This is a genomic window from Aeromonas sp. R4-2, from assembly GCF_040908295.1.
GTDB classification, from domain to species: Bacteria; Pseudomonadota; Gammaproteobacteria; order Enterobacterales; family Aeromonadaceae; genus Aeromonas; species Aeromonas veronii.
This window is the reverse complement of the sequence record NZ_JBFODL010000014.1, coordinates 598,900-714,242: the sequence shown is the minus strand read 5'-3', so window position 1 is coordinate 714,242 and position 115,343 is coordinate 598,900. Positions and strand designations below refer to the sequence as shown.

The following is a 115,343-nucleotide window of genomic DNA, read 5'->3' as shown; positions in this document are numbered from 1 at the left end:
AACAGGGTCTGGATGAAGCCATCAATGACATAGATGAGACGACCCAGAGCGTGGTCCAGCACAAGGACGATATTGCCAAACTGATCCACGCCACCTACCGGCTGCGCACCAGCGCCATCTATGGCCTCTACGATGCCAAGCTGTTTGCCGCACTGCCCGCAAACCTCAACAGCGCCGAGCAGGAGATCAACGCCATCCTCGGCCGTCTGGTGCTCCCCGGTGCCGAGCAGGATAACCGTCAGGTCGCTGCCGCCCTGCAGGCCTACCTCAACCATACCCGCAGCAACATGCTGCCGCTGCTGGCGCAAAAACATCAGGGTGGCGGCGATCCGGTCGCCTACGAGGCGGCTCGCCTCCATTTCCGCGAGCTGGGTGAACAGCTGATCAAGCAGATCGACAGCATGTCCGCCCACATCAACCAGCTGATCCAGCAAGAGCTGGCCGAAGAGCAGGCCCACTACGACGCCACCCTGCTGCGTACCCTGCTGCTCACCGCCGGTACCCTGCTGGCGGCGCTGATCTGCGGCTGGGTCCTCTCCGGTCGTATCGTCAGCCCCATCGGTCAGTTGCAAGAGGTGATGCACGCCGTGGCGCAAGGGCGCTTCAACGTTCGCGCCAAAGCGGAGGGCAACAACGAGCTGACCCGTCTGGCCAAAGATATCAACCTCACTCTGGGGCAACTTGGTAGCACCATCGAGAACCTGACCGGGATCAGCAACAGCGTCGCCTCCGCCGCCACCGAGCTGGCCGCCGTGATGACCCAGTCAGAGGCCAATGCAAAGCAGCAGCACAGCGAGATCGAACAGGTCGCCTCCGCCGTGACCGAACTCTCCAGCACCGCTGACAACGTCAACCACAACGCCACCATCGCCGATGAGCTGGCGCGGGATGCCAATGGCCGGGTCGAACAGGGGCTCGCCCTCTTTACCGAAAGCATCGCCGCCAACAGCCGGATGGCAGGCAGTCTGGAAGATGCCGCCGCCATCGTGGCTCAGCTCAAATCCCAGTCCGAGCAGATCGGCAAGGTAATTGAAGTGATTCAGGGGATCTCCGAGCAGACCAACCTGCTGGCGCTCAATGCCGCCATCGAAGCGGCCCGTGCCGGTGAAACGGGTCGTGGTTTTGCGGTGGTGGCCGACGAGGTGAGAATGCTGGCGGCCCGTACCCAGGACTCCACCAAGGAGATCCAGGCCATCATCGAGCAGCTGCAGAGCCAGTCCCAATCCGCCAACAACGGCGTACAGGAGACTCTGGAGATCCTCAGCCATAACCAGCGCTTGTCCGCTCAGGTGCAGGACCTGCTAAGCGGCATTACCGGTGCCGTGCGCCAGATCAACGACGCCAACGCCCAGGTCGCCACCGCCGCCGAGGAGCAGTCCTGCGTCACTGCCGACATCAACCGCAACATCACCAATATTCACGAGATCGTGAGCCAGAGCTCCGCCGGCATCAGCCAGAGCGCCAGTGCCAGCAACGAACTCTCCCAGCTCGCCGAGCAGCAACGCAAGCAGCTGGCCCAATTCCAGCTGTAAGCGCACAAAGTGAACCAGACAAAAAGGCCCGCAAGGGCCTTTCTTGTTGATGGATCAATGGCTTTGTATCTGTTTTAAACGCCATTTTTTGGCTTGTGGCGCCATAAGGGGCTGGGCTGCCCTGTCAAATATCGGTATGGTAGAGGCACGTTACTCCCCCTCACGTGAGCACACCATGAGCCTGAGATTCAAGAAACCCGCTTTTATCGCCTTGGGGCTCATCGCCCTCATTTCCGCCGCCTGGCTCGACTACTACCTGCCGGAGCACACCATCGCTACCATCACCGGGGTCGAGGTGAAGCGCACCGACAAGGATGGCCCCATCAGCCAGAAAAACCCGGCTGACGGCCCCACCACCGACGTCTATTACATCTACACCGAGCGCCCCGGCGAGAAGATCCGGGTGTTTCGCAATGAAGATACCGAGTGGGGCTGGCCCTTCTACTTTAAGTTCAACGCCGCCGACGTCCAGGCCAAGGCCAAGTCGATGGAGTTCGAGAAACGCCTAGCCATCATCACCTCCTACGGCTGGCGCGTGAACATGTTCTCCATGTTCCCCAACGTCACCAAGATCGAGAGCACAGAGCCTGACGCCTCCACCTGGAGCTTCTTCCGCTGGTTCTGGTTCGGCCTCTGGGCACTGGTGATGGGCAAAGCCGCCATCGCAACCTGGCGCTACTTCGATCGTCTTGAGGATGAGATCTGATGGAGCCGAGCAAGACCCGCACCAGTTTCTACCGGCGGCTCTACGTGGCCTGGCTGATCAGCCAAGGCACGGATACGGTGCCCGCCATCATGGAGGCAACCGGCATGCCGCGCCGCACCGCGCAAGATACCCTGAGCGCGCTGGCCGAGCTCGACATCAGTTGCGCCTTCGAGCAGACCGAGGGGGCTCGCCACCTGCAGGGACACTACCGCATCAGCGACTGGGGCCCCATCAATCCGGCATGGATCAAGGCTCAACTGCCGCTTATCAAAGAGACGTTGAGCTATCCCTGAAATGATGTCGAGTCAGGCCTGCGACTGGGGAACCTATTGCAATCCGGCATGGATCAAGGCTCAACTGCCGCTTATCAAGGAGACGTTGAGCTATCCCTGATCAGGGCGCTAAGCAACAATAAAAAAGAGGGGCCAGCCGACAAGGCTGGCCCCTCTTTTTTCAGGCCGATGGCCTAACAGGTGGCTCTACTCGGGCATGGCCGAATCTTCAAGCTCCCCGTCTGACTCACCGCGGGTGCAGTCGATGATGGAGCGCTTGGGGTTGTTGGGATCGCGCAGCAATAGGGGCGCCAACCCCTCGTCATGCTTCTGCTCGTCACCAAACTCGCTGCCGTAGGCGTTGTGGGTCAACCGGCGGGCATTGGCGATGGGGGTATCGACAAAGAGGGCATGCACTTCGAAGCTGGAAGCGGGCACGATAAAACCGACCACCGGCAAGCCGTGCAGCTCCTCGTGCACCTTGTACCAGGCAAAGCCGTCGCTCACCTTGTAGGGGGTGTAGTTGGCCAATTGTAGATTGGCGGGCCTGCCCGTCTCATCCACATAGAGATCGGTAAATTCACAGGTCGCCAGCCCCTGCCACATCCGCTCGAATGGCGTCGCACAGCCCATCAGTTGCAACCCGGCCAGCAGCACTAAGCCTCTCTTCCACATTCCCCGCCCCTTCTTGCAAAAATGAACCGGCGCTCAGTCAAACGCCCGCAGCCGCGTCACCAGCAGATCGATAAAGCCCGGACGATCAAGCCCCAACAATACCAGCGCATTGGCTGGCTTGCCGGAGAGACCATAACGATCCACCACCGTCATCCCCACGGTATGCTCCCCCCGGGTCTCGATATCGACCCGGCACTCGACCCCGTGGAACAGCTCGGGAGCCAGCAACCAGGCAATGGTACAGGGGTCGTGGAGCGGTGCACCAGCAAATCCCCACTTGGGATCCCGATGGTAGATCATGAAAAAGTCGAGCAGCCCGGCCACGCACTGGGCCACCGGATTGGTGATGGCGCGTACCCGCTCGATATCCTCGTCCATTACCTGCGCCTCATGGGTCACATCGAGGCCGCACATGGTGATGGGGATGCCCGACTTGAAGACCATATCGGCCGCTTCCGGGTCCACATAAATATTGAATTCCGCAGCAGGCGTCCAGTTGCCGGCCCCTGCGGCGCCCCCCATTAGCACGATGCGAGCGATCCTGGGTTTGAGCTCGGGGTGAGCCGCCAGCAGCAGGGCGATATTGGTGAGTGGGCCGGTCGGCACCAAAGTCACGGGCTCCGCGCTCTCGCGCAGACATTTGGCCATCAGCTCGATCCCCGTCATCCCCTGCGGTGCAAAGGCGGGATCCGGCAGTTTGGGGCCATCGAGACCCGATTCGCCGTGAACGTTGTCGGCGATGATCAGCTCGCGGGCCAGCGGTTTCAGCGCCCCGGCCGCCACCGGAATATCGTCCCGTCCCAGCAAGGTGAGGATGCGCAGGGCATTGTTGAGGGTCTTGTCCGGCGTCTGGTTGCCCGCACTGGTGGTGACCGCCAGCACGTCAAGTTCAGGGCTGGCCAGCGCAAGAATGAGGGCGATGGCGTCGTCGTGGCCGGGATCACAATCGAGAATAACGGGCAGTGCCATGGGATGAGTCCTTACAACATAACAGGGAGCCATACCTTAACAAGCAAGCCTCGGATGAACTCGGGAGGGGGTCACAAAACGGGGCCTTGTTGCTGACCTGGGTGGTTTGCACGGCACGCCGCATCGCTCAACGCGGCTCATTATCAAGAGGTTGCATGACGTCATGCCGTTCATTTTCCGAAGCAGCGCACCGCCCATTCGCCCGGCAGCGCCGGTTCGGGTATGATCGCCCCCCGTTTCCAGCCTGTGCCACCTATGTCCGTTATCGTCGACACCTTTATCGCCCCGCCCTGCAATGCCGCCATCGAGATCCTGTTCGAGGATGAACACCTGCTGCTCATCAACAAGCCAAGCGGCCTGCTGAGCCTCTCGGGCAAAAATCCGCAGAACCTCGACTCGGTGCATTATCGACTGGTGCAGGATTACCCCGGCTGTACCCTGGTGCATCGCCTAGATTTTGGCACCTCAGGCATCATGGTGGTGGCCAGAAACAAGGCCATCAATGCCCTGCTCTGCCAGCAGTTCAGCCAGCGGGCGGTGAGCAAGGCCTACAGCGCCCTGCTCTGCGGTCATCTGATTGACGACGAAGGAGTTATCGACGCCCCCATCGCCAAGGATCCCGCCCTCTTTCCGCTAATGAAGATCAGCGCCGCCAGCGGCAAACCCGCCCGCTCCCGCTATCAGGTGGTTGAGCGGCTGGAGCCGCAGATGCAGGGACAAACCGTGCCACTGACCCGGGTAAGGCTGGTGCCGGAGACCGGCCGCACCCATCAGCTGCGCATCCACAGCCAGCTGCTGGGTCACCCCATCCTCGGCTGCGATCTCTATGGTGGCCTGCTGCCCCCCGGCTGCGAACAGGCGCCACGGCTGATGCTGCATGCCAGCGAGCTGGATTTTGTTCATCCGGTGAGCGGCGAGCCGATGCAGATCCGCTGTGCAGCGCCTTTTTAGGAGCAATAAGTAGAGACAACCAGCGCGAGTGCAACGGGATCAGTGAAAGGCGTGACGGGAGAGGAAAAGCGGCAAACGGCGGATAAAGATAGGGGCCGCGCTTTCGCAACGGCCCCCACCCCCCACTCGGTGTGGTGCTATCAGATCAGCTTGCGGGCAGCGCCCAGTACGATCTTGATGGCATCAGATTCGGTCTTCGCCATGGTCTCGGCGTTCGGGATCTCTTGCTGGGTACGGTTGACGATAACGCCAGCCACCATACCGGCACGCAGGCCCTGGCTGGAGCACATGGTCAGCAGGGTTGCAGATTCCATCTCATAGTTCAGCACGCCCATGGCTTGCCACTCTTTCATGGAACCCTGGAAACGGCTCACTACGCGGCCGGATACGGTGTCGTAACGCTCCTGACCCGGGTAGAAGGTGTCAGAGGAGGCAGTCACACCGATGTGCAGCTTGGAGCCCATCTCTTTGGCGGTGTTCACCAGCGCGGTGGTGCAGTCGAAGTCGGCAACAGCCGGGAACTCCATCGGTGCAAAGTGCAAGCTGGCACCGTCGAGGCGCACGGAACCGGTAGTCACGATCACGTCACCCACGTTCAGGTGCGGCTGGATGGCGCCGGTGGTACCGATACGCAGGAAGGTGCGGATACCCAGCTGGGCCAGCTCTTCTACCGCGATGGAGGTGGACGGGCCACCGATACCGGTAGAGCAGATAATCACGGCCTTGCCGTCCATCTCGCCGCGCCAGGTAGTGAATTCACGATGGCTGGCCAGGTGCACCGGGTTATCCAACAGCTCTGCGATACGCTTCACGCGCTCGGGGTCACCGGGGACGATCGCCAGGGTGGCGCCTTGCAGATCCGCTTTCTTCAAACCCAAGTGAAATACATCAGACATATTGGACTCCTGGTTGCCCCCTGCCAGCATGGTCAGGGCACAAGTTAAGATGATTCTTTATGATACTTTCAAGCCTTTACCCCCCTCTTCGGGGAGGCGCCAACTATGGTCGAAAGCGCTTTCCAATTCCTTGAAGCGCCTCACACTTCCACGCATTGACAGTGACAAACATTGCGCAAAACGTTTGCTAACTCAATGAAATAATTGACAAACGTTTTTCTACAAATCAAGTCAGATGCGGGAAAGTCAAGCCTGGTTCAGCGCTTAATTAACGACTCGTGATCGACCCCGTAAAGTTGTAAACAAGATGCTTTTGTATCCCTTTCTAGATGGTAGCCTAGCTCTCAACTACCACTTAATGGCTAACTATAGGAAGTCCATCATGGCTACATTCAAATTCTATATTCCCGCTATCAACCTGATGGGTGCCGGCTGTCTGCAAGAGGCTGCCGCCGATATCAAGGGTTACGGCTATCGCAAGGCGCTGATCGTCACCGACAAAATCCTCAACCAGATCGGCGTGGTCGCCAAGCTCACCACCCTGTTGGCTGAACATGGCATTGAAAGCGCAGTTTTCGATGAGACCAAACCCAACCCCACTACCAGCAACGTCGAAGCGGGTCTGGCGATGATCAAGGCCAACGGCTGCGATTGTGTCATCTCGCTGGGTGGCGGCTCGCCCCACGACTGCGCCAAGGGCATCGCGCTGGTCGCCGCCAACGGTGGCAGCATCAAGGATTACGAAGGGGTGGATCGCTCCGCCAAGCCGCAGCTGCCGCTTATCGCCATCAACACCACCGCCGGTACCGCCTCCGAGATGACCCGCTTCTGCATCATCACCGACGAAGCGCGCCACGTGAAAATGGCCATCATCGACAAGCACGTTACCCCGCTGATGTCGGTCAACGATCCCGAGCTGATGCTGGCCAAGCCGGAGGGTCTCACCGCCGCCACCGGTATGGATGCCCTGACCCACGCCATCGAAGCCTATGTCTCCACCATCGCCACCCCGGTGACCGATGCCAGCGCCGTGATGGCCATCGAGCTGATTGCCAAGCACCTGCGCACCGCCGTCAACCATGGTGATGATCTGCATGCCCGCGAGCAGATGGCCTATGCCCAGTTCCTGGCCGGCATGGCCTTCAACAACGCAAGCCTGGGCTACGTGCACGCCATGGCCCACCAGCTGGGCGGCTTCTATGACCTGCCCCATGGCGTCTGCAACGCCGTGCTGCTGCCCCACGTTCAGGCGTTCAACGCCCAGGTGAGCGCGGCTCGTCTGAAGGATGTGGCCCGCTACATGGGTGTTGACGTGAGCGCCATGAGCGACGAGCAGGGCGCTGCCGCTGCCATTGCCGCCATCAAGCAGCTGGCGCTGGATGTGAAGATCCCGGCCGGTCTGGAGCAACTCGGCGTCAAAGCCGATGACTTCGATACCCTGGCCAGCAACGCCCTGAAAGATGCCTGCGGTTTCACCAACCCGCAACAGGCCAGCCACGAAGAGATCGTAGCCATCTTCCGCGCGGCGATGTAACCCTGTTAACACCTTGAATAGTGAGGGGCCGATCAGGCCCCTCTTTGCATTATTTCGTCAACACGACATCGTTGATGGAGCTCGCCAACCGGGTCAGCACAGTACGAATATTGCTTTTGGTTGCTTTGAAGGCCAGGGAGCGATCACTGGCACACTGGGCCACGAAACGGGTATCCCCTTCGAACGCCACCGTGTAGATCTGGATCCCCTTGCGTTTCATCTCCCGGCATAACAGCAACTGCTTGCGATCCCGCAATGCTGCCTCGGGCCCCATGTGCTCCCCATCAGAAAACAGCACCATGATCTTGCGGTTATCCTGCAATCCATATGAGCGCGGCAAGGCTGCCGCCCCCTGCCGCCAGCGTCCCTGCCACTCTGGTGAAAGCAGCCGCCAACCCCACATCACCCCCTCTGCCGTGTTGGTATTGAATGCGGCATAGAGGGTATCAAGCGCCTGACGATAGTCGGCACGGGTCGACAGGTGCGCCTGAATGGGGCTCACCCCGCAATCTGCATCATCGAAAATACCGAGCTTGTCACGGCGGTTCTCCAGATAGCGATCCAGCGGATTTTCTTTGGGCGCAAAGGCCAGCAAGGGCGTCCCATCGCCATAACGGGCAATGGGGGGAGGCTTGGTGCTGTAAAAAAGATGGGGCCGCAGTTCATCCCGCGGGGCCTGCTCCAGTTTGCGGATCCAGCCGGGCGTGACCTCTGCCACCCGATCGATACCATCCACATGCTCCGGCAATCTGGCACAGAATGCCTTGCGTTGACGCCCAGGCACCTCTCGCGACAACAGATTGAGCCAACCACGCTCCTCTGCCAGCGTCCGCAACCCGAAGGGAATTTCGATGCTTTCGGGATGAAACAGCTCGGGATGATCGCCGATATTGACCAGCCCGGTGGCGGGAATGATGCTGACCACCCGATCCTGATTGCGCCGCTCGCGACCAAACAGCACCTCGCCAAACTCGACAAGGCCCAGCTTGATCGCCTTCATGGGTGCACCTGACATGGAATCGGAAATATCCAGCACCAGCGCGACTTCGATTCGGCTTCGTGCACTGCTGGCACGCGCTGCCGCCGCAATCGGCATCCCCTCCTCCCCTTCATCTATCACCGAGAGATCCATCAGAGCGGGAACTTTTCCCTGCAAGATCACGTGCGCCCCCTGCTCTCCCTGGTTCAGGCGGGGAGTAGCCACCTGCAGATTACGCCCGCTCAGATTGGCCTGCATCAGCGCCTGAGCATCTTGCAGGGCGGTGTCGCTATCTGCCGCAGAGTAGATAACTGCATCGGCAGCGGCGCTGAGCAGACTCTGGCCGTTGTAACCGCGCACCAGCTCGATGGCGACACCGGTCAGCGCCAATACCCCGACCAGCATCAAGGCGAATGCCGGTGATAAGCCGCCACGCTGTTCAGACAATAGTGGCATCAGTGAACCTCCTGAATAAAGTGGGTGGTCAACGCACGATCGCCCCACAGGCGGCGAAACATACCCCCCCCTTCCAAATCTGGGCGATAGCAGAGGGTCACCCGCATCAAGGTGCCAATCCGCAGCGGCGGCCAATTGCCCTGCCCAGCACAGCCACTTCCCTGCAACAGCGGCAACAGTTCACCACTGGCGCTGTTGTACTGCTCTATGGTCAACGCCGCTTGCCCACCATGCAGAGCCGCCAGTTGCTGCTGCACAAATCCTTGATAAAACGCCAGCTGGGAAACTGCCGCCGCATCCTGCGTGACCCCTTGCTGGGTCACGATCTGCGTCACGTTATAGGCCACATTGTGCAACCGCTGTTCAAGGCGCAGCAGTTGCAATGCCTCGTTGCCAAAACTGAGCAGGGCCAGCAGCGCGGGGATAAACAGCATCGCCTCGATGCTGATGCTCCCTCTGTTTTGTGCGGGTCGAGAGATGGTTCTGCTCATCCTGCACCACCTGCCGGCAACCGGTCAGTCAGCAACAACAATGTGCTCTGATAACCCAGCTGGCGATCGGCCACCAGCCAGCTCGGGGTCAGCAGCAAACGGGGGCGAAGTCTGGCAGTCACCTCCAGCACGGGATCGGCAGGCGCACGGGTGTCACTGCCAGGATCCAGTCCCCCCTCTTGTTGTCCCAACATGGCTGCAAGTGACACATGATGCCTGACAGTCACCTCCACCCCGGCCAATTCACCGTGCCCTTGCTTGAGTAACCGCTCCCGAATAGCGCCAGCCAAAGGGATCCGCCCGGCGGCCGACTCGGCCTGCAGCTCCCGCAATGCAGCGCGCAGGCCATACTCCAGGGTGCTGTATTGCAGCTGTATCCGCAGCACATCCACCACCAGCAGCAACAACGCCAACAGCAGTGGCAAGATGATCACCAGTTCGATGCTGGCCACGCCACGCTGATGATTCACACAGACTGCCCTCTGAGTTGCGCCTTGAGCAGCCGGATATCGTGTTCCAGCTGGCTGGCACTGAGAAAGCGCGACAGGATGAGGCGAGCCTGAGGTTCATTGCCCTCGGCCAGCAGCAGCAGGGCGTAGTTCATCTCCACCTGGGGTGGCAGGCTCTGATAATGCAGCAGCGGCTCGAAGGCCTGACGAGCTGCGACCCGGTTACCCTCCATCAGCCAGCCCAATGCCAGATTGCCGCGATAGTCAGGCTCATCCGGAGCAGCGGCGACCGCCGCCTCAAACAGCGCTCGCCCTTTGGCAAACGCCCCCTGCCGCAGACTGGCAACCCCCAGCCCGTTGCTGAGCCGGGCCCGTGCCAGCGGTGTCAGCTCCGGCAAGGCGAGTCCTTGACGATAAGCGGTTGCGGCCTCCTCCGTACGACCATCATCGAGCAGGAACTTGCCCAGATAATTGGCCGCCTCCGGTGCCTGCTTGCCAGCGCGGTCTAGCAGCTGTTGCAGACCATCGCGCGCGGCCTGCTTTTTATCTTGCTGATAACGGGTTCGCGCCAGCATCAGCTGCGCCTCTTCCAGCGAGGCATCACTGCTCAAGAGCGCCAGATAGAGGCGTTCAGCCTTCTCATACTGGGCAGAATCAAAAGCGGCCTTGGCCACCGCCATGCCATTGCTTTGACTCTGCGCCGATGCATCACCATGGCTGCTGCATCCCGCCAGCAGAAGCAGCGAGATAAAAATGAGGTAATAGCTCGATTTCATATCCGATTCCATCGCCTGCTCAACGCAGGCTGTTGATCAACAAATTGAGGGTGGGGGCAATGATCAGCACCAGCATGGGCAACATGATGAGCGCCATCTGGATGAGGGTGATCTTGCCCAGCAGGGAGCCAGCCTGCTCCTCCAGTGCCAGTCGTCGCATCTGGCGCGCCTCCTGACTAATGGTGCGCATGGTCTCGGCCAATGGCGACCCGTACTGCTGAGCCATCTGCAAGGTGTTGGCGAGACGATCCAGCTCGGGCAAGCCGGTCCGCCAGGCAAGCCGTGCCAGACAGCTGGCCTGATCGCCGCGCATCTGGATCTCGGCATGAGTACGCAAGAATTGCCGGGCAAGCCACGGCTCCAACGCCTCCAGATAGTGGCCCACTCGCAGCAACGCCCGATCCAGCGCAAGCCCCGCCTCGACACTGATCACCAGCAGGTCGATGGCATCAGGCACCACCTTCTGCTGAGCTGCCTTGACCTTGCGGGCCCGCCACTGCAGCCAGCGCTCCGGCAAACCGGCCCCCACCACATAGGCCATCAGTACCCACATCAGGGTGAATCCATCGGCGGGGGCAACCAGCAGGCGCCATGTCAGCACCATGATGGCCAACCCCAGCCCCCCCAGCAGCTTGGCACCCCGTAACCGGTCAAAACCCTGGCTGGCAAAGATCCCGGCTTGCGCCAGTAACTGCTGCAAGCGTGCCTGCTCGCGGCCGCCCACCGGATAACCGCGACCACACCACGCCAGCCACTCACGCCCCGGCACCTTTGCCGCGGCAAGAGTGGCATAACGGCGACACTGTTGTTGCCACTGTTGCTGTTGCTGTTGCTGGTAACCGTACCAGCCCGTCACAGCGGCAAGCGCAAGCGACAGCAGTGCCAATCCGAATAGTTGGGTAACAGCCATGACCTACCCCTGCAGACGCGTGAGCCGGCGGATAAGCCAGAGCCCCACCGCCACGCTGATTGAGACATATCCCATCACCCACTGGCCGCTGGCCGTGGTCATCAGATAGGTAAAGTGCTCCCGCCCGGTACTGAACAGCACCAGCAGGATGATGACAGGCAGAGCGGCCAATACCTTGGCAGAGTTGCGACTCTCGGCGGTGATAGTCTGGATGCTGGCCGCCAGGGTCTGACGGGCACGCAGGGTTTCGACCAGTTGTGCCAGCACGTCGGAGAGGCGACCACCGGTCTCTTGCTGCAGGCTGAGCACTATGGTCAGAAACTGGAACTCGGCCACCGTGACCCTGCTTGCAGCCTGTCGCATCACCTGCGCTACCGGTTGCCCCACCTGCAACTCGTCGTGCATCTGGGCAAACAGCCGTGACATCAAGCCGCGCTGCTGCCGTGCCACTTGCTGGAAAATATCGGCCAGCGGCGCCCCCACCCGCAGCGCCCGGATCATCCCGTCAATCACCTCGGGCAGGCCGGTGCGAAACTGCTCCAGCGCCCGCTGTTGCAGCTGTTGATAGAGCAGCAGACCAAGCAGCAGTGCCCCGCCAACCGCCAGCAACAACGCCAGCCAAAGCGGCATGCCATTGGCGACCAGCAAGATGCAGGCAAGTGCGGCGCCTGCCGGCCCCTGCCAGCACCAGCGAGTCAGTTGTTCCTGACCCACCATGGTCACCATCTGCTGATACCACTGGGGCAAGGGGCGCGCCGGCTCCCGGGACTCTGGTTGCCCGCCATAACGCTGGCTCTGTTGCAGCCAGGCTTCACGCCGACTCTGCCACTGCCAGAGCAGCAGACAAGCCGCCCCCCAGACAAGGCAGACGGATAACAGCATACTCATGCGCCCTCCTCCCCATCTTCATCCATGCACGCCTGCAACTCGGTTAGCAGGCCCGCCTGACGGGCCTTTTCTTGTACCCCGGCCGAGAGCGGATGGGCCATGAAGCGCCCCTGCAACTTGCCATGCAGCTCGGACTCCAGCACGAAACGAAACAACGGTTGCATCCTGATCTGGCCCCCCTCCAGCGCCGTGATTTCACTGATGGCAGTGATGCGGCGCTGACCATCGCGCATTCGCTCCAGTTGCACCACCAGATCCACCGCGCTGGCGATCTGGGCCTGAATGATCTGCTCGGAGAGGCGCTCCGCCCCCATCTGCAACATGTTGGTCAGGCGCAGCAGCGCATCTTCCGGGGTGTTGGCGTGCAGGGTGCAGAGTGAACCGTCATGGCCGGTGTTCATCGCCTGCAGCATGTCGAACGCCTCGGCGCCGCGCACTTCCCCCAAGATGATCCGGTCCGGCCGCATCCGCAGCGCATTGCGCACCAGCGCCCGCACGCTCACCTCCCCCTTGCCTTCGGCACTCTCGTTGCGCGTCTCCAGCGGTACCCAGTGCGGCTGTTCAAGAGAGAGCTCGGCGGCATCCTCAATGGTGATGATCCGCTCGTCGTCGTTGATGTGCTTGCTCAGGGCGTTGAGCAGGGTGGTCTTGCCCGACCCCGTCCCCCCCGAGATCAACACGTTGAAACGACTGCGAGCAGCCAGACCGAGAAAGCGGGCCATGGCGTCCGACAAGGCCCCTTTCTCCACCAGATGAGCCAACGTCAGGCGGCTACTCGGGAATTTACGAATGGAGATGGAGGTACCGCACAGGGCGATAGGCGGTGCAATGACGTTGACCCGGCTGCCATCGGCCAGACGGGCATCCACCATGGGGGTGGACTCATCCACCCGCCGTCCCACCGCATTGACGATCCGCTGCGCCACATTGAACACATGCTGACGGTCGCGAAAGCGCACCCCTGATAACACCAGCTTGCCGTGCCGCTCCACATAGACCTTGTCCGGACCATTGACCAGAATGTCCGACACCTCGGGATCATCGAGCAGGGGTTGCAGCGGCCCGACCCCAACCATCTCGTCCACCAGTTGCCGCCCCAGCAGGAGCAACTCCTGACGGTTGTAAGGGAGCATGCGGCGGCTCGAGAGCTGATCGAGGGCATTGGCGACCCGCTCCAACAATGCATCACGGGGCAAGGTGGCTGCCACCGAGGGCTCCACCAGCTCGTAAAACGCCTCGCGCGCCGCCTCAGACATGGTCAGCAGCGCCCCTTGTACCGGCGGCTGCCGATTGCTGGCTTGTCCGAACATCAGCGCAATCCTCCCCGGCGGCGTCCCGCAGGTTGGGTGCCAACCAGCTCGGCTGCCAGCCACTTGATTGCTCGGGCCAGTTTGCTTTTTTGCTTGATAAGCGCCATACCGGCCCGCTCGGCTCGCACAAAGGCGCCGTGGTCATAAGGCAACACGGCGGCATGAGGTTGACCACAGACCCGCTCCAGCTCCGTGGCGGGCACTCGCCCCTCCTTGCCGCGGCAATGGTTGCCTACCAGAAGGTGACGTTGAGCCTGCCCCCCTTTGGGCAAGCTCCCCAGCAGTCGCAAGGCCCCCAGACTGAAATCGTGCAACCAGATCACCACATCTGCCTCTTGCAGCAAGGCGCGTAACCCATGGCTGCGCAGGTCCGGCACATCGATAATGAGGGTGCTGTAGTGCTCCGCCATCACATTGACCGCGGCCACCAGCTGCTCGGCGCCGAGCACCAGCTCAGCGCCCTCGTCATAGAAAAGGAACAACCGTGGCCCGAGTTGATGAGCGGTGTGGGCCAGCAGGGTGCCATCTAACCGATCGGTTGCCTGCCACCACTGCTCGCCGGGCGGGGCATAGTCGCTGCCCAGCAAAATGGGGTGACGGCTGTGATAAAGATTGAGATCCAGCAGGGCCACCTGACGGTGATGCTGCTCTGCCAGCTCCAGTGCCAGATTGGCGCAGACGGTACTGGTGCCCACGCCACCCGCGGCCCCCACGACACAGATCACTCTCCCTTTACGCAAGGAGGTCACCAGCGGCACCCCCAGCAGACGCAGCAGACCTGCACGAAGCGCATCAGGATCCAGCGGCGCCGGGTAGTAATCATCCACCCCCACCGAGATAAACCAGCGAAACAGGGCGACATCTCCCCGCTCCCCAAGCAGCACCAGCCGCATCTGGGGTGGACAACATTCAGCAAGCGCCGCCAGATCGGCCGCCAGCGTCTGCTGATTTTCCACCTCCACCAGCAAGATATCGGGCGCACCGTGAGCCAGGCAGTGCGCTCTGGCCTCCGCCAGAGAGCCCGTCAGCTGCAGGTGCTCTACATCGCTCAACCCGGCCATCACCCGCTCGACCCCGGCACTCAAGGCGGGCTGGCGCGTCACGGCCACCAGCCGTTTGGCTTGTTCACTCATGACTTACTCCCCGGTCGTCTGCTGTTTCTTGGCCGATTTGGCCTTGCCCTGATAGAGGCGCTGTACCGCGCCGGCATCGAGGGCGCTACCACTGCCGTCATAACGGGCACCACGAGCCCAGTGCTCGCCATGGCTTTGGGCACGATATTGATTGCGCAGCACCAGACAGGCGCTGGCAGGGGCTGACACCCCGCCTCTGGCATAACGGCAGCTATCCGGCTGCAAGGTGGCATCGAGTTGCACCTGATAGTCACCTTGCCCGGTCGGGGTGAAGATGAGCCGGGTATCAAGCGCCAGCCACTGAGCCAGCCACTGAGCCAGCTGCTGGCGCAGCGCCTCCGGCGTTGGCGCATTGCTTGCTGGCTGCGGCCCGCTGATCTGCAGCGTGACGGTGCCCGCCTCCAGCCGATTGGCCAGGGGGGCCAATTGCCATTGCAACTGCTGTTGCAACTGCGACGGGGCAACCCGGAATTGCAACTGATCCTTGAGAGGGGCAGCCGGAGGTGGGGTGGTACAAGCCAGTAACGGCAACGTCATGGCCAGCAACAGCGTCTCTTTCAACATGGTCATCCTCCTCAGTAGCTGTAGCCATAGTTGCCGAACAGGCGGGTTGTCTGCGCCGCCGGCAATTGGGTTGACCCCATGTCGGTGAAGAACAGTCGCTCGAAGCGACTCGGAGCCCGATAATGATCCAGCGGCGTCGACAGGGAGAGGGGATCGCTGGTGGGCTGCACCAGGCGGGCAGTGGCGATGATCACCAGCTCGCTCTCCTGATTTTTGAAGCTGTTGCTGCCAAAGAAGGGGGCCAGCCCGGGGATCTCTCCCAGGAAAGGCAGCGCTTCGTTATTCTGGTTGCGATGGCTACGCACCAGACCTGCCAGCGCAAAGCTCTGGCCGTCAGCCAGCTCGATGGTGGTGGTGGTACGACGCGTCTCGATGCCCGGTACCACGACCCCGGCAATGGTGACGCTGTTCTCCCGGCTCAGGGTCGATACTTCCGGGGAGACCGTCAGGCTGATACGGTTGTTGTCGAGCAAGGTCGGCGTCAGCTCCAGCGAGATGCCGAACTTCTTGAACTCAATCTCGGGCCCGTTATCGCCGTTGCCAACCGGAAAGGGGAACTCACCGCCGGACATAAAGGTCGCTGCCTCTCCCGATTTGGCCGTCAGGTTGGGCTCGGCCAGTACATTGACCAGGCTGTTTTCCACCAGCGCATCGATGATGGCGTTGATGTAGACCACATCTTTCTTGCCGGTCCAGCTGCCTCGCTCCAGCGGCTTCGGGAAACGGTTACCCGGCGAGACCCCCAACTGCAGATACTCCCCCATCGCGCTCCAGCGCAGCCCCAGCTGTTCACTGGTAGTACGCTGCATCTCGACGATGCGCACCGATATGTTGATTTGATCCGATCCGGCCAGTCGCAGCTGGTTGATGACATTGGCGTACTGACCGCTGCCCCCACCGGCGACTGCTGCACCTTCATCCTGATTACCCGCCTGAGGCGAAGGGGCCATCACCGTACTCTGGGCGACGGATTGCGGTTGCAGTCCCTTGGCAAAGCCTTCCACCATGCTGAGGATTTCGTGCGCCTGCAGCGGGCTGGTCACCTCTCCTGCCACTACGATGGCACCGCCCGACTCGCTAAAGGTGAGTCGACTCTGGGGGAAATGCTGACGGGCCAGCTGTTCAAGCGGTGCGAGATCAGCGGCTACGGTTACCCGATAGTGACCCAGGGTTCGGCCATCGAGGGCGGTCACCACCAGATCGGTGTGGCCCACCTTGCGGCCATAGATCAGCAATTGCTGCTCAGAGGGGCTGTGTACTCTGACCAACTCCGAATTGGCCACAAAGGCATCCAGCACAGGTTCATCAAAATTGAGCAGGGTGGATTGCTCGGGAGTGAGCGTCAGGCTCTCGGCGGCTGCGGCCCAGAGCGGCAGCATGGCGAGCAATATGGCAAATGTTCGCAACATCATTTCCTTTCTGTGTTGATTAGGGTTGACGGGTTCGGTCGTTGCCATCGCCATAACTGATCTTGACCCCGTGACCTGGAATGGCTCTCGGGTTCTGGCCGCGAGCAACCTGTTCAGCCCATATCAGACTCCCCTCCGGCAGCGCCATCGCAGGGCTGCCCGCCGGTGCGCTCTGTGCCGAACGCAGCACCAGAGCCAGCTCTCCCAAGCGATGTGCCAGCAACAAGCGTGCTGCCGCTCGGGGGGGCACCTCGAAGGTCACGGCGACCTGGTCGAAGTTATCCTGTGCCGCAGGATTGCCGTTGAGCGCAGCGATATCGGTCACCTGGGCGTCGATGGCCAGCAGTTTGATATCGGTCAGAATGATCTCGGCCGACTGATTGCTGGTTACCTCTGCCCCTTGGGCATTGTGCTGACGCGCATGCTTGCTGGTGAGGATCACATCCACCCGGTTACCGGGCCGGATCAGGCCGTGGCTGGCCGCCTCCCTCCCCAACGCCAGCGTCACCGCTCGCATGCCCGGCGCCATCATGGCGGAGAGATAGTGACTCTGCTCGGGACGAACCAGATCATCGGCAGAGACTATCTGGCCCGCCTCCAGCGTGCGGGTCACCAGACTCCCTTTGAGGGCCTTGGTATCGGTAAAACCAAACAGAAAGAGACCCGGCAGGTTCCTCTCTTCGGCTTCGGGAAGGGCTTGCCAGCGCAGATCTTCGGGATGGATGAAAGAGCCGGCCTGTACCCGATGGGCGGCAACCAGCACTTGGGCCACCCGATCCGGCGCTAACGATTCTGCTGGCGCATCCCGTGGGGATGCACCGCTCTGCGGCGCAGGTTCAGCTGGCCACAAGGTAGCCAGCATCGCCGCCAGCACCAGCAGTGCAGCGATAAGCAAAAAGAGTTTCTTCATAAGGTGTGACTACATAAATAGAGGTGTGGTCAGAGCTGCCGCCCAGAGGATGGCAACCCCATAAGGCACAGTAGTTGGATTGGGTGAAGGGCGCAGGCGGCTATGGATCAAACACACTAGGCTGAGCAGGCCACCGGAGAACGCCATCAACAGCAATAATTCGGGCCATTGCTCGCCTGCCCCATAGAGGCAGACCGCCAGCAATTTGCTGTCCCCGGCGCCACACCAGCCTCGGTGATAGGCAACCAGCCCCAACAGCAAGGTCAGTATGGCCAACACCAGTGACAGCGGATTGAACGGCAACAACCAGCCAACCCAGAGGGCCAGTACCAGCACCGCAAGATTGGGGATCCGCCGTTCGAACAAATCACTGACCATACACCAGCAGACCATCAATGTGGCGAGCCATTGCCCCCACGCCATCACTTGCCAGCCGCGTCCATATTCAACCCGGCAACAATGGCGGTGAACTTCTCTTTCAACGCCGTGATGAAGATCCCGTCCGAGCCAAATATGGCCAGGATCCCGGCCGCCAACCCGGCAGCCAGGATGCCGTATTCAATGGCTGTGGCACCGCTTTCATCCTTCAGGTAGTCACGAAGGTAATCCCAAACTCGCATCGTCATTTTTTGTCCCTGTTTTTTTATGCCTGAAATTAAACAACGACAAGATGATATTGAGATCACAAACGAGAATCAATATCATTATCACAAAATGAAATAATTCGCAGAGTGAATTTGCAAATCTAACGAAGTTAACAGCAAAAGCATCTGCAATGAGTTTCATTTACGCGCTAAAAACCGGACTTGGCAGATTAATAATCTAGACAACAATAACGGAGTCGAACGTGTTCAGGACAACGAAACCACTGCTGTTGCTCCTTTGCTGTGCCACATTGCTGGCATGCAAGGCAGAGCTGGGCAGCCCCGATCAGGCAGGAAATAACACAAGCAACAACGGGGGAAGCGGTAGCAACCAGCAACCCACCACACCGGATAGCGGAAGTGGCAACAACCCGGGCACTGCGGGAGGTACTGCCAGCGGAGGAAGCGCCAGCAGTAGCAACGGAGGGAGCTCGGGTAGCGGCTCGGGAACAACTGCACCAGACCAATCGGGCCAACCAACAACGGGGACAACACAGCCCGCCCCACCCACTTCGCTGGATCTGGCCGGCGCACTGCCGCTGACTCACGAACAGGGTGGGCAATTTGATATTCAGCTCTGTGCCGACAAGGTCTGCGTCACCCAGAGCGCTCAGGCTGATGGCAGTTTCGGCTTCAAACTGAAATTGAGCCAATGGCCACAAGACAAGGCGCTGCGCCTTGTCGCCAGCCACCGTCAGAACAGCGCGCTATCCCTCAGCAGTGAATTGCCTGCGCTGACACAACTGCTCAAACAGGATCAAAACGGGGATGGCATCATCACCGAGCAAGAGAGCCCTCGCCTGCACCTCTCCCCCATGCCGCTGGCATATCAGAGCATCATGGCGGCGCTGCAAAAGCAGGAGGGAAAACAGGATGTCTCCGGCCAGCTCTTCAGTGACCCTCATCTCAATCACCGTTTTGCCCGAGATCTCACCGCCTTGCTGCAGTTGACCCTGAACGGCGATATGCCTAACCCGGCTCAGCAGCTCGGTGAGTTGGCAACTGCACTGGTCAGCCAGCAACAGTCCAACCCGACATCCACCCTGCTTGAACACCTGACGACACTGGCCACCAGCCAAGGCACAACATTACCTGACGACGCCGAAACCCGGCTGAACGATGCCCTCACTGCCATGGAGAAACTGGATACCCGCACAGCGACCTACCAGCTGCTCACCACCTTCTACCCACAGCGCAAATTGACCTTGCTGGGACAATTCCCCTCTCGTCTGAGCGAAGCATCGGTATCGGTAGAGATCGGTGCCAAACCCAACCACGATGGGCTCAATGCCCACTATTTCAAACCCGAACGCCCCATTCGGCCACAACGGCTTGCGGTAATGGCCCAGAGTGGTCAGATGCAAGAGTCTCTTCCTATCAAGCAGGGCAACCAGTACAGCACCACTCTCACGCTCGCTGACCTCAACAACAGCTTCGCCAGTTGCAAACCGGGCAGCAGCGAGACCAGTGATGATCTGATGGAAGACACCCTGACCCTGGTGGTACAGGATGCCAAGAGTGAGGTGGAACTGCGCTCGGTGCTCGGATCTTTCTGCGAGCTGGTCAAGCGCGATGAAAATCGCGATGGCATACTCGGCGCCAACGAATATCCGCGCCTCAATGTGGGCTATACCACCACTGCGCAGTGGGCTTTGCTGCTCAAAACCACACTCAGTGCAGGCATGGGCTCTTTCCTGGACTGGCAAGCCTGGACCCTGGCGGAGCTGGATCAAAAACTCAAGGCACTACCGAGGCATCAGGTTGAGCTACTGGCAGCCATGGTTGCCCTGCAGGCCGAGGGGGAGCTCTGGCAGCAACCTGTCAACCTGATCGAGGGCACTGATTTTCGCCAGCAACTGCTGAGCTGGCTGGAGATCAACATGGCCAATGAATATTCAACCGTGTCCCGCAACAATCACATACCGGACCTGTTCAAACTGGAAACCACCATCGCCGAAAATAGCGGGCTGGGCCCCCTGTTGAATGCCAATCCAGACAAGAACATCTCCCACATCATCAAGGCGGCGGCAGGTCTGATCCGCAACTCGGAAAGCGATGCTCTTCTCTATCCCGGAACCACCACAGCGGGTAGCTGGCTCACCCCCTACCCCAACAGCCCCATATCCCCTGTCTGTCAGCGCGAGGTGTTGTCAGATCAAGTAATCGGCCTGGCTATTCTGGGCCAGGGCCGTGATCAGGATGGCAGCCACTGGGTCACCCTCGGCTGGCAACCCCAGGAGGGAGTGAGTCAGTATCGAATTGGCTGGGGGAAAACCCCGTTTGAACATATTGAAAACGCCGAACAGCAAAACATCAGTCAGCAGACTCGCATCACCCTCAAGGGTCTCCCTCACTATCAGGACTACCAGATAAGAGTGATGAGCGAGGGTGGCACCATCAGTGCCCCACTGACCTACCGAGCCGAGCAGTTGCATGTGGCCGATACCCGTATCACCCACAGCATGGGGCTGGATGATGGCAAGCGTGGCCGGGACCTGGATAGCCGCTGCGATCCCTTGAGTGGACAAGCGGTCAACAGCAATCTGGATGGAGTGCTCGGCGCTCGCTACATCAAGCTGGACAACCGGGGAGACCCCCTGCCACGCCAGGATCTCTCCTACAAACAGATGCCGTTTGCCTGCGTGGCCGACGCCCTGAGTGGGCTGGTGTGGGAGACCAAGGTACAACACAAGGATGGCGAATCTTCCCTGCACGATGACAAAAGCCTGTTTGCCTATGACGATATCCAGAGCAACAACGCCTTCAACGGCAGCTGCTATGACCCGCAAAGTGGTGCTCTGGCCAGTGACCGCAGCCGCTGCAACCTGAAACGCCAGATAAGCCAGGTCAACCAAAGCAAGCTATGCGGCCTCTCCAACTGGCGCGCCCCCAGCCAGCAGGAGTTCTACGGCATCATGACCCTGACCCGGGATAATCCCATTGCCCTCGATACCCGCTACTTCCCGCTCTATTCGGGTCTGCAATACACCCGTGGGAAATGGCAAGAGCTGGAGGGGATTTCCCACGGCTTCTGGACCTCGGATGTGATGCCGGTCAGTCGTACCAACAGCACTTGGGCAAAAGATGATGGCGGGCTTGATGCATATGAGGTTCGGCCGGATAAGTATCTACGCGGCAGCGTCGCCCGCCAGTATCAACCTCACCACGTCATGCTGGTGAGCGATGGCTTCAAGGTCACAGGAGAATAAAATGCACCACTCTCTCTTCCCCTTATTACTTGCTGCCGCCCTGTTGCCGGCAGCAAGCCAGGCCCGTGAATGCCTGCCTGGCTATCAGGACGATGGTACCCGTTTCGTTAGCGAACTGATCGACACGGCCGAAGGCAAGCTGCAGGTGGTCAATGACAGAGCTACCGGTCTGCAGTGGCTCTACTGCCCCTACGGTCAACAAGTCAGTGATAATGGCTCTGGCTGTGAAGGCATGCCTGAGGTGATCAACAGCAGAGCAAACCCGAGTGACAACCCCTTGATGACCATCATCATGCAGGCCAACGACCGGCTGAACACCCCTGCACACCCTTGGCGGGCCCCAGACATCAAGGAGCTGTTTACCCTCTACAACCCTCAGTGCCAACCTGGTACCTACAGCGCAGTGGGCTTTCCAGACCCTCAGCTGGCCGCAGATACTGAAACCCTCAAACAGCGTGCGTGTGAAGCCAGATATGATCCGGTGACCCATGAATATATTGAGCCGACTGAAGAGCAGGCACAGGCTTGCAACAAGCTAGCCGAGCAAAGCAATGCCTTAACCATGCTCCAGTTTATTTCAGACAGCGCCTCTGGAGATGGATACAACTACCTGCAGTTCGAACCATCACATGAAGTGTTTCATGAAGGCGGTTACAGTGCACCTATGCTTAGGCTCGTCAGGCCAATCCCGAACCACAGTGAATGACGCCGTGCTGGCCAAAGGGAGGTAACTCCCTTTGGCAATTTTTGCCTTGGCTTTTTACTTCCGCCAAGGGAGTAGGTATGATTCGGCCAGCGTAAAAAGACTTGAATGGATGATCTGAACTCGATATGCGGATGAAACACCTGATTGCCGCGGCTTTGACCGCCCTCACCCTCTCCGGTTGCAGCCTGGTCTATCGTATCGATATTCCCCAAGGCAACTATGTGGAACAAAAACAGGTCGACAAACTGCGCCAGGGGATGACCCGCGAGCAGGTCAGCTATGTGCTGGGGACCCCCATGCTGCGCGACGGCTTTGACCCCAACACCTGGTACTACCTCTATGAATTCCAGCCGGGCCACGGCGACAAGGAGCGCAAAGAGCTCACCGTCACCTTCGCCAATGACAGGCTGACCACAGTGACGGGTGACTTCCCGCTGCCAGCAGCCTTCAATACCCCGCTCTGATATCCCGCAAAACCGGCCTCGCGCCGGTTTTGTTTTATCCAGTCCCGCGTAATTCATCCTGCCCGTGATCCTGTCAGGGGATACAGTGTCATCTCCCCCATTGCAGCTGCCCGCAAATTGCCTGATGCTGATCAGCAGCCACCATGGCATCAACACCATCGAATGACACAGGGAGAATCCCCATGAGCCGGATCCTGATTGCCGGAGCCAGCGGCCTGATCGGTCGCGAACTGGTGCAGCAACTGCCTGCCGAACATGAACTGACCCTGCTCTGTCGCAAGCCGGGCAAGGAGGCGCACCACTGGCTGCCGGTCAATTTTGATGAGCTGGCCAGCGTCACCCTCTCCCGCCCGGTGGATATCGCCTTCTGTGCCCTCGGTACTACCCGCAAGGAGGCAGGCTCTACCGAGGCGTTTCGCCGGGTCGATCTCGACTATGTGATCGCCTTTGCCGAACTGGCCCGCCGTCACGGTTGTCAACGGCTCATCGTGGTCTCGAGCATGGGGGCCAGCGCATCTTCCCCGGCTCTCTATCCGCGTACCAAGGGGGAGATGGAGCAGGCCCTGCTGGCCCAATCCTGGCCACGGCTCGCCATCGTGCGCCCCGCCATGCTGCTGGGGGATCGCCAGCCACCGCGCCTCTCCGAGCAGATCTTTCAGACTATCTACCCGCTGTTTCGGCCGCTGCTGGTGGGCAAGCTCGCCCGCTGGCGCGCCATCGAGGCCCGTCAAGTGGCCCACGCCATGATCGCCCTCTCGAAACTGCCCGCCGGGTGCGAGATTGTCGAAAACGAGCAACTGCTGGCCCTCTGAACCCGGCCTTCCCCACAACTTAAGCTCTATGCCGTAAAAACAGCAGGGCAAGCCAATTGGCTTGCCCTTTGTTTATCTGTTGGCGAGGTACCCTGAGCGCCTCTTGCCATCACAGGCCACGCTCGGCTGTCAGGGCAACATCCATCAACCGCGAATATGGTCGATAAAGGCGTCGATCTGCTCGCGAGTGCAGGCGGGGTTCATAAAGACTGCTTTTTCCCCGGCGATGTAGGAGTACTTGCCGCGGGCGTCATAGTCGGAGTGGGCCACCGCCTCCACCCAGTTGGTGTAGAGCCCCACCTTGCCGCGCCCCTTGAACAGGCTGCGGTGGTAGTCGGTATTACGCCGCAGTCGCGCCTTGTAGGCAGGGTCGCTGGAGCGGGCCAGCTCGAAGGCAAATTCGGCCTCCGGATCACTCACCCACTCGGGGTTGTAGATCTTGAAGCCGACGCTCGGCCCCTGATTCTCCTGCGCCACCAGCTTGACGTTGCCAAGCTGACTCAGGCGATAGCGGAAGTAGTTGGCATTTTGCAGGCAGTGGGCCAGCACGATGCGATACCCCTCCACTCCCATGTAGTTCAGCGCCGCATAGGCACCAAACAGGCCGCTCGCGCCGCGGGAGCACTCGATGGTGGATTGCAAGTGGGTCTGGCCCTGAATGTCCCGCTCGAAGTAGGAGAAGTTCTCCGGGTCATTCTCCATCGCCTTGAGGTCATCCTGCTCCTTGATCATCACCAGACTGGAGGTGTAGGGCACATAGCCCCACTTCTGGAAGTCGACGGTAAAGGAGTCGGCATATTTGAGCTCGGCAAAGCGCGCCACGTTGCGCTCGATCCCCGCCAGAGTGGCGCTGTTGATGGCGAGCGGGTTGGCGGCAAAGTCGTAACCCAGGAAGAAGATCATCGACCAGCCGATGGCGGCATCGACGTGGATATGGGGTTTGACCGCCACCTCAAACTGCTCGCACAAGCGATTGCGCAGTTCGAACACGGGTTTCACCTGATCCACCCCGAAGGTGTCGGTGGTGCCCATGGTGAGCATGATGGTGGGCACCACGTGTTTCAGGGCAAAACACGCGGTCAGGGTGCGCTCGAGATGGTCGAGATCGATGTCATTGTTCTCGCCGACCTGAATGCGGATGGTCTTGTTCTCGATGTCGACCCCGAGCAGGGAGAGGTTGGTGATGTTGGAGTAGTGACCGCCCTGGGAGTTGATGATGCGGTAATCCTGATAGTGGCCGAGCCCCTTGTGCTTGGCCTCGGGCAGGCTTTTGCGAATGCCGAGCAGGTAGCCATAGAGGTTACAGAAGGTCCCCCCCTGGGTGAAGATGCCGGTGGCGCGAGCCGGGTCGTAGCCCGCCAGCAGCGCAATCTGGCGCACCACCTTCTTCTCCAGCTCCTCGGCCACCCCGGCGTATTCGGAGTAGACCAGATTGGGGTTGGCCAGAATGCCCAGCTGGGCACCGTAGATGGCGGGATCCGCCGACATGGTGATGACGTTCTCGACACTGGAGGGGTTCTCCCAATCCTTCGACAGCGCGGCGGCAAACAACAGCTCGGCCATGGGCTCGCCCGGGGTGCGCATGGTGGCGGGCACCGGCATGGTCTCGCAGAGATCGGCCAGGCGGGCACGGCCATCAGGCCAGGCGTTCAGGCGAGCATCCGGCGCCAGGCCACGGGCCCGAAATTCGTTGAGGGTGGCAAATCCGGGTTCGCGAAAAACGGGCCAGAGATCGGGATTGCGCGAGAAAAAGTTGGCTTTGACGGTGGCGAAACGGGCGGAGAAATCGGGGTGGACGGCATTGACGCTTTCGTCTTGCAGATAAACTAAGTCACTCATTTTTATACCATTAGTACAGCAAATGTGCGGCCGTTATACCCCTGTACCAGCGGGGCCAACAGTGACAATATCTAATGGCCTACCCTACTTTTTGTCATGTATCAGCCATGACAAGGGCTGGCAAAAAGGCGCCTTTGAGGCGCCTCTTTATATTTCGTGATCTTGCTCCCATCCTGGCTGACAGAGTCCTTACTACCAGACCGCCATCAGTGCAGCGCTCCCCTCAACGCAGGGAGGCCAACAGCCACTCGGCAAACTCCGCCAGCTCGCTCTGCTGATGCGGAAAGGCCGCCAGCCAGGGCTGCAGGCGCGCGGCGACAGCGTCCGGCCGATAGCTACAACCCACCAGTTCGGCCGCCAGCAGATCAAAGGGGGCCGGCTCCAGAGTATCGCTAAAGAGCTGCGCCCGGGTGATGCCCCCTTTCTCCACATCAAAGTGCAGCTCCACCCCGCCCCAGCTGAACCGCTCCTCCAGCAGATGGCTGAACGCCGGAGCATGGCCATAGTTCCACTCCCAGCTGCGCTGGCGGGCGAAGGTCTCGGCAAAGCCCGGCAGATCCGGCATCTGCTCCGGGGAGATATGCTCGGGCTCAACTCGCGCACCGTAATGGTGGAAGAAGGCCTCGACCAACGCCTCACTCACCTGTTGATGATCGATGCCCGGCAGCAGTTCGCACAGGTTGGCCACCCGGCTGCGCACCGAGGTGATCCCCTTGGCCGCCAGCTTCTTGGGGTCGGGGTTGAGGTAGTTGGCAAGGCGGCCGAGATCGGCGTCCAGCAGCAGGGTGCCGTGGTGGAACCCGCGATCCAGTGTCTCCCTGTAGGCGGACCCCGATACCTTGCGCTCCCCGTCCGGGGTCGCTACCAGCAGATCGTTGCGACCGGAGGCAAACGCCTCGATCCCCAATCGCTTGAGCCCGTCCAGCACGATGGCGGTGGAGACACTCTTGTCATACTCCGGCTTGCCCGCCATGAAGGTGAAACAGCTGTTGCCAAGGTCGTGGAACACGGCGCCGCCCCCACTGCTGCGACGCGCCAAGGTCACCCCGTCCTCTTCCATCCGGCGGGTATTGCACTCCTTCCACGGATTCTGGGCTCGGCCAATCACCACGGTATTGGCATTGCGCCAGAGGAACAGCACCCGCTGGCCGGGGTCCATCTGGCGGAAGATGCACTCCTCAACGGCCAGATTGAACAGGGGATCGTAAGAGTCGGAGACAAGTAGACGCAAACGGGACATAAAAAGACCTTATCCGGAACTGGGGGCAACATGATAACACTGACGGGGTACCGTCACTGAGCTGTCGCACATTAACCGGTGCGCAGCAGCCGCGATACATTTGCGTCACACCTGACTGCCCTATAAAAGTATCTATTGATATAACGACACAGCTTGACGTGCAACCACGGAAAAAATGCAGTTTATCCACAATGATAACGATAAAGACGGGAAAAAGTGGCTAGAATGCGACCACTTCGATAGGCCATATGACTCTCTTATTGGTCACATAACTTGCAAAAAAGCGGCATGTATCCATCCCGTGTGATGAACGACACAAAAATGACTTTCCAACCCCCCTATACCCCATTGCAAACGCCTTTTCTCCCCTTGCAGGTGACACAAAATTGCTTGAATCTAGCCTAGACACCGCTCCCGAGAGAAACGTTGTATGACGGAGAACGCAGCCCCCCGCCAGCGCCTCAGCTGGTTTCTGCCAATGCTGGTCAGTATGGTCATCGCGACCCTGACCTCTCCCCCCGTGCGAGCCGGCGAGCAGGTCATCGTCCAGTTGCCGTGGCAACACCAGTTCCAGTTTGCCGGTTACTACGCGGCCATCGCCAAAGGGTTTTATCGGGAGGCCGGTCTGCAAGTCACCCTGCGCGAAGCGGACCCCCGCACCGATGTGGTCAGCGAGGTGATCTCGGGAAAGGCCCAGTTTGGCATCAGCGGCAGTGATCTGCTGCTGGATCGGGCTGCCGGTCGTCCGGTGGTGGTGCTCGCCGCCCTGCTGCAGCACTCGCCGCTGGTTCTGCTCACGCTGGATCGGCCAGATATTCGCAATCCGGCCGATCTGGCCAACAAGCGACTGATGCTGGAGCCTGGCTCCAACGAGCTGCTGACCTACCTTTCCCACCATACCCGCAGCCGCGACTGGGTCACCCTTCCCTACAAACAGGGGATAGAGGCACTGCTGGCGGGCAAGGTGGATGCCATCAGCGCCTACAGCACTACCGAGCCCTTCTATCTGCAACAAAAAGGGATCCCCTATCGGGTCTTCAGTCCGCGCACCATCGACTTCGACTTCTACGGAGACAACCTGTTTACCTCCGAGCGGGAGCTGATCACCCGACAGGATCGGGTCTACGCCTTCCAGCAGGCCAGCCTCAAGGGGTGGCGCTATGCGATGGACCACCCCGAAGAGATGATCAACCTCATCATGGATCAGTACCCGACCGGGGCTGGCCGTGAACAGCTGGAGTTCGAGGCTCGCGAAACCAGAGAGCTGATGCAGCCGGATCTGATCGAACCTGGCTACATGCAGCAGGAGCGCTGGCTGCAGATCGCCAAAACCTATCTGGAGGCGGGCATGCTCACGGTATTGCCCAACCTCGACCGCTTTATCTACGACCCTGCGCAGGAGCGGCTACGCCAGCAACGGCAACTGCTCGACAAGAGCGTGGCGGTGGCCATGCTCATCACCTTTACCCTGATGACCCTGCTCGGCATCTTCTTGCACCTCTATCTGCGCCTGCGCCAGGAGGCGCGGGATCGCCAGCGGCTGACCCGTGAACTGGCCCAGAGCGAGCAGCACTATCGCTTCGTGGCGGAGAACAGCGCCGATGTGATCTGGACCATGGATGCCGCCAGCTTACGCTTTCGCTATGTCAGCCCGGCTATCGCCCCCCTGAGCGGCTATGAGGCCCCCGAGCTGTTTGCCCTCCCCCTCAAACAGCTGCTGCCGGATGCCTCAAGGCAGCTGCTGCGCGAGGAGATCTCCGCCACTCTGGAGGCCTGGCAGCGGGGGGAACATGACCAGACTCGCCGGGTCATTCGCACCCAGCTGCGCCACAAGGATGGCCATCTGGTGGCGACCGAGACCATCACCACCCTCCATGGCAACCACAACGCCCAGCCGGAGGCGATCCTCGGGGTCACCCGGGATATCACCGAGCGGGCAGCGCGAGAGGAGATGATGCGCCGCCTCGCCTTCTACGACCCCCTCACCGGGCTGCCCAATCGCCGCTTGCTGCAGCAACGGCTCAAGGAGCTGATGGAGCAGGAGACGCCCCGTCCGCTGGCATTGATGTTTATCGACCTCGATCACTTCAAGCCGATCAACGACACCTTCGGCCATGAGACCGGGGATATTCTGCTCAATATGGTGGCCGAGCGGATGAGCCACTGCGTGCGCAAACAGGATCTGGTGGCACGGCTGGGGGGCGACGAGTTCGTTATCTTGCTGCCGGATAGTGGCGACGAAGTGCTGGCGGTGGCCGACAAGCTGCACCAGCAGCTGCGCCATCCGTTCCAGCTGGAGGGGCAGGAGCTGCTCATCTCCAGCAGTATCGGGCTGGCGCTCTATCCCGAGCACGGGGAGGATGCCAAAACCCTGATGCACCACGCCGATCAGGCCATGTATCAGGCGAAGAATCGCGGCCGCGGCCGGGTCTGCCTCTTTACCGAGGGCCTTGATCCCGAGCAGGGGGCACTGCTGTGGCAACCCGGCCACGAGTGCGGTCACCCGCGCATCGATGCCGAGCATCGCCAGCTCTTCGTATTGACCAACCGGCTGCTGGAGCGGATGAAACATCAGCACGAGGATCCGGCCCCGTTTCTGGAGAGTCTGGAGAGCCTGTTCGACATGGCCCGCCATCACTTCGCCTTTGAAGAGCAGATGCTGGCGGAGATCGACTATCGGGAACTCATCAGCCACCGTCAGGATCACCAGCGCCTGCTCAACAAAGCGAGCCAGCTGCTGCACGCCGCCAAAGCGGGGACATTGGGCAACGACGAGCTGCTCAACTTCATCATTCAGGAGCTGGTGGTCGGCCACATGAGTCAGGCGGATCGCCGCTACTTCCCTCTGTTCAGATCTGAGCGCAACGTGTCGGTTGCGGAGGTGGTCGCCTAGTCCCCCCTGTTCAGACCCGAGCGTAACGCGCCTCTTGCGAAAGGGGCGACCTAGTCACCGCGCAGGGCTACCACGGGGTCGAGACGCACTGCCCGCAGCGCAGGAGCGACCCCGGCCAGCAGACCAACCAGAGCGCTGCAACCGAGCGCCAGCAGCAGATAGAGAGGATGGAGGGTGAGCGGCAAGCCGGCCGCCAGCAGGGTGAGCAGCAGCTTGAGCCCGCCGAGCAGGGCCAGCCCCATGGCTCCGCCCAGCAGCGCCAGCACCACGGCTTCGAGCAGGAACAGCAATAAAATACGCCGCCGCGGGCAGCCCAGCGCCATCAGCAAGCCCACTTCGGGGATCCGCTCCTGCTGGGCGATGCTCATGATACTGAAGATGCCGACCGCTCCGATCAGCAGCGAGATAATGCCGAGCCCGCCAACCGCCAGCTTGATGATGGAGAGGATCTTGTCGAGGCTGGTCAGCATGTCCTGCTGGGAGGTGAGGGTAAAATCCTCGGCGCCGTGGCGGGCGATCAGCACTCGCCGGATCTGGGCGGTGATCTCGGCCTCCGCCTGCCCGGCGCGATAGATGACATCGATCTCCTGCAGCCCCTCCTTGTTGAACAGCGCCTGGGCGTGAGCGGCGGGCAGATAGATCATGTCGTCCAGATCAAAGCCGAGAAATTGCCCCTTGGGCGCCAGCACCCCGGCCACCCGAAAACGGCGATCACCGGCGCGCAGCAGGTTCCCCGGTGCATCGCCACCGGGGAACAGCTCAGCTGCCACCTTGGCCCCCAGCACCGCATAGGCGCGGGGCATGGCACTGTCATCCGCAGGCAGAAAACGCCCCTGCACCAGGGTGAGTCGCCAGCCGGAGAGCGCCGCCGCACCGGTGCCCAGAATAGCGGTGCTGCGGGTGAGCCCGCGGCTGCGCACCTCCCCCTGCCCCTGCACCACAGGGAGCGCCGCCTCTACCCCTGCCAATCTGGCGAGGGCGTCGGCATCCTCCAGCAGCAGGGGACGGCTGCTGGAGAGGATACCGGGCGGGCCACCGGCGGTTTCGGTCTTGCCCGGGGTCACGGCGATCAAGCGGGTGCCGAATTGGGAGAAGCTGTCGAGCAGATAGAGCCTGAGCCCCTCGCCAATACCGGTGAGCAGGGTCACCGAAGCGATCCCGATGGCAATGCCCAGCGCCGACAGCAGACTACGGCTGCGTCCTGCCAGCAAGGCGCGCCACAACCAGAACAGCAGATCAGCGAGGCGCATCAGCCACCGCTCCACTGCCCGCTGCGCAGGCTGCTGACCGGATCTTGCCGTGCGGCCCGGGAGGCGGGCAGCCAGCTAAAAAACAGCCCGGTCAGCAGGGCCGCCGGTATGGTGCAGAAAGTAGCGAGCAGAGGGACTGCCGCCGGAAATCCGGGCCAAATCACTCCGGCGAGGCCAACAAGGGCATAGCCCAACACTGAGCCAAACAGCGCGCCACTGCCGCTCAGCAACAGCGCCTCCCACAAAAACAGCTGGCGGATCTGGCGACTGTCGGCCCCCAGCGCCTTGAGCAGACCGATCTCGCCGGTGCGCTGGCGGGTGCTGATCAGCGCCAGATTCATCATCATGATGCCGGAGACCAGCAGGCTGATGGCACCGATGCCGGCAACCGCCAGGGTGAGGGTCGAGAGAATGGTGGAGAAGGTGGCCAGCATGGCGTCACGGCGCACCACGGTTACATCGAGCACCCCGTGGCGCGCCTGCATCAGCTGCTCCAGTCGCTTGACCAGCGGCGACACCGCTTGCCCCGCCAGCGGCTGGATCAGCAGCCGAAACAGCCCCTCGGTATTGAACAGCCGCATGGCGCTACCGACCGGGATCAACGCCGCCTCGGCCATATCCATCCCCAGATTGCTGCTCTGGCTGGTGAAGACCCCCACCACCCGAAAGCGACGATTGTCAAAACGCAGCCACTGACCGACCGGATCGGCCTGACCGAACAGCTCACGGGCCACCTTGGCCCCGAGCAGGACGGCCGGGCGATCCTCTGCGGGATCCCCCGGCAGCCAGCGGCCGGAGAGCAGTTCCAGCCCGTGGGTATCGCGCAGCCCGTTGCTGCTGCCAAGCAGCATGGTCTGGCGCAGCCGCGCCCCCTGTTTGGCCTCGGCAAAGCCCATCACCAGCGGCACCAGCCGCACGTTTGGCTGATGCTGGCCAAGGTAGTGCATATCATCGAGAGTGATCTGCCGCAGACTGTTGCCGGTGACCGGCGGCAGCCCGCCGGTGGTCTCCTTGCGGCCGGGGAACATCACCAGCAGATCCTTGCCAAGGGAGCTGAACTGGTCGGCCACATAGCGCCTCGCCCCCTCCCCCAGCGCGGTGAGTAGCAGCACCGAGGTGACGCTCAGACTCACCGCCAGGATCAAGACCAGCGCCCTTGAACGCTGACGCAATAACGCCACGGCGGCAAAGCGGATCACATCGGGCCGCCGCATTCAACCACCGCCGCTATCAATGTTGATGCGGCCATCGTTCATCAGGATCCGCCTGCCCGCCCGCTCACCGAGGCGCGGGTCGTGAGTCACCACCACCAGCGTGATCCCCTGCTCCCGGTTGAGCCCCTCCAGCAGGGTAATCACCTCCTCCCCGGAGCGGGAGTCGAGATTGCCGGTGGGCTCGTCGGCCAGGATCAGCCGCGGCGCCATCGCCATGGCCCGGGCGATGGCCACCCGCTGACGCTGACCACCGGAGAGCTCGGCAGGGCGGTGTCCGGCCCGGTTCTCCAGCCCCAGCTCCCCCAGCAACTGCTGGCTGCGGCGATGGCGCTCGGCGGGGGCGAGCCCGCACAACATCAGCGGCAGCTCGACGTTTTCACGGGCGGTGAGGCGGGAGATAAGGTGAAACGACTGGAACACGAAGCCGATGCGATGGCCGCGCAGCTGGGCCAGCGCCGGCTCTGACAGGGTGGCGGTATCCTCCCCTCCCAGCCAGTAACGCCCCTCGTCGGGCCGATCCAGCAGCCCCAGCACATTGAGCAGAGTCGATTTGCCGGAGCCCGAGGGGCCCATCACCGCCAGATACTCCCCCTCGGCAACCCGCAGGGAAACGCGATCGAGGGCGGCCACTTCGCTCCCCCCCAGAGTGAAACGACGGCTGACGGCATCAAGGCGAATGAGATCACTCATCCGTCTGCTCCGTATCGGCGCTGAAAGGGCCCTCCCCGACAATCTGTCCGGGCTGGGCCGCCAGCCGATCACCGGCGGCGAGCCCCTCGGCGACTTCAATCCAGTTCCAGTTCTCCACCCCCCAGCGGGGTACCACCCGCACCAGCTTATCCCCTTCCAGCCGCAGCACGCTGCCATCGTCGGCCCGGCTGCTGGCCGCTACCCGCAGCACATCGGTGGCGCGGGTCACCTCGACCTCAAGGTCGGCACTGTAGCCAATAAGCAGGGGGACATCGGTGGGCAGGGCAGTGAGCGCAGCCTCCACCTCCACGGTGCGGGCCTGCTTCTCCAGCTCCTTCACATAGGGGGCGATACGGGTGACGGTAGCGGCAAAATCGCGCCCGGGCATGGCATCGAGCAGTACCCGGGCAGACTGGCCCACCTTGAGGCGGGCGGCATCCACCTCATCGATGGGGGCTGAGACATAGAGACAGCGATCGTCGATGAGATCGATAACAGGAGGCATGGCCACTCCGGGCGGTGAGGGGGTCATGTATTCGCCCAACTTGCTGTTGACCTCCGCCACCACCCCGGCAAACGGCGCCTGCAGGCGGCGCTCGCTCAAGCGAGCCTCCACCTGAGCGACCTGCGCCTCGTCAACCCGCTCCTGCTGACGGGATGCCTGACAGACATAGCGGCGGGTATCGGCCAGATTCTGGGCCTGCTCGGCGAGGGTGCGAGAGGTGAGATTTTTGGCCAGCAAGGTGGCCAGCCGGTTGGCCTCCCGCTCGTAGTAGGCCGCCTCGCTGCAACGCTCCTCGCGCTGGGTCTTGCCGAGCGCCTGCTGGGCGCGTGCCCGGGCAAGATCGGCGTGAATATCGTCACTCCAGAGGGTCAGCAGCAGATCACCCCGGGCCACCCGCTCCCCGGCCTTGACGGCGATCTGCTCCACCACGCCGCCACCGGGCAGACTGAGTCCGGCCCGCTGGCACGACTTGATGGTACCGGCCCGGGTGTTGACCACGGTGACCAGCACATCCCCCCGCCCGACCTCAGCCAGCCTGATCGGCGTCGGCTGCGGTCGCCACCACCATGCCAGAGCAGCCACCGCTACCACGGCGCCACTTCCCCACCACAACCAACCTCTCTTCATCGCGCATCCTTTCGCTAGTGACTCCCGTCATGTGCGTCGGGAGAGCAGGGCATAATAGAGCAAGGGTATCACCACCAGGGTGAGCAAAGTGGAGACCAGGATCCCGAAAATCAGGCTGATGGCCAGTCCGTTGAAGATGGGATCATCGAGGATAAACAGGGCTCCGATCATCGCCGCCAGCGCCGTCAGCATGATGGGTTTGGCCCGTACCTGCGCCGCTTCGATCACCGCCTGCTCGAACGCCACTCCGGCGCTGCGCTGCTGCTCGATAAAGTCCACCAGCAGGATGCTGTTGCGTACGATGATCCCGGCCAGGGCGATCATCCCTATCATCGAGGTGGCGGTAAACTGGGCTCCCAGCAGGGCGTGGCCCGGCATCACCCCTATGATGGTGAGCGGAATGGGAGCCATGATGATGAGCGGCACCAGATAGGAGCGGAACTGGGCCACCACCAGCAGATAGATGAGGATCATCCCCACCCCGTAAGCAATCCCCATATCGCGAAAGGTCTCGTAGGTGATCTTCCACTCCCCGTCCCACAACAGCGCCACCTCTCCCAATTTATCGGGCTGATGCACGTAATATTGGGGCAGGTCGATGTCGGCACCGGCGGCAAACATGCCGTAGAGCGGGCTGTCGGTATGGCCACCCATGTCGGCCACCACCATCACCATGGGCTGCATGTTCTTGTGCATGATATAGCTGGGGGCCAGCTCATCGCGGCGACTCACCAGCTCGGAGACCCGCACCAGCTGGCCGCTCTGGCTGCGCACCTTGAGGGCCAGTACGCCCGCCAGATCCCGTTTGTCACCGGGAGCCAGTTCGATGCGGATCGGCACCGGATACTTGGCGCCATGCCCCTGCAGCCAGCTAGCATCCTGATATCCCACCCCGCCATTGAGGGTGTTCACCAGATCCCCGAGATCGACCCCGAGCAGGGCCGCCTTGCTGCGATCCACCACCAGCCGCCACTTGGGCTGCGGGTCGGTCAGATAGATATCCACATCCACCAGATCCGCCGTGGCCACAAAACGGGCCTGTACGGCGCGCGCCGCCGCTTCACGGGCGGCAGGCGTCGGGCCATACACTTCTGCGACTATGGGGGACCAGACCGGCGGGCCGGGCGGCACCTCAACGACTTTCAGGTTGCCCCCTGCCGCACTGGCGATAGCCTGCAGCTGCTCCCGAACCGACTGGGCAATCTGGTGACTGCTGCGATCCCGTTCATGCTTGTCCACCAGATTGACCTGAATATCCCCCACGTTGGCGCCGCTGCGGATAAAGTAGTGGCGCACCAGCCCGTTGAAATTGATGGGGGCTGCGGTGCCGGCGTAGACCTGGTAATCCTTCACCTCAGGCACTTTGGCAAGCTCTCGCCCGACCGCCAGCAGGGTGCGCTCGGTCTGCTCCAGAGTCGCCCCCTCCGGCATATCGAGCACCAGCTGGAACTCCGACTTGTTGTCAAACGGGAGCATCTTGAGCACCACCCACTGCACCACCGGCATGGCAGTAGCCGCCCCGACCAGCAGCAACACCGCCAGCCAGAGCTTGCGTCTGGCGCGCTTGGCGCCATCACCAATCAGGAAAGGGGTCATCAGCCGGTGAAAGAGACCAGCCTTGGCCTCGCCGTGGGCACCGTGCACCTCACCCTTGAGCAAATGGCTCGCCAGCCAGGGGGAGAAGATAAAGGCCACCAGCAGGGAGATGAGCATCCCCATGCTGGCATTGATGGGGATGGGGCTCATGTAAGGGCCCATCAGCCCGCTGACAAAGGCCATCGGCAGCAAGGCCGCGATGACGGTCAGGGTCGCCAGTATGGTCGGCCCCCCCACCTCATCCACCGCCCCCGGAATCAGATCCTTGAGCGCCCCCTTGCCCAAACCGCGATGGCGGTGGATGTTCTCCACCACGACTATGGCGTCATCCACCAGAATGCCGATGGAGAAGATCAGCGCAAACAGCGACACCCGGTTGAGGGTAAAGCCCCACGCCCAGCTGGCAAACAGGGTCAGCGCCAGGGTGATGACGATGGCAACGCCCACCACCAGCGCCTCGCGCCAACCCATGCTCACCAGCACCAGCAGCACCACCGCCGTGGTGGCAAAAATCAGCTTGCCGATCAGGGTGTTGGATTTGGTCTCGGCGGTGACGCCGTAGTCCCGGGTCACCGTCACCTCAACCCCGGCAGGGATCAGTCGGTTCTGCAAACTTTCGACCCGCGCCTCCACCCGCTTGGCCACCTCGACCGCGTTCTGGCCCGGCTGCTTGCCGATGGCCAGGGTCACCGCCGGATAACTGGCCTGCCCTTGCCCCATCCAGCTGCGTTTGGTCGGGGTCTCCTGACCCAGAGAGACCTTGGCCACCTCCCCCAGATAGACCGGCTTGCCGTCGTGCAGCCCCACCACCAGCTCTCTAGCCTCCTGCTCGCTTTGCAGGAACTGCCCCACCTGCACTTTAATCTCACTGTTGTTCTGCTCGATAGCCTGTGTCGGGCCCACCTGATTGGCGGCAGCAAGTCGCTGGCTCAGCTCGCCCCAGCTGATGCCGTGGGCGCTGAGGGCCACCGGATCCGGCATCACCCGCAGCACGGCGCTCTGGCTGCCCAGCGTGTAAATATCGCGGGTACCGGGAATGCGCTTGAGTTCGGTCTCCAGCTCATGGGCGACCCGGGTCAGCTCGGGTGCCCCCAGTTGCTTGCTCCCCTCTTTGCTCCATAAGGTCAGACTGACGATGGGGACATCATCGATCCCCCGGGGTTTTACCAGCGGTTGACCGACCCCGATCCCCTGTGGCAACCAGTCGCGGTTGGAGTCGAGCTGGTTGTTGAGATCGACGATGGCCTGCTCGCGGCTCACCCCCACCTTGAACACCACCACCAGCAGGGCGCCATCAGGTTGGGAAAAAGAGTAGAGGGTATCAATGCCCTTTATCTGGGAGACCACATGCTCGGCAGGGGTAGTGACGAGAGAGGCCACTTCAGCCGGGCTGGCTCCCGGGAAGGGAATATAGACATCGGCGAAGGTGACATCGATCTGCGGCTCCTCCTCCTTGGGGGTCACCAGCACTGCAAACAGACCGAGCAGCAACCCCACCAGCGCCAGCAGCGGCGTGATGGCCGAGCCTTGGAACAGCGCAGCCAGCCGACCAGCTGGCCCCAGCTTCTCCTTGTTGCCGTTCAGCTCGCTACTCATGGGCCACCTCCTGCTGCTGCGCCCAGGCATCAGGGGCCAGCTTGTCACCGGCTTGCAGCCCGGCCAGGATCTCGCACTGCCCTTCAAAGCAATGGCCGACCCGTACCGGCGTCAGGGCCCAGCCAGCGGGCTGCTGCAGATAGACGCCGTTGAACTCCCCTTGCCGCAGCAGGGCGCGATCCGGCACCTGCAACACCTGACGCTCACCCTGCTTGAGCTGCACCTTGAGCCACATGCCGGGCAATACCCCGGCAGTTTGCGGCGGCAAGTCGAGGCGCAACCTGAAAGCGTGGCTCTGGCTGTCGGCATAGTTAAAGCGGGTCAGTTTGACGGGGGTAACGGCCCTGCCATCCGGCAGCAGCACCTGCACATCCGCAGGCTCACGAGCCAGCGTCAGGGCGGATTGGGGCAACTCCACCTCCACCCGCAAGGTGTCGAGAGAGAAGCCGGAGAGCAGCGGGGTACCGGGGGCGACAGTCTCCCCCAACTCCACCAGCCTCTTGGTCACTACCCCGGCATAAGGAGCCAGAATGCGGGTATAACCGTAGGCCTCGCGGGCCTGAGTGAGGGCTGCATCGGCAGCGTTCACCTCGGCGCGGGCGGCGCGATCAGTCGCCTGGGCATTGTCGAGCTGGGCGCGGGTGATCACTCCCTTGGCAATCAGCGCCTGAAAGCGGGCGAGCTGGCGCTCGGCTTCCACTTGCTGAGCCTGCGCCCGCGCCAGCCGCGCCTCGGCACCCGTGACGGCGGCAAACTGCTCCTTGCCGCTGATCTCCAGCAGCGGCTGCCCCGCTTGCACCTGATCGTTCACATCCACCAGCATGCGGGAGACCCGGCCGCTAGTCTGGGCCGCCACCGTCCCCTGATTGATGGCACTGACGGTGCCATCCAGCGTCAGCCAGTCGGTCACCGGCTGTGGCGCCACTGTCAGCAAGGGCTCTGTCAGCGGGGCAATAGGCTCCCCTTCTGCGGCCAGGGCGGATGTCATGGCCTGCGATGTCATCACCAACAAGGTGATCCCCAGCAACCGGATCTTTTCCATCATTACTCTCCTTCCCTGGCATCATCAGTCACTTCACGGGATCAGCCGGTATGGGACTGGCGCACCTTACCCTTTCCCCGAGCTGGCGCCTTGGTCAGCACCCTGGCCAGCCCTCTGTCAAACAGCAAGATCCCGGCCACCATGGCCGCTATAAACAACATTATCATGGGCTGCCCGCTGGAAATGAGACTCAGAGCAGACCCAGGACAGATGCCCACCAATCCCCAGCCGATACCAAACAGCGCGGCCCCGCCGATCAGCCTGCGCTCCAGCCGAGGGGCCGGTACGGCGGCGATGGGCTCACCCAGCACACTCTGGCGACGGGGTTTCACCAGCAGAAAATAACCCGGCATAAAGACCAGCAGGGCGCCCCCCATCACGAAGGCGAGGCTGGGATCCCAGGCCCCGGCCAGATCCAGAAAACCGGTGACCCGGGCGGGATCCATCATGCCGGAGATGGCCATCCCCAGTCCGAACAACACACCCGCAAACAAACTTGTCAGCAACTTCATGGCGATCAGCCCCTTACAGCAGATGATGAGTAATGAAGACGGTGATAAAGCCTGCCGCCATAAAGGTGAGGGTGGCGACGATGGAGCGCAGGGAGAGCCGCCCCATGCCACAGATGCCGTGGCCGCTGGTGCAGCCATTGCCAAGACGGGTACCGATGCCGACCAACAGACCTGCCAGCAACACTACAGGCCAGCTGGGCAAGGTGGTGAATGCGGGCATACTGGCCCAGCCTAGGGTCAGCGCCAGCCAGGCGCCCGCCCCGAGCCCCAGCAGAAACAGCACCCGCCAGGGCGCACGGTGTTGCAGCGCACCGGCCAGAATGCCGCTGATGCCGGCCACCCGACCGTTGAACAACATCAGGGTCAGGGCCGACAGCCCCGCCAGCATGCCACCGCCCAAAGAGAGCAGCCATTGGCTTTCCATCATCAAGATTCCTTATTTTCCGAGTGACAAAAATGGGTTTGCAGCGCTCCCAGCACATCGGCGGCCGCCTCGCTCACCAGCGAGTAGTAGATCTGCTGGGAGACCTTGCGCGAACGGATCAGGCCGTAGCGCTTCAATACCGAAAGTTGCTGGGAGAAGGCTGACTGCCCGAGTTGGCTATGGGCCAGCAGCTCCCCGACCCCCTTCTCCCCCTCCACCAGCTGGCAGAGCACCATCAGGCGTTCGGGATGAGCCAACGCCTTGAGCAGGGAGGCGGCGGCTGTCGCATGTCTGTTCATCTCGTCGAATTGGCTCATAAGAGTAAATTAGCAATTGCTGATATTTGTTCTATTGTATAAAACAACACTAAATTAGCAATATCTAAAGTAGATAAGGAGAAAGACCATGACAGTAGATAACGGAGTCAGAATTGTCGCGGGTTGCATGTTGCTGCTCTCGCTGCTCCTTACCGCCTGGGTTCATCCGGGCTTTGTCTGGTTGAGTGCCTTTGTCGGGGTCAACCTGATCCAGAGCGCATTCACCGGTTTCTGCCCGGCAGCGATGATCCTCAAACGGATAGGATTTAAATAACAGGGTCGGATGACCCGGCTCACATGAGCGTGTAATAAACGCAGGAGGCTGAACATGGCAACGGTAATCGTCATCGGCGCGGGTCTGGGGGGCATGTCTGCCGCCTACGAACTCAAGGCCGAACTGGGCAAGCAGCATGAGGTGATCCTCATCAATGACAAGCCGGACTTTGAATTCACCCCCTCCAACCCCTGGATTGCCGTCCAGTGGCGGGAGCGCAAGGAGACCTCTATCCCCATCGAACCCCATGTGAAGAAAAAGGGGATCCGCTTTATCCATGCAGCCCTGACCGAGCTGCAACCGGCGGCGCAGCAGCTCACCCTCTCTGATGGCCAGACCCTGCGTTACGACTTTCTGGCGATCTGCACCGGCCCGGCCCTCGCCTTTGACGAGGTGACGGGGGCTGGCCCCGAATCCGGTGGCACCACCAGCGTCTGTGCCCTCTCCCACGCCGAAGAGTGCCGCCACAGTGTCAGTGCACTGGTCGATGAGCCCGGCCCTGTGATTGTCGGTGCCATGCCGGGCGCCTCCTGCTTCGGCCCCGCCTACGAGTATGCGTTCATCCTCGATCGCCACCTGCGCGACAAGAAGGTGAGAAAAAATGTGCCCATGACTTTTGTCACCAGCGAGCCCTACATCGGCCATCTGGGTCTCAATGGTGTGGGGGACTCCAAGGGGATGCTGGAGAGCGAATTGCGGATGCGCGACGTGCAGTGGATCTGCAATGCCCGCACCGTGGCGGCGCAAGATGGTCAGATGACGGTGGAGGAGCTGGACGATGAGGGTAACCTCAAGCGCACCCACACTCTGCCCTACAAACACGCCATGATGCTGCCTGCCTTTGTCGGCATTGCGCCGCTGCGGGGCATCGAGGGGCTGGTCAATCCCCGCGGCTTTGTCATCGTCGACGAACACCAGCGCAACCCCGCCTTCCCGCAGATTTACGCCGCCGGTGTCTGCATCGCCATTGCTCCGCCGCACAAGACGCCGGTACCGACCGGGGTGCCCAAGACCGGCTACATGATTGAGGCGATGGTGCGCACCCTGAGCCACAACATCAAGGCGGAGCTCAGCGGCCAGCCGCCGGTGACCAAGGCAGTGTGGAATGCCATCTGTCTGGCAGACATGGGGGACACAGGTGCCGCCTTCGTCGCCATGCCGCAGATCCCGCCGCGCAACGTCGCCTGGTTCAAGAAAGGGAAGTGGGTCCATCTGGCCAAGATCGCCTTCGAAAAGTACTTCCTGCACAAGATGCAGGTGGGGGATACCGAGCCCATCTACGAGAAACTGATGCTCAAATACCTCGGCATCGACAAGACCGAATGACCCCGCAGACCCGGCCCTCGCCGGGTCTGCTTTTGGCGGCCCTGCGCGGCAAAACAGGGCTTTCGATTATGTTTCAAGATGTTGCTGCGGGCGGGGCGGGGTTTACCCTGCCTGCCACCTCGGCTATCATTCGAGCCTCTTATCAATAGCGGAGACCATCAGTGGGCAACTCATCAAGTGACAGTTGTAGACCGACCCTCATCGTCGGTACCAAGGTCGCGAGCTAGCCGCAGGTCTTTCTCTGCCGCATGCTCGCACCCTGCGAGAAGCGGAAATCCACTCCCCTCTTCTCCCTTTTTACACTTGACGTCTGGCAACCAGTGGCCAACCGCCACGGTCGCCATGCCTGCATAGTTTCTGCTTCCCACAAGGAGGCTGCTATGCGTTTTATCTCAATCAAACCGGCTGCGGATCGCGCGGTAGCAACAGGTTCTGTTGCTACCCGGGCTCACCCCCTGTTGAGCCGGCTCGGCCGTGGCATGCTGCCACGCTGGCTGGGCGGCAAACAGCGTCAGCACCACTACCGGCTGCAGATCCGCTGTGAGGATCGCGCAGATATGGAGCAGGTGCTGGATATGGTGAACCACACCCTGCAACCGGCGGGGCTGCAACCGATGCAATCGATGAAGCCGGGTCGCGGCGGTGGGCGAGAGCTGGTGCTCAACCTGCAGTGCACCCCGCCCCAGCGCCGCTATCTGGTGCAGTTCGTTCATCAGGTCGGAGTAGCACATCCGGTGCGCTGGCAACTGCGCCCGCGTATCGACTGCGATCCCGAACTCAACTGACCGCACACCTGCGTTAACCACAGTGAAAGGGGCCAGCCACGCTGGCCCCGCTTGTTGCGTCCTCTCCGAGCGTCAGAGCATCTGATGGTGCTCGCGCCCCAGGACGCCGCGTTTTTGTTTGTCTGCTGGCCATCCGCGCAATCATCCCCTGATCCATCCGCCTCACGGCGTTTCATCATGAATTGCGCCAAGCCAGCGCTTATCGGAAGGAGTACGCCATGAAGATGTGGCAACAAATTGACATGATCTCCCTGCTCGACACCTTGGCCAGCCTGTTGCTCGCCTTTGTGCTCGGCAGTCTGGTCGGGCTGGAGCGCCAATACCGCCAACGTACCGCCGGCCTTCGCACCAACGTGCTGGTCGCCGTGGGGGCAGCCCTGTTCGTCAGTCTGGCCCAGCGCATCTATGACCTGCACGGCGGCAACTACAACGTGGTCCATGTGGTAGCCTATATCGTCTCCGGCATCGGCTTTCTCGGCGCCGGCGTCATCATGCGCGAGTCGGGCAATATCCGCGGCATCAACACCGCCGCCACCTTGTGGGGCGTGGCAGCGGTCGGCGCCGCCTGTGGCGCCGGGCTCGCCATGGAGGCAATTCTGGGCGCCCTGTTCGTGCTCGCCGCCAACACCCTGCTGCGACCGCTGGTCAATCAGATCAACCGCCGCCCGGTGGACAATACCGACACCGAAGTGACCTACAAGGTGACGGCGCTGACCCAGCGCGAACATCAAAAAGAGGTGCTGCACTGGCTCGAAGAGATGCTGGAGCAGGCCAACTACCCCCTGAGCGAACTCGATATCGAGCCGTTTGGCGCGGGGGATCTGGAGATCTCGGCGGTGTTGCTGGCTACCTCCATCGATGGCGACGAGCTGGATGCCCTGATGCAAAAGCTGGCCATCCACCCCCATATCAAGCAGGTGTTCTGGCGCACCAGTACCACCGATTGAGCAGCCGGTCAGAGGAACGAGCCATCCGCCCGCAGCAAAAAGCCCCGCCAGCAATGGCGGGGCTTTTTCATATGGATGGGCGAAGAGTGGCTAGCGGCGACTGCGCCAGCGCACCCTGGGGGTGATCACCTGGGCAGTCTGTGCGGGAGGACTGCCCGCAATCAGTTGCTGCATCAGCTCGAAAGCGGCGAGGGCCAGCGCCGGACAATCCTGCGCCACCGAGTCGATGCGCATGGGGATGCAGTCGAGCAGGTCGTGATCGTCGAAGGTGCACAGGCGCATGCCCGTCTCCATCAACCCCGCCTCGTTGAGGTAGCGCAGTACCCCTTCCAGCAGGGTAAAGGAGGCGGTAAAGAGCCCCTTGGGAGGGGCTCCCAGCTCGGCCACCAGCTCGGCCATCAGCTGATAACCGGAGCTCGGCTGGTAGTCGCGATGGCGCACCCGGGCTGCATCGGCTTCAAAACCGGCGCGATGGAGCCCCAGCTCATAGCCCGCCAGCCGGTGACGGCTGGGGGAGAGATCCAGCAAACCGCCGAAGTAGTAGATCTGCTCGCCGCACTCGCTGGCCATGTCCCGCACCAGCTCGGCGGTCGCCTTGCAGGCATCGGAGATCACCATGGGCAGGCGCGACTCGCCGATGTGGCGGTCGAGCTGCACCACCGGCAGGCGGTCGTGGATGCGGGCATAGATGTCATCGCTATGGCCGCTGGAGGCGACAATCAGCCCATCAACCTGACGGCTGATGAGGTTGTCTACCACCCGCTGCTCGAGGGCGGGATCATCCTCGGAGCAGGCGATCAGCAACTGGATGCCCGCCTCCCGGCAGTGGGCCTCGAGAGCGCGGGCGATACGGGCAAAACCGAAGTTGGTGAGATCGGGGATCACCAGCCCCCAAGTGTAGCTGCGGGTCTCGCGCAGGGAGCGGGCGTGAAAGCTCGGCAGGTAGTGACACTCCTCCGCCACCGCCTGAATGCGCTTGCGGGTATCGTCGGCAATGCGGTACTCCGCACTCTTCCCGTTGAGCACCAGACTGGCGGTCGCCTTGGACACCCCCGCCAGTTCGGCGATCTGGGCAATCGTGATCCGTTTCTTCTTCTCCACCTGGCCTCCCGGCTGACTAGAACCGGGCTATTGTACTAGGCACGCCGACAGCGGCCAGTGATTGAGGCAAATTTTGCAGCCATCATCGCCGTTACCTGATGAAAGTTGCGGCTTTTCTCCGGGGAAGTAGCGCCCAGACAGGCTGTGCCGCCCCTCATCGATGAAACACTCCAGACTGGAGCGATCGCACAGGACGGTGATCCGCCCGCCAGCCCATGGGCTGCTGCGGGTCTCCCACGTCCCGCTCTGCCAGTTCTGGCGCCGCAAGGTGATGCGCCCCGGCTGCCACACCAGCTCGGCCACGGCACCGAACCAGAGGCTCCCCTCACCACACAGGTCCAGATCGAGCCAGGCCGAGTCGATGGCCAGCCCCGGAAACTCGCCGAGCGTCCCTTCGAAGCTGGTCAACTCTCCCTTCAATGCCGCAAGCTCCGCCACCGGCCGCTGGCAGAGCCACTCATCCTGCCAGAACAGCTCCCGCGGGCAGCTCATCTGGTGGATCCAGCCGTGAGCGACTGTGGGCTGGCTCATCTCGTTCTCCTCCGGCAGCCCCAGCCAGCCGAACAAGAGGCGGCGCCCCTGACTGTCTCGGGTAGTTTGCGGCGCATAGAACTCGAAGCCCCGGTCCAGCTCGTGGAAAGCACCGTGGGCGAAGCGCTCGCCATCAAAATCGCCCGCCAGCCAGCCGCACTGGTAGAGGTTGCGATAATCCTCGCCTGCCGGGGCAATCCCCTGCGGGCAGCTGATCAGCACATGGCACTCCCCTAGCGGGAAGAGATCCGGGCACTCCCACATATAGCCAAACTCACCCAGCCCCCCGCGCCCGCTACCGGCGATAGGGCCCACCCGCTGCCAGCTTTGCAGGGTCTCGCCGCGATAGAGCAGCACTTCCCCCTTGTCATCCTGGGTGCGGGCTCCCAGCACCATCAGCCACTGCCGACCGTCGTGCCACACCTTGGGGTCGCGCACATGGCCGCTGTAGCCTGCGGGCAGATCCAGCACAGGCCCCAGCTTCTCGAAGCCTCCCTCACCATCGGCGCGGGCCAGACACTGATAGGCGGTACGACTGCCATCCGGGTATTTGACATTGCCGGTGTAGATAAGGGTCAGACGCCCCTGCTCGTCGCTCACCGCAGAGCCCGAATAGCAGCCGTGGCTCTCATAGGCTTCGGTGGGCAACAGCGCCACCGGCTCGTGCTGCCAATGCAGCAGATCGGTGGAGGTGACATGGCCCCAGCCCTTGTTGCGGTGCTCGCAGCCCAGCGGATTCCACTGGTAGAAGAGGTGGTAGCGCCCATTGTGCTCGATAAAGCCATTGGGATCGTTAAGCAGCCCCACCGGGGCTGCCAGATGCCAGCGGGGCCGATGGGGATCGGCCGCCGCCTTGAGCTGTCCGGCCAGCAGCGACCGGACAATCTGGTTGAGAAGATCGCTTTCCTTCATCACTCCACCTTGTACTTGAGCAGGTAGGAAGCGGCGAAGGCGGCGCCAAAGGCGATCACCAGCCCGATGATGTAGTGAATAAGGCTCATGGGCTGGACGATGGCCATGCCGGGAATACCGGTCAGCCCTACCGCCGTCATTCCCACCTTGGCTGCCACCACGTAGGCGCCGCCGCAGGCCCCGCCAAACAGACCGGCGAGGAAAGGTTTGATATAGCGCAGGTTCACCCCGAAGATGGCCGCCTCGGTGATGCCCAGCAGACAGGACATTGCTGCTGGCACGGTAACCGCCTTGATCTTCACATCGCGAGTCTTGAAGTAGACCGCGAGGCAAGCCCCACCCTGTGCCACGTTGGCCATGGCCCAGATGGGCAGCAGGAAGTTGACGCCAATTTGCGGATTGGCCAGCAGCCCCGCCTCGATGGCGTGGAAGCTATGGTGGATGCCGGTGATGACGATAAGCGAGTAAGTGCCGCCAAATACCAGCCCCGCCAGCCAACCTGCCTGCTCATAGAGGGCGCTCAGACCGAACGAGATACCATCCCCCAATACCCGACCCGCCGGGCCGATAAAGAGCAGCGCCACAAAGCCAGTGATGATGACGGTGAGGAACGGCGTGAGGATCAGATCCAGCGCATCCGGAATGCGCTTGCGCAGCTGTTTCTCCAGATGGGACATAAACCAGACCGCCAAGAGCACCGGGAAGACGGTGCCCTGATAGCCGATCATGGCGACATCGAGCCCGAAGAAATCCATGGTCTTGAAGCCACCGGCCACGCCCCAGGCGTTAGTCAGCGCCGGGTGGGTGAGGATGCCGCCAAGGGTCGCCCCGAGGTACGGATTGCCGCCAAACTCCCGCGCCGCCGTAAAGCCGATGAGGATCGGCAATATGATAAAGGCCGCCGAGCTGAACATGTCGAGCATCACGAACAGGGCGCTGTCGGCATTGACCCAACCGTAGGTGCGCACCATGCCAAGCAGTCCCATCAGCAAGCCCGAGGCGACGATGGCCGGAATGATCGGCACGAAGATGTTGGAGAGGGTTCGCGCCAACCGCTGGGCCACGTTGAGCTTGGCCGCCGCCATGTCGGTCAACTCAGCCTTGCTGGCGGTGCCGGTACCGGTCAGCGTCACAAACTCCGCATAGACCTTGTTGACCAGACCGGTGCCGAAGATCACCTGAATTTGGCCCGCGTTGCTAAAGCACCCCTTGACCCCCTCCAGCTTGTCGATGGCGGCCTTGTTTACCTTGCTGTCATCGGCCAGCACCAGCCGCAGCCGGGTGGCGCAGTGGGCAGCGCTGACGATGTTCTCCTTGCCCCCGAGCAGGGGCACCAGATCCTTGGCTATCGCACTGATATTCATATTCTTCCTCTTATGACCCGCCACGCTGGCGGGCCATTGTCACATGAGAGTAGGGGCTGTCGAGCCGGGCTTCTAGCCTCAGCTCAACAGCCGCTTGCGCCTGATCGCAAAAAGGCATTCAGTTCGGAGCGGGTAGGCAGCGCCGTCATGGCCCCCTTGGCGGTGGTGGCGAGCGCCCCGCAGCCGTGAGCCTGAGCCAGAATGGCGGGCAACTCGGCCAGCGTCGGCAGCGACGAGCGCCCGGCCAGCGCCGCCAGCAGACCGGCGACGAAGGCATCCCCCGCCCCCGTGGTGTCGATGGGCGTCACTTTCTGCCCCACCCACTCCAGCAACTCGCCATCAAGGCGAGCCACCACCCCGGCCGCCCCTCTGGTCACCAGCACCAGCGCCGGGCCAGAGAGAGTGGCGAGCCCGGCGGCCAGTTCATCCTCGCCGCTCAGCAGTTGCAGCTCCTCGATGGAGAGCTTGACCACATCCGCCTGCGCAATGGCCTGACGCACCAGCGGCAGCATCTCGGCGGGGTTGCCCCACACCTCGGGGCGCAGGTTGGGGTCGAAGCAGACCCTCCCGCCTGCCGCCTTGATGGCCGCCATGGCCTGCAGGCAGCTGGTGCGTACCGGCTCGTTGGCGAGCGCGATGGAGCAGGTGAGCAACCACTGACCGGCATCGAAGTGGGGCAACTCATTTGGGGTGAGGAACTGGTCGGCACTGGGGCGCACCATAAAGGTGAAGCTGCGCTCCCCCTCATCATCCAGTGCCACCAGCACGGTAGAGGTGCGATGGTCTGGATCGAGCCGCAGCGCACCGATATCCACCCCCTCCCCGCTCAGGGTGTCGGCCATAAAGCGGCCGAACGGGTCAGCACCAACCCGGCCGATAAAGGCCGCATCGCCACCCAGCCGTGCCACACCAACCGCCACATTGGCGGGCGCACCACCCGAACACTTGAGGTAGTGCAATGCCCCTTCCGGGATCAAGTCCACCACCGCATCCCCCATTACCCACACACGATTCGTCACCTTGCTACTCCACTGCTGCATCGGATCCACGGTCAAACCCGAACTCTGTTCTGTTGGCTGGCATTATCAGCTAAACCGTTTTAGCCAACCAACAGATCTCGGCACCGGCTGCCATTTTTGTGATCGGGATAACGAACTAGAACCAGGTTTCCATCTGTACGCCAAAGTTCCACTCGCCACCGGCGGTGAAGTTGCTCTGGCCCATGGCATCGTCGCTGGCGTAATTGTCGAGCTCGGAGGACCAGTCCATCCAGCTGGCGAACACCCTAAGCTCAGGCCGTTCGAAGAAACCGGCGGTCTGCGCCTTGAAGGTGGGGGCGAAGGTGAGCTTGGTGAAGTTGCCGTTCACCGCCTGGCGTCCCTTGTAACCCTTGGGATCGAGATCCATGTACTGCCAGGCTGCCTCGTAAACCAGCTCGACGTTCTGGCTCAGCACCTGCGCCACCCGGGTATTGAAGGTAAGCCAGCGGTACTCGTCCCCTTTCACGTAGCGATCCTGACTCTGCTCGGCCAGCAGGGCCGGGGCAAAACGCCAGCGCGAGTTGAGATCGGTGGCGCCAAACACGGCGACCCGCACTGCATCCGCGTCCGGCAGCAGTTCGCTGTCAGAGCCCAGCCCCTTGACCTCGGCCCCCAACCCATGACCGTACAGCACCGCTGCCTTGGCAAAACCGGGGTTGAGGCCAAAGAAACTCTCGCCGTGGTAGGCCAGCAGGGTGTGTGCCCCCTTGTCCGCCGCCTCGCTGCCCGTCCCCTTGTCATTGATGCGGGCATCATTGTCCTTGGCCGAGAGACCGTTCACCATCCACTGCCAGTTACCGACGCGGTTGTTCATAGTGAGGATGTAGCTCTCGATATCGGAAAGACCGCTAGCGCTGATGTCGCCGTAATCGCGGCCATAGAGGGAGAAGTTGGCCTTCCAGCTATCGGCCAGCTGCACGTCGTAGACACCGCCGCCGGTACCGGCCAGGAACACCACGTCGGAATCGAGCCAGTGGATGTCAAAGTTGTCGCGGTCAAAACGCTTGCCCGCCCACAGCACCGCATTCTTGAAGGGGCCGTCGAAGCTCGCCAGATTGCCGATCTCGGCAAACACCTGACGGGTATTGAGGCTCGAATCGCTGGCAGTCCAGTCGTTGCTGGTCTCTACCCCGTCTGCCAGCATCAGCTTGTAGCGGGCCCAGCTGCCATCCTCGAAGGTCTGGGTTTTCAGCAGGTTGGCCTCCATGTAGGTGTCATCCTCGTTGCCAAGGCGACCGACGGCCCCGCCCACCGAACCGGCCGGGGTGATGTAGGGGCCGCCGCGCCCACCGTTGCCATTGCTGTTGACCAGGAGGCCCGAGCGAGCGTAACCGTGAAACTCGAAGCCCTGGGCACCGGCGGTCTTCTCATCCACCTTCTGGCTGCGGTTGTTAGCCACCTGCGCCTGTTCGCTCGCCGCGCTCGCCTTCACTTCCGCCTGACTGGCACGGCTCTCTGCTGCCTCGGCTCTCGCTTCAGCCGCCTGTACCCGCGCCTCCAGCGCCGCCAGTCTGGTCTCGACACTCTCACCTGCAACACTCGCCTGCGCCGCCCACAGCGGGTTGCTCATCCCCAATCCCAGCGCTACCGCCAGCGCCAACTTGCTCTTGAACATCATCATCTTCCTCACCTGTCATCTGTAGCCCGGACGGGCGCTGTTGTTATCGACAGACGGAGCATAGCTAAACCAGTTTAGCCAACTCAATACAACAACTAAACCGTTTCAGCAACAGTGTGAGCGGGATAACATTTGTACAGCAGGAATTGGCGGGAGTTGTGAGGAGGATCCCTCATCAGGATCCACTCAATAGGGCGGTTCCAAGCTAAATGGCGGGCAAAAAAAGAGCCGGCACAAGGCCGACTCTGTTTATTCGGGTCGCTGAAATCAGCTGGTCAGATCGTCGAAGAAGCGTTTCACCCCTTCGAAGAAGCCTTCCGATTTCGGCTTGTGGGTCTTGGCAGCGGCACCGCTGAACGACTCGTCCAGCTGGCGCAGCAGCTCTTTCTGCTGCTCGGTGAGGTTGACCGGGGTTTCGATCACCACCTTGCACATCAGATCCCCTACCTGACCGGAGCGCACTGACTTCACGCCCTTGCCGCGCATGCGGAACATCTTGCCGGTCTGGGTCTCCGGAGTGACCTTGAGCTTGACGCGGCCATCCAGGGTCGGCACTTCAATCTCGCCACCCAGGGCGGCTGCGGTGAAGCTGATGGGCACTTCGCAGTAGAGATTGTTGCCGTCACGCACGAAGATCTCGTGCTCTTTGACGTGCACCTGTACGTAGAGATCCCCTGCCGGTGCCCCTGCTTCCCCCGCTTCCCCTTCGCCGGAGAGACGGATGCGATCGCCGGTATCGACGCCCGCCGGAATTTTCACCGACAGGGTCTTGGTGCGCTGGTAGCGACCTTCACCATGGCACTTGCGGCACGGATCCTTGATGATCTTGCCGCGGCCGTGACAGTGCGGACATGCCTGCTGTACCGCGAAGAAGCCCTGACGCATCTGCACCTGGCCGGAGCCGTGGCAGGTCGGGCAGGTCTGGGCACTGCTGCCGGTGTGGGCACCGGAGCCGTTACAGACTTCACAGTGAACCAGGGTCGGCACCTTGATCTCCTTGGAGACCCCGCGTACCGCCTCTTCCAGCGTCAGCTCCATGGTGTAACGCAGGTCGGAGCCACGGGCCGGGCCACGACGGGCACCACCACGGCCACCGCCGAAGATGTCACCGAATACGTCACCAAACATGTCAGCGAAGTCGGCACCGCCGCCAAAGCCACCGTGGCCACCGCCACCCTGGCTCGGGTCGACACCGGCATGGCCGTACTGGTCGTAACGGGCACGCAGGTTGGCATCGGTCAGGACCTCGTAGGCTTCCTTGACCTCTTTGAACTTCTCTTCGGATGCGGCATCACCCTGGTTACGATCCGGGTGATACTTCATGGCCAGGCGCTTGTACGCCTTCTTGATCTCGCGATCGTCGGCATCTTTCGCCACACCCAGTACTTCGTAGAAATCGCGCTTCGACATACTCATCCTGTGGTTACGCAGACGGGCGTTGGTTACCCAACGCCCGTGAATTCATTGGCCAAGCCGATGGGCGAAGCGGACTTCGCCCATCTGGGTAGGGCTTACTTCTTGTCGTCTTTCACTTCTTCGAACTCGGCGTCGACTACGTCGTCGTCAGCCTTGGCAGAAGAGGAGGACTGACCGGCATCAGCACCGGCTGCACCCTGGGCCTGAGCCTGCTGCTGGGCAATCTCCATCAGCTTCTGGGACGCTTCCAGCAGAGCCTGCTGTTTGGCTTCGATGGCAGCCTTGTCGTCACCCTTGATGGCCGCTTCCAGCTCGCTCAGAGCGGCTTCAATCTTGGTCTTGTCGTCGGCAGGCAGGGCTTCACCGGCTTCGGTGATCTGCTTGCGTACGGAGTGGACCAGACCATCAGCCTGGTTGCGAGCCTGTACCAGCTCTTCAAACTTCTTGTCCTCGGCCGCGTTGGCTTCGGCTTCGCGTACCATGCGCTCGATCTCGTCATCAGACAGACCAGAGGAGGCCTGGATGGTGATCTTCTGCTCTTTGTTGGTCTCTTTGTCTTTCGCAGAGACGTGCAGGATACCGTTGGCATCGATGTCGAAGGTCACTTCGATCTGCGGCAGACCGCGCGGTGCCGGACGGATGCCTTCCAGGTTGAACTGGCCCAGAGACTTGTTGTCGCTGGCGCGCTTGCGCTCACCCTGCAGCACGTGAATGGTCACGGCAGACTGGTTGTCTTCGGCAGTGGAGAACACCTGGGACTTCTTGGTCGGAATGGTGGTGTTCTTCTCAATCAGCGCAGTCATCACGCTACCCATGGTTTCGATACCCAGGGAGAGCGGGGTAACGTCCAGCAGCAGTACGTCGGTCTTGTCACCGGACAGTACGGCGCCCTGGATGGCAGCACCCATGGCCACGGCTTCGTCCGGGTTGACGTCTTTACGCGGCTCTTTGCCAAAGAACTCGGCAACGGTCTTCTGAACCAGCGGCATACGGGTCTGACCACCAACCAGGATCACGTCGTCGATCTCGCCAACTGCCAGACCGGAGTCTTTCAGGGCGACGCGAACCGGCTCCAGAGAGTCCTTCACCATGTCTTCTACCAGGGATTCCAGCTTGGCGCGGGTCACCTTGATGTTCATGTGCTTCGGACCGGTGGCATCTGCAGTGATGTACGGCAGGTTGACGTCGGTCTGCTGGGCAGAAGAGAGCTCGATCTTGGCTTTCTCGGCGGCATCTTTCAGACGCTGCAGAGCCAGCTGGTCGTTGCGCAGGTCGATGCCCTGCTCACGCTTGAACTCGTCTACCAGATAGTTGATGACGCGGTTGTCGAAGTCTTCACCACCCAGGTGGGTGTTACCGTTGGTCGCCAGTACTTCGAAGGTGGTTTCGCCTTCAACTTCGTCGATCTCGATGATGGAGATATCGAAAGTACCGCCACCCAGGTCATATACGGCAACCTTGCGCTCGCCCTTGACCTTGTTCACGCCATAAGCGAAAGCAGCAGCAGTCGGCTCGTTGATGATGCGTTTTACATCCAGACCGGCGATGCGACCGGCATCCTTGGTAGCCTGACGCTGGGCGTCGTTGAAGTAGGCCGGAACAGTGATAACTGCTTCGGTTACCGGCTCGCCCAGGTAGTCTTCAGCGGTCTTCTTCATCTTCTTCAGCACTTCGGCAGAGATCTGCGGCGGTGCCATTTTCTTGCCCTTGACTTCAACCCAGGCGTCGCCGTTGTCAGCTTTGGCGATGGCGTACGGCATGATTTTCAGGTCACGCTGCACTTCTTCATCTTCAAAACGACGACCAATCAGACGCTTGATGGCGAACAGGGTGTTTTTCGGGTTGGTGATGGCCTGACGCTTGGCCGGCTGACCAACCAGGATCTCGCCATCATCGGCATAGGCAATGATGGACGGAGTAGTACGATCGCCTTCTGCGTTCTCGATCACGCGAGCAGTGTCGCCATCCAGAATAGCGACGCAGGAGTTGGTAGTACCCAGGTCAATACCGATGATTTTACCCATTTGACGAATCTCCAAATACTTTGAATAAACTGGCGAGGAACTCGCCTTAATGCGTTAACGGCTAGGTGGGGGCTGCCAATCTGGCTTTCAAGCTCCCGGCATCAAATTTTTTGTGCCGCCGCGGCCTTGCTACCTATATGGGGTCGCCAGACGCAGCTTCAAGCCCCAACCCTAAAAAACCACACCCTTTGTCATGGTTGCGCGGTCACGTTGAGCCGTAAAACCGGGCAAGATGAACAGGTGCTGCACTGCGAAACAAAAAGCCCGCCACAGGGCGGGCTCGGGCCCCCACAGCCAATCAGTCGACCGCTTTGGCGATCATCACCATGGCAGGACGGATCACCCGACCGTTGAGGTCATAGCCCTTCTGCATCACTGCAATGACGGTGTTCGGGGCCACATCGGCACTCGGCACCATGCTCATCGCCTGATGGGCATTGGGGTCAAACGGCTGGTTGATCGGGTCGAGCGCCACCAGACCAAACTTGGCCACGCCGCTCTGCATGGATTTCAGGGTCAGCTCGACACCTTCGATCATCGGCTTAAGGGCTTCGTTCTCCTTGTCGGCCAGTTCGATGGCACGCTCAAGGTTGTCCAGCACCGGCAGCAGTTCATTGGCGAACTTCTCCAGAGCGAATTTGTGCGCCTTCTCCACATCCAGCTCGGTACGACGGCGCAGGTTCTCCATCTCGGCGGCGGTACGCAGGGCGCGTTCACGCTCTTCCGCCGCTTTTTGGATGGCGGTTTCCAGCTGCGCTTCCAGTTCGGCAATGCGGGCCTGCTCGGCTGTCACTTCACTGTCTACATCGGTCGGCTCGACTGGCTGGGCTTCCACTTGCTCCATCGCTTCAACCTTTTGCTCTTCGTGGTTCATGACATCTCCAATTCCGGGGTTACTTATGAGGGCCCTGACGTCTGGTTGAGCGACCGGACGACAACAGACCGACTATGTTGGCGCTATTATGGGGATGCATCCTCGGCTTTCAAGGGGTAAAGGGCAATCAGGGTTGCTGAATAGCCGCAACCGGCGGTTTATCCGGGTTACCGCTCACCGTTTAACCAGTAACCTCAAGGGGATAGCCACCCCCGTCACACGGGAGAGCGTCACAAGCGGAGCAAAGCACTGTATACTGGCCCGCAATACCCATCCCAGATCTGACTGACTATGGATTCTCCGTTCAAAACCATCGCCCTGATTGGCAAACCCCACCATGAGGGGGCCAACCAGACGCTGACCGGCCTGCATCAATACCTGACCGCCCGCGGCTTTCGGGTACTGGTGGAGAGCCGGGTCGCCCAGACCCTGAGCATCCTCGATGAAAACGTGATGGATCTGGTGCAACTGGGCCAGCAGGCCGATCTCGCCATCGTGGTCGGCGGTGACGGCAACATGCTGGGGGCGGCGCGGGTACTGTCACGCTTCGATGTGGCGGTGATCGGGGTAAACCGGGGCAACCTCGGCTTTCTGACCGATCTCTCGCCACAAGATTACCTGCTGCCGCTGGAGCAGGTGCTCTCCGGCCACTACAAGAGCGAACACCGCTTCCTGCTGGAAGCCTCGGTCTATCGCCACGGCGAGCGCAAGTCGAGCAATCTGGCGGTCAACGAGGCGGTACTGCACCCGGGCAAGATCGCCCACATGATCGAGTTCGAGGTCTATATCGATGGCAGCTTTATGTATAGCCAGCGTTCGGACGGCATCATAGTCGCCACCCCGACCGGATCCACCGCCTACTCACTGTCGGCAGGTGGCGCCATCCTCACCCCCAAGCTCAACGCCATCACACTGGTGCCCATGTTCCCGCATACCCTCAGCAGTCGCCCCATCGTGCTCGATGCCGACAGCGAAGTACGGCTGCTGGTCTCGCCGGATAATCAGGACGATGCCATGCAGGTCAGCTGTGACGGTCAGGTAACCCTGGCGGTCCACCCGGGGGACGAGATCCTGATCAAGAAGAGTCACCACCAGCTTCATCTGGTGCATCCCCTCGACTACAGCTACTTCCACGTGCTGCGCAACAAGCTCGGCTGGGGCAGCAAGCTGTTTTAATCGGCGCTGACCGATAACGGCATTGCCAGAGAGGGCGCCTGAATTGGCGCCCTTCTCTTTTCTGTCGTGGCAACGTCCCCTGCACTCTCATATCCGTACCGCGTCCCAATAGTCAGTACCGCATTCTCATAGCCATGGCGCACTGGCGCGGCTTTCCTGTGTTAAAAATGGCGGCGCCCTCTTTACTGTATATAAGACCAGTATATACTGGATGCATACACAGTAATGTTGACCTATACAGGATGAGACCATGCTGACCCAGCTGACCGTCAACAACTTCGCCATCGTCAAGTTTCTAGAACTCGATCTGCAACCGGGGATGACCTGCATCACAGGTGAGACCGGTGCCGGTAAATCCATCGCCATCGACGCTCTCGGTCTCTGCCTCGGAGAGCGGGCCGAAGCCAGCATGGTGCGACCCGATAGCGACAAAAGCGAGGTCAGCGCCCGCTTCCTGCTGGACAACAACCCGGCCGCCCGCGCCTGGCTCGCCACCAACGAACTGGAAAACGAAGGTGAGTGTATCGTGCGGCGAGTCATCTCCGCCGAGGGCCGCTCACGCAGCTATATCAACGGCGTGCCCGTCCCCCTCACCCAGCTCAAGAATCTGGGTCAGCTGCTGGTCAACGTACACGGTCAGCATGCCCACCAGATGCTGCTCAAACCCGACTACCAGCTCGCCCTGCTCGACGGCTACGCCGGCCACCATCTGCTGCTCGATGAGGTGCGCCAGCACTATCAGCAGTGGCGTCAACTACAAAACGAGCTGAACCGGCTCAAGGCCGAGCAGCAGCAGCGGGAAGCCCGCCGCCAGCTGATCGAGTATCAGGTGCAAGAGCTGGACGAATTTGCCCTGCAACCGGGCGAGTTTGAAGAAATCGAGGAGGAGCACCAGCGGCTGGCCAACGGCACCGAATTGATGCAGGAGTGCGGGGCTTGCCTCGATCTGCTCTATGACAACGAAGAGACCACTATTGCCGGTCTGCTGCAGACCGCCGTTGATCGGGCCGAAGGGCTGGTCAGCATGGACAGCCGCCTCACACCGGTGCTGGAGATGCTCAACGAAGCGCTGATCGGGGTGCAGGAGAGCCACAGCGAACTGCGTAGCTACCTCGATCGGCTGGAGCTGGATCCCGAACGTTTCAACGAGCTGGAAGCCCGCCTCTCCAAGGCGATCAATCTGGCCCGCAAGCACCATGTCAAACCGGCAGATCTGGCTCAGTACCATCAGGAGTTGGCCTCTGATCTCGCCCGCCTCAACTCCGATGAGGAGCGGTTAGAGGGGATGGAAGATGAGCTGGCCGAGGCCCGTCAGGCGTTTGTCCAGGCCGCCGAAGCCCTGAGTCAGAGCCGTCAGCGTTATGCCGAGGAGCTGGGCGCCAAGGTAACCAGCAGCATGCACGAACTGGCGATGCCCGATGGCCGCTTTGCCATCGAGGTGCGTCCCGATGCCCAGAGCAGCCTCTCTCCGCTGGGTATAGATCGGGTGGAATTTATGGTCACCACCAACCCAGGGCAGCCCATCCAGCCGCTTGGCAAGGTGGCTTCGGGCGGTGAGCTGTCGCGTATCAGCCTCGCCATCGTGGTGATCAGCGCTCGCAAGGTCTCCACTCCAACCCTGATTTTCGATGAGGTGGATGTGGGGATCAGCGGCCCGACGGCCGCCGTGGTAGGTCGCCTGCTACGCCAGCTCGGGGAGTCCACTCAGGTGATGGTGGTCACTCACTTGCCTCAGGTGGCAGGCAACGGCCACCAGCATATGGTGGTGAGCAAGCATACCGATGGCAAAACCACCGAAACCCGGATGGACGCGCTCGATCATAATGCCCGTCTCAACGAGCTGGCACGGCTGCTCGGTGGCGACCAGATCACCGACAACACCCTGGCCAATGCCCGCGAGCTGCTGCGTCGATGAATCAGGTGATAAAGCCGATTTGCAGCGATGGCGACTGATAGCGCTGACAGAACATGCTGACTGCGCAGGCACAGGCGAGTGCCATAGCCTGCACAGTCAGCAATAGCCAATAGCCAACTGTGAGCACCGAACTCGCGTCAGGATTACCGACCCAGATCAATAAAATGGCGAGTTAGGCGAAGCTGGCAGCAACATGGGCGTGGATCCGGTTGCCTTCATGTAACGGATTTCGCATAGTGTTGCCCCCCTTTATGGGTATCCAATTGTGAGGCTTTGTCTATGATCCACGTTTTTGGTCACAAGAATCCTGATAGCGACAGTATCTGCAGTGCGCTGGTTATCACCGACTGGCTCAATGGCCAGGGCCGTCAGGCCACCCCATGGCGTCTGGGTGACCTGCGCACCGAAACCCGTTTTATTCTGGAGCAGGCTGACGTCAGCGAACCCGAGTTGCTGACCAAAGATCTGACCGGTGAAGATGTCTGGCTGGTGGATTTCAGTGATCTGGAACAGGGCCCTGCCACACTGGCACAAGCCAATGTACTGGGTCTGGTGGATCACCACCGTCTCGGCACTCTGGTCACTCAGTCCCCGCTGGATGCCTGGATCCGGGCCGTCGGCTGTACCTGCACCATCGCCTTCGATCTGCTGAGCCAGCAAGGTACCGTGACCCGCAGCCAGGCTCGCCTGATGCTGGGTGCCATCATGAGCGACACCCTCTGTCTCACCTCACCGACCACCACCGAGCAGGACAAGATCGCTTGTGAGCGTCTGGCACCGCTGGCCGAAGTATCGCTGGCCGAGTTCGGTCAACAGCTGCTGATGGCCAAAACCGACCTGAGCGGCCTCACTCCTGCGCAGTTGCTGCAGCAGGATGAGAAGGCATTCCAGGCCGAAGGTCTGAACTTCATCATGAGCCAGATCGAAGTGGGCAGCGAGCAGCAGCTGGCCGAGCACCTGCCAGCCCTGCAGCAGGAGATGGCCCAGCGCGTGGCGAGCGAAGGGCTCGACTTCTTCGTGCTGATGGTGACTGACCTGACTGCGGCTGCGAGCCGTATCTACTTTACCGAGCACGCCAAAGTACCGGCCGAGTCCAGCTACCACCCGGGCTTTGTCAGCCGCAAGAAGCAGGGTCTGCCCTGGGTGATGGATCTGCTGGCCAAGGCCTGATCCTCCCTCGCCATTACCTATTCCAAAGCCCTGCCTGTGCGCAGGGCTTTTTCATCGCCACCGCCAGCCGTACTCCCCATCCTCTTGCTGACCATCTTGCTCACCACTGCGGTCTCTCGCTTACTCCTTTCTCGGCTTATTGACAGTTAACGCCATAACTTTGCTTACATATTTGCGGCTGTTATTTATCAGGGCTTTGCTGCAGGATAATCGCCGCGCACAACCTTTTCCGTTTCCATTCAGGTGATCGATGAACATAACCCCCAAGCAGAGAACCCTGGCCATCACCATTCTGATCGCCGTGGTGCTCCTCGGCTGGCTGCTCTGGCCCAGTCAACCACCCAAGGCGATGCTGACCGCTCAGGTGACCCGCGAGGATATTGCCCAGACCGTGCTGGCCAGTGGTGTGCTGCAGGCAGTGGAGCAGGTGGATGTGGGGGCCCAGGTCTCCGGTCAGGTTACCAAGCTGGCCGTCGAGGCCGGTGATCAGGTCAAGCAGGGAGACCTGCTGGCCGAGATCGATCCCCTGATTGCCCAGAACAACCTCAAGACGGCCGAGGCGGAACTTGCCAGCAACCGCGCCCAGCTCAAGATCAAGCAGGCACAACTCAAACAGAACGAGCTCGCCTGGCGGCGCCAGCAGCAGATGTTCAAGCAGGAGGCGAGCTCACGGGCCGATCTGGAGAGTGCCGAGGCACTGCTGGCGGTCACCCGCGCCGAACTGCAAAGCAGCCAGGCCAATATCGACAACGCCCTGATCAAGGTTGATCGGGCCAAGACCGAGCTGGGCTACACCAAGATCCTGGCACCGATGGATGGCACCGTCATCAGCATTGTGACCCGTCAGGGCCAGACCTTGGCTGCCAGCCAGACGGTACCGACCGTGCTCAAGCTGGCCAACCTCGAGACCATGACGGTCAAGGCGCAGATCTCCGAAGCCGATGTCACCAAGGTCAAAGCCGGCATGCCGGTCTATTTCACCTTGATCGGCGATCCGGATACCCGCTATCAGGGTACCCTTCGCGCCGTGGAGTTAGCGCCTACCAACATCAACGATCAGGCCACCACAGGTACCACCACCAGCAATGCGGCCGTTTACTACTACGCCCTGTTCGATGTACCCAATCCCGACCATACCCTGCGGGTCGCAATGACCACCCAGGTGACCATCGTGCTCGGCGAGCGCAAGCAGGTGCTCACTGTGCCACAAACCGCCCTCGGCAAGTCGCTGGGTGACAACGAGTATGAAGTCACCGTGATCAAGGACGATGAGACAACCGAAACCCGTCATATCAAGACCGGTATGAAGGACGAGATCCGCATTGAGGTGATCAGCGGGCTGAGTGAGAAGGAGGAGGTGCAGCTCAATCACGGAGCCCCCGCCGACAATGATGAGATGGCGGTGATGCTATGAGTGAGCCCCTGAACCAGCTGCCGTTGATCCAGCTGAAAGGGGTCGAGCGACGCTACCAGAGCGGCGACAGCGAAGTCACCGTGCTCCACCCTCTTGACCTAACCATCACGGCAGGAGAGATGATCGCCATTGTCGGCGCATCCGGCTCCGGCAAATCGACCCTGATGAACCTGCTGGGTTGCCTGGATAGCCCTAGCAGCGGTCAGTATCTGTTTCGCGGTCAGGACACCGCCACCATGGATGCGTTGGCGCTGGCCCGGCTGCGCTGCCACCACTTCGGTTTTATCTTTCAGCGCTACCACCTGCTGCCCCATCTCGATGCCGCCGCCAACGTGGAGATCCCCGCCGTCTATGCCGGCACCAGTCGCCCGGATCGCCAGGCGCGCGCACGTCAGCTGCTGGGCAGACTGGGGCTGGCCGATCGCAGTCACCATACCCCGGGCCAGCTCTCCGGCGGTCAGCAGCAGCGGGTCAGTATCGCCCGGGCGCTGGCCAATGGCGGCGAAGTGATCCTCGCCGATGAACCGACCGGCGCACTGGATAGCCAGAGCGGCAAGGAGGTGATGGCGATCCTCAAGGAGCTGCACGCTCAGGGCCACACCATCATTCTGGTCACCCACGATATGAACGTGGCCTGCCATGCCGACCGGATCATCACTCTCAAGGATGGTCGGATTGAACAAGATAGCGGCCCCTGCCCAACGGCCGTGTTGGCTCCAGCCACCGCTGTAGCCCCTCAAAAAATAGCGCCCACTAAAGGCGCCATGGGTCACGACTGGGATCGTTATCGGGAAGCGGGACGGATGGCGATACATGCCATGCTCGCCCACCGAATGCGCACCTTCCTCACCATGCTCGGCATCATCATCGGCATCGCCGCCGTGGTGAGCGTGGTCGCCCTTGGCCAGGGGGCGCGCGCCAAGGTGATCGACCAGATCAATGCGATGGGCACCAACACCATCGAAATCTTCCCGGGCAAAGGATGGGGTGATGAGAAGATGGCCAGCATCCAGACCCTCAACAAGGGGGATCTCGATGCCTTGCTGGGGCAACCCTATCTCGCGGGCGCCAGCCCCGAGATCGGCAGCTCCGGCCAGTTGCGCTATCGCAACAAGACCAACAGCGGCAACGTGACCGGAGTCGGTAACGACTATTTCAAGGTGAAGGGGATGACGTTGGTCAGTGGTCGCTTACTGGAGTGGCAAGATATCCAGCAGCGTGCCGCCGTCGCCGTGGTAGACAAGAAGAGCATCACCAGCCTGCTTGGCAAGGATGATCCGGTCGGCAAGGTAGTGCTGGTCGGCACCCTGCCGGTGCGGATTGTCGGAGTGGTCTCGCAGGAGACCGGCTTTGGCCCCACCAGCCAGTCGGTCAATATCTGGCTGCCCTACAGCGCGGTGATGAGTCGCCTCATCTCGCAGCACCACTTCAGCCAGATCACCATCCGGGTCAAGGACGGGGTACAACCGGCACTGGCCGAGCAGGCGGTGATCGAGCTGATCACCAAGCGCCACGGGGTGAAGGATTTCTTCACCTTCAGCAGCGACAGCATCATCAAGTCGGTGGAGAAAACCACCGCCACCATGACTCTGATGGTCTCGGCCATCGCGGTGATCTCGCTGATCGTCGGCGGGGTGGGCGTGATGAACATCATGCTGGTGTCAGTGGTGGAGCGTACCCGCGAGATCGGCATTCGCATGGCCGTGGGCGCCCGCCAGTCAGACATCCTGCAGCAATTCCTGATTGAAGCCGTGATGGTCAGCCTGCTGGGGGGGCTCTTCGGCGTCGGCCTCTCTCTGGGTATCGGCGCGCTCTTTTCACTGCTGGTGGACTCCATCAAGATGCAGTTTTCGCTCTTCTCCATCCTGATGGCCTTTGGCTGCTCGTCACTCATCGGGATCCTGTTTGGTTACCTGCCGGCACGCAATGCGGCGCGGCTCGACCCTGTTGTCGCACTGGCGAGGGAATAACAATGCACAAACTCTCCTGGCTGACTCTCTGTATGGCCCTCAGCGGCTGTAGTCAGCACAGCACCTATCAAAGACCCGAGTTGGCGCTCGCCCCTTCATGGCAACAGGCAGACGGCGCCCGACTGGTTGCGCAAGCTGGCCCCTGGTGGCGGGAATTTCATGATCCCCGGCTCGACAAACTGGTCGAATCGGTACTGGCCGCTAACCCGGACATGCGTGTGGCGGCCCTCAAGCTTAAAAGTGCCCGACTGGGCGCCGAGCAGGCCGATACCAACCTCACCCCTTCGGTCAATGGCTCTATCGGAGCCAGTGGTAACAAGGATCTGAAAACCGGCAAAGGCACCAACAGCCTGGGTCCCTCGCTGGGCCTCAGTTACGAAGTGGATTTGTGGGGCAAGCTCGCCTCGGTGCGGGATCAGGCAAGCTGGGAGGCGGCGGCAAGCGAGCAGGATCTCGCCAGCACCCGACTGCTGCTGATCGGCAATACCCTGGAGCAGTATTGGCAGCTCGGCTATCTCGGCTCCGCCATAACCCTCGGTGAGCAACAGCTGGCCAACTTGGCGCGAACCGAGCAGCTGACCCAGACCAAATACCAGGCTGGCGCCATCACCCGGCTCGATCTGGCGCAGGCACGCCAACAGCTGGCAGGCAAACAGGCCGATCTGGCCTCCCTCAAGGCGCAGCAGGAGCAGGCCCGCAATGCCCTGCGTCTGCTGCTGGGCCGCAGCAGCGGGCCGCTGGAGTATGCACCCGCTTCCCTTGCAAGCCAGACAATTCCTGAACTTGCGGTGGGTATCCCGGCCGATGTGCTGGCCCGCCGCCCCGACGTCAAAGCGGCCGAATTACGGCTGCGCAAGACGCTGGCTAAAGGGGATGAGATCCGCACCAGCTTCTACCCCAGCCTGACCCTGACCGGCAGTGCCAGCACCGCATCCGATAGACTGGCGCAGGTGCTGCAAAACCCGGTTGGTACGCTAGGAGCCAGCCTCGCCCTCCCCTTCCTCGAATACAACCGCACCCAGCTTGCCATTGAAAGCTCCGAGCTGGATTACCAGATCGCTGAAACCGAGTTTCGCAAACAGCTCTACACCGCACTGGTGGAGGTGGAAGACAATCTGGCCGCCCGCCACTATGGCCAGCAGCGACTCGATTATCTGCAGGAACAGCTGAGTTATGCCCAGGAGGCCGAGCGGCTGGCCAAGGCTCGCTTCCAGGCAGGAGCAACCGGCGTGCAGGCCTGGCTTGATGAGCAAAACCGGCTGTGGGATGCCCAGCAGAGCCTGCTGACCCAGCAAAAAGAGCAGCTCACCACCACCGCCAAAATCTATCGCGCCCTGGGTGGCAGCGATAGTGTGACGCCCCGATAGCGCTTCACCTGGCTATTCCCCACTCTGCCTACAGAGTGGGGAATATCATCGCCATAGACCATACAGAATTTCCTCTCCCACACTGCAGCCGAACTTCATTACCCATTATCACGGGCAGTCATGGCAGCGCAGCCAATTACATGCATCGGCGACCCTGAATATCCCGGCCATACTTTGCGACTCTCTCTATCCCTCACGCCCCCTGATCGGAGATAACGGTTACCGGATATTCCATCAGCAGAGAGCTCGGCTCTTGCCAAGCGGCGCCCCGTGAATCATGAGAGACATATCCGAAGCGCATATCTGCACGACGCACACAAATAGCGATATCACGCAGTTAATCCTGCACGACAAAATTAATCGCAAACAGCGAGGGATATTGAGCAAAGTAACAGTGAAGTGAAACGACGGTAAAAAGGATACAAGCGAGGATGTAGATAACAGTGGGGCGAAGGGGCAGATTGGATAACCACGAGTAAAACGGCAAAAATAATGCCGCTCAAAGGCGGCATTATTCAATCTCTGAACCTGACGAATTAGATCAGGAAATCGTTCAGGTCTTTACCCAGTGCTACTTGAGCAGCAATGGCTTTCGGCATGCGGCCTTGACCGGTCCAGGTTTTTTCCTGACCATCTTCTTCGTACTTGTATTTAGCAGGACGCGGAGCACGCTTGTTCTTGGCAGCGCCAGTCGCAGCAGCCGGAGCTGCGGCAGTCGCCAGCAGCTCACGAGGATCAATACCAGCCTGCTGCAGCATTTCGGTGAATTCATTCAGCTTGCGCTGACGCTCTTCCTGTTCAGCACGCTCCTGTTCAACAGAATCGGCGCGCTCTTGGTAAACCAGGTCAAACTTCTCTTTAGCTTCCAGCAGTTGCTCAAACGGCAGCTCACGAATAGCCGCACGCAGACTGCGAATGTTCAGCAGAACTTTCAGAAACTCGTTCATTATTTCCTCACAAAAAAGTCGGTTACAGGGATACCGTTTCAGAATAGCATGGACAATTCATAACTACATGCAATTTTTACTATCAGGGCATACTTGGAAAGAATATGAAAATAAACTTGCCAACATACTCACGCTTTCACCCATTAAACCTATCTCGCCTAGACATCTCTTTTGATATCACCACCAAATCGAACATACACATCTGAAACTATTAATATGAGGTTCAAGGTAATTGCCATCAACATTTTTCAGAAAATGCAACTAGTGCGTCAAACGATTCCTGAGCAATACCTGCATAAAAAATAGAACGATGCCTGCTCGCAGCATGAGCAGATTAAGACCGTGCGTCATATCACCCAATCGATCGCACCAGGGATTAAAATCATTTAAAAACAACAAGTTAAAAGCAGCCCAATGAACATAAAAAAGGCGCGCGACTAAAGATGCATTCCCGCTCTAACTTACCTCTTGCACGGAAACCACAGGTTCATTCCTACAGCTATAACGGGATAGAGACAAGCCGCTATGATTGCCTCATATCCCATTTTCCACGCCTTAGTTGGCTGCTCCAGTAGGTAACGTATCCACACCACTGACCATTGGTTTAGAGGTTGCCTCAATCAGCAATGGTTCTTTTGGATACCAACGGAGCGCTTCTGCTCTTAAATTACGAGCCTCGTCAGGGCGCCCCAACGCATTCAATGCAACAACCATATTCGCGTAGATATTGGCTCTGGGTGTATGGCGTACAAAATCTTGCCCCCATGCCAGGTAAGCTTCCAGTTCGGTCTTATTCTGAGTCTGTAAACCCACCATCAATCGTACCGCATTTACATCAAACTCAACCCGCGTCAACCAAGCCATTGGATTAATAATATCCAGCAACAATGATGGCTCCTTATACCCACCCCGTTCATATTTGGTGATGACCCAGGCCGTATGAAGCGCAGTCAACATGAATGGTACGATAAACAAGGGGATGGAAACCGCCAGAAAGCGTAACAACAACTTATGGGGGTAACGGTATACGGCTATCCCTCTGGCCGCGTCTGCCCCACAGGTTTCATCGATATACCAGACCAACATCAATAAAAAAATCCAGTGAGCAATGGAGTGATAGAGGGGATATTCGACCTGGGTATGAAGTGTAATGGGTACGACTAATGCCAATAAGGCCAATCCATGCGACCAGGATTGACCCACTACACGCCATATCACAGCGGCGCCCATCACCAAGAGCCCGATGACTGGCAAGATACCCCCTTCAACAGCCCAATAGAGCAACTCATTATGAGGATGATCAAGGTTGTACTCAATCTGTGGCATTGCCGGATTCAATAACTTGTCTGCCATATAGTTATGCAGGAATACAGATTCGAAAGAACCATATCCCCATCCGGTAAAAGGATGTTGTGACAGCAGGTGCAATGCATACGACCAATAAATCGTACGATATCCCCCCGACTGATAGACAGAAAGACCCCGCTTGACCCCTTCCACACCATACAGAGATGCGAGTCCGAACAGCACGCCCAATAAGACACATGAAAGAGTCACCTTCAAAGCGTGGTTTCTCTTCAACCAGGGAAGCATCATCAGCAAAGCCAATATTCCACCCAATTGCCCAACTCTAGATTGAAGAACAATCAGCAAAACCACTGAACCAACGATCACATAACCCTGAAGTGCCTTCAGCCATCGATGTTGGTTGAGGGTATTTAGCCAAGCAGCCAGAGACAAACCGGTGGCCATAAAACTGGCCATCACGTTGGGTTGCTGAAAAATGCCATAGGGACGATTTGCTTTGGTGTCATAGCCAAGCCAATTGCCCGGTGTTAGCAGGTAATACTGCACCAGACCCAAGGTCATTTCGATAGCTATCGCGACCAGCATAAGCGTCAATAACTGTTGACGCGCCTTCGGTGCAAGACGGAACTGATAGAGCGAGAAGAGAAATAATCCGCCGCCGACAAGACCACCGAGGCGAGGAAGTGCGTAATCACGCAAGGTGGCGTCAGACCACGCCATGGGTAGCAGCATCAATACAATCGCGCCCCCCCAAACTTGCAAGAGCCTGCTGGACACCAATTCGCCTTTCGACGTTATATGCCACAACCCCAGACAGATCATCAAAGAAGCAAATATCCATCCCCATGCGTTAAAAGGAAGATAGAGACCTGCCCCACCCGGGTTATGCATGAAAAAATGCATTCCAAGTCCCAGCCAAAGTATGCTTATCCCCCAAAAGAGAAAAAACACTCGCTTTTCCCGATGGGCTGATAGCACTGATGACCCGGTGGACGGAAATGTAGGCATAAAAAAAGCGCTCTGAAAAAATGGTGTTTCATACAACCATATTCAGAGCGCTTTACTCAAGCTATAGCATTAATTAGTCAGGGAATGATGCGTTGCTACTCAAACTGTAAAGACTGTATTTTCTGGCCAGCATCTGGCCCCCATCTCTGGTCAATGGCATCCAGCCAATCGAGCCTTTGCTGGTTGTCGGGCGCAGCAGCATCAAGTCGAAGGGAATCGTCACATAGATACCTTTAGTGAAACTCCCCTCTCCATACTCATCAGCAGACACATCGGTCAGCGTTGCAAACACCCCTGCCACAACGCCGGATGAGAAGCGTTTGGACAGATCCAGTGTCGCCCCGACATCCCCTGCCAGATAACGGCCAATAGAGAGCTGGGCAGTCACATCATCAACATAGGGCAGTTGCCAATAACCGGTCACATGGCCTGTTGCCACATCGTAATCGGCCATCCGCAAGGTATTGTTCCAATCCCGTTGCTTGACCCAGTTCACATCAGCCGCAATCGCCCATGAGCGACCAAAAGGACGATACAGCAGTTCGGCACCACCACCGGCGTACATCATCTCCAGATAACCGGCATAAGCCTGACCATACCACTCAGGTGAGAACTGCTCGAAATGGGTCGCTTGCAGGTTGTTAAGCAATACATCGGAGGAGCTGACATATTCCCGGATCCAGGTTCTCACCCTGGGCAAAGCATCCCCGTCCAGCGGTGGATTCTTGTAATTGAACTTGTCGTAGTTATTGGCCAGGTTCACAAATACCGTGCCCCCCAGCCAGTTCTTCTCGGTCACCCGCCAATCACCATTGAAGTTGAGACCAAGCTGATACATGTAGAAAGACTCCGGCCCCCCAACAGACTGGTTCAACACAGGATCCACGCTGTAACTCAGCGCCGAGCTGCGACTTTCATGGCGAACAGGTGCCGACGGTGCATTGGCTGCGATGACATCCGACTTATAAGTAGTCTCTTGTCCCAATGGAAGGTCACTGTTTGCCAACCGTACAGAGTCCATGTCCACTACAGTCTCACGGATATCGAGCCCTTTCTTCTGCTCAACGATATGCAGAGAGTGAACCGAAGCGGGCAACGCATTCGCGGCCAATAATGACATTCGCTCTTCGGCTTCATCTGGCTTGCGATACTTCAACTGCTCACCGCTGACAAAAACACGATCGTCCGTGCCATACCAGACCAGATCACGATATCCGGCATTGCTTTTCGTCTGCGCACTGAGTGCAGCCCAATCGACATCATCCAGTTGGGCCGGACTCTTTTCCGGTTGATACTCGGGCCGGGGCTCATCCAGATGGGCCTGCTGCAACTCATTAAAGTTGGTGCGCATAGTAATACCCCACATCAGGGTATTGCCACGCTGATAGCTGAGATGAGTATCCATATTATCGAAAATACGATACACGGCACCTATGTTGACTGGTGAGCTATGCGGCAAGGCTCCGTAGCCGCCTTTGCTGTTACGGGCCGCATACTCGCGGCTGTAATCATTACCGTCATATTCCAGTTTCAGACGCAAAGGGCGCCATGGCGTCTGATACTCGATACCGCCAAACAAGGCCGCCGGGCCGTGGAACAGACTATCGACCTCAAATTTGCCGCCATTGCCCGCATAACCATCATTACGCTGGCACCAACTCTCTTTGTATTCACAGAAGGGGTTCTTGATATTGCCGCTCTCGGCCATATTCCCCCAGCCCATTCCAAGGGTGAAATCAAACGGGCCATAACGTTTACTGGCAACAACGTACTCACTATCGAACAGGCCAGTACCCATCAAGTCTCTGAAGCCCAATGATACTTGGGGTAAATAATCAGACTCTTGCCAAAGTCGGAATTTAAAATCCATCGACTTGTCTTTATAAGTCTGATCCCCGCTGAACTGCTCGTAAGGGCTATACAGGCGAGTTCTGACATCGGTATAACGCAGCGTGGCCTCAAACCAGTCAAAGGGCTGCATGGAGATCGACCAGCGTCGATACTCTTCGTTATCCATGTAGTTGAAACTGAACTCGCCTTCTGCGGCCATTCTGGCGCTGGGCATCTGCAGCAGACCTGCCCCACCGAAATCACTTTGCGATGGGCCATAGGGATCATTCGCCCCGGGTGCAGCAACACAAACGGTCGAGACGGCCAGGGCAATATATGAAAGTTTTGGAATCATTAATGAGGCACCCTGTTTGCAATTATCTCGGCGATCCGCTGATTTATTCCGGTAAATGAAGAGGGCAACAGGTCAGGATCAAACCCGACCAGCAGTGCAGCCCCCGCCATGGGTTCACGATGAAGCTTGTTCCAGACGGCAACGGGGACCATCTCGATATCACCGGTTGGCTGGATCAACAGCAGATGAGCCGAGTCGGCCCCCTCCAGCAGCGCATCACGCTTCCAATATTCATCGACACCGGCACCGGGTATCAGAGGCAGCGTGGGGAGTGCTTCCATCAGGCCAAACATGGCAACCTGAGGCTGGCGAGCAGCAACAAACAGTCGGTAGTTGCCTTCCAGGCGAGGGTTATCCTGCGGGGAGCGCTGGGCATTGTCAGGATCAACTATCACAGGCAAGCGGCCGGTAACGGTGATGCCTTCGAGTTGATGTGCAAGACGAGTAGCAGAAGAGGCACGTTGAGCCTCACCTTCGCTACGCCATATGCTCGCCAGACTCTCCAACTCACGGATCACCGCCGCCTGCTTGAGCTCAAACTCATGTTGACGGGCCGGCGTCGTAATCTGGGCAGAGCGCCAATAGATGGGTGATGGCAGCAGCTTGTTTCTCAGCAAGGCGTCAAGGCGTGCTCCTTCACTCAAGGTGATGGGATCTTGAAGACGCCCCTGATAGTAAATGCTGACACTGGTATCCGCGAGGCAAGCACCGGACAGCAATAAAAGAGATAGGGTCAGTTTTTTCATGACGAGAATGGCTTCAAAATGGTGAGTTCAATGACCGGCAGATCAGGGCCGAGATGTTGCTGGGTTTTTACTACCTGTCCATTAACCGGATCTCGCCAGAAAACATTGGTCCAGGATTCCCCCCCCGGGAACATTGAAACCGTCTCTTCAAAACGCGTAGCTGAAACTCGGCGCGTCACCAGATCCAGCTCATCCTGTCCGGCACGGACCATCGTCCCTTCAAGACGATAGCCGCTGAGATAGCGCAGTTCCCACTCTGACAAGGCACTCCAGTTGGCAGATGAGGTAGCAGCCATCGACAGTGGGTCGGCAGAACCACTCTCGCTCATGACCAGGTCATTTTCCATACCGACAGTTTTAATGACACGACCGTGGCGGGTAATAATCATGACCCGATCGGCTGTCAGCCAGGAGAGATCATCTCCATTGACATAAGCCAATACCACGAAGATCCGCGGGTTATCACCGATTTTCAGATAAGCGCTTGCATAAGGCAGTTTATTGACATGCTCGGCACTGACGGTCACATCATCAGCCCCCAACACGGCATATTTGATAGTTTCGCTCGTCACAGAAGCAGTATTTGAACAACCGGTGAGAGATAACAAACCAAGAAAAACAAGATTGCGCGATAAAGACATAGAGTGACCACAGTGACAAATAAAAAAATAAGGCTGCCAAAGCAGCCCTATATCATATTAACGAGTACTGGTTGTGGTTCCGGTACCACGGCCGGCATCATCGTTGGAGTTGGCATTTGCAATGGCAACACCAGCAACAACCGCAGCACCTACACCAACGGCAACAATGGTGCCAGTCCCGATGGCAGCAGCACTGGCAGCACCAGCACCTGCGGCACCGGCAGAACCGGCAGAACCGGTGGATGCGGCAGCAGCAGCTTCTTCAGCAGCCATCACACCATGAGAGAATGCCATGGCAGCAGCCAGAATCAGGGCGGTTTTTTTCATTTCATCTTTCCTTGTTTATTGTCTACTTGTGGCTCGGAGAAAATATGGCATGACAACAATGCTATTACCATATATCCCTTTACCAGCGCATTGCCATGTTCACAAAAAGTTAAGTAACTCATTGTAAACATAGATAATTGCAAATATAGCATACCATCGGGACGCTATTATTGCACTGAAATACAGGTTGCATTCGAAAACTATTTTATGGTGGTCATAAAAAAGGTGCGCCATGAAGACGCACCCTGCATTCACCTATTGCGGTTATCCAAACAGAATGTCAGGCCTTTTCCTTGCTGCCATAACTGTATTGATAATATCCGTAGTTACCGTAATAACTGCTCGCCTTCTTCTCGACCGCGTTGAGCAAGATCCCCTTGATAGCGACCCCGTTTTGCTCGAAGCGGCGAATGGCCACCTCCACCTCTTTGACCGCAGTCTTGGCAAAGCGGGCAACCAGCAAGGATGCGCCCACATGCTGACCAACGATGGCAGCATCGGTGACCGCCAGGATGGGAGGGGAGTCAACGATCACAAAATCGTAGTGCTCGCTCGCCCAATCCAGCAGCGCTTTGAAACGAGGGTGCATCAACAGCTCGGAAGGGTTGGGTGGCACAGCCCCACGACAGACAAAATCAAGGCCATCAAACCCGGTCTGGCTCACAACGTGCGCCAGCTCTGCTTGACCCGCCAGATAGGCACTCAGACCGGCGCCCATCTCCTGCCCCATAACCTTCTGCATGTAGCCTTTGCGCAAGTCGGCATCGATAACCAGCACCTTCTTGCCGCCCAGAGCCAACGTGGCAGCGAAGTTGGTCGACACGAAGGTTTTGCCAAGACCCGGGCCGGGGCCCGAGATCATCACTATGTTGTTTTTGGCTTCCATCATGGCGAAATGGAGGCTGGTTCGCAGACTACGCAGTGACTCCATCGCCAGATCGGCCGGATTTCGCGCAGCCAGCAAAGCCTCGTTGAGAGGCATGACCTGCCGCCGCTTTTTCTGCTGCTGCTCGATGGTGGCCTGCTCAGCGGAATAGGGGATGGTGGCATAGACAGACAGCCCCATCTCTTCCAACTGTTCCGGGCTTTCCACACCACGGTGGAAGGCAGCGCGCACCAGGATCAACCCCACCGACAGCATGCCACCCAGCAGTGTCGCCAGTACCACGATCAGCGGTTTCTTAGGCTTGACGGCACGGGTTTCAACAGCGGCATCATCGATGATCCGCACATTGCCGATAGTGCCCGCCTTCATGATGTTGAGCTCCTGCTGCTTGTTAAGCAGTTGGACGAAGATCTCCTGACCGACCTGTACATCACGGGTCAGACGCAAAATCTCCTGCTGGGTTTTTGGCAGACGCTTGATCGACTTGTTGATCGCATTTTTGGTATTCATCAAGGTCTGGCGCTTTTCCATCAGGGCGATGTAAGCGGGGTGCTGGCGGGTATAGAGTTGCTGCAACTCCGCTTCCCGGAAGGTCAGCTCATTGAGCTGCTTCTCGAGGCCCACCATGGTATCCAGTGCGGCTTTCGCTTCCAGCGACAGATCGACCGACTCATTCTGCTGGCGATAAACATTTAACTGCTCTTCAGAACGATTCAGTTCCTCTTTGACCTGAGGCAGATGCGTCTGCAAGAAATCCAGGCTCTTCTGGGCCTCTTCGGTCTTGCGTACCACATTCTGCTGCAGATAGTTCTGGCTGATATTGTCGAGCACTGCACGAATGCGGCCCTTGTCATCCCCTTCCAGCGCCAGTGAGATGATCCCGGTATTTTTGCCCTTTTCACTGACCTGAAGATCGCGCTGCAACTCGGCAATCACATCCAGAGCAGGTTGTTTGACCAGCGTGAAGACCTGCCCCTCATCGGCAGCCACATCAGACAACAGCAGGGTGACATCCTCTTTCTCAAGCAACTTGCCTACCTGACCTTCCAGCACCCGCCCCTCAACCTCAAGGGTAAAGTGTTTGTCTGCGTCAACCGTCAGCGTCAGCGGCGTCCCCAGCAATTCAGGCGCCACCTCAAAGCGGCTTACCGCCATCTTGGGATAGGGATGGCCCATCAGCCGTGACAGACCACGGCCAACCAGCGGGAAGAAATTGGGTGTCACTACGGTGTCGAGGTGAAGCTCTTGTACCGTACGGCCAAGCACCATACGAGAAGTCAGCAGCTCAATCTCGGCAGCCGCATCGGGCTGTTCACCGCCCAATACATCAGCCATATCCCCGAGCAACGCGGCACCACTGGCTTTTTTCTCCACCTGCAGCAAGGCGTTTGCCTTGAAGACCGGGGTCGCCAACAGAGCGTATGCAACGCCAAGAACCATAAACAGAGCGGTGATCGTCACAATCCACCAACGGCCATCGATCAGGTAACCCAGCAGGCGCCCCAGATCGATCTCGTCATTCTCCACCGCGGCACTGCTCTGCCGGGACGAAACAGAAGAAGTCGTCATTAAACACAATCCATTTTTATAGTCAGATACAACCCAAACACCACCAGACGCTGCGGATGTCGTTAAAGTTTTTTCGCCCACCCATCGGCGCTACGCACCAACAGCTGGTAAACATGTTCGTAAGCTTCCCGGCTCAGACGATAGGGATCGGGCACTTCACTCTCCCCCTGCCAGTGGCCAAACAGCATGGTTTTGCCACGGGCCCCCGGGTCGATGGCCGTGACGGCAGAGATATGCCCTTTCTCCATCACCAGGATCAGATCGGCATCCTGACAGAGCTCGCGGGTCAGTTGGCGCGCCGAGTGCCCCTCAAGGGAAAGACCATGCTGCTGTGCCACCTCGCTCGCGACCTTGTCGGCCGGCTTGTCAACCAGGGCACTGACCCCGGCAGAACTGACCTGACGGCCGGGCAAACGCTCGCGAAGCAGTCGTTCACCGGTTGGGGAGCGGCAAATATTGCCCACACACACCACAAGAATTTTTTCAAACATATCGCTGTCGCTCTTAAAAAATAAAATCTGCAGCCACCGCCCCTCACTACGTGCATCTTCCTGAAGGTAGGCGGGTAGAGGGTATAGTCCCATGCCCTACCCTCCCCGTTTGTCACCGTATCAAGGCAACAAACAACCGGAGATAAGGGAGGCATCAGCCCCCTCAATGCCGTCTCCCTGAGGGAGGGCGGCTACATGTCAATCCAGCGGGAGAGGTTAAGCAACATCACGGCCTTACCAGTTGCGAACCCGCAGCATGCCTTCGGTCAGCTCATTAAAGCCGTTGATGGAGGGCACCAGCTGACTCAACACGCGATTCCAGCGCGTCACCGGCGCCGTGGTGACATAGACCACGTCGTAAGGTTGCAATGCAAACTCGGTCCCCATCACCAGCGCAGTGGCATCACTCAGGTCGAGCTGATAAATCGCGGCTTTCTCTTGGGCTTTGGCTGCGGGGCGCAATACGAAGATGCCGGTCGCATTGGCGGCATTCTGGTTAAGGCCCTCGGCACTGCTCAGCGCTTCGGTCAGGCTCATCCCCTCACGACCAATGGTCAGGGTCGATGCCTTGTTGACCTCACCCATCACAAAGACTTTCTGGGCATCGTTGCGCGGCACATAGAGCATGTCGCCGTCACGCATCAGCTGATTGTGAGAGAGATCCCCATACTGCAGCAGATCCTGCATGGAGAGCGGGAACTCCTTGCCCTGGCGGGTCAACACCACATGATGCCAATCTGCGGTCGGGGTCAGCCCGCCAGCCAGATTGAAGGCATCGAGCAGGGTCATGGGCACATTGGTGATGGGCTGGGCGCCCGGCTTGGTCACCTCACCGGAGATATAAACCTTCTGGGAGCGGAACGCCGCAATGCTCACATCCACCTGCGGACTCTCGATAAACTGGGCCAGACGCTTGGCGATATCGGTACGGATCTCCGCCACAGTTTTACCCACCACGTCCACCTTGCCAATATAGGGGTAGAAGATGGTGCCATCGGCGTGGACCCAGTTGCCCGCTTCGCTGGCACTGCGGTAAGAACCGGCCGGGATGGTCAACTCGGGGTGATCCCACACAGTGACATTGAGGATGTCGCCCACACCAATCCGGTACTCGTAACGGCTGATCTCGCTATTGAGCTCGGGGTTGGCCTTACCCACCACCGGCGCCTTGCGCAACTGACTGATCAACGCGGGGGTAACCGGATAGACATCTGCCAGCTGATCAACATCAACGGAACCTGTAGCCACCTCGGTTTTGCCACTGGTGGAAAGATTGGTACCGGGCACCACAGTGCACGCACTGAGCAGGGCCACGGCCGACAACAGAGGAATGAGCTGAATCCTTTTCACTACCACACCTTATTAAGCTTGCCATCAAGAACTGAACGGAAAAATCGCCGTATGATAGCGGAAAACACGGAGAATTCTGAGATAAATTTACGGATAAAATCACAGCAACAATGGAACCGCTCAATATAAGCAGAACACTGACAATTCAATGGATATATACCCATTTTCAAGCACACCATCTTTGGTGCTGATATTAAAATCAGCCTTGATTTGTCAACAGGTTGAACCCGATATGTGTTTGAATCGCACCGACGTAATATTTAACGACTTTTTTACAATAAAATGCGATTCCCTCAGCTTGAGGGAACCGCTGTCGACATATTAGTCACTACCAAACAGATCGCGGGTATATACCTTGTCTGTCACATCGCTCAACTCTTCAACCATACGGTTGGCCAATATCACATCACAACTCTCTTTGAATTGCGCCAGATCGGTCATGACTTTAGAGCGGAAAAACTCGGGCTCGCGCAAGGTGGGCTCATAAATGACCACTTCAATCCCTTTCGCCTTGATCCGCTTCATGACCCCTTGAATAGCAGAAGCACGGAAGTTATCGGACCCTGCCTTCATCACCAGTCGATAGACACCCACTCGTTTTGGATTCTTGCGGATCACCGAATCGGCAACAAAATCCTTACGCGTGGTATTGGAATCAACAATCGCCCGGATCAGGTTATTCGGTACCTTGTTGTAGTTGGCCAGCAGCTGCTTGGTATCTTTCGGCAAGCAGTAACCACCATAGCCAAATGACGGGTTATTGTAGTGGCTACCAATACGGGGATCGAGACCGATACCATCAATAACCTGGCGACTATCGAGACCATGCAGCTGGGCATAGGTATCGAGCTCATTAAAAAAGGCAACCCGCATGGCCAGATAGGTATTGGCAAACAGCTTGATCGCCTCGGCTTCTGTGCTGTCGGTAAACAACACAGGCACATCTTTCTTGATCGCCCCTTCCAATAGCAAATTGGCGAACACGTGAGCCCGCTCGGAACGCTCACCCACAACAATGCGAGACGGGTGCAGGTTGTCGTAAAGGGCGCGACCTTCACGCAAAAACTCTGGCGAGAAAATAAGATTGTCACATCCCAACTCTTCACGCAGCCGAGCAGTAAAGCCGACCGGAATGGTGGATTTGATCACCATCACCGCATCGGGATTAATCGCCATCACATCCTTAACTACCGACTCCACCGTGCTGGTATTGAAGTAGTTGGTTTCGGGATCATAATCAGTGGGCGTTGCGATGATAACGAAGTCTGCCCCTTGATAAGCCTCTTCTTTATTAAGGGTGGCGCGCAGATTCAGATCACGGCTGGCCAGATAGCTTTCAATCTCTTTATCGACGATGGGGGAGCGGCGCTGATTGATCAGCTCAACCTTGCTGGCAATCACATCGACGGCCACCACTTCATGGTGTTGCGCAAGTAAAACAGCATTTGATAAACCGACATATCCCGTGCCAGCGATAGCAATCTTCATATTATTTATACTCTATGTTTTAATAAACCATTTAATGCATACCAGCAGAAATACCAACTGGATTTAAATAAATTCAACTGAACAACCGTTCTGTAAAATTCCCACTGATACTTTGCTGTATTTATCTTATTCTGTGTCATACCAGTATCCGTGCGATATTTAGCTAATACATCCGGTAGACTATATGCAGCATCACACTCTTTCAACAAGGTAAGCCAGAGCCCCATATCTTGCCGCTTTCTAATAAGTGGCATTTTCTTTTTTCCCAAAACCTCAGCATTATACACAGCAGTAAGGCAGCCGATGACGTTACCATAAAGAAGTTGCTGATATGTAACTGAATTTGGTGCCACAACGACGCCACCGTCACCATCTTTCGAAAACTTTTGATAGGATGAAAATGAGAACAAATATCCATTTTTCTCCATAAAAGAGATCTGATTGGAGAGTTTATTTTCAAGCCAGAGGTCATCAGCATCCAAAAAAGCTATATATTTTCCCTTGGCAATATCGATGGATCTATTTCTTGAAAATCCGGCACCTGAATTAATCTCATTTCGCATTAAAATAATTCGTGGATCAGTATTTGAAAAAGAATTAACTATCTCAACAGTCTCATCAGATGAAAAATCATCTGTGATTATCAACTCCCAATTCACATAACTTTGTTTCAAGACACTATCTATAGCATCTCTAATCGTGCCACCTGAATTATAAGTCGGCATAATAATAGAAACTAATGGCTCATACATATTAATCTAACCTATTCAAACTAGTTTAAACGTTCTTTAAAAATGGAGCCCACAAATCTATCAAGAGAATATATTTTAGATTTAGGTTTCCCACATTTAGCTAGTATTTCAGCATCACGCCTATTCTGACAAATCCATAATATGGAATTAATTAACTCTTCCAGACTATTCTTTTTGATGACCAAGCCACACACGGGGTCTTCAAGTAGGACCTTTTTTGCATAGCCAACATCTGTCGATAAGCATAATACCGAAAGATTCATGGCTTCCAATAATACTCTAGGTCCAGTTTCAGAAAGAGAGGGATTAATTAACACATGTGAGCACTTATATATCTCGTCTAGATCAGGTCCATTTTTGACATGCCCTACCATCTGAACAATATCACTAATTGAAAGCCGCTCGATCATTTCTTCATAAAATGAACGAAGTGGTCCATCACCAACAATTTTTAGTTTAAAATCGAGCTCTGGCACTGACTTTTTAATCGCACAAATTGCATTCAACAAAATATCAATGCCCTTTGCAGACTGCAAGCGGCTTACACATAAAAGATGTAAAGTCGCAGCATCTGACCAATCTCTCACGTTAATATCTGCAGAATCATTTGAATTTAGAACTGCCTCTGAAAGAGTACTTTCTATATGAATAGAAACATTACTTTTAGCCATATAAAAAGGTAGATATGATAATATTGAGTCCCCATTTGCACTGCATTTATTAAATCTTGCAGCCAAACAAGTAAGCATATATTCAGGTAAAAAGACAAGTAACTTGGAATATCTACTTATAAAACCTATAGAGTTATTACAGAGCAATACCTGCAACGGATTTGATGTAAAGTGGTAATTTATTACCCGAGTCTTTCTATAATTAAAAATCCCGAATAACCATGAAAGTGGCTCGGGTGTTCTTACATAAATGTGGCTACAACTATCAAATAAAGCCTTCATTGCCTTAACTATTTTCATTGAATGCTTTAATGCAGCTAGGTATGAAGAGAAACAAGGGATAGATAGCAAATTTATACCACATCCATTCTCAATGAATACATCCGTACTGTCAATTTTGGAAGGGGTAGTATTCGAAAGCAATAATACATCACCATACTTCTGTTGAAACATCATCAGATACTTTGCATGAATAGCATTGATATAGAATCCATTTTCGCATGGCTTAACTTTCCAATTGCAATATAAACCTATCATAATTAAAAATTCTCACGTACAACAGTACACGGCGGAACGATACTACCACCTTTGACTAGAGATCCTGCCGTTATTACTGAATTTGCAGCTACCCATGAACCTTTACCAATATAGATAGGTTTTGTTTTTCCTCTTGCATATCGATAACTATCATCAACTTTTCCATGGTTACTATCGACAATAACTACATTCATGGCAATAATTGCTTCATCATCGATAACAATACCACTCCGTGCCATTATAAATACGCTAGGACCTATATAGCAATCATCACCAGCACTAATTAATTCAATTCCACGAAGGCATGCACCATGAGCAACTTGGAAATTCCTTCCACATGACTTCATAAAAATTGAATATAACCACCCTCTAAATCTCATTGAAAGAGGAAAATCAGGAATAATGAATGTCACACACATAATAAAATGGCAATACACCAATAAAAACTTATGTTTTAGTTTCATTAGACATCCTTTTTGCGGAAAACACTACATAAAATACTATCAAAAAAAACAATGACTGATATGAGTCAAAAAGTATTGCTCCTTTCATCATCAGAGCAAAAATATAAACAACATAAAATAAAATAATGACTAACTCATCGAGTAAATGCAGTTTATTTCTTATAAAGAATTCAATTGGAAATAGTAATAGCATTAAAGCCCATAATACACAACCAACGATTCCAATTGAAAATGTAACGCGATACCAACCAACATCGGTATTCATATAGTAATCATTATTATCACCAAACCATCTAGAATCCCCAAGAATAGAGAAATCATCGATACCATATATATACATTTTTATATTACTCTGGACTGACCCAGTCTGGGTGCCAGATGTGAAAACTTCAGTAATCCATTGTATAAAGAAATCTTTTGTATCTACAGGCATTAGATAATAGGTAATAATAAAAACCAATGTTCCTACAAACATAGAAACAAAAAAGCCTTTCGTTATAACTGACAATTTTGAGGCATATATATAATAGACTAATAAAATTACAACTCCGATGATTGATGAGCGGGCAGCAATCATTGCAGAAACAAGTATTAATCCCCACATTATATAATCTATGTTTCTTGCTTTTACATTATTCATATAAACTAAATAACATAGAGCACATGATACCTGTACAAAACCTGTAGAATATGCAGAGAACCCCGTAATACCGATCATTCGCAGTCGCATAAGGCTATCTAGCGCATCAGCACCTCCAATTAAACTAAATGTATCTATACTAACTAATGATAGATATGCATTTTGTAATTGGGAAAATAACAACATAGAAATAATGAATAGGGCATTAATAAAGCCAGCTATACCTATATGTCTAAGTAACTGAATAAAATTATCTCTATAATATCTCCGTATATAAAATGGAAATATAGATAGCATTAATAGGTACACTAATGACACTTTCACCATATATAAATCTGATGAGGGAGCATTAATTGAAAAGCTAGCTAGGCTAACCGAAAATAATGTTATTGAAACGCCGACAACAAACTTATATGGGATGTAAAATGAAAGTTTATTTTTTACAATTAGCACTATAATTGATAATAACACTATATAACTAGTAGGAATTGCATATGGCACAAATGAATAACTGACACCATATATAAAGAACAGCACCAAGAATATTTTAAGCACTTAGCCACCTATAAAAATCTTTAGCTGTCTCAGAAATGCCATAAAAACTTCAATATTAAATCGTCTGAAAGGCAGTTTAGTTAAAAGAGCGACTTTAAAATCACTAAAAAAACTATGCCATATAAATTCAGATAAGATCCTTGCATCATCTTTATTACTTAACATACGTCTATAATCAGCTGATTCAATATCATTTTTACTACAATTAATGTAGTGTAAATGATTTATGACTCGCGTATCTTTTATTAGATTCAATCTATTTCTACGCGATAGTGAAGAATCTAAAACTCGGTATTTTAATATTACATCATTTACATTACCAAATTTTGCACCACAAGCGGCAAATTCAAACCAAAGAGCTAAGTCTTCCGCATGTTTAAATTTGTCACAGCCATAACAAAGATCATTGTCATCTATAAAAGATTTTCTGAATACAACCGATGGGTGAGCGAAGGGAACTCGACTAACTAAAGATAGATTAATAATCTCTGAAGTTATTGGGACAAATCTAAGCCGCTGAACAGTGCCAACTTCATTCATCTCTAGATAATGCCCGCCACATATGTCTAAATCATTTGAATCCATATACTTAACTTGCTTTTCTAAACGGTCAAGAAAGCAAATATCATCGGCATCCATCCGTGCTATATACCGCCCCTTTGAGGCAGAAATACCTTCATTCAAGCTATAAATCAGGCCCTTGTTTTCACGTGAGATGACTTTTATTCTTTCATCTTTCCTTTTAAATTTCTCAATTATATTTATGCTATTATCGGTTGAGCCATCATTGATTATAATAAGTTCAAAATTACGATATGACTGAGCTAGAACAGACTCTATAGCTTCTGAAAGATATAATTCTGCATTATAAACTGGTAAAACAACTGAAACATCGATCATTTTACGCCACTCCGATTATTAAAGATCAAGTTTAAATTCCCTAGTTTCATATTAACAATAAGCAGTAATATAAAACTCAGTATTTCCGTGATCAAGATTGCAATACTGGCCCCTAATGCCCCATATTGCTTGCTCAAAAAGAATACATAAAGAATATGCATGAGCGACGTCGCAATAGGAATGGATGAAAATAATCGTTTGTACCCAAATGGTAGTAATATATAGTTAGATAAAACAACGGACATTGGAATTAAGAATATCATCGGTGACATTAATTTAAGCAAATAGATTGCATCTAAATACTCATCTCCCAAATAATATCTAACAATATAAGGAGACAAATAAAAAAACAACACTGACACAATTAAACTAATTATCACTTGATACTTCAAAATTTTATAGATGAAAGCATAACCACGCCAAATTGTCTCAGAGGCCAATAGCTTATTGACTCTTGGATAAAAAACATTACCTAATATAATAAAGGCCCCTAATAATGCCCCCCTAATCTTGTCCGCAGAAGAAAAGATACCGACTTCATATGAGGTGGAAACAAAACCAAGGATTAATGGCGTTGATAATGTATATAGGCTGATTGAAAAAGTGCCAATAAAAATAACTGAACTATCTTTAATACTTTTTACTATGCCATTACCATCAAATGGTAGAAATTTCACGCCTAATCTTTTAGTTAGAAAGACAGATACAACACCAGAAAGAACAAATACTCCAGCCTGTATTGCAACTGCAAGAGAAATATCATCAGGTGTTTTTACAAAAATAAATATCAATGGGAGACATAGTAATTTAGAGGATGCTGTTAAAATAGCAAACCACTTCATTATCTCTAACCCCTGAAACAACCAAATAGGTGTCAGTGCACAACCAAAAACTTGAATTAATGAAATCGCAATCAAATTAGATGATGACTCAAGCTTTTCAATATAAAATGTTGATACATATACACATAAACACACTACAACCCCAATTAACAACTTTGAATATATTGTATCAGAATATACGCGGCTTACATATTTTAGGTTTTGATTGTTTTTTGCTATTTTTGCCGAACTTGAAAGATTAAACCCAAAATCAGTCAACATGACACAATATTGTGCAATTACTAGGGCAAAACTCAGCTCTCCGTAATGCTGAGGTCCCAAAACGCGAACAAGGTATGGAAGAGTTAGCAATGGCATTAAATAATTAATGCCCTGCATTCCAAAAAGATAGATGACATTTTTTAACATAAACCCACCCGAGACAAAAATGTCATCAGTTCATTTTTTTGTGTGATGGGGCTATCGCCCCATTCCAAACAGCACAGTCTTGACTGTCAGCAGCAGGATCTTGATATCCAACATCAGGCTTTGATGCTTGATATAGAAGATATCGTATTTATGCTTCCAAACTGCATCTTCAATAGATGCGCCGTAGGGGTATTTTACCTGAGCCAGGCCGGTAATGCCGGGCTTGACCGCATGACGGAAGCGATAGTACGGGATAACGGCTTCCAGCTCTTTGATAAATACTTCCCGCTCGGGTCTTGGGCCAACCAGAGACATTTCGCCTTTAAAGACGTTGATCAGTTGCGGTAGTTCATCAATACGGGTCTTGCGAATGAAACGGCCAACACGAGTGACTCGGGCGTCGTTCTTGCTTGCCCATTGAGCACCATTTTTTTCGGCATCGTTTCGCATAGAGCGGAATTTGATTACGTCGAATTCCTGGTTGAACAGGCCAACCCGGGCTTGACGATAAAAGATGGGACCAGGTGATTCCAGTTTGATAGCTAGTGCAGCAAGCAAGCCAATGGGAATGGCAACCAGACTGAGCGCAATGGCAGAGACCAGATCCAGCGCACGCTTGACAATGCGATTGGATGGACGGGAGAGGATGGAGAAAGATTTCATGTGCAGGAAGTAGCCGCTGTGCAGCAACTCCACTTCAGTGCGGCCGAAACGACGGTCCAGATAACTGACCAGCGGTTCAACGTAGGCGCCATATTTGGTGGCCAGCACCAGCATTGCGGCCAGTTCATCGGGAAGGTCACCACTCTTGTAATGCACAAGGGTTTTACCTTTCAGGGCCGAGAGGTCTGTCACATTGAAGTTCAATGTGAACGGATAATCAGCAAGCACCCGTTCGATAAGCTTTTTGTCATTGTCACTGCAGTAAACATAAAGCTCATCACTTTTCATGTGAACCCGCTTAAGCTCATACACCAGATTACCAATATCCAGTGAATGACTCTCGGCCGTCAACTGTTCATTCGCAGCAATCCCGAAGGCTGCACTACTGTCTATTTTATTATGCATTCCCATAAGCTCTCTTCATGTCTATACCCAGAGAAACAACCATCGAGGTTTGTCTCATCGGCATTCGACTGCCACGTCACGTAGATTTTGTGTTTCCCTCCGGCAGCTTGTCGAAACGAGCCGCAGCGAGAAACGAACAAAGAAAAGAGATTGATTTTTATTTGAAAGCGAAGGGCTGGACAGGAGGAGCTCGGCAAACTCGTCGAGTTGACGAGTCCGGCAGTAAAAACATTTCAATTACAATCGATTGCCAACCAGTGACAAACACCCGAATTATCACACTCCGGCGTTGTCACACTCTCTATCCCGTGCCATGTATCTGGGGACTACTGACGGTCCCTCTTGTATCGATATCATCGCTATCGCTAAAGCGCCGAACTGACTACAAAGAAGTCAGTAACGGACTAAAAAACAATCCAATCTATAAAAAAAATAATGGCTACCGCCCCTGAGTTACAGCTCCCAGTGTGCATGCAGTCTTTTTATATTGTTAAAGGCATCAGTAAATTGATATGTAATTTGCCATACCTTACTGCTGACGATCATGACAACAAAACAAGTCGCCACTCCAGCCATTCGCCATAGCTCCGCTCATTCTGCTGCATTCATTTGCGCAAAACTGTAGGATTATTCCGAAATCAGTGGAGGCAGGAATTCTACCTGCGGTTCGCCAAAATGAGTAGCCAATCTAGTCCACGAGTGGCTCGATCGATTAAAAAACAAACAAACAGGTGGAAAAGCAAAAAAAAAGCGCCCAATAATGGACGCCTATATAAAAATTCAGTGATTAGCAAGCAAAAAATCTATGTTATGTGAGGGCAATTTAACAACATTATCACTTGGTGGTAGCTGCTGCTTCGCTAGCCACACCAGATCACAAATACCATCTGTCGGTTCGAATGCAGCAGGAGCATGCATCAGGATCTCGCGCACTTGCTGTTGATCAAAACGGTGACAAGCATCATCCAGTGAGGCCAGCAAGGGGCGCAGTCGCGACCAGGGCAGCCAGCTCTCTTGTGCCACCATGATCCGGGGATGCTCGGTTCCTCTGGCATCATCACCAATCAGTAACTCTTCGTAGAGCTTTTCGCCCGGCCGCAATCCCGTCACCTCGATGGCAATATCCCCATCAGGACGCTGCTCATCACGCAGTGTCAGGCCGCTGAGGCGTATCATGCGTTTGGCAAGTTCCATGATCCGTACCGGTTGCCCCATATCGAGCACAAAGACGTCGCCCCCCTCCCCCATGGCGCCAGCTTGGATCACCAGCTGGGCAGCCTCAGGTATGGTCATGAAGTAACGGATAATATCGGGGTGAGTCAGAGTGATGGGCCCCCCCTTATCTATCTGCTGTCTGAATAACGGCACCACTGAGCCGGAAGATCCAAGAACATTGCCAAAACGCACCATACAAAAACGAGTGCTGTGCTTCTCGCGGGTCAAGGCTTGCAAGATCAACTCGGCCAGACGCTTGCTGGCCCCCATGGTGTTGGTTGGCCGCACGGCTTTATCGGTAGAGATCAGCACGAATGTTTCCACCCCAGCCTCAATGGCCGCCTGTGCCGCATAAAGAGTGCCGAATACGTTGTTACGTACCCCTTCAATGATGTTGAACTCAACCAGCGGGACATGTTTGTAAGCAGCCGTATGGTAGACGGTCTGGATCCTGAAGCTCTGCATCACCGTCTTGAGACGATGCTGGCGCTGCACTGACCCCAGTAACGGCACCAGATCCGTTTCGATTTCTTCACGCTGACACTGCTCCCGCAGGTTCTTGTGCAGGACATAGAGGGCGTATTCGGATAGTTCGAACAGCACCAGAGTGGATGGCCGGCACCGCAAGATCTGGCGGCAGAGCTCAGAACCAATGGAGCCACCGGCACCTGTTACCATGACCGCTTTACCTGTGATATTGGCTTCCATCAAGGTGGTCACCGGCTCTACCGGATCTCTGCCCAACAGATCGTCGATGGAGACCTCATTGAGCTGATCTATGCGGGCAGAGCCATTGACCAGATCGGCCATCCCCGGGATAGAGAGCACTTCGCAAGAGAGGGGCTCAAGTGCATTAATCACCTCCTGACGACGCGCTCTGGTGCTGCTCGGCATAGCCAGCAAGATCTTCTGCACCCCATGGTGGTCAATCAAGGTTGGCAGCTGAGCACTGTGATAAACGGTACAGCCCTGGATCACGCATCCCTGTTTGGCGGGATCATCATCAACAAAGGCAACGGGATAAAACTCATTGCCTTGCAACAAGGCCATTTGCAGCTGTCGGCCCGAAGAGCCCGCGCCGTAAATCAACACCTGGGTGCGAGCTAAACGGGTGGTATTAAGGAGCGCCCGGAAAAACAGCCGCACACCGCCAACCAGTAACACCAAAAAGGAGAGATAGATAACCGAGACCGTTCTCGGCAGAAAGATATCGAAGTAAAACGCAGAGAGAACAAAGAAACAGGTTGAAAGAAATGCCCCTAGCGAGATTGTCCATAGCACCCGAAAGCTGACATATCGGAGCACTGCGCGATACAGCCCCAGCCGTACAAACAAACTGATGCTGACAATGATAATTGCGCCAAGCAGTGCCCAGTGATGCGGGCTATCGATTGGCCAGTTATGTTCAAGCCGGATCCAGTACGCTCCCCAATAGGTCATGGTGATCAGGATCATATCAACGGTGACAGAGATGGCACGCTTGCTGGCTCGTGACAGGGAGCCCAGGCAAGTCAGTAGCCAGCTCCCACCGGGTAAAAGCTCATTTCTCATTCTGGTACTCCTGCATTCAGGTGATACGCAAGAAAAGCTAACGGCAAGTAGGCAATGACCAGACCGCTCACACCATCGAGCTGGCCCAATACAATCATGACAGCGATTGGCGCAAGCCAGAGGCTATTTATAAGAAGCACAGCCAAGGTCACGTTTCGATGACTTTGCCAACGTCTCACCAGATATTGATAGCCATGAGTACGATGAGCCTCGCTCAGACGACATTTCAGGCGAAAGCGATTCAGCAACGTCCAGGTCGCATCAACCACAAAGACCCCGAGCATGACGAGCCATGCCCACAGGAATGGAGGTGAAGAAGCAGCATCCAGCAGCATCAGGGAAGCCAGCATCAAGCCAAGAAATCCGCTGCCACCATCTCCCATAAAGATCCTGGCGGGCGGAAAATTCCAGCACAAGAAGCCCGCCGCCGAAATTCCCAGTAGCAGGATCAAACTGGCAGACGACCACTCTCCCCCAACCAGATAGTGAAATAACACCATGAACAGACAGACGACAACGGCTTCACCTGCTGCCAAGCCATCGATGCCATCCATAAAGTTGTAGAGATTGATAAACCAGATCACCCCCAGCCAGGCCAGCAGGTAACCAAACCAGGCCAGATCGAGCTGCCAACCAAAGAAGGTCAGCGCTGGCAAACCATCAACCGCAGAAACCACCAAAGCTGCCGCCATGCTCTGCACAATCAGGCGGGTTCGGGGCTTGAGAGAGATGTGGTCATCGATAAAACCAACCAAGGCAATTCCCAGCGCCGCAGCCCATATCAATGCGAAGCTGCTCTGGGATATGCTGGCGGGAAGTGGGATCAGGGTGACAAACAACGGGGCTGCCAGCAGAAAGGTCGCCACGATAGCCATGCCACCGCCTCTCGGGGTAGGCACCTGATGCGAACTGCGATGATTGGGTTGGTCAAGCAAGCGGGTCTGTGCGTAGCGCCTGAGCAGGCCGGTCATGGTGATTGAAAGAAAAAGACAAAATATCGACAACAAAACAAATGCCAGCATCAAGACGACTCACTATGGATTGACGCCATCAGAGATAGGGTCTGAGAGAGCGAATAGGGTGCCGACCATTGTAATCGGCTCTGAGCCTTGCGGGTATCCATTTCCAGAGAGCCATAAATCCGTTGTAGCTTGGCATCAATCCCCAAACAGCGTCCAAGCACTCTTATTACTCTTGGTGGGAGATAAAAGAGCCGACAGCGAACTCCTTCTGCTTCTGCAATCACCGCCAATAACTGCGACGTCGACACTGCGACAGGATCTGCGACTAAAAAGACCTGATTCACTGCAGCAGGGTGCGCCATCGCATGGGCAATGAAGTCACACAGATTAGGTAACGCCAACAGGCTACGCACATTGGTCAAACGGGCAAACGGGAGCGGGATCCCTTTGCGCACCCAGGTCATCATACTGGCAAAGTTAGCCTTCACCCCTTCCCCGTAAATAAGAGGAGGACGAATGATGGTTACAGCCATACCACACTCTTTCGCGAGTGCCATCAGCCCCTGTTCCGCGTCATACTTCGAGCGTCCATAGGGATCTTCTGGCGGACTTTGCACATTCTCATCAAATGGCTTGCCAGGCTCGGTCTGCTCGCCATTCACTTTGATCGAACTGATAAAGATGAAGCGCTTTACTCCTGCCTCAGCAGCCTGCCGGGCAAGAGCGAGGGAGCCCTCTGTATTCACCGCTCGAAACGCAGCCAGGGGATCTGTCGCGGTATCCGACATTACATGCACCCTGGCAGCACAGTGAACAACCACATCCACCTGTTGCAATTGAGCAGTCCAGTTGGCATCCGCAGTCAGAGAGGGAGCCTGAACATGGTAAGAAGCCAGCGAGTGACTTCGCACCGCTCCTTTAACATTCGCCCCCAGCGCCAGCAAGTGTTCACAGACCGCCTTGCCTACAAATCCGTTGGCACCTGTGACCAAGACTGTACTTTTGATATCTACCATTACCACCAACGCCAACCGTGAATATTGAAGAAAGTCACCATGGAGCGCCCAAACATCCAGATATGGCGCCAGCCTTTGCGGGATGCATGCCCACCGTGATGAACGACCTTCACCTGAGGGACATAAGCAATCCGGCTGATCTTTCCAGCCCGCAAACTGATGTCAAAATCTTCAAAATAGAGGAAGAAGCGAGGGTCAAACCCTCCGAGCTGCTGCAGAACATCTGAGCGAAACAGCATAAAACAACCACTGACAATGGGTGGGTCCCACAGCACGTCACGATCGTTGAGCTGGTCTGCCATCTCATATTTCGCCAAGCGCGTCTGGAATAACTTCTTCACAAACGCGGGCGCAAAACCGCGCAGCAATAAATCAAATACGGTTGGATAGCGTTTGCAAAGCCGCTGTACCTCACCATCTTCCCACGTAGCGAAAGGCGTCAATAATCCGCAATCCGGATGTTGCTCCATAAACTCGAGTGCATTTTTCAGTGCATCTGGAGCAACTTCAAGATCAGGGTTAAGGATAAGGTGGTATTTGGAATCGTTCTGTAATGCTTGATTATGCCCTTCACCAAAGCCCAAGTTATCCGGATTATGTCGATAAATCACGCTAGCCTTACTAATCAACTCTGCAGATATATAGTCCTCAACTTGTACCCTAGAGCTACTTGGTGAATTGTCAACAATGGTCAATTCAATGGCCGAGTACTTCAAGGCTGCATTAAACAAACTCTGCAACGTAGCATATAACTCTTGTTTGACTGGCTTATATACAACAAGACTGACACTTATCACATTACTCATTAAAAAATACCGCTAAGTAATTTATAGGAATCACAGATAGGGACCTGACTTAGATAAAATCCCATCCAGCAGCCCCTTACTCATCTTAGTAATGTGAGACAACTTGTTTTTTGTGAAAAATGCATAGACAAAAAATCGAATCGGCAAAAAACAAAGCTCTCTTAATTTAAAGCCTGTGGGTATATAATCTCTACGTAGTAAAGAAATACAATTTCTGAAAAAATAATAATGCCTGATTGGTGAATGTACAGGTAATTTCTTACCAAATACGTTTATTGGCTCATCTCCAAGTGTATGTTCCATAACTACATATGGAACGCCAATAACACGCCACCCAAGACTTTTAGCACGCAAACACCATTCAATATCAACATAATCTATAAATAGCGAGTCATCGTGAGGTCCTATGCATTCCCAAGACTTACGACTGATGATGCTGCCAGACGTAATAAGATAATCGGCCTCAATCAGCTTGTCCCCTTCAGCAGGAATCCTACATAACCTACCTTGTTTAAACGTGATGAATGGCGCTTTCTTGGCTAAACGCGTATCAAAATATGCTGGACCCACAACTGCGACATTACTATCCACAAAACCGGAACTTACCGTGATCAATGTATCAATCATGGACTGATCTGGATTACTGTCTTGATCAAAGAAAAAAACAAAATCAGCACCATCTTTAAATGCTAGGTCTGCCCCATGGTTCAATGCAGTAGCAATGCCCTTATTTTCACCTAACGCTAATATACTAACATTGCTTGGGATAACGTCAGTAGTAAAGCCAGAACCGTTCTCTGGGGTATTATCTACCACATAAACAAGATCTACCAACTTTGACATCCCAATCACTTTAGAAGTGACACGTGAGTCTGGAAAATATGTAACTATAACAATTGCTGATAACTTTTTATCTATGAAATTAGACATATTATCAGCCTTATAAAAATAATATATTCAGTAACTCTCATAAATTACCACAAACCTATAAAATAAAGGCTAATTAAAATAAAATTAATGCCTTGTAATACCTCAGTGTTACTCTAATTATATAAACTGGCAGTTTTCTAATCTCGAACTAGCGAACTAGCGAACTAGCGAACTAATCAAATCATGAAAAGCAGACTTACATACCCTCCCCAGAGAGGGAATTCTAAAGGTAATCTAGAAAGTAAGTTTCATAAAATTGAGCGATTACAATTCAACAACCCACAATAATTGTCATAAAAATAAAACATTAAAAGCAATAATATCTATTATTACTTTTCATTAATAATACCATGCATTTCAATTATTTTGGCAATACCATTGGAAATAGAAACCTCAGGTTTCCAACCTAATTCATTTTGAATCAAAGATATATTAAGCACATTTGACTGGGCATCAAACAATCTTTTTGGTTCATATTCAACAACTATGTCATTGAAATGTTCTTTAAATACATCCAAAATGTTATTTATAGATGTTCCGACTCCAGAACCAACATTCATAACATTTACATTACCTGTGTACAATGAGGCGCTATATAAGGCCGACACTAAATCATCTATATACAGATAGTCTCTGATAGTAGAACCATCACCCCAAACTGTTAATTTTTCACCTTTCTTTATTTTACTAAGAAATACACCAATAATACCTTGCGATATATTCCTCATTTGCCCCATACCATAGGGATTAGAGATTCTTAATGATAAAGATTTAACGCCATATAAAACGTTGTAAAGATACAAGTACTTCTCTATTGATAACTTAGTTATTCCATAGGAGCAAATAGGATTTGTACTATCTGACTCAGAAATCAATCCATCACATCCAAAACCATATACTGTACCACCAGAAGATGAGAAGATTAATTTAACGTTAACATTATTTTTTAACGCATCTAATAGCCTGATTGTTCCGATAATATTTCCTTCAACATCTAATTGAGGATTTTCATTAGAGGTACTAGGTAAACTTGTTGATATGAAATGATAACAAATATCAACACCTAATAAAATATCAGTCCATCTATCCTCTGTTGAAAAATCGCCAACATAATGTTCAATATGCCTATCACCTAGTCTATTAATATCATTTCTATCATATGTTTTTATGCTATGTCCTTTATCTATTAAATAAGTAGCCAAAGCATTACCAATAAATCCACCGGCCCCAAGAATAAAAAAAACCATATAAAACCTCTAATCTAATAGACATCTAATAGATAAATCAAAAATATCCGGGTACGGTATTCATTTTAGATGCAAAGCTAGCATCACTATGATTAGATAGAACCTTATCTCTTGTATGAGCGGCCTGTTTTAACGCATCAGAATAATTATTAAAGACCCAATCAATAGCCTCTTTATAAGAGTGAGGATCTTCAAAATCACCAACTAACATTCTAGTTTCAGCATCAATCACTTCGCTCACCCCCCCCACATCAGATGCAACTATAGGCATACCAGTTGCGGCTACCGATAATAATATTGTTGGGATTCCATCCCACTGGGACGTATATAAGAAAATTGAGTTTTTGTTTAACGGTAAACTTTCAACGCCATTAAACTTCCCATGCAAAGTAATATTGCCTAGCTTCCTCATGTCAGATAAATAATCAGTAGTGGAATCTAAAACAGCTTCACCATAAACACTAAACTCAACATCAGGCATCAACCTTGCAATAGAAAGTAATATGTCAGGCCTTTTTTGTCTATCAATTCTACCCGCCCAAATAACACGTTTATCATACTGTTCTTCGTGATTATTTTGTTGAATAACTGATAAATCAAAAGGGCTATATATAACTTCAAAAAGCTCTTGTGGATAACCATAATTATTATGTATCAATTTCTTGAACTTTATATTATCAGTAAAAATACGCTCAATATATTTATATGTAGTTGGCAAATATTTACGTGCAAATCCGACAGGTCTACCATAGCTGTCATAGTCATCGCAATAAATAGAAACAAAAACTTTTATTCCTGAGGACGTTAAAGCAAGTCCATGTTTATCCAATACATCCCACATATGCCTTGAGTTTATTATATGTAGAACACCAATTTTCAGCTGTATGACAAGTCTAACTAAAACACTAATTTGTTCCGCATGAGATATCTTAGATGCGATTTTGCTAAAATTAATAATATCAACATTTTCAGGTAAACGACTTAACCACGGAGAATCCCCTGGTTCCGTCATGATAACCAAGATCTTTGACAATGATTGTTTTGCAGCTAGCTCTATATGTTTGATGGAAACATAATCAGCCCCACCTCTCTTAAGCCATGGAATTGCAAAACAATGAGAGTAATCTTCTCTAGAACAAGAGGTTTTTATAATCTCATTATAGATATTCCCTGGTGCAGCTATGATAGGATATGAATAATAATTACATGTAGATATGAATTCATCTGTAGGATATAACTCTGGATCTATAGTCATACCTATCGACTTCATTTCCTCTATTACCCAACTAGGTATTGAAGGTGTCAATAAACTTGACGCAATAGAAACAGAGCCAATTTCTGACAAATCAGGAATATGCGTTCCATACTCTTTAAAGAAAAAGGATTTAAGTTTATAACATACACGAACATATCGCTGTCGAGCAGAAATACCCATAGAATTAAAGATTATTTTATCAAGAACGACATATATAGTTCTTAATACTAGGAAAATTCTTTTTTTCATTATTAACCTTTGACATGTGAAAAATCGAAAAGTTTCGACTTTGGAATAATTGCGCCAGAACTAAAGGTTGAATTAACAAGACTTTGCTTTTTACGACGATAAAAGCCTATTGTTCCCCAAGCTAATCGATGTTTATATCCATTAGCAATGGTTTCGCAATTCCAATGCCAATCTTCATACCCAAATCCAGTAGCTGATGGCCGTGTAACTTGATAGGGACAAGATACGTATACCTCTTTAAAAGCAATAGTCCATGAAGTCCAAAAATTACCAGATAGAAGACCGCTTTCCTGATAATACTCTCCACATTGCTCTACTTGCCAGCAGTACGCTCTATGAGCACCAAAATTTATGACAAACTCCGGATGAAGAATAGTTTCTTTTCCATATTCATGGAGGTAAAACCAACCTCTCTCTAACCAATTCTCAGAAAAATAATCGTCACCATCAAGAACAGCGATGACCTTACCATTAGCTTGTGATATTCCGTCATTCCTTGACGCACCCAAATCCCTATTTTTAACCTCAATTAAGGTACATTGGCATTTTTTAAAAACAGGGTGGCATTGTAAAATATTCTTTGTCTGAGAGTCACAGCAATCTAAAACAAAAATATACTCACAGGATATGCCCTTAGAGTTAGCAAATATACGGCACCGCTCTATTGAATTTAAGGTTGAATGTATGAGTGCGCCTTCATTGTGGACTGTTACCAACAACGAGATATCTATGTTATTATTGCACATGCTGCCCCCTTAAATTACGTACCATTTTTATAAATTTAAACCAATATGATGATTCTATTTTTTGCAATCTCTCATGCAAGATAGCTAATTCTACCTCTCTTTCTGACAACATATCTCTCGAGGCCACTAACTCCAGATCCTTCTCTGACAACATATCTCTTGTGGCTTCTAACTGCAGTTCCTTCTCTGACAACATATCTCTTGTGGCTTCTAACTGCAGATCCTTCTCTGACAACATATCTCTTGTGGCTTCTAACTGCAGATCCTTCTCTGACAACATATCTCTTGCGGTAGCTAACTGCAGCTCATTCTCTGATAAATTTTTCTGTATATGATCTAGCCTTGACGTTAGTAATAAGCCATTGTTTTTCTCATTAGTCCATGCTTTTTCAAGCCATTCTTTTCCTTCAAATATCAAATTAATTTTATTGTTTAAAGTAGACACAGCATCATGATGTTTTGATTCGGCATCATGAATTTGAAAATTCAGTTTTTTACTTTTATCTAGCTCAATAGATAGCCTTGATAAAATATTTGAAGACAATTCATCATTAAACAATGATGGTTTATATTTGATATTATCATAGTTATTTTTAAAAGAGACAAGTTGTGATAATAAAGCGACAACAGAAGATAACTCTCTAAGATAAAAGTCAGGAAACTCAATACTCTCTGTTGGTATTAACTTTAAAGATGATATTACATTAGAGGCACACTCATCTATTAAACTAACACACCTATCTTTATCATCAATGGAAAGAATGCATCGCCAATAAAAAGAAAGAACATACTTTGTCAATAAGGTCAGGTCATAATTGCATACACCATCACAATCTATGATTTCAAAGTACTTTTCTGCTGAATCATAATCCCCATTATACATTTTTATAAGGCCATAAACATAAGCTATGGAGTACACCCATCTTTTTACGGTTGGATTAACACTAGAATTATATTTTAATAAAAGATATTCATTAACAGTGTTTTCTGAAATTACCAGTGACTTATCGTTAATATCATCCAAATATCTGTAAAGTTTGATACAAAGTGCGGCACCATAATCTGCGGATGTGGAAGGATATGTTGATAATATTTTATCTGCCCATTTCTCCCGTAGGTCTGCATTAACAGCACACCAACCAATTGAAATGAGTGATTTTACAAGCCAAGGATTATTATAATCACGCTCAAATGAAATGACATTTTCTAAAACACATTTATTCTCATTGTAAAATAAGGTTTGATTATAATCGATGCGTTTATGATCCGTAGGATCTTTTGTCACTATAGCTAAAATCCACTCAGATTCCACTCCCACAGATACTCGGTTCAAGTCAATTTGATATAGGCTCCGCCCTCTACGCTCCCACATGCAATCAGAATGAAGCAATTTAACTCTATCAGCAGTCTGTGCGAAATATGATTCAATATCAAAAAGCGCACCTAATTGTGAATCAAATTTTTCCAATTTATATACATGGAAGTGAAATGGATTGGGATCCTCTCCCGACTCATCACTCCAATCATTAGGCACACTAGTTATCAAACGCCCACCGGGGGATAACAAACGATAGAATTCATTCAAAACTGATTCAGGATTCTCAACATGCTCTAATGTTTCAAAACTAATAATAATATCGAAACTAGCATCACTATACGATGAAAGAGTATCAGGGAGATAACCCTCCATATATTTCGTACTCTCATCAGCATATGTTGCATTAGCATACTCAATAGCAAAGCGACTGCCATCAACCCCAAGCACACTTTTAGCCTTGGATTGATGCGCGATGACATGCGAACCATAACCAAGCCCACATGCAGCATCTAATACCCGATCACCAGGCCTGATATAATCGCATGCAAATTTATAGCGATAGATATGAGCATCAGACCGACTACCAGACTCTCTCATCATATCCATATGCAAATCCCTCTCTTCAAGCAAGAGTGAGAATGGGAAGCTAGATATACTATTCTTTCTTATTTTCTCATAAACACCATGGATGCATATATCATTATCGCTTATTTTGCTATAATCATTGATATTATAATATGAATGTTTCTTTTTATAACCACACGAGAAAATTATTTCCTCAATATCTTTTCTAAATAAACCTTCATTATCTTTAACAAGTTCTAGTGCAATATAGACACTATCAATATTAGCATGATAAAGATCACTAAAAACTGAAAATATCTTATCTGCTGATATATTGTATATAATTGCGGTATCTAAACCTGCACTATCTATGATGGCATCATCATGATTGAGAAACGAGTTTATTCCTTTTTTATTGAGATGCTTTTTTACATATTGACAATCCGAGCCAATAACTAATGTATCTCTATAACCAATAGATTGAATAAACTCATCTACTATAGTTTCAAGTTGAGATGTCTGATGCATATTGGGATACCATTTTTTAAAAAATTTAGCTATGGCAGAATTAATTGTACCAAACAGCTTTCATTTGAAGGTCAGATACGCCACCGAAAAAATGCTCTTCACGTTTCATTGACACTTGGAAAAAAGCAGCTTCATCAATCCAATGAAGTAATCGCTGCGCCATGTAATCAGGAGTATCCTCATAACTCACTGAAGCTTGCACCTCATATAAGTTAATTCCCAACGAAGAATTGAATCGTAGCGATACTATAAACTCATCATCTTTTTTATGATTTAACGACCAAAACGTATCATCAGTACTTCCATGTTTAGCATGTATCATTGCCATATCTTGATTCAACGTACCCCAAGAGTAGATTTTAATACCTTCTTTATTTCTAATTCTTATTCCGACATTTAACTTTTCTATATCTGCTGTCACATGGCATTTAATTTTTATTTCTATCAAATCCCCTGGATAAAAAAGTGCACAAGGTTCTCCAGTACTGGCATTGATGATATCCACTGATTTAATTTTTACTACTCCATCACCAAAGCTTAAGGAGTTGGAACGGTTGCTATCATTGGTATTATTTTCGATATTTAACGTTAATTTTTCCGTTTCCCCTTGGCTAGTTACTGAAGTAGCTCCAGTCAAATTATTTTTCTTCAATTTATCTGTAATTGAAGAAAAATATTTCATTTCATCATTATGTAATAATTTCCTATAGTCTAAAATGACATCAGATGACTTACCCCATGAGAGTGGCAAACCATTTTGTAATAGAAGGGCTCTGTTAGTTAAGGTTCTAATACTCTCTTGATCGTGAGAGACAAATAGTAAGGTTGTACCAATAGACGTTAACTGCTCTATTCTTTGGAAGCATCGTTTTTGAAATAAAGCATCACCAACAGCCAGTGCTTCGTCGATAACTAAAATATCAGGTTCAACTTGTACCTGTACAGCAAATGCCAATCTTATCAACATACCACTAGAATAAGTCTTTACTGGCTGATTAATAAAGTCACCTATATCCGCAAATGATATTATATCTTCATATTTATGGTCTATTTCCTCCCTAGTTAATCCTAATAGCATACCATTCATGTAGACATTTTCACGACCAGTAAATTCAGGATTAAAACCTGATCCTAATTCTAACAATGCAGCAATTCTGCCTCTTGTTGTAACTTTTCCACTAGTAGGTGATAGTGTTCCACAAATCATTTGCAGCAATGTTGACTTACCAGACCCATTGCGTCCAAGAATACCTACACTTTCCCCTTTTTTTACATCAAAGCTCACATCCTTAACAGCCCAAAACTCTTCATAATATTTTTTCTTTTCTTTACTTAAGAGTGTTTGAGCTTTTGGAAGAATAAACTGTTTAAGTCTGTCTTTAGGATGAGAATATACTTGAAAGCACTTACTGATGCCTTCAACCTTAATTGCAACATCATTTTCATAGGACATCTGAAAAACCTTTTTTAGTATATTGGAACCATGCAAATCCCAACCACATAACATTAAATGAAACTACAAAATACATGATGTACAGACGCCAATCTGGTAATTCACCATTGATTAGTACAGCTCGACTAGACTCAATTATTGTAGTGAGAGGATTTAATTGCATCCAGACTTGATAATCTGTTGGTAGCGCTGATACTGGATAAAAAATAGGGGATAAAAACATCATAGCCGTTAAAACCACAGAAATAAACTGCCCCAAATCTCTTAAAAATACACCAAGAGAGGACAAAATATATGTAATGCCAACAGTCATAAACATAAGAGGAAGTAAGATAACAGGAAATAATAAAATTTCTATGTGCGGGGTTCCAAATAGAAATATATAAAATAACACCCAAACGATCAAACTAATAATCAAGTTTACTAATGCCGCCCCACATATGACAAACGGTAATGTTTCTAATGGGAATACTACTTTTTTTACATAACTCTGATTTGTTAAAATCAATCCTGGCGCTCGGTTTATTACCTCGGAAAAAAAATTGAAAATCATAAGCCCAGAAAAAAGTACTAGAGCAAATTCAGATTTATTCCCGTTAGAACCCCATCTTGCATTAAAAACAACACTAAACATAAATGTGTATACAAGCAACATGCATAATGGTGTGATAAAAGACCAAAGAACTCCTAGTATGGAACCTTTATACTTACTCAATAGGTCTCTTTTTATTAAAGCAATAACAAGACCTTTATTTTCTTGTATAGATAAAACAAGTTTAAATATGTTAATTGGAGGTCTTACATTGTTATCAATAACAACTGGCTCTTTATTACTCATGATTTAACTCTTTAATTTTTTTTAATGATACTGCACAAGCGTCCTTTTCTGATAAAATAGGATGTGTAGATATCGGCCAATCTATATTAATGTCTATATCAGACCAAAGTATACTACGCTCATGTTCCTTACTCCAATATGCTGTGGTTTTATATATTACCTCAGCTAGGTCACTTATTACATAAAATCCATGAGCAAACCCCTCAGGTATATAAACTTGCTTTTTGTTCTCCTCTGAAATAATTAAACCAACCCATTTTCCAAATGTCGGCGAGCTATCTCTTATATCCACTGCGACATCGAAAATTTCACCCGAGACACAGCGAACTAATTTACCTTGAGCATGTGGATTTAATTGAAAATGTAATCCTCGCAATACTCCTTTCACTGATTTAGAGTGATTGTCTTGCACAAAATTTACTGAATGACCAAGAATTTTTTCAAACTTATTATGATTATAACTTTCAAAAAAGTAGCCCCGTTTATCACCAAATATTTTGGGCTCAAAAATAAGCACATCAGGAATTGATGTTTTGATTATGTTCATCTGTCCTTCCACATTTGATTCGCTCTTTATCGGGAGAGCATATTCCCGCCATATCACTTCAGACTTTGGCAACCATTTTTAGCAAATATTGTCCATAGGCATTCTTCGCCAATGGCGCAGCAAGCTCACGTATCTGGTCGGCACTGATAAACTTCTGGCGATAGGCGATCTCTTCCGGACAAGCCACTTTCAACCCCTGACGGGTCTCGATGGTCTGAATAAAGTTGCTCGCTTCAATCAGGCTTTCATGGGTACCGGTATCCAGCCAGGCATAACCACGGCCCATCATGGCCACCGACAGATTGCCTTGCTCCAGGTAGATACGGTTCACATCGGTAATTTCCAGCTCACCACGGGGCGATGGCTTCAGGCTCTTGGCGATCTCCACCACGCCGTTGTCGTAGAAATAGAGGCCGGTCACCGCATAGTTGCTCTTGGGCTCCAGTGGCTTCTCTTCCAGAGAGATAGCGGTACCCTCTTTATCAAATTCCACCACCCCATAACGCTCGGGGTCATGCACATGGTAGGCAAAGACGGTAGCGCCACTCTCTTTGGCCGCTGCCGCCGCCAACTGCTTCTGCAGGTCGTGGCCGTAGAAGATGTTGTCCCCCAGCACCAGCGCACAGGGGTCTGACCCGATAAACTCTTCACCCAGAATAAAGGCTTGTGCCAACCCGTCCGGGCTTGGCTGGACCTTGTATTGCAAATTCAGGCCCCATTGGCTGCCATCACCCAGCAATTGCTCAAAACGGGGGGTATCTTGCGGCGTGCTGATGATCAGAATATCGCGAATACCCGCCAACATCAGGGTGCTGAGCGGATAGTAGATCATCGGCTTGTCATAGATGGGCAACAGCTGCTTGCTCACAGCCATGGTCACCGGATAGAGACGGGTGCCAGAACCACCGGCCAAAATAATGCCTTTACGTTTGGTCATGATGCTTGTTTCTTATTTTTAAATTGAAAAAGAAAAGGGTGGCTTGCGGCCACACCTTTCTGTTTTATCCCTGCCAGCCAGGGAGACAGTCACTACATCCCTGGCCAGTGATTTACTTGCCGAGGATCTCGGTCAACATCCGCTCCACACCGATGGTCCACTCCGGCAGCACCAGATCGAAGGTGCGCTGGAATTTACCGGTATCAAGGCGGGAGTTATGGGGGCGTTTGGCCGGGGTTGGGAAGGCACTGGTCGGCACCGCATTGAGCTGCGTCACCGCCAGTTCAACCCCGGCCTCTCTGGCTTTGGCAAACACCAGCTGGGCGTAGTCAAACCAGGTGGTGGTACCGGAGGCAATCAGATGGTACAGCCCGGCAACCTCGGGTTTGCGCTGCGCAACACGGATCGCATGGGCGGTGCAATCAGCCAGCAACTCGGCACCGGTCGGTGCGCCGAACTGGTCATTGATGACTGACATCTCGCTACGCTCTTTGCCAAAGCGCAGCATGGTCTTGGCAAAGTTGGCGCCACGGGCGGCGTAGACCCAGCTGGTGCGAAAGATCAAGTGACGAGCGCAGAGAGCAGCCCCCTGTTCCCCGGCCAGCTTGGTTTCGCCGTAGACGTTGAGCGGGGCGGTCGCATCGGTTTCCACCCAGGGGCGTTCACCGCTGCCATCGAACACATAGTCGGTGGAATAATGCACCAACCAGGCACCCAATGCTTCCGCTTCGTTGGCGATCGCCGCTACACTGGTCGCGTTGAGCAGCTCGGCAAACTCCCGCTCGCTCTCCGCTTTGTCGACTGCGGTATGGGCCGCGGCGTTGACAATTACGTCCGGCTTGACCAGACGTACCGTTTCGGCCACCCCTGCCGGATTGCTGAAATCACCGCAATAATCGGTGGAGTCAAAATCAACGGCAGTGATGCGGCCCAGCGGTGCGAGCGCACGCTGCAGCTCCCAACCGACCTGACCGTTTTTGCCAAACAGCAAAATATGCATCAGGTACGCTCCCCGTAATTCTGCTCAATCCAGGATTGGTAGGCACCGCTCTTGACGTTGTTGACCCACTGCTGGTTATCCAGATACCACTGCACAGTTTTGCGAATACCGGATTCAAAGGTCTCTTGCGGTTGCCAAGCAAGCTCACTGCTCATCTTGGTCGCATCGATGGCATAGCGGCGATCGTGGCCGGGGCGATCCGCCACATAGGTGATTTGCTCACGATAAGAGCCCGCCTTCGGCACCATCTCGTCCAGCAGATCGCAGATGGTGTGTACCACCTCCAGATTCTGCTTCTCGTTATGACCGCCGATGTTGTAGGTTTCCCCCACCAAGCCCGTGGTCACCACCTTGTAGAGCGCGCGCGCGTGGTCTTCCACATAGAGCCAGTCACGGATCTGGTCGCCCTTGCCATAGACAGGTAACGGCTTGCCATCCAGCGCGTTAAGAATGACCAACGGGATCAGCTTCTCGGGGAAGTGGTACGGGCCGTAGTTGTTGGAGCAGTTGGTAACGACGGTCGGCAGGCCGTAAGTCCGACGCCAGGCACGCACCAGATGGTCGCTGGAAGCCTTGGAGGCAGAATAGGGGCTGCTGGGGGCATAAGGGGTGGTCTCGGTAAAGAGCGGTAATGGTTCACCGGCAGCCACTTCATCCGGATGGGGCAGATCACCATATACCTCGTCTGTGGAGATATGGTGGAAGCGGAAGGCCGCCTTGCGCACATCATCCAGACCATTCCAGTAGGCGCGGGCCGCTTCCAGCAACATATAGGTGCCGACAATATTGGTCTCGATAAAGTCAGCCGGGCCAGTGATGGAGCGATCAACATGGCTCTCGGCGGCCAGATGCATCACAGCGTCCGGTTGATGCTGGGCAAACACCCGATCCAGCTCGGCGCGATTGCAGATATCCACCTGCTCAAATGCATAACGCTCGCTTGACGATACATCGGCCAAGGATTCCAGATTGCCGGCATAGGTGAGTTTATCGAGATTGATGACTGCATCCTGAGTATCACGGATGATATGGCGCACCACGGCAGAGCCGATAAAACCAGCGCCACCGGTAACGAGAATTTTCATAGATATGTTATCTCTTGCGAAGAGTTGATATGTGATAGGTGCGGACTGAAATGGAGTAAACGCTGAAGAGCTGAAGCAATCTCTAAAATTCACTCAATATCCGAGAGCTGACATTTTAGACAAAGCAAAAGTTACATTGATGACAGGCAAACATCATGGCTACCGCCCCTGGGTTACAGCCCCCAGCTTGCTGCTTTTTACCATATTGTTCACGCCTTTGGTCATCATGCCTCCAGCATCGTTATGTCTTGGCAGCGTTGATCGCAACCCTCTCTCACGGACATGCCGCGAGTTGGCACACTGCACCAGCCCGATTTGATAGGGAATTCTATCCCGTTTTTCCCAAAGATGAACAGTCGAAAGTATTTTGTGATGGGGGCAACTTGAGACTCATCACAACCTCAAGGTCACGAAATGCCTGCTCGGGTCACGCTTTACCTCTTACAACCAAGCAATTTTTGCTTACATTTTTAACCAAAAAACAGGGCAACCCATTGGGTTGCCCTGTTTGATTGTCAGCCAGACCAAAGCTGGCTGGCGATTTATTGAACTCTGTTCAAATTAGCTAAACCTGCATGCCATCAGTCACCTTTTGACTCAACTGCTGCAGCCATGCGCGCCTCTTTGCTCTGGTTGCTGGTGAAGTAACGCATCACCAACACAAAGAAGAGCGGCACGAAGAAGATGGCCAGCACGGTGGCACTGATCATCCCCCCCATCACGCCGGTACCGATTGCGTTGCGGCTGCTGGCACCTGCGCCGGAGCTGATCACCAGCGGCAGCACCCCGAGGATAAAGGCGAGCGAGGTCATCAGGATCGGGCGCAGACGCAGGCGTGCCGCCTCCACCACCGCTTCACCCAAGCCCATCCCCTTGTCATAGAGCTCTTTGGCAAATTCCACGATCAGGATCGCGTTTTTCGCCGACAAGCCTATGGTGGTGAGCAGACCGACCTGGAAGTAGACGTCGTTCTCCAGCCCGCGCAGGGTGGCAGCCACAATGGCCCCCAGTACCCCGAGCGGCACCACCAGCATCACCGAGAACGGAATGCTCCAGCTCTCGTAGAGGGCTGCCAGACAGAGGAACACCACCAGCAAGGAGATGGCGTAGAGCGCAGGTGCCTGTGAACCGGCCTGACGCTCCTGGAAGGAGAGCCCGGTCCACTCGATGCCCACCCCTTCCGGCAGCTGTTTCACCATCTGTTCGATGGCGGCCATCGCATCACCGGTACTCTTGCCGGGCGCCGCCTCACCGACGATCTCCATCGCCGGCACGCCGTTGTAACGCTCCAGACGGGGCGAGCCGAAGCTCCACTCGGTGCTGGCAAAGGCGGAGAAGGGCACCATCTGACCGGCACTGTTGCGCACATACCAGAGTTTCAGATCTTCCGGGTTCATCCGGAAGGGGGCATCCGCCTGCATGTAGACCTTCTTGATCCGGCCACGATCGACGAAGTCATTGACGTAGGACGAGCCCCAGGCGGTAGCCAGGGTGTTGTTGATATCTGCGATGGATAGCCCCTGTGCCAGCGCCTTCTCGTAGTCGATCTTGATATCGAGCTGCGGCGTATCTTCCATCCCGTTCGGGCGCACTCGCACCAGGGTGGGATCCTGCGCCGCCATGCCGAGCAGCTGGTTACGCGCCGCCATCAGCTTGTCGTGACCGATACCGCCGCGATCCTGCAGGAAGAAGTCAAAACCGGTCGCCGTCCCCAGCTCCGGGATCGGAGGCAGGTTGAAGGCGAACACTTGCGCCTCCTTGATGCTGAACAGATAGCCCATGGCGCGGCCGATGATGGCATTGGCGCTGCGATCCGGGCTCTTGCGCTCGCTCCAGTCCTTGAGCTTGATAAAGGCCATCCCCGCATTCTGGCCACTACCGGCGAAGCTGAAGCCGGATACGGTCAGTACGGAGTCAACGTTATCCTTCTCGTTTTTCAGGAAGTAGTCGCGCATGTCCGCCAGCACCACCTCGGTGCGCTGCTTGGTGGCCCCCACCGGCAGCTGCACCATGGACATGATGACCCCCTGATCCTCTTCCGGCAGGAAGGAGGTGGGCATTCGCATAAAGAGCACTGCCAGTACCGCCAGCATGGCACCGTAGATCAGGCTGTAGCGCAAGCCCTGTTTGATCACCTTGCGCACGCCGCTCTGATAGCGGTTGGTACCGGCATCAAAGGCGCGGTTGAACCAGCCAAAGAAGCCGCGCTTGGCACCAAACTCGCCATGTTTCATCGGCTTGAGCAGGGTGGCACAAAGGGCCGGGGTCAGGATCAACGCCACCAGCACCGACAGCACCATGGCCGAGACGATGGTCAGCGAGAACTGGCGATAGATGGCACCGGTCGAGCCGCCGAAGAAGGCCATCGGCACGAACACGGCGGAGAGCACCAGCGCGATCCCCACCAGTGCGCCGGTGATCTGGGTCATCGACTTGCGGGTGGCTTCCAGCGGGGAGAGATCCTCCTCGCTCATCAGACGCTCCACGTTCTCCACCACAACGATGGCGTCATCCACCAGCAGGCCGATGGCCAGCACCATACCGAACATGGTGAGGGTGTTGATGGAGAAGCCGAACGCCGCCATCACCCCGAAGGTACCGAGCAGCACCACAGGCACCGCAATGGTCGGGATCAGGGTGGCGCGGAAGTTCTGCAGGAACAGATACATGACGCAGAACACCAGGAAGATCGCCTCGATCAGGGTCTGCACCACCTCCTCGATGGAGATCTTCACAAACGGCGTGGTGTCGTAGGGGTAGACGATCTCCATGTTGGCCGGGAAGTAATCCGACAGTTCATTGAGCTTGGCACGCACCTTCTCAGCGGTATCCAGCGCGTTGGCGCCGGTAGCCAGCTTGATGGCGACTGCAGCGGTAGACTGACCGTTGTAGAGCGCATCGGCGTCATAGCTTTCGCCTGCCAGCTCGACCCGGGCCACATCTTTCAGCCGTACCTTGGAGCCATCCTGATTCACCCGCAGCAGGATGTCGTTGAACTGCTCCACGGTAGAGAGACGGGTCTGCCCCATGATGGTGGCGGTGAACTGCTGATCTTCCACCGATGGGGTGCCACCCAGCTTGCCGAACGCCACTTGGGCGTTCTGCGCCTTGATGGCTGCCTGCACATCACCCGGGGTCATCTGCACCCGGTTGAGCTTGTTGGGATCGAGCCAGACCCGCATGGAGTACTGGCTACCGAACAAGGTGATGTCCCCTACCCCGTCCAGACGGCTCAGGGGCTCCTTGATATTGGAGACCACATAGTCCGCCAGATCGTCGTTGTTCATCGAGCCATCGCTGGAGATGAAGGCCGCGACCATCAGGAAGCTGCTGGAGGTCTTCTGCACCCGGATCCCCTGCTGCTGCACCTCTTGCGGCAGCAGCGACATCGCTTGCTGCAGCTTGTTCTGCACCTGTACCTGGGCGATATCGGGATCTGTCCCCGGCTGGAAGGTGAGGGTCACCGACACCCGCCCCGCGGAGTCAGACTGGGAGGACATGTAGAGCAGGTGATCCAGCCCGGTCATGTTCTGTTCGATGATCTGAGTTACCGAGTCTTCCACCGTTTTGGCGGATGCACCCGGATAGCTGGCAGAAATACCGACAGCTGGCGGCGCAATGCTCGGATACTGGGCGACCGGCAATTTGATGATGGCCAGGCTACCCGCCAGCATGATCACCAGCGCGATCACCCAGGCAAAAATGGGTCTGTCTATAAAAAATCGAGCCATGAGGCGATTACTCCATCCTACTTGTTGGCCGGGGTGTTGGACGCAGCTTGAGCAGACGGTGCATCAGCACCCTGCTCGGCGGGATTGACCACGGCGCCCGGTCGTACTTTCTGCAAGCCAGCCACGATCACCCGCTCGCCGGAGGTGAGCCCTGACTCCACCACCCAGTTGCTGCCAACGACACGGCTCAGCTGCACGTTGCGCAGCTCCACCTTGTTGTCAGCGGTCACCACCATCACGGTGGCGCCGCCATTGGGGGTGCGAGTCACGGCAGTTTGCGGCACCAGCAGCCCTTGCGCCCGCTCACCCTCTTGCAGGGTGGCGCGCATAAACATGCCGGGCAGCAGCAGCTGATGAGGGTTGGGCACAATCACTCGCAGGGTCACCATGCCGGAGGTCTCGTCTACGGTCACATCGGAGAACTGCAGCGAGCCCTCTTCGCCGTAAGTGGAGCCATCTTCCAGCTGGAAGGTCACCTTGGCCCCTTTCTGCTCGTCCTGGGTCAGCTTGCCCTCGGCGACCAGTCGCTTGAGGCGCAGCAGATCGGCGGTGGACTGACGCACATCCACATACATGGGATCGAGCTGCTGAATGGCGGTCAGGCTGTCAGCCTGCTGGGCGGTCACCAGTGCCCCCTCGGTCACCGCGGATTTACCGATGCGGCCACTGATGGGGGCGGTGATGCGGGTGTAACCGAGATTGATCTCGGCAGTGCGCAGGGCCGCCTTGCTCGCCATGATCTCCGCCTTGGCCTGCTTCCAGCTGGCGTCGGCGTCGTCATAGTCCTGACGGCTGATGGATTTGACCTTGAGCAGCTCCTGATAGCGCTGCGCCTTGAGGCGGGCACTCTGCTCGTTGGCCTCGGCCTTGGCCAGATTGGCCTTGGCGCTGGCAACCGCCGCCTGATAGACAGCCGGATCGATCTGATAGAGCAGATCGCCCGCCTTCACATCGCTTCCCTCGGTAAAGAGGCGCTTGAGGATGATGCCGCTCACCTGCGGACGCACTTCGGCCACCCGCAACGGGGCGCTGCGACCAGTCAACTCGGTGGTCAACATCAGCGGACCGCTCTGCAGGGTCACCACGTTGACCGCCGCGGGGGGCATGTCGCCCTGTCCCTGGGGTACGCCCCCCTTGTCACCACAACCTGCCAGCAAGCCTGTAGCCAGCAAGGCAAGACCAACTGAACGAGCAAGAATATGTTTATGCATGAAACACCTGAGCCTTTGCCAGTCAATGAACAATCAGGGCCGCATGGGCCCTGTTGGTAAATAGTCGAAAGATGAGGCAATATACATACATTCATAAATGTATGTAAGTGACTTTTTGCTTGCATGAGGCACAAATTTCGATGGCCAGACGAACCAAAGAAGAGGCGCAGCAAACCCGCTGCCACATCATGAGCACGGCGCTGGATCTGTTCTGCTCTCAGGGCCTGGCCAAGACCAGCCTGACCGACATCGCCAGGGCGGCAGACCTGACCCGCGGGGCCATCTATTGGCACTTCAAGAACAAGGATGAACTCTTCATTTCGCTCTGGCAGGAGCTCTGCAGCCCCCTCGCCCACCAGCTCGATGCCTGCCTCAATCCAGATGAGCCGGATCCGCTGGGGCAACTGCGCCTCTTCTTCGAAGGGGTGCTCCACAGCTTCATTCACAATCCGGCCCAGCGGCAGATGTTCACTATCCTGTTCAATCTCGAATCGCTGGAGGGGGAAGCCATCTCATTGCGCGAGCATATCCGCAGCCAGTCCGCCAACTTCTTTCGGGACCTGGAGACCACCCTGGCCAATGCGGTACGGCGGGGCCAACTGCCCGCCAACCTCAACCTGCAGCGCGCCGCCACCCTGCTCCACTGCACTCTGGATGGCTACATCATCAACTGGCTCCACTTTCCGGGGCGGATCGACCTGCAGGGCGAATCCGCCTTTATGATAGAGAGCATGTTCACCATGCTGGCCCAACCCCACGGGCCTGCCTGCGGCCGCTAACCGGCTCCGGCAACTCCCACCCATCCAAATCGGGGCCTGACCGCGCGCTTTGGCAGTCAGGCCCCGATTTGTTACCCTGTGCGCCCCCTGCTTGAGGTAACCCCTGTGCCACACTCTGACGCCATCCCCGCTTCCCGGCCATTAAACGACCAGCATGCCCGCGCTCGGGCTGCCTTTGTGGTGCGTCTTAAACCCGGTGCTCACCTGCTCAATGGTCAGTGCGGTATGGGGGAGGATCTGTGCTGGCTGCGTGCAGAAGGGTATGTGGTCACCGCCTGTGAAGCGGTACTGGCCGACGCCAAAGTCGCCTCGCAGCAATCCGGGCAAGCGGTGCGGGTCTGCCCGCTGGCGAAGATGCACTCGGTGCTCCCTTACGATGGCATCTGGCTAAGCCGCCCGCTTGATGGCGACGCGGCCACCCTTGTTTCCCAGTTGCGACAGCTGGCGACCCTGCTCAAAGCGGGCGCTCCGATCTGCTTCCCCCTGCAACCAAGCGGCAAGATAAGTCACCATCAGCTACAGCAACTGGTCACCACATCCGGGATAGCGCTACAACTGGCGCCGCTGGAAACCGCCTCTACCAACACGCCATCATGCACAGGTCAACACGCCAGCCAGTACGTCATGTTGCTGCGTAGCGATCATCAGGCCACCTAACGGGCTAATTCATCACGGATTTTCCCGTTCAACGCCAAGCCGACAGCTAGTCGGCGATCTTGGCTTTCGACAATATTTAACTCGGCGTTAACGCAGAAAAGGCAGACATAACACGGCTTACGTGTTAAAAAGTGTGATTAATATCAAATTTTAATAACAAAACAGACAATACAACCAACTCCGGATTTCCTTATGAAACTTGTCCTGAAACTCATTGCTGGCATCCTTGCCGGTCTCTTGCTCGGTCTCTACGCCCCTGAGTGGGTGGCGCGCGTGCTGTTTACGGCCAAGACAGTGATAGGTCAGCTGATCACCTTCACCATTCCGCTCATCATTCTGTTCTTTATCATGAGCGGCATCGCAAGCCTGCCGAAAAACTCCGGCAAGCTGCTGGGCAAAACCGTGGCCCTCTCCTACTGCTCCACCATTCTGGCGGGGCTGTTCGCCTTTACCGTGGCGAGCCACCTTATCCCGCAGTTCACCACCGCCGCCGAGCCCACCACGACCACGGCCATCAAGCTCACCTCCTACGTCAATCTGGAGATCCCGCCGCTGTTTGGCGTGATGTCGGCGCTGGCCGCCGCCTTCGTGTTCGGCATCGGCATCAGCGCCACCCAGGCCACCGATCTGCGCCGGGTCGCCGATCAGGGTCGTGACATCATCGACCGCCTGCTGGCCAAGGTGATCATCCCGCTGCTGCCGTTCTATATCGCCGGGGTCTTTGTCGAGATGACGGTAGAAGGCACTGTGTTCGCCACTCTGAAAACCTTCGGCGTGGTGCTGGTGATGGCGATCCTGATGCACTGGATCTGGCTCTCCGTACTGTTCGTGGGTACCGGTCTGGCCCTTGGCCGCTCACCGGCGCAGCTTATCAAGAACATGCTGCCCGCCTACTTCACCGCGCTGGGGACCATGTCGAGCGCCGCCACCATTCCGGTAGCCCTGCAATCGAGCAAGAACAACGGCGTTAGCGACGGTATCGCCAACTTCACCGTGCCGCTGTGTGCCACCATTCACCTCTGTGGCTCCACCATTACCCTGGTCACCTGCGCCACCGCGGTGATGTTCCTCTCCGAGCATCTGGCCATTCCGGGCATCGAGACCATGCTCCCCTTCATCATGATGCTGGGGGTGATCATGATCGCAGCCCCGGGCGCCCCGGGTGGTGGCGTGATGTCGGCGCTGGGTCTGCTCACCTCCATGCTCGGCTTTGGTGAAGCCTCCATCGCCCTGATGATCGCCCTCTATCTGGCGCAGGACAGCTTCGGCACCGCCTGCAACGTCACCGGTGACGGCGTGATTGCCCTGTGGGCGGATCGCTTCGCCAATGGCAGCGAGAACACAGCCCCCGTGGCCGAGGCCGAACAGGCATAAGCTCGCCGAGAAGGCCCGACCATCCTCTGCAAAAACCGCAGGCCCGAACCTCTGTTCGGGCCTGCGTCGTTTCTGCCACCTTCACTGCTTTTGTACGTATTCCTCCTCCCTCTCTTTACCCCCCTCTGCCGTAAACAGCATTCGCGCAGCTCTCTACACCCGACAAAATTATTGGCATATGCCACATATGAGCGTATAAATGGCTTATGCCAATTAGGAGCCACCATGCCAAGACCCAAGATTGCCCGCCAGATCTGTGGCCGCCCCGCCAACAGCTGCTTCAAACCCAACGGCCGCCCCATGCATCAGCTGGAACAGGTCACGCTGGCCCCTGACGAGTTCGAAGCACTGCGCCTCGTCGACCTTCAAGGAATGCAGCAGCAGGAGGCCGCCCTGGTGATGGGGGTCTCCCGCCAGACCCTGGCCAATATCCTGAAAAAAGGGCGCTACAAGGTGGTGGAATGTCTGAGTCTGGGCAAGGCATTGATGATGCAACCCGCCGAGCCCGACCACCCAACCAGTGGAGAAGAACCGACATGAATGCTGTCACAACCATGACCACCACCCTCTGCAACAGCGCCCTGATGCTGAGTCAGGGGCTGCTGGCTGGCCACTTTACCCGTGCCGAGCAGCTGCAAATTCTTAATCCCGAAGGGAACGTCATCGCCACCCTGGCTAACCCGGCCGCCGCCGAAGGCTGCCACGGCAAGCAAGCGCTGCTCGACGCCCTCGCCCATCATCAGGTGGGTCAGGTGGTGGTGCGCAATATCGGCGAGCGAATGCTGGGGCGCCTGCTGGCGGCCAATATCCGGGTGCTGCAGTGTCGCTCTGCCCGCCTGCCGCTGCCCGCGCTGCTAGCCCCCACCAATTTGCAACCTCTTACCGAGGCAAGTCAGGGCCGTCCGTCTCGTCGTCATCAGAGCAAGGCGACTATCCGTGCCATCCAGCCCGTCGGCGCAGGCCACCCCCATTGTCACGGTGGTTGCAACAGTGGATCCAATCACTGTTGCGCCAGTAGTGGCAATCAAGCAGAGAGCCCACTGCAAGGCCATACTTGTTGTCACGGCAGTGAAGGCGCCAACCAGCAGGGCGGTTGCTGCCATCATCACTGATGCCATCGCCGTGCATGTCATCACCATCAAGGAGAAGAGATCATGTCCATCTGGTTGTTGAGCCTGCTCGCCTCGTTCGTGCTGATCCTGGCCATGGGCACCATCATCTGGTGGCGCCAATACCAGCTTGCCCAGAAACGGGAAGATAAAGAGGTACGCCCCTGTGGCTGCTCCAGTGCCTGCGCGGATCACCTCTACCAAATCAGCGAGCCGACGCCCAAACAGTAACCTGAGCGCAGCCGCCATAGCCGCAGATAGAAGGTCGGCAAAATAAGGGCGCGTGGAATCGAGAGGCGCATAAAAGAGAGGGGGCACCTGCTGGTGCCCCCTCTCTTGTTACGCTTTCCATTCATGCATGATCCTCCGTATTGCCCCTTAAGCTCATCACACACGCTCAACCCGGCTCTGCGCCGCTGGCCGGCACACTCGGAGTGCAGGCCGGATCCTGATACTGCTGATAGATGGCATAAAACTCGGCCTTGTTGTGCAGGGCTGCGGCGACACAGGCGGGATCAAACTGGCTGCCGGCATGCTCCTCCAGATAGGCAAATGCCGTCTCGAACGGCCATGCCTTCTTGTAGGGGCGCTCGCTGGTAAGAGCATCAAACACATCGGCCACCGTCACGATGCGTGCTGCCAGCGGGATCGCCTCCCCCGCCAGCCCTAGCGGATAGCCGGTCCCGTCGAAACGCTCGTGATGGCTGGCGATGATGTTGGTCAGCATGTCAGTGTGGTGAATGCCATCGAGACCAAACTCGTTGATCATCAGACTGATCATCTCCCGCCCCTTGCCGGGGTGGATCTTCATGATCTCGAACTCTTCCGGCGTCAGCTTGCCCGGCTTGAGCAAAATGGCATCCGGCACCGCGATCTTGCCGATGTCGTGCAGCTCGGAGAAGAGGTAGATAAACTCCACCTCCTCATCGCTCAGCCCGCAAGTCGGGGCCAGCGTCTTGGCAATCAGCCGAGAGTAGGCCGACATCCGGTGCAGATGGTTGGCGGTCTCCTCATCCCGATAGCGGCTGAACTCCCGCGCCGTGGTCAACGCGCCGCCAAGGGTCTGGATGGAGAAAAACTCAACCGCAATGATGGCCGAGAGCGCCTGGGCATAGGCCGACAGTTCGCTGCGGATCGGCTCCTCGAAGTATCCCGGCTCCATGGCATCGCAAAACAGAAAACCAAACAGCTTGCTGTTGAACAGCAGTGGCTCGGTATAGCTGGAGGCATAACCCGCCTCCAGCACCTTGCGGCTGTGCTCTGACGCCGAGCCACGCAGGGCGTCGAGATTGCCGAGCACCCGGGGCTGCTTGTGCTCCGCCAGATAACTCAGGGAGGGAACATCGCTCAGCTTCACCTCATATTGCACCAGTGGCGAGGGCCCCTCGGTGCTGTGGGCAAAGGTCTTGAGCTGATCGGTATGGGGATCGTAAATCGCGATGGCCACCCGACTCAGCTTGTCAAAGCGCTGCCTGAGCGTGGCATGTACGCTCTGCATTTTTTCGCCAAATGAACTTTCCATCGCCTTCTCCAACGGGTTCCCGTACCGGGAGTATAGTGACTCCCGGTGCTCTCCTCTCTGTCACCAGATCAATATTGAGAGGAAAATCAACAAAGCAGCTTCCCCACAACCAACCTGCATGGCAGAGGCAATAGCCCTACCAAGGGCGCGCCATCAACTACTGTTGGTGCGGCCCAATCTTGCCTGGTCGGAGATATTGTTCGGTTCTGCCATGCTGGCTGTATAGTTTTTGGTTAACCATTCCGGTAAAATCCGCGCCCTTAAAGAAGAGCCACCTAAGAGTGATTGAGCGATGTCCAACACAAAACAGGCCCCCAAAGTAGGATTCGTCTCCTTGGGTTGCCCCAAAAACCTGGTCGATTCAGAACGCATCCTGACCCAGCTGCGTACCGAAGGGTACGATGTGGTGCCCAGCTATGACGATGCCGAGCTGGTCGTCGTCAACACCTGCGGCTTTATCGACAGCGCGGTGCAAGAGTCGCTGGAAGCGATCGGCGAAGCGCTGGCCGAGAATGGCAAGGTGATCGTCACCGGTTGCCTCGGCGCCAAAGAGAATCAGATCCGCGAGATCCACCCCAAGGTGCTCGAGATCACCGGCCCCCACGCCTATGAAGAGGTGCTGGGTCACGTCCACAAATATGTGGAGAAGCCGCAGCACAACCCCTTCACCAGTCTGGTTCCGGCACACGGTGTCAAGCTGACCCCGCGCCACTACGCCTATCTGAAGATTTCCGAGGGCTGCAACCACCGCTGCACCTTCTGCATCATCCCCTCCATGCGCGGGGATCTGGTGAGCCGACCCATCGGCGACGTGCTGGCGGAAGCCAAGCGCCTGAAAGAGGCGGGCGTGAAGGAGCTGCTGGTGATCTCCCAGGACACCTCCGCCTACGGCGTCGATGTGAAACACCGCACCGGTTTCTACGACGGCATGCCGGTCAAGACCAGCATGGTGGCCCTGTGCGAAGAGCTGGCCAAGCTCGACATCTGGGTACGTCTGCACTACGTCTACCCCTACCCGCACGTAGATGACGTCATCCCGCTGATGCGCGATGGCAAGGTACTGCCCTACCTCGACATCCCGCTGCAGCACGCCAGCCCGCGCATCCTGAAACTGATGAAGCGCCCGGGTACCGTCGAGCGCACCCTGGAGCGGATCCAGAAGTGGCGCGAGATCTGCCCGCAGATCACCCTGCGCTCCACCTTTATCGTCGGCTTCCCGGGCGAGACCGAGGAAGATTTCCAGATGCTGCTGGACTTTATCGATAAGGCAGAGCTGGATCGCGTCGGCTGCTTCAAATACAGCCCGGTCGAAGGGGCGCTGGCCAACGAGCTGCCGGATCCGGTACCGGAAGAGATTCAGGAAGAGCGCTTCCAGCGCTTTATGGAGCTGCAACAGCAGGTCTCCATCCGCAAACTGGCCCGCAAAGTGGGTCAGGAGATGACCGTTATCATCGACGAGGTGGACGAAGAGGGTGCCACTGGCCGCTCCTTCGCCGATGCGCCGGAGATCGACGGTCTGGTCTACCTCAACGGCGAAACCGGCCTCAAGCCGGGCGACATGGTCAAAGTGCGGATCGACGAATCCGACGAATATGACCTGTGGGCCAGCCTGATCAGCTAATTGAGGCCTTACCAGCCAAATGAAAAAAGCGCCTGCGGGCGCTTTTTTATTGGCTCAATGTCGCAGGCAAAACCGCTGGCCTAGCTCAAATCATGGAGCGCCTTGCCAAGAGGCGGCGTGAGGCGCAAGTCAGAGAAGCGCACCGCCAGCCCCTGCCGCTCCGGCGTGCAGCACATCACCCCGATAAAGCAACTTTCGCTTGGCGGGAACGGAGCGAGGCGCAGCAGCGGCCACACCTTGCCATCGGTGGAGTATTGCAAACGCAGGCAGTCCGCCAGCCGGGTCAGCCGCAGCCAGAAGCGGCGCGGATTGCCGGGGAAAATACCGGTGGCCCAGTCAGAGCGCGGATTGGTCAGCACGCTACCGATCATAGGCTGGGCATCGTTGTACTCGATCCCCGCTTTCAGCCAGTGCGCCTCGTCTTGCAGCAGCATCAGCCCCGCCTGATCGTAGAGGGTGGTGAACTCCCCCTCGACGCAGACCTGAAAGGTAAACTCCCCCGCCACCTCGCAGCCATAGAGATGGCCACTGTGGCGCTCGAAGCCATACCAGGTGCTGCGCCAAAAATCGGTCTGCTGGTCTGTCACCACCTGCAAACCGCCCTCTGTCTGGTGCCACTGGGCCGGTTCATTGAGCCAGCGCCATTGCGTCCCTTCCATCATCCTGCTTTGCTCCCTTATCGCGCGTAATCCCGCACAAATGCGGCTCACCAACCCCTCGTCCGGTCACGGCAGGTCATGGCTGCGCCTCTGCGGAATCCATAAAAGGAGTCAATAGTGTCGCTATTGCAGCCCCGATACAAGGCTTGTGCGTTGCGCTATCAGTGCGCCCCAAAAAGCGCGGGGGGCCTGATGGCCCCCCGCAAACACACCGGATGAGAAAATGCCTTACTTGGCAGCGCTATCCTTCACGCACTTCTGGACAAAGCTGTTCTTGGCTGCGCCAGCCAGCTTCTTGTCGGCCGCCGCCTTCTCGCACTTGGCCGCCGGATCCACCGCCGCGCCCGTCTTCACGCACTTCTGGATAAAGCTGTTCTTGGCCGCACCGGCCAGCTTCTTGTCGGCGGCCGCCTTCTCGCACTCGCCAGTTGCGGCGCCAGCGGCATCTTTCACGCACTTGCCGACAAAGCTGGTCTTGGCGGCGCCGTTAAGCTTTTTGGCCGCGGCCTGCGCCTCGCACTGCAACTGGGCTGTGTCGTTGGCAAAAACCGGATTGGCCAGCAGCACGCTGCCGCAGAGCAGGCCGAACAGGATGGTACGCTTCATGGGAGATCTCCTCTCTATCAGGTGATGTGTTTGCATGGTCATATTTGCATGACGATGTGTTGCAAATGGCTGTGACTACAACAGCTGATTGTTGCCGCAGATCCCCCGCCTCGCCAGCTTGGGAGCGGAGCACAGGGCCACCATCGCCCGCACTATAGCGCCGATTGGCTGAGCGGGATTGTCCCCAGCCAGCCCTTCCTCAACGGCAAGCCAGCCACCCTATTCCAACCCACGCCCGCCAACCCCAAGAAAATCAAGTGGCATGCGGATCAACTGGCCAGCCGTGATATCGCCCAAAAGAACAATAAATAAGCAACTAGTGACAATCCAGTCATTTTAACTGGTGTGTCCAGAGTAAAATAGCTTAACATCCTCAAAAGATGCCTATTAATCAGCGATTAACAATCACCCTCGCTGGTCAATGAGCATGTCGGAAGCTGTAATCCACGGGCGTTAGCGTAGGTTTTGAACAGTGGTTTATGCAATTCGTAGGTTGGTGCTGAGCGTAGCGAAGCGAAGCCCAACAAATGGGAGAGATGATTTCCAAAATACGCTCAGTACCGTAGCAATAGAAAATCAAAAACCAAATTAAATTTAGGTTTCACTGTGAACTGTGAACTGTGAACTGTGAACTGTGAACTGTGAACTGTGAACTGTGAACTGTGAACTGTGAACTGTGAACTGTGAACTGTGAACTGTGAACTGTGAACTGTGAACTGTGAACTGTGAACTGTGAACTGTGAACTGTGAACTGTGAACTGTGAACTGTGAACTGTGAACTGTGAACTGTGAACTGTGAACTGTGAACTGTGAACTGTGAACTGTGAACTGTGAACTGTGAACTGTGAACTGTGAACTGTGAACTGTGAACTGTGAACTGTGAACTGTGAACTGTGAACTGTGAACTGTGAACTGTGAACTGTGAACTGTGAACTGTGAACTGTGAACTGTGAACTGTGAACTGTGAACTGTGAACTGTGAACTGTGAACTGTGAACTGTGAACTGTGAACTGTGAACTGTGAACTGTGAACTGTGAACTGTGAACTGTGAACTGTGAACTGTGAACTGTGAACTGTGAACTGTGAACTGTGAACTGTGAACTGTGAACTGTGAACTGTGAACTGTGAACTGTGAACTGTGAACTGTGAACTGTGAACTGTGAACTGTGAACTGTGAACTGTGAACTGTGAACTGTGAACTGTGAACTGTGAACTGTGAACTGTGAACTGTGAACTGTGAACTGTGAACTGTGATAGCCAAACATAATTATGAGAACATTATGAATACAAAGAAAGTTATTTTCACTCACGATTATCTGACAAACTATTTTAGTGATAGTGATGACCCAGTATCTCCACCTGGAATAAAGAATGAACTTTTATTGGACTCTGCAGTGAATAGACCATTTATGAGTGCGGGAGGGGTTGAC

At 55.5% G+C, this 115,343-nt stretch carries 101 protein-coding genes (2 of these 101 only partly in view); 28 read left to right on the top strand and 73 right to left on the bottom strand.

The genetic code is table 11. From position 1 onward, the window contains the following. From AB5Y99_RS13745 to AB5Y99_RS13735, 3 genes are all read left to right on the top strand, one after another. On the top strand, positions 1-1,532 hold the 3' portion of the coding sequence (locus tag AB5Y99_RS13745; RefSeq protein WP_368209916.1) for a methyl-accepting chemotaxis protein. The gene continues 91 nt to the left of window position 1, outside the view; 1,532 of the gene's 1,623 nt are visible here — the last part of the coding sequence; its start codon lies beyond the left edge, outside the window; the stop codon is at positions 1,530-1,532. 175 nt (positions 1,533-1,707) lie between these two features. Continuing rightward, complete coding sequence (locus tag AB5Y99_RS13740; protein ID WP_005337948.1) at positions 1,708-2,238, top strand: DUF1523 family protein; 531 nt, start codon at positions 1,708-1,710, stop codon at positions 2,236-2,238. Continuing rightward, positions 2,238-2,531, top strand: a complete 294-nt coding sequence (locus tag AB5Y99_RS13735; protein ID WP_204827381.1) for a helix-turn-helix domain-containing protein — start codon at positions 2,238-2,240, stop codon at positions 2,529-2,531. The genes AB5Y99_RS13740 and AB5Y99_RS13735 overlap by 1 nt, the downstream gene beginning before the upstream one ends. Positions 2,532-2,717: 186 nt before the next feature. On the opposite strand, the gene AB5Y99_RS13730 is transcribed toward AB5Y99_RS13735, so the two are convergent. Next, positions 2,718-3,185, bottom strand: a complete 468-nt coding sequence (locus AB5Y99_RS13730) for a hypothetical protein (RefSeq protein ID WP_120415200.1) — start codon at positions 3,183-3,185, stop codon at positions 2,718-2,720. 33 nt (positions 3,186-3,218) lie between these two features. Beyond that, positions 3,219-4,154: a pyrimidine-specific ribonucleoside hydrolase RihA gene (gene rihA / locus AB5Y99_RS13725; protein ID WP_201990447.1), complete on the bottom strand. Its 936-nt coding sequence runs from the start codon at positions 4,152-4,154 to the stop codon at positions 3,219-3,221. A gap of 222 nt (positions 4,155-4,376) precedes the next feature. Between rihA and AB5Y99_RS13720 the strand changes: the two genes are divergently transcribed. After that, positions 4,377-5,105 carry an RluA family pseudouridine synthase gene (locus tag AB5Y99_RS13720; RefSeq protein WP_368209915.1) on the top strand — a complete coding sequence of 243 codons (729 nt, stop codon included), beginning with the start codon at positions 4,377-4,379 and terminating at the stop codon, positions 5,103-5,105. A gap of 140 nt (positions 5,106-5,245) precedes the next feature. Here AB5Y99_RS13720 and udp read toward each other — a convergent pair whose 3' ends face one another. After that, a complete protein-coding gene (gene udp / locus AB5Y99_RS13715) occupies positions 5,246-6,001 on the bottom strand; it encodes a uridine phosphorylase (protein WP_005337975.1) in 756 nt (251 codons plus the stop codon). Between the two features lie 382 nt (positions 6,002-6,383). Here udp and yiaY point away from each other — a divergent pair, with 382 nt between their 5' ends. Next, complete coding sequence (gene yiaY / locus AB5Y99_RS13710; protein ID WP_368209914.1) at positions 6,384-7,535, top strand: L-threonine dehydrogenase; 1,152 nt, start codon at positions 6,384-6,386, stop codon at positions 7,533-7,535. A gap of 49 nt (positions 7,536-7,584) precedes the next feature. Here yiaY and AB5Y99_RS13705 read toward each other — a convergent pair whose 3' ends face one another. Genes AB5Y99_RS13705 through AB5Y99_RS13645 form a run of 13 tightly spaced genes read right to left on the bottom strand, consistent with a single transcriptional unit; the run spans position 7,585 to position 18,436 of the window. Then, complete coding sequence (locus tag AB5Y99_RS13705; protein ID WP_323891128.1) at positions 7,585-8,970, bottom strand: vWA domain-containing protein; 1,386 nt, start codon at positions 8,968-8,970, stop codon at positions 7,585-7,587. Next, positions 8,970-9,461 (bottom strand): pilus assembly protein FlpK, encoded by a 492-nt coding sequence (locus AB5Y99_RS13700; RefSeq protein ID WP_323891126.1) that lies wholly within the window; start codon positions 9,459-9,461, stop codon positions 8,970-8,972. Before AB5Y99_RS13700 ends, AB5Y99_RS13705 begins: the two co-directional genes overlap by 1 nt. After that, positions 9,458-9,931: a TadE/TadG family type IV pilus assembly protein gene (locus tag AB5Y99_RS13695; RefSeq protein ID WP_005359316.1), complete on the bottom strand. Its 474-nt coding sequence runs from the start codon at positions 9,929-9,931 to the stop codon at positions 9,458-9,460. Before AB5Y99_RS13695 ends, AB5Y99_RS13700 begins: the two co-directional genes overlap by 4 nt. Then, complete coding sequence (locus AB5Y99_RS13690) at positions 9,928-10,686, bottom strand: lipopolysaccharide assembly protein LapB (protein WP_013723951.1); 759 nt, start codon at positions 10,684-10,686, stop codon at positions 9,928-9,930. The genes AB5Y99_RS13695 and AB5Y99_RS13690 overlap by 4 nt, the downstream gene beginning before the upstream one ends. 19 nt (positions 10,687-10,705) lie before the next feature. Further along, positions 10,706-11,596 (bottom strand): type II secretion system F family protein, encoded by an 891-nt coding sequence (locus AB5Y99_RS13685; RefSeq protein ID WP_368209912.1) that lies wholly within the window; start codon positions 11,594-11,596, stop codon positions 10,706-10,708. A 3-nt stretch (positions 11,597-11,599) separates the two neighbouring features. Beyond that, positions 11,600-12,484, bottom strand: coding sequence for a type II secretion system F family protein (locus AB5Y99_RS13680; protein ID WP_323891124.1), 885 nt, complete (start codon positions 12,482-12,484; stop codon positions 11,600-11,602). Further along, entirely contained in the window at positions 12,481-13,794 is a 1,314-nt protein-coding gene (locus tag AB5Y99_RS13675) for a CpaF family protein (RefSeq protein ID WP_323891123.1), read from the bottom strand. Before AB5Y99_RS13675 ends, AB5Y99_RS13680 begins: the two co-directional genes overlap by 4 nt. After that, positions 13,794-14,927 (bottom strand): P-loop NTPase, encoded by a 1,134-nt coding sequence (locus tag AB5Y99_RS13670; RefSeq protein ID WP_323891122.1) that lies wholly within the window; start codon positions 14,925-14,927, stop codon positions 13,794-13,796. The genes AB5Y99_RS13675 and AB5Y99_RS13670 overlap by 1 nt, the downstream gene beginning before the upstream one ends. 3 nt (positions 14,928-14,930) lie before the next feature. Then, positions 14,931-15,491, bottom strand: a complete 561-nt coding sequence (locus AB5Y99_RS13665; protein WP_368209910.1) for a pilus assembly protein FlpD — start codon at positions 15,489-15,491, stop codon at positions 14,931-14,933. A gap of 11 nt (positions 15,492-15,502) precedes the next feature. Then, complete coding sequence (locus tag AB5Y99_RS13660; protein ID WP_323891120.1) at positions 15,503-16,900, bottom strand: pilus assembly protein N-terminal domain-containing protein; 1,398 nt, start codon at positions 16,898-16,900, stop codon at positions 15,503-15,505. A gap of 19 nt (positions 16,901-16,919) precedes the next feature. Then, positions 16,920-17,810 carry a Flp pilus assembly protein CpaB gene (gene cpaB, locus AB5Y99_RS13655; protein WP_368209909.1) on the bottom strand — a complete coding sequence of 297 codons (891 nt, stop codon included), beginning with the start codon at positions 17,808-17,810 and terminating at the stop codon, positions 16,920-16,922. A 9-nt stretch (positions 17,811-17,819) separates the two neighbouring features. Further along, positions 17,820-18,203, bottom strand: coding sequence for a prepilin peptidase (locus AB5Y99_RS13650; protein ID WP_323891200.1), 384 nt, complete (start codon positions 18,201-18,203; stop codon positions 17,820-17,822). Between the two features lie 29 nt (positions 18,204-18,232). Then, positions 18,233-18,436 (bottom strand): Flp family type IVb pilin, encoded by a 204-nt coding sequence (locus AB5Y99_RS13645; RefSeq protein WP_005350403.1) that lies wholly within the window; start codon positions 18,434-18,436, stop codon positions 18,233-18,235. A 221-nt stretch (positions 18,437-18,657) separates the two neighbouring features. On the opposite strand from AB5Y99_RS13645, the gene AB5Y99_RS13640 reads away from it, so the two are divergent. The 4 genes from AB5Y99_RS13640 to AB5Y99_RS13625 all read left to right on the top strand — a co-directional run bounded on the left by AB5Y99_RS13640 (position 18,658) and on the right by AB5Y99_RS13625 (position 23,645). Next, positions 18,658-21,663: a DUF1566 domain-containing protein gene (locus AB5Y99_RS13640; RefSeq protein WP_368209908.1), complete on the top strand. Its 3,006-nt coding sequence runs from the start codon at positions 18,658-18,660 to the stop codon at positions 21,661-21,663. 1 nt (position 21,664) lies between these two features. Then, entirely contained in the window at positions 21,665-22,369 is a 705-nt protein-coding gene (locus AB5Y99_RS13635; protein ID WP_323891114.1) for a hypothetical protein, read from the top strand. 125 nt (positions 22,370-22,494) lie between these two features. Then, the gene (bamE, locus tag AB5Y99_RS13630) at positions 22,495-22,833 is read left to right on the top strand and encodes an outer membrane protein assembly factor BamE (protein ID WP_005337980.1); all 339 of its coding nucleotides are present in this window, start codon (positions 22,495-22,497) and stop codon (positions 22,831-22,833) included. Positions 22,834-23,015: 182 nt separating this feature from the next. Next, positions 23,016-23,645: an NAD(P)H-binding protein gene (locus tag AB5Y99_RS13625; RefSeq protein ID WP_323891112.1), complete on the top strand. Its 630-nt coding sequence runs from the start codon at positions 23,016-23,018 to the stop codon at positions 23,643-23,645. A gap of 144 nt (positions 23,646-23,789) precedes the next feature. On the opposite strand, the gene AB5Y99_RS13620 is transcribed toward AB5Y99_RS13625, so the two are convergent. Together AB5Y99_RS13620 and AB5Y99_RS13615 are read right to left on the bottom strand one after the other, a co-directional pair. Continuing rightward, entirely contained in the window at positions 23,790-25,484 is a 1,695-nt protein-coding gene (locus tag AB5Y99_RS13620) for a pyridoxal-dependent decarboxylase (RefSeq protein WP_323891110.1), read from the bottom strand. Between the two features lie 223 nt (positions 25,485-25,707). After that, positions 25,708-26,724 carry a lipoate--protein ligase A gene (locus AB5Y99_RS13615; protein WP_257690146.1) on the bottom strand — a complete coding sequence of 339 codons (1,017 nt, stop codon included), beginning with the start codon at positions 26,722-26,724 and terminating at the stop codon, positions 25,708-25,710. 430 nt (positions 26,725-27,154) lie between these two features. Here AB5Y99_RS13615 and AB5Y99_RS13610 point away from each other — a divergent pair, with 430 nt between their 5' ends. Then, complete coding sequence (locus AB5Y99_RS13610) at positions 27,155-29,617, top strand: diguanylate cyclase (RefSeq protein WP_323891107.1); 2,463 nt, start codon at positions 27,155-27,157, stop codon at positions 29,615-29,617. Between the two features lie 50 nt (positions 29,618-29,667). On the opposite strand, the gene AB5Y99_RS13605 is transcribed toward AB5Y99_RS13610, so the two are convergent. From AB5Y99_RS13605 to AB5Y99_RS13565, 9 genes are read right to left on the bottom strand one after another with little or no spacing between them, the layout of a single operon-like run. Then, positions 29,668-30,867 carry an ABC transporter permease gene (locus tag AB5Y99_RS13605; RefSeq protein ID WP_257690144.1) on the bottom strand — a complete coding sequence of 400 codons (1,200 nt, stop codon included), beginning with the start codon at positions 30,865-30,867 and terminating at the stop codon, positions 29,668-29,670. Then, a complete protein-coding gene (locus AB5Y99_RS13600) occupies positions 30,867-32,081 on the bottom strand; it encodes an ABC transporter permease (protein ID WP_368209907.1) in 1,215 nt (404 codons plus the stop codon). Before AB5Y99_RS13600 ends, AB5Y99_RS13605 begins: the two co-directional genes overlap by 1 nt. After that, entirely contained in the window at positions 32,082-32,771 is a 690-nt protein-coding gene (locus AB5Y99_RS13595) for an ABC transporter ATP-binding protein (RefSeq protein ID WP_204379531.1), read from the bottom strand. Beyond that, complete coding sequence (locus tag AB5Y99_RS13590) at positions 32,764-33,903, bottom strand: efflux RND transporter periplasmic adaptor subunit (RefSeq protein ID WP_323891100.1); 1,140 nt, start codon at positions 33,901-33,903, stop codon at positions 32,764-32,766. Before AB5Y99_RS13590 ends, AB5Y99_RS13595 begins: the two co-directional genes overlap by 8 nt. A gap of 27 nt (positions 33,904-33,930) precedes the next feature. After that, positions 33,931-37,095, bottom strand: coding sequence for an efflux RND transporter permease subunit (locus tag AB5Y99_RS13585; RefSeq protein WP_368209906.1), 3,165 nt, complete (start codon positions 37,093-37,095; stop codon positions 33,931-33,933). Then, positions 37,088-38,137, bottom strand: coding sequence for an efflux RND transporter periplasmic adaptor subunit (locus tag AB5Y99_RS13580; RefSeq protein ID WP_368209958.1), 1,050 nt, complete (start codon positions 38,135-38,137; stop codon positions 37,088-37,090). The genes AB5Y99_RS13585 and AB5Y99_RS13580 overlap by 8 nt, the downstream gene beginning before the upstream one ends. A gap of 41 nt (positions 38,138-38,178) precedes the next feature. Then, positions 38,179-38,649, bottom strand: coding sequence for a DUF6691 family protein (locus tag AB5Y99_RS13575; RefSeq protein WP_368209905.1), 471 nt, complete (start codon positions 38,647-38,649; stop codon positions 38,179-38,181). Between the two features lie 13 nt (positions 38,650-38,662). Next, positions 38,663-39,076 (bottom strand): YeeE/YedE family protein, encoded by a 414-nt coding sequence (locus tag AB5Y99_RS13570; RefSeq protein WP_191966381.1) that lies wholly within the window; start codon positions 39,074-39,076, stop codon positions 38,663-38,665. Next, on the bottom strand, positions 39,076-39,390 hold the full coding sequence (locus tag AB5Y99_RS13565) for a helix-turn-helix transcriptional regulator (protein ID WP_005338008.1): 315 nt from the start codon (positions 39,388-39,390) through the stop codon (positions 39,076-39,078). The genes AB5Y99_RS13570 and AB5Y99_RS13565 overlap by 1 nt, the downstream gene beginning before the upstream one ends. Before the next feature lie 88 nt (positions 39,391-39,478). Here AB5Y99_RS13565 and AB5Y99_RS13560 point away from each other — a divergent pair, with 88 nt between their 5' ends. The 4 genes from AB5Y99_RS13560 to AB5Y99_RS13545 all read left to right on the top strand — a co-directional run bounded on the left by AB5Y99_RS13560 (position 39,479) and on the right by AB5Y99_RS13545 (position 42,722). After that, the gene (locus AB5Y99_RS13560; protein WP_323891095.1) at positions 39,479-39,664 is read left to right on the top strand and encodes a DUF2892 domain-containing protein; all 186 of its coding nucleotides are present in this window, start codon (positions 39,479-39,481) and stop codon (positions 39,662-39,664) included. Between the two features lie 54 nt (positions 39,665-39,718). Then, entirely contained in the window at positions 39,719-40,990 is a 1,272-nt protein-coding gene (locus tag AB5Y99_RS13555) for an FAD/NAD(P)-binding oxidoreductase (RefSeq protein ID WP_323891093.1), read from the top strand. A 380-nt stretch (positions 40,991-41,370) separates the two neighbouring features. Further along, the gene (locus tag AB5Y99_RS13550; protein ID WP_005359258.1) at positions 41,371-41,775 is read left to right on the top strand and encodes a hypothetical protein; all 405 of its coding nucleotides are present in this window, start codon (positions 41,371-41,373) and stop codon (positions 41,773-41,775) included. Between the two features lie 218 nt (positions 41,776-41,993). Continuing rightward, entirely contained in the window at positions 41,994-42,722 is a 729-nt protein-coding gene (locus AB5Y99_RS13545) for an MgtC/SapB family protein (RefSeq protein ID WP_064336900.1), read from the top strand. 90 nt (positions 42,723-42,812) lie between these two features. Here the strand turns inward: AB5Y99_RS13545 and AB5Y99_RS13540 are convergent, their stop codons facing one another. The 8 genes from AB5Y99_RS13540 to grpE all read right to left on the bottom strand — a co-directional run bounded on the left by AB5Y99_RS13540 (position 42,813) and on the right by grpE (position 53,602). Further along, complete coding sequence (locus AB5Y99_RS13540; RefSeq protein WP_323891090.1) at positions 42,813-43,823, bottom strand: LacI family DNA-binding transcriptional regulator; 1,011 nt, start codon at positions 43,821-43,823, stop codon at positions 42,813-42,815. A 27-nt stretch (positions 43,824-43,850) separates the two neighbouring features. Further along, entirely contained in the window at positions 43,851-45,266 is a 1,416-nt protein-coding gene (locus AB5Y99_RS13535) for a sucrose-6-phosphate hydrolase (RefSeq protein WP_201990477.1), read from the bottom strand. Beyond that, complete coding sequence (locus AB5Y99_RS13530) at positions 45,266-46,630, bottom strand: sucrose-specific PTS transporter subunit IIBC (protein WP_201990479.1); 1,365 nt, start codon at positions 46,628-46,630, stop codon at positions 45,266-45,268. Before AB5Y99_RS13530 ends, AB5Y99_RS13535 begins: the two co-directional genes overlap by 1 nt. 83 nt (positions 46,631-46,713) lie before the next feature. Continuing rightward, positions 46,714-47,670, bottom strand: coding sequence for an aminoimidazole riboside kinase (locus AB5Y99_RS13525; protein WP_201990480.1), 957 nt, complete (start codon positions 47,668-47,670; stop codon positions 46,714-46,716). Positions 47,671-47,785: 115 nt separating this feature from the next. Then, on the bottom strand, positions 47,786-49,291 hold the full coding sequence (locus AB5Y99_RS13520) for a carbohydrate porin (protein WP_323891088.1): 1,506 nt from the start codon (positions 49,289-49,291) through the stop codon (positions 47,786-47,788). 264 nt (positions 49,292-49,555) lie between these two features. Continuing rightward, on the bottom strand, positions 49,556-50,698 hold the full coding sequence (gene dnaJ, locus AB5Y99_RS13515) for a molecular chaperone DnaJ (RefSeq protein WP_005338032.1): 1,143 nt from the start codon (positions 50,696-50,698) through the stop codon (positions 49,556-49,558). Between the two features lie 101 nt (positions 50,699-50,799). Continuing rightward, the gene (dnaK, locus tag AB5Y99_RS13510; RefSeq protein ID WP_005338034.1) at positions 50,800-52,728 is read right to left on the bottom strand and encodes a molecular chaperone DnaK; all 1,929 of its coding nucleotides are present in this window, start codon (positions 52,726-52,728) and stop codon (positions 50,800-50,802) included. Between the two features lie 298 nt (positions 52,729-53,026). Further along, entirely contained in the window at positions 53,027-53,602 is a 576-nt protein-coding gene (gene grpE, locus AB5Y99_RS13505; RefSeq protein WP_005338036.1) for a nucleotide exchange factor GrpE, read from the bottom strand. Positions 53,603-53,893: 291 nt separating this feature from the next. Between grpE and nadK the strand changes: the two genes are divergently transcribed. From nadK to AB5Y99_RS13475, 6 genes are all read left to right on the top strand, one after another. Further along, positions 53,894-54,778 carry an NAD(+) kinase gene (gene nadK / locus AB5Y99_RS13500; protein ID WP_005338038.1) on the top strand — a complete coding sequence of 295 codons (885 nt, stop codon included), beginning with the start codon at positions 53,894-53,896 and terminating at the stop codon, positions 54,776-54,778. 250 nt (positions 54,779-55,028) lie between these two features. After that, positions 55,029-56,693 (top strand): DNA repair protein RecN, encoded by a 1,665-nt coding sequence (gene recN / locus AB5Y99_RS13495; protein WP_323891085.1) that lies wholly within the window; start codon positions 55,029-55,031, stop codon positions 56,691-56,693. A 279-nt stretch (positions 56,694-56,972) separates the two neighbouring features. Next, on the top strand, positions 56,973-57,863 hold the full coding sequence (locus AB5Y99_RS13490) for a manganese-dependent inorganic pyrophosphatase (RefSeq protein ID WP_368209903.1): 891 nt from the start codon (positions 56,973-56,975) through the stop codon (positions 57,861-57,863). A gap of 250 nt (positions 57,864-58,113) precedes the next feature. After that, complete coding sequence (macA, locus tag AB5Y99_RS13485; protein ID WP_368209901.1) at positions 58,114-59,277, top strand: macrolide transporter subunit MacA; 1,164 nt, start codon at positions 58,114-58,116, stop codon at positions 59,275-59,277. Continuing rightward, complete coding sequence (locus AB5Y99_RS13480; RefSeq protein ID WP_368209900.1) at positions 59,274-61,247, top strand: MacB family efflux pump subunit; 1,974 nt, start codon at positions 59,274-59,276, stop codon at positions 61,245-61,247. Before macA ends, AB5Y99_RS13480 begins: the two co-directional genes overlap by 4 nt. Before the next feature lie 2 nt (positions 61,248-61,249). After that, a complete protein-coding gene (locus AB5Y99_RS13475; RefSeq protein WP_368209899.1) occupies positions 61,250-62,614 on the top strand; it encodes an efflux transporter outer membrane subunit in 1,365 nt (454 codons plus the stop codon). Positions 62,615-63,150: 536 nt separating this feature from the next. Here the strand turns inward: AB5Y99_RS13475 and AB5Y99_RS13470 are convergent. From AB5Y99_RS13470 to AB5Y99_RS13305, 34 genes are all read right to left on the bottom strand, one after another. Beyond that, positions 63,151-63,561, bottom strand: coding sequence for an H-NS family nucleoid-associated regulatory protein (locus tag AB5Y99_RS13470; protein ID WP_368209898.1), 411 nt, complete (start codon positions 63,559-63,561; stop codon positions 63,151-63,153). Positions 63,562-64,116: 555 nt separating this feature from the next. Next, the gene (locus AB5Y99_RS13465) at positions 64,117-65,760 is read right to left on the bottom strand and encodes a Wzy polymerase domain-containing protein (protein ID WP_368209956.1); all 1,644 of its coding nucleotides are present in this window, start codon (positions 65,758-65,760) and stop codon (positions 64,117-64,119) included. 190 nt (positions 65,761-65,950) lie between these two features. Next, positions 65,951-68,062 (bottom strand): YjbH domain-containing protein, encoded by a 2,112-nt coding sequence (locus AB5Y99_RS13460; protein ID WP_368209897.1) that lies wholly within the window; start codon positions 68,060-68,062, stop codon positions 65,951-65,953. Further along, positions 68,062-68,808, bottom strand: coding sequence for a capsule biosynthesis GfcC family protein (locus AB5Y99_RS13455; protein ID WP_368209895.1), 747 nt, complete (start codon positions 68,806-68,808; stop codon positions 68,062-68,064). The genes AB5Y99_RS13460 and AB5Y99_RS13455 overlap by 1 nt, the downstream gene beginning before the upstream one ends. After that, on the bottom strand, positions 68,805-69,449 hold the full coding sequence (locus tag AB5Y99_RS13450) for a YjbF family lipoprotein (RefSeq protein ID WP_279464596.1): 645 nt from the start codon (positions 69,447-69,449) through the stop codon (positions 68,805-68,807). The genes AB5Y99_RS13455 and AB5Y99_RS13450 overlap by 4 nt, the downstream gene beginning before the upstream one ends. A 57-nt stretch (positions 69,450-69,506) precedes the next feature. Next, positions 69,507-69,776 carry a hypothetical protein gene (locus AB5Y99_RS13445; protein WP_368209893.1) on the bottom strand — a complete coding sequence of 90 codons (270 nt, stop codon included), beginning with the start codon at positions 69,774-69,776 and terminating at the stop codon, positions 69,507-69,509. 280 nt (positions 69,777-70,056) lie between these two features. After that, positions 70,057-72,231: a polysaccharide biosynthesis tyrosine autokinase gene (locus tag AB5Y99_RS13440; RefSeq protein WP_368209891.1), complete on the bottom strand. Its 2,175-nt coding sequence runs from the start codon at positions 72,229-72,231 to the stop codon at positions 70,057-70,059. Positions 72,232-72,293: 62 nt separating this feature from the next. Continuing rightward, complete coding sequence (locus tag AB5Y99_RS13435; protein WP_042018640.1) at positions 72,294-72,722, bottom strand: protein-tyrosine-phosphatase; 429 nt, start codon at positions 72,720-72,722, stop codon at positions 72,294-72,296. Positions 72,723-72,956: 234 nt separating this feature from the next. Continuing rightward, positions 72,957-74,072, bottom strand: coding sequence for a polysaccharide export protein (locus AB5Y99_RS13430; RefSeq protein WP_139406210.1), 1,116 nt, complete (start codon positions 74,070-74,072; stop codon positions 72,957-72,959). A gap of 321 nt (positions 74,073-74,393) precedes the next feature. Further along, positions 74,394-75,560 (bottom strand): nucleotide sugar dehydrogenase, encoded by a 1,167-nt coding sequence (locus AB5Y99_RS13425; protein WP_368209890.1) that lies wholly within the window; start codon positions 75,558-75,560, stop codon positions 74,394-74,396. A 5-nt stretch (positions 75,561-75,565) separates the two neighbouring features. Further along, complete coding sequence (locus tag AB5Y99_RS13420; RefSeq protein ID WP_368209889.1) at positions 75,566-76,312, bottom strand: glycosyltransferase family 2 protein; 747 nt, start codon at positions 76,310-76,312, stop codon at positions 75,566-75,568. Positions 76,313-76,332: 20 nt separating this feature from the next. Then, the gene (locus AB5Y99_RS13415) at positions 76,333-77,439 is read right to left on the bottom strand and encodes a glycosyltransferase (protein WP_368209887.1); all 1,107 of its coding nucleotides are present in this window, start codon (positions 77,437-77,439) and stop codon (positions 76,333-76,335) included. A gap of 83 nt (positions 77,440-77,522) precedes the next feature. Next, on the bottom strand, positions 77,523-77,984 hold the full coding sequence (locus AB5Y99_RS13410) for a DapH/DapD/GlmU-related protein (RefSeq protein ID WP_368209886.1): 462 nt from the start codon (positions 77,982-77,984) through the stop codon (positions 77,523-77,525). Beyond that, positions 77,968-78,810 carry a hypothetical protein gene (locus tag AB5Y99_RS13405; protein WP_368209884.1) on the bottom strand — a complete coding sequence of 281 codons (843 nt, stop codon included), beginning with the start codon at positions 78,808-78,810 and terminating at the stop codon, positions 77,968-77,970. The genes AB5Y99_RS13410 and AB5Y99_RS13405 overlap by 17 nt, the downstream gene beginning before the upstream one ends. 369 nt (positions 78,811-79,179) lie before the next feature. Next, positions 79,180-80,079, bottom strand: a complete 900-nt coding sequence (locus AB5Y99_RS13400) for a glycosyltransferase family 2 protein (RefSeq protein WP_368209883.1) — start codon at positions 80,077-80,079, stop codon at positions 79,180-79,182. After that, positions 80,076-81,329 carry a flippase gene (locus tag AB5Y99_RS13395; RefSeq protein WP_368209881.1) on the bottom strand — a complete coding sequence of 418 codons (1,254 nt, stop codon included), beginning with the start codon at positions 81,327-81,329 and terminating at the stop codon, positions 80,076-80,078. The genes AB5Y99_RS13400 and AB5Y99_RS13395 overlap by 4 nt, the downstream gene beginning before the upstream one ends. Before the next feature lie 51 nt (positions 81,330-81,380). Next, a complete protein-coding gene (locus AB5Y99_RS13390; RefSeq protein WP_227016188.1) occupies positions 81,381-82,403 on the bottom strand; it encodes an exopolysaccharide biosynthesis polyprenyl glycosylphosphotransferase in 1,023 nt (340 codons plus the stop codon). 774 nt (positions 82,404-83,177) lie between these two features. Next, on the bottom strand, positions 83,178-85,163 hold the full coding sequence (locus AB5Y99_RS13385) for a polysaccharide biosynthesis protein (RefSeq protein ID WP_368209880.1): 1,986 nt from the start codon (positions 85,161-85,163) through the stop codon (positions 83,178-83,180). Next, positions 85,160-86,185, bottom strand: coding sequence for a glycosyltransferase family 4 protein (locus AB5Y99_RS13380; protein ID WP_368209954.1), 1,026 nt, complete (start codon positions 86,183-86,185; stop codon positions 85,160-85,162). The genes AB5Y99_RS13385 and AB5Y99_RS13380 overlap by 4 nt, the downstream gene beginning before the upstream one ends. Then, positions 86,185-87,141 carry a UDP-glucose 4-epimerase family protein gene (locus AB5Y99_RS13375; protein WP_368209878.1) on the bottom strand — a complete coding sequence of 319 codons (957 nt, stop codon included), beginning with the start codon at positions 87,139-87,141 and terminating at the stop codon, positions 86,185-86,187. Before AB5Y99_RS13375 ends, AB5Y99_RS13380 begins: the two co-directional genes overlap by 1 nt. Next, on the bottom strand, positions 87,141-87,947 hold the full coding sequence (locus tag AB5Y99_RS13370; protein WP_368209876.1) for a glycosyltransferase family 2 protein: 807 nt from the start codon (positions 87,945-87,947) through the stop codon (positions 87,141-87,143). The genes AB5Y99_RS13375 and AB5Y99_RS13370 overlap by 1 nt, the downstream gene beginning before the upstream one ends. A 30-nt stretch (positions 87,948-87,977) precedes the next feature. After that, the gene (locus AB5Y99_RS13365) at positions 87,978-88,877 is read right to left on the bottom strand and encodes a glycosyltransferase family 2 protein (protein WP_323891050.1); all 900 of its coding nucleotides are present in this window, start codon (positions 88,875-88,877) and stop codon (positions 87,978-87,980) included. A 329-nt stretch (positions 88,878-89,206) separates the two neighbouring features. Next, positions 89,207-90,124, bottom strand: coding sequence for an NAD-dependent epimerase/dehydratase family protein (locus AB5Y99_RS13360; RefSeq protein WP_323891049.1), 918 nt, complete (start codon positions 90,122-90,124; stop codon positions 89,207-89,209). 37 nt (positions 90,125-90,161) lie between these two features. After that, positions 90,162-91,628 carry a glycosyltransferase family 4 protein gene (locus AB5Y99_RS13355; protein WP_323891048.1) on the bottom strand — a complete coding sequence of 489 codons (1,467 nt, stop codon included), beginning with the start codon at positions 91,626-91,628 and terminating at the stop codon, positions 90,162-90,164. A gap of 2 nt (positions 91,629-91,630) precedes the next feature. After that, positions 91,631-92,374: a glycosyltransferase family 2 protein gene (locus tag AB5Y99_RS13350; protein WP_323891046.1), complete on the bottom strand. Its 744-nt coding sequence runs from the start codon at positions 92,372-92,374 to the stop codon at positions 91,631-91,633. Then, on the bottom strand, positions 92,364-94,784 hold the full coding sequence (locus tag AB5Y99_RS13345) for a methyltransferase domain-containing protein (protein ID WP_368209874.1): 2,421 nt from the start codon (positions 94,782-94,784) through the stop codon (positions 92,364-92,366). The genes AB5Y99_RS13350 and AB5Y99_RS13345 overlap by 11 nt, the downstream gene beginning before the upstream one ends. A 40-nt stretch (positions 94,785-94,824) precedes the next feature. Continuing rightward, positions 94,825-96,237, bottom strand: coding sequence for an ABC transporter ATP-binding protein (locus AB5Y99_RS13340; RefSeq protein WP_323891043.1), 1,413 nt, complete (start codon positions 96,235-96,237; stop codon positions 94,825-94,827). After that, on the bottom strand, positions 96,227-97,075 hold the full coding sequence (locus AB5Y99_RS13335; protein WP_323891041.1) for an ABC transporter permease: 849 nt from the start codon (positions 97,073-97,075) through the stop codon (positions 96,227-96,229). Before AB5Y99_RS13335 ends, AB5Y99_RS13340 begins: the two co-directional genes overlap by 11 nt. Continuing rightward, positions 97,068-97,622 (bottom strand): dTDP-4-dehydrorhamnose 3,5-epimerase, encoded by a 555-nt coding sequence (gene rfbC / locus AB5Y99_RS13330; RefSeq protein ID WP_323891039.1) that lies wholly within the window; start codon positions 97,620-97,622, stop codon positions 97,068-97,070. Before rfbC ends, AB5Y99_RS13335 begins: the two co-directional genes overlap by 8 nt. A 58-nt stretch (positions 97,623-97,680) precedes the next feature. Further along, positions 97,681-98,559: a glucose-1-phosphate thymidylyltransferase RfbA gene (rfbA, locus tag AB5Y99_RS13325; RefSeq protein WP_323891037.1), complete on the bottom strand. Its 879-nt coding sequence runs from the start codon at positions 98,557-98,559 to the stop codon at positions 97,681-97,683. Positions 98,560-98,671: 112 nt separating this feature from the next. Further along, positions 98,672-99,559, bottom strand: coding sequence for a dTDP-4-dehydrorhamnose reductase (gene rfbD, locus AB5Y99_RS13320; protein ID WP_323891035.1), 888 nt, complete (start codon positions 99,557-99,559; stop codon positions 98,672-98,674). Then, positions 99,559-100,644, bottom strand: coding sequence for a dTDP-glucose 4,6-dehydratase (gene rfbB / locus AB5Y99_RS13315; protein ID WP_323891033.1), 1,086 nt, complete (start codon positions 100,642-100,644; stop codon positions 99,559-99,561). Before rfbB ends, rfbD begins: the two co-directional genes overlap by 1 nt. A 581-nt stretch (positions 100,645-101,225) precedes the next feature. Beyond that, positions 101,226-104,375: an efflux RND transporter permease subunit gene (locus AB5Y99_RS13310; RefSeq protein WP_368209871.1), complete on the bottom strand. Its 3,150-nt coding sequence runs from the start codon at positions 104,373-104,375 to the stop codon at positions 101,226-101,228. 17 nt (positions 104,376-104,392) lie between these two features. Continuing rightward, positions 104,393-105,586, bottom strand: a complete 1,194-nt coding sequence (locus tag AB5Y99_RS13305) for an efflux RND transporter periplasmic adaptor subunit (protein ID WP_058057712.1) — start codon at positions 105,584-105,586, stop codon at positions 104,393-104,395. A gap of 140 nt (positions 105,587-105,726) precedes the next feature. Between AB5Y99_RS13305 and AB5Y99_RS13300 the strand changes: the two genes are divergently transcribed. The 6 genes from AB5Y99_RS13300 (at position 105,727) to AB5Y99_RS13275 (ending at position 109,736) form a co-directional block, all read left to right on the top strand. Continuing rightward, positions 105,727-106,365, top strand: a complete 639-nt coding sequence (locus AB5Y99_RS13300) for a TetR family transcriptional regulator (protein WP_005359187.1) — start codon at positions 105,727-105,729, stop codon at positions 106,363-106,365. A 105-nt stretch (positions 106,366-106,470) separates the two neighbouring features. After that, a complete protein-coding gene (locus AB5Y99_RS13295) occupies positions 106,471-107,022 on the top strand; it encodes a hypothetical protein (RefSeq protein WP_368209870.1) in 552 nt (183 codons plus the stop codon). Between the two features lie 192 nt (positions 107,023-107,214). Next, positions 107,215-108,396: a dicarboxylate/amino acid:cation symporter gene (locus AB5Y99_RS13290; protein ID WP_368209868.1), complete on the top strand. Its 1,182-nt coding sequence runs from the start codon at positions 107,215-107,217 to the stop codon at positions 108,394-108,396. A gap of 225 nt (positions 108,397-108,621) precedes the next feature. Further along, positions 108,622-108,936 (top strand): DUF134 domain-containing protein, encoded by a 315-nt coding sequence (locus tag AB5Y99_RS13285; RefSeq protein ID WP_005338107.1) that lies wholly within the window; start codon positions 108,622-108,624, stop codon positions 108,934-108,936. Continuing rightward, positions 108,933-109,508: a NifB/NifX family molybdenum-iron cluster-binding protein gene (locus AB5Y99_RS13280; protein ID WP_257725103.1), complete on the top strand. Its 576-nt coding sequence runs from the start codon at positions 108,933-108,935 to the stop codon at positions 109,506-109,508. Before AB5Y99_RS13285 ends, AB5Y99_RS13280 begins: the two co-directional genes overlap by 4 nt. Before the next feature lie 42 nt (positions 109,509-109,550). After that, positions 109,551-109,736, top strand: a complete 186-nt coding sequence (locus AB5Y99_RS13275; RefSeq protein ID WP_128836170.1) for a hypothetical protein — start codon at positions 109,551-109,553, stop codon at positions 109,734-109,736. A 166-nt stretch (positions 109,737-109,902) separates the two neighbouring features. Here the strand turns inward: AB5Y99_RS13275 and AB5Y99_RS13270 are convergent, their stop codons facing one another. Beyond that, entirely contained in the window at positions 109,903-111,027 is a 1,125-nt protein-coding gene (locus AB5Y99_RS13270) for an HD-GYP domain-containing protein (RefSeq protein WP_216979177.1), read from the bottom strand. Between the two features lie 292 nt (positions 111,028-111,319). On the opposite strand from AB5Y99_RS13270, the gene rimO reads away from it, so the two are divergent. Next, the gene (gene rimO, locus AB5Y99_RS13265) at positions 111,320-112,648 is read left to right on the top strand and encodes a 30S ribosomal protein S12 methylthiotransferase RimO (protein WP_021231199.1); all 1,329 of its coding nucleotides are present in this window, start codon (positions 111,320-111,322) and stop codon (positions 112,646-112,648) included. Positions 112,649-112,728: 80 nt separating this feature from the next. Here rimO and AB5Y99_RS13260 read toward each other — a convergent pair whose 3' ends face one another. From AB5Y99_RS13260 to AB5Y99_RS13250, 3 genes are all read right to left on the bottom strand, one after another. After that, positions 112,729-113,310 (bottom strand): DUF1349 domain-containing protein, encoded by a 582-nt coding sequence (locus tag AB5Y99_RS13260; RefSeq protein ID WP_368209866.1) that lies wholly within the window; start codon positions 113,308-113,310, stop codon positions 112,729-112,731. 225 nt (positions 113,311-113,535) lie between these two features. Beyond that, positions 113,536-113,913 (bottom strand): hypothetical protein, encoded by a 378-nt coding sequence (locus AB5Y99_RS13255; RefSeq protein ID WP_033115842.1) that lies wholly within the window; start codon positions 113,911-113,913, stop codon positions 113,536-113,538. 554 nt (positions 113,914-114,467) lie between these two features. Beyond that, on the bottom strand, positions 114,468-115,178 hold the full coding sequence (locus AB5Y99_RS13250) for a carbohydrate-binding domain-containing protein (RefSeq protein ID WP_368209865.1): 711 nt from the start codon (positions 115,176-115,178) through the stop codon (positions 114,468-114,470). Between the two features lie 15 nt (positions 115,179-115,193). On the opposite strand from AB5Y99_RS13250, the gene AB5Y99_RS13245 reads away from it, so the two are divergent. Next, on the top strand, positions 115,194-115,343 hold the beginning of the coding sequence (locus tag AB5Y99_RS13245) for a type II toxin-antitoxin system death-on-curing family toxin (protein ID WP_323909902.1). The gene runs 582 nt beyond the window's last position; 150 of the gene's 732 nt are visible here — the first part of the coding sequence; the start codon lies at positions 115,194-115,196; its stop codon lies off the right edge, out of view.

Excerpts from the sequence above, each read along its gene's own strand:
- AB5Y99_RS13740 (WP_005337948.1), top strand. The coding sequence starts at position 1,708 with ATGAGCCTGAGATTCAAGAAACCCGCTTTTATCGCCTTGGGGCTCATC.
- AB5Y99_RS13735 (WP_204827381.1), top strand. The coding sequence starts at position 2,238 with ATGGAGCCGAGCAAGACCCGCACCAGTTTCTACCGGCGGCTCTACGTG.
- AB5Y99_RS13730 (WP_120415200.1), bottom strand. The coding sequence starts at position 3,185 with ATGTGGAAGAGAGGCTTAGTGCTGCTGGCCGGGTTGCAACTGATGGGC.
- rihA (WP_201990447.1), bottom strand. The coding sequence starts at position 4,154 with ATGGCACTGCCCGTTATTCTCGATTGTGATCCCGGCCACGACGACGCC.
- AB5Y99_RS13720 (WP_368209915.1), top strand. The coding sequence starts at position 4,377 with ATGATCGCCCCCCGTTTCCAGCCTGTGCCACCTATGTCCGTTATCGTC.
- udp (WP_005337975.1), bottom strand. The coding sequence starts at position 6,001 with ATGTCTGATGTATTTCACTTGGGTTTGAAGAAAGCGGATCTGCAAGGC.
- yiaY (WP_368209914.1), top strand. The coding sequence starts at position 6,384 with ATGGCTACATTCAAATTCTATATTCCCGCTATCAACCTGATGGGTGCC.
- AB5Y99_RS13705 (WP_323891128.1), bottom strand. The coding sequence starts at position 8,970 with ATGCCACTATTGTCTGAACAGCGTGGCGGCTTATCACCGGCATTCGCC.
- AB5Y99_RS13700 (WP_323891126.1), bottom strand. The coding sequence starts at position 9,461 with ATGAGCAGAACCATCTCTCGACCCGCACAAAACAGAGGGAGCATCAGC.
- AB5Y99_RS13690 (WP_013723951.1), bottom strand. The coding sequence starts at position 10,686 with ATGAAATCGAGCTATTACCTCATTTTTATCTCGCTGCTTCTGCTGGCG.
- AB5Y99_RS13685 (WP_368209912.1), bottom strand. The coding sequence starts at position 11,596 with ATGGCTGTTACCCAACTATTCGGATTGGCACTGCTGTCGCTTGCGCTT.
- AB5Y99_RS13680 (WP_323891124.1), bottom strand. The coding sequence starts at position 12,484 with ATGAGTATGCTGTTATCCGTCTGCCTTGTCTGGGGGGCGGCTTGTCTG.
- AB5Y99_RS13675 (WP_323891123.1), bottom strand. The coding sequence starts at position 13,794 with ATGTTCGGACAAGCCAGCAATCGGCAGCCGCCGGTACAAGGGGCGCTG.
- AB5Y99_RS13670 (WP_323891122.1), bottom strand. The coding sequence starts at position 14,927 with ATGAGTGAACAAGCCAAACGGCTGGTGGCCGTGACGCGCCAGCCCGCC.
- AB5Y99_RS13665 (WP_368209910.1), bottom strand. The coding sequence starts at position 15,491 with ATGTTGAAAGAGACGCTGTTGCTGGCCATGACGTTGCCGTTACTGGCT.
- AB5Y99_RS13660 (WP_323891120.1), bottom strand. The coding sequence starts at position 16,900 with ATGTTGCGAACATTTGCCATATTGCTCGCCATGCTGCCGCTCTGGGCC.
- cpaB (WP_368209909.1), bottom strand. The coding sequence starts at position 17,810 with ATGAAGAAACTCTTTTTGCTTATCGCTGCACTGCTGGTGCTGGCGGCG.
- AB5Y99_RS13650 (WP_323891200.1), bottom strand. The coding sequence starts at position 18,203 with ATGGTCTGCTGGTGTATGGTCAGTGATTTGTTCGAACGGCGGATCCCC.
- AB5Y99_RS13645 (WP_005350403.1), bottom strand. The coding sequence starts at position 18,436 with ATGACGATGCGAGTTTGGGATTACCTTCGTGACTACCTGAAGGATGAA.
- AB5Y99_RS13635 (WP_323891114.1), top strand. The coding sequence starts at position 21,665 with ATGCACCACTCTCTCTTCCCCTTATTACTTGCTGCCGCCCTGTTGCCG.
- bamE (WP_005337980.1), top strand. The coding sequence starts at position 22,495 with ATGCGGATGAAACACCTGATTGCCGCGGCTTTGACCGCCCTCACCCTC.
- AB5Y99_RS13625 (WP_323891112.1), top strand. The coding sequence starts at position 23,016 with ATGAGCCGGATCCTGATTGCCGGAGCCAGCGGCCTGATCGGTCGCGAA.
- AB5Y99_RS13620 (WP_323891110.1), bottom strand. The coding sequence starts at position 25,484 with ATGAGTGACTTAGTTTATCTGCAAGACGAAAGCGTCAATGCCGTCCAC.
- AB5Y99_RS13615 (WP_257690146.1), bottom strand. The coding sequence starts at position 26,724 with ATGTCCCGTTTGCGTCTACTTGTCTCCGACTCTTACGATCCCCTGTTC.
- AB5Y99_RS13610 (WP_323891107.1), top strand. The coding sequence starts at position 27,155 with ATGACGGAGAACGCAGCCCCCCGCCAGCGCCTCAGCTGGTTTCTGCCA.
- AB5Y99_RS13605 (WP_257690144.1), bottom strand. The coding sequence starts at position 30,867 with ATGCGCCTCGCTGATCTGCTGTTCTGGTTGTGGCGCGCCTTGCTGGCA.
- AB5Y99_RS13600 (WP_368209907.1), bottom strand. The coding sequence starts at position 32,081 with ATGCGGCGGCCCGATGTGATCCGCTTTGCCGCCGTGGCGTTATTGCGT.
- AB5Y99_RS13595 (WP_204379531.1), bottom strand. The coding sequence starts at position 32,771 with ATGAGTGATCTCATTCGCCTTGATGCCGTCAGCCGTCGTTTCACTCTG.
- AB5Y99_RS13590 (WP_323891100.1), bottom strand. The coding sequence starts at position 33,903 with ATGAAGAGAGGTTGGTTGTGGTGGGGAAGTGGCGCCGTGGTAGCGGTG.
- AB5Y99_RS13585 (WP_368209906.1), bottom strand. The coding sequence starts at position 37,095 with ATGAGTAGCGAGCTGAACGGCAACAAGGAGAAGCTGGGGCCAGCTGGT.
- AB5Y99_RS13580 (WP_368209958.1), bottom strand. The coding sequence starts at position 38,137 with ATGGAAAAGATCCGGTTGCTGGGGATCACCTTGTTGGTGATGACATCG.
- AB5Y99_RS13575 (WP_368209905.1), bottom strand. The coding sequence starts at position 38,649 with ATGAAGTTGCTGACAAGTTTGTTTGCGGGTGTGTTGTTCGGACTGGGG.
- AB5Y99_RS13570 (WP_191966381.1), bottom strand. The coding sequence starts at position 39,076 with ATGATGGAAAGCCAATGGCTGCTCTCTTTGGGCGGTGGCATGCTGGCG.
- AB5Y99_RS13565 (WP_005338008.1), bottom strand. The coding sequence starts at position 39,390 with ATGAGCCAATTCGACGAGATGAACAGACATGCGACAGCCGCCGCCTCC.
- AB5Y99_RS13560 (WP_323891095.1), top strand. The coding sequence starts at position 39,479 with ATGACAGTAGATAACGGAGTCAGAATTGTCGCGGGTTGCATGTTGCTG.
- AB5Y99_RS13555 (WP_323891093.1), top strand. The coding sequence starts at position 39,719 with ATGGCAACGGTAATCGTCATCGGCGCGGGTCTGGGGGGCATGTCTGCC.
- AB5Y99_RS13550 (WP_005359258.1), top strand. The coding sequence starts at position 41,371 with ATGCGTTTTATCTCAATCAAACCGGCTGCGGATCGCGCGGTAGCAACA.
- AB5Y99_RS13545 (WP_064336900.1), top strand. The coding sequence starts at position 41,994 with ATGAAGATGTGGCAACAAATTGACATGATCTCCCTGCTCGACACCTTG.
- AB5Y99_RS13535 (WP_201990477.1), bottom strand. The coding sequence starts at position 45,266 with ATGAAGGAAAGCGATCTTCTCAACCAGATTGTCCGGTCGCTGCTGGCC.
- AB5Y99_RS13530 (WP_201990479.1), bottom strand. The coding sequence starts at position 46,630 with ATGAATATCAGTGCGATAGCCAAGGATCTGGTGCCCCTGCTCGGGGGC.
- AB5Y99_RS13525 (WP_201990480.1), bottom strand. The coding sequence starts at position 47,670 with ATGCAGCAGTGGAGTAGCAAGGTGACGAATCGTGTGTGGGTAATGGGG.
- AB5Y99_RS13520 (WP_323891088.1), bottom strand. The coding sequence starts at position 49,291 with ATGATGATGTTCAAGAGCAAGTTGGCGCTGGCGGTAGCGCTGGGATTG.
- dnaJ (WP_005338032.1), bottom strand. The coding sequence starts at position 50,698 with ATGTCGAAGCGCGATTTCTACGAAGTACTGGGTGTGGCGAAAGATGCC.
- dnaK (WP_005338034.1), bottom strand. The coding sequence starts at position 52,728 with ATGGGTAAAATCATCGGTATTGACCTGGGTACTACCAACTCCTGCGTC.
- grpE (WP_005338036.1), bottom strand. The coding sequence starts at position 53,602 with ATGAACCACGAAGAGCAAAAGGTTGAAGCGATGGAGCAAGTGGAAGCC.
- nadK (WP_005338038.1), top strand. The coding sequence starts at position 53,894 with ATGGATTCTCCGTTCAAAACCATCGCCCTGATTGGCAAACCCCACCAT.
- recN (WP_323891085.1), top strand. The coding sequence starts at position 55,029 with ATGCTGACCCAGCTGACCGTCAACAACTTCGCCATCGTCAAGTTTCTA.
- AB5Y99_RS13490 (WP_368209903.1), top strand. The coding sequence starts at position 56,973 with ATGATCCACGTTTTTGGTCACAAGAATCCTGATAGCGACAGTATCTGC.
- macA (WP_368209901.1), top strand. The coding sequence starts at position 58,114 with ATGAACATAACCCCCAAGCAGAGAACCCTGGCCATCACCATTCTGATC.
- AB5Y99_RS13480 (WP_368209900.1), top strand. The coding sequence starts at position 59,274 with ATGAGTGAGCCCCTGAACCAGCTGCCGTTGATCCAGCTGAAAGGGGTC.
- AB5Y99_RS13475 (WP_368209899.1), top strand. The coding sequence starts at position 61,250 with ATGCACAAACTCTCCTGGCTGACTCTCTGTATGGCCCTCAGCGGCTGT.
- AB5Y99_RS13470 (WP_368209898.1), bottom strand. The coding sequence starts at position 63,561 with ATGAACGAGTTTCTGAAAGTTCTGCTGAACATTCGCAGTCTGCGTGCG.
- AB5Y99_RS13465 (WP_368209956.1), bottom strand. The coding sequence starts at position 65,760 with ATGCATAACCCGGGTGGGGCAGGTCTCTATCTTCCTTTTAACGCATGG.
- AB5Y99_RS13460 (WP_368209897.1), bottom strand. The coding sequence starts at position 68,062 with ATGATTCCAAAACTTTCATATATTGCCCTGGCCGTCTCGACCGTTTGT.
- AB5Y99_RS13455 (WP_368209895.1), bottom strand. The coding sequence starts at position 68,808 with ATGAAAAAACTGACCCTATCTCTTTTATTGCTGTCCGGTGCTTGCCTC.
- AB5Y99_RS13450 (WP_279464596.1), bottom strand. The coding sequence starts at position 69,449 with ATGTCTTTATCGCGCAATCTTGTTTTTCTTGGTTTGTTATCTCTCACC.
- AB5Y99_RS13445 (WP_368209893.1), bottom strand. The coding sequence starts at position 69,776 with ATGAAAAAAACCGCCCTGATTCTGGCTGCTGCCATGGCATTCTCTCAT.
- AB5Y99_RS13440 (WP_368209891.1), bottom strand. The coding sequence starts at position 72,231 with ATGACGACTTCTTCTGTTTCGTCCCGGCAGAGCAGTGCCGCGGTGGAG.
- AB5Y99_RS13435 (WP_042018640.1), bottom strand. The coding sequence starts at position 72,722 with ATGTTTGAAAAAATTCTTGTGGTGTGTGTGGGCAATATTTGCCGCTCC.
- AB5Y99_RS13425 (WP_368209890.1), bottom strand. The coding sequence starts at position 75,560 with ATGAAGATTGCTATCGCTGGCACGGGATATGTCGGTTTATCAAATGCT.
- AB5Y99_RS13420 (WP_368209889.1), bottom strand. The coding sequence starts at position 76,312 with ATGTATGAGCCATTAGTTTCTATTATTATGCCGACTTATAATTCAGGT.
- AB5Y99_RS13415 (WP_368209887.1), bottom strand. The coding sequence starts at position 77,439 with ATGATGTTTCAACAGAAGTATGGTGATGTATTATTGCTTTCGAATACT.
- AB5Y99_RS13410 (WP_368209886.1), bottom strand. The coding sequence starts at position 77,984 with ATGAAACTAAAACATAAGTTTTTATTGGTGTATTGCCATTTTATTATG.
- AB5Y99_RS13405 (WP_368209884.1), bottom strand. The coding sequence starts at position 78,810 with ATGTTGTTATTTTCCCAATTACAAAATGCATATCTATCATTAGTTAGT.
- AB5Y99_RS13400 (WP_368209883.1), bottom strand. The coding sequence starts at position 80,079 with ATGATCGATGTTTCAGTTGTTTTACCAGTTTATAATGCAGAATTATAT.
- AB5Y99_RS13395 (WP_368209881.1), bottom strand. The coding sequence starts at position 81,329 with ATGTTAAAAAATGTCATCTATCTTTTTGGAATGCAGGGCATTAATTAT.
- AB5Y99_RS13390 (WP_227016188.1), bottom strand. The coding sequence starts at position 82,403 with ATGGGAATGCATAATAAAATAGACAGTAGTGCAGCCTTCGGGATTGCT.
- AB5Y99_RS13385 (WP_368209880.1), bottom strand. The coding sequence starts at position 85,163 with ATGAGAAATGAGCTTTTACCCGGTGGGAGCTGGCTACTGACTTGCCTG.
- AB5Y99_RS13380 (WP_368209954.1), bottom strand. The coding sequence starts at position 86,185 with ATGCTGGCATTTGTTTTGTTGTCGATATTTTGTCTTTTTCTTTCAATC.
- AB5Y99_RS13375 (WP_368209878.1), bottom strand. The coding sequence starts at position 87,141 with ATGGTAGATATCAAAAGTACAGTCTTGGTCACAGGTGCCAACGGATTT.
- AB5Y99_RS13370 (WP_368209876.1), bottom strand. The coding sequence starts at position 87,947 with ATGAGTAATGTGATAAGTGTCAGTCTTGTTGTATATAAGCCAGTCAAA.
- AB5Y99_RS13365 (WP_323891050.1), bottom strand. The coding sequence starts at position 88,877 with ATGTCTAATTTCATAGATAAAAAGTTATCAGCAATTGTTATAGTTACA.
- AB5Y99_RS13360 (WP_323891049.1), bottom strand. The coding sequence starts at position 90,124 with ATGGTTTTTTTTATTCTTGGGGCCGGTGGATTTATTGGTAATGCTTTG.
- AB5Y99_RS13355 (WP_323891048.1), bottom strand. The coding sequence starts at position 91,628 with ATGAAAAAAAGAATTTTCCTAGTATTAAGAACTATATATGTCGTTCTT.
- AB5Y99_RS13350 (WP_323891046.1), bottom strand. The coding sequence starts at position 92,374 with ATGTGCAATAATAACATAGATATCTCGTTGTTGGTAACAGTCCACAAT.
- AB5Y99_RS13345 (WP_368209874.1), bottom strand. The coding sequence starts at position 94,784 with ATGCATCAGACATCTCAACTTGAAACTATAGTAGATGAGTTTATTCAA.
- AB5Y99_RS13340 (WP_323891043.1), bottom strand. The coding sequence starts at position 96,237 with ATGTCCTATGAAAATGATGTTGCAATTAAGGTTGAAGGCATCAGTAAG.
- AB5Y99_RS13335 (WP_323891041.1), bottom strand. The coding sequence starts at position 97,075 with ATGAGTAATAAAGAGCCAGTTGTTATTGATAACAATGTAAGACCTCCA.
- rfbC (WP_323891039.1), bottom strand. The coding sequence starts at position 97,622 with ATGAACATAATCAAAACATCAATTCCTGATGTGCTTATTTTTGAGCCC.
- rfbA (WP_323891037.1), bottom strand. The coding sequence starts at position 98,559 with ATGACCAAACGTAAAGGCATTATTTTGGCCGGTGGTTCTGGCACCCGT.
- rfbD (WP_323891035.1), bottom strand. The coding sequence starts at position 99,559 with ATGCATATTTTGCTGTTTGGCAAAAACGGTCAGGTCGGTTGGGAGCTG.
- rfbB (WP_323891033.1), bottom strand. The coding sequence starts at position 100,644 with ATGAAAATTCTCGTTACCGGTGGCGCTGGTTTTATCGGCTCTGCCGTG.
- AB5Y99_RS13310 (WP_368209871.1), bottom strand. The coding sequence starts at position 104,375 with ATGGCTCGATTTTTTATAGACAGACCCATTTTTGCCTGGGTGATCGCG.
- AB5Y99_RS13305 (WP_058057712.1), bottom strand. The coding sequence starts at position 105,586 with ATGCATAAACATATTCTTGCTCGTTCAGTTGGTCTTGCCTTGCTGGCT.
- AB5Y99_RS13300 (WP_005359187.1), top strand. The coding sequence starts at position 105,727 with ATGGCCAGACGAACCAAAGAAGAGGCGCAGCAAACCCGCTGCCACATC.
- AB5Y99_RS13290 (WP_368209868.1), top strand. The coding sequence starts at position 107,215 with ATGAAACTTGTCCTGAAACTCATTGCTGGCATCCTTGCCGGTCTCTTG.
- AB5Y99_RS13285 (WP_005338107.1), top strand. The coding sequence starts at position 108,622 with ATGCCAAGACCCAAGATTGCCCGCCAGATCTGTGGCCGCCCCGCCAAC.
- AB5Y99_RS13280 (WP_257725103.1), top strand. The coding sequence starts at position 108,933 with ATGAATGCTGTCACAACCATGACCACCACCCTCTGCAACAGCGCCCTG.
- AB5Y99_RS13275 (WP_128836170.1), top strand. The coding sequence starts at position 109,551 with ATGTCCATCTGGTTGTTGAGCCTGCTCGCCTCGTTCGTGCTGATCCTG.
- AB5Y99_RS13270 (WP_216979177.1), bottom strand. The coding sequence starts at position 111,027 with ATGGAAAGTTCATTTGGCGAAAAAATGCAGAGCGTACATGCCACGCTC.
- rimO (WP_021231199.1), top strand. The coding sequence starts at position 111,320 with ATGTCCAACACAAAACAGGCCCCCAAAGTAGGATTCGTCTCCTTGGGT.
- AB5Y99_RS13260 (WP_368209866.1), bottom strand. The coding sequence starts at position 113,310 with ATGATGGAAGGGACGCAATGGCGCTGGCTCAATGAACCGGCCCAGTGG.
- AB5Y99_RS13255 (WP_033115842.1), bottom strand. The coding sequence starts at position 113,913 with ATGAAGCGTACCATCCTGTTCGGCCTGCTCTGCGGCAGCGTGCTGCTG.
- AB5Y99_RS13250 (WP_368209865.1), bottom strand. The coding sequence starts at position 115,178 with ATGTTTGGCTATCACAGTTCACAGTTCACAGTTCACAGTTCACAGTTC.